The following is a 100,828-nucleotide window of genomic DNA, read 5'->3' as shown; positions in this document are numbered from 1 at the left end:
CTCCCCCACCCGGCCTCCCACAGAGTGTATCCTGGATGGGAGGCCGGGTGGGGGAGCGGGCCGGTGCCGCAATCCGGCGCAATCCAGTCTCACAAACCGACCGCCTCCTGTTGGCGAATCGAATTTGCTGCCCTAGACGCGCCGGTTCAGATTTCAGCGGGAGTGCATAATGAGCGACATCATCGCGGCGGACCAGCTTCGCCTGTTCATCGAGCGCATCGAACGGCTCGAGGAAGAGAAGAAGGGCATCGCCGACGACATCCGCGACGTCTATGCCGAAGCCAAGAGCCAGGGCTATGACAGCAAGACGATGCGCCAGATCGTCCGCCTCCGCCGCCTCGAAAAGCATGTCCGCGAAGAGGCCGACGCGCTGCTCGAAACCTATCGCAACGCGCTCGGGCTGGTCTGATCGACATCTGATCACCACCTGATCGTTGCGCGCAGGCGCGTCTCTCGCCTAGAGACGCGCCACGTTCCTCAAAATCAGGTGTGAAGAGCCGCCATGGCAGGCCATTCCAAATTCAAGAACATCATGCACCGCAAGGGTGCACAGGATAAGAAGCGCTCGGCGCTCTTCTCCAAGCTCAGCCGCGAAATCACCGTGGCGGCCAAATCGGGCCTCGCCGATCCGGATATGAATGCGCGCCTGCGCTCGGCGATCATCGCCGCGCGCGCGCAGTCGATGCCCAACGACAATATCCAGCGCGCGATCAAGAAGGCCGACGGGTCGGACGGCGAGAATTACGAAGAGGTCCGCTACGAAGGCTTCGGACCGGGCGGCGTGTCGCTGATCATCGAGACGCTGACGGACAATCGCAACCGCACCGCCACAAACGTGCGCACTGCGGTGTCCAAGAATGGCGGCAACCTCGGCGCCAGCGGCTCGGTCAGCCACGGCTTCGATCGCATGGGCCTGATCAACTATCCGGCGACGGCGGGCGATGCCGACAAGGTGTTCGAAGCCGCGCTCGAGGCGGGCGCCGAAGACGTCGCCTCGTCCGAGGACGGGCATGAGATCTGGACGGCGACCGAAAGCCTCCACGAAGTCGCCAAGGCGCTTGAGGCCGTGCTGGGCGAGGCCGAAGGCGCGAAGCTCGCCTGGCGTCCGCAGACGATGGTGACGGTGGGCGAGGCCGAGGCCGGCCTGCTCTTCAAGCTGATCGACGCGCTCGACGACGATGACGACGTCCAGACCGTCTGGGGCAATTACGAAGTGCCCGACGAGGTGATGGAGAAGCTGGGCTGATCATCAAATAGCCCCTCCCCTTCAGGGGAGGGGTTGGGGTGGGGGAGTCATGAAGAGCTCATTGGAACTCGCTGCCCACGCCCTCGCGATGCGCAAAGCCCCGACCGAGCCGGAAAAGCGGTTGTGGCGGGCATTGTCGAACAGCCAAATCGGCGGTTTCAAGTTTCGGCGACAGGCCGTGATTGCGCCATTCATCGCCGATTTTCTCTGTCCGTCCAAAGCGCTCATTGTCGAAATCGACGGTGACACGCACGAAGCCGCGCGCGACGCGAGCCGGGATGCGCTGCTGGCGGGTAAAGGTTACAAAACGCTGCGCTTCAGCAATCAGGATGTCATGACCAACATGGATGCTGTGCTCGATCGGATACTGGCCACCCTTGCGTCGACACCCGATCGTTGGAACGCGCCCCACCCCAACCCCTCCCCTGAAGGGGAGGGGCTTTAATCATGATCATCCTTGGCCTCGATCCCGGGCTGGGCACGACCGGCTGGGGGCTGATCCGGGCCGAGGGCAATCGTCTGTCGCATGTCGCCAACGGCCGCGTGAAGACCGACAGCAAGGCGGCGCTCGCCGATCGCCTGCTCATCCTCGATCGGGCGCTGGCCGAGATCATTGCGGCGCACCGCCCCGATGCGGCTGCGGTCGAGGAAGTCTTCGTCAACGACAATCCCCAGTCGACGCTGAAGCTCGGCCAGGCGCGCGGCGTCGTGCTGCTCGCCGCCGCGCGCGCCGGGGTCGCGGTCGGCGAATATGCCGCGCGGCTGGTCAAGAAGGCGCTGGTCGGCACCGGCGGCGCATCCAAGGATCAGGTCCACGCGATGGTCGCACGGCTGCTGCCGGGCGTGAAGATCGATGGCCCCGATGCGGGCGACGCGCTTGCCGTCGCCATCACCCATGCGCATCATCTCGCAAGCGGCAGGGCGCTGGGGGCAAGATGATCGCGCGATTGACGGGAGTGATTGCCGAGATCGGCGCGGATCATGCGGTGATCGACGTCGGCGGGGTCGGCTATCTGGTGCAGGCCTCCGCGCGCACGCTGCAGGCGATCGGCACGGTCGGCGGGCAGGTGATGCTGCTGACCGAGCTTCAGGTGCGCGAGGATGCGATGACGCTCTTCGCCTTCGGCTCGGCGGGCGAACGCGACTGGTTCCGCCTGCTCACCGGCGTGCAGGGCGTCGGCGGCCGCGTGGCGCTTGCCATCCTGTCGGTGCTCGCCCCCGATGAACTGGTCCGCGCCGTCTCGACCGGCGACAAGGCGATGGTCGCGCGCGCCAACGGCGTCGGGCCGAAACTCGCGCTGCGCATCGTCACCGAACTGCGCGACAAGGTCGGCGCGGCGGCGCTTGCCGTCCCCGGCGCCCAGCCGCTGCCTGCCGGCAGCTTCGCCGCCGACGCTGTCTCCGCGCTCGCCAATCTCGGCTTCAAGCCCGCCGAAGCCGGCACCGCCGTGGCCGCCGCCGAAAGCGAACTCGGCCCCGGCGCCACCCTCGACGCACTGGTCCGCCTCGCGCTCAAGAAGGCCGCGCGATAAGCGCCGGGGGCGCAGGCTTGGACGGCTGACCTAAATTTCTCCGTTCGTCCCGAGCGAAGTCGAGGGACGTGGGCATCGCGCAAATGTCCCTCGACTTCGCTCGGGACGAACGGCTGCAGAAGCGAGGCTACAAACCGCTCAATGCTGTCCTACAGCGACCCCGCGATGCTATGCTCCGCCTCGCCTGACCCGCCCTGCTCTTTGCCATCACCGATGCTCGCAAGTTGAGAAGACCCCTCCAGCCTCTCAACTTTGTCAACTTCCAGAGACAGGAATCGCGCTTTTCCGCCATTCCCTACAGCAACCATCGTCACGCTGCCCGCCGCGTCATTGCGAGCGCAGCGAAGCAATCCAGAAGGCCGGGCATCAGGCTGGATTGCTTCGCTGCGCTCGCAATGACGATCCCATCTCCCCTCAGAACGTGAACTTGATCGTCCCGCCCCAGGTGCGGGGATCGGGCATCTGGGCGGAGATCAGGCCGGTATTGCCGGGCGTGACCGCCAGCGATTCGAAATAATGCTCGTCGAAGGCGTTGCGCACCCAGGCGAAGATATCGAACTTGTCGGTCCGGAAGCCGGCGCGGAAATTGTGAAGCGAATAGCCGTCGATGTCAGTGTAGATCGACCGCGAGGCGTTGGACGAGAATTTGGAGCGGAAGCTCGCATCATAGCCGGCATAGACCTGGCCTTCGCGGCCAAGAATCGTCGCGGGCAGATTATACTCTCCGCCCCACGAGAAGGCCCATTTCGAGACGCCGGGCAGCCATTGGCCCGAAATGTCGCAATTGGCCGGGCTGTTCGCGCCGGGCGTCGCAGGCGGGCCGGGCGGGGTGCCGGTGCCGCCGCCGGCCAGTTCGGGCGGGCAGGGGGCGTTGGTGAACTTGACGAACTCGTGGTCGGTGAAGGCGCCGCTGGCATAGGCGGTGAAGCGTTCGCTCGGGCGGATCGAGAAATCGGCCTCGATGCCGCGCACGCGCACCTTGTCGGCATTGGCGAGGTAGCCGCGCAGCACGTTGCTGCCGCTGACGTTGCTGATCACGCTTGCCTGGAAATTGCGGATCTCGGTCCAGAAGCCGGCGATGTTGAGCGTCGCGCGCCGGTCCCAGAATTGCGATTTGAAGCCGACCTCGAAATTGTTGACGCGCTCGGGCTTGATCACCGCGACGTCGAGCTGGGGCTGGCCGTTGGCCTGGCTGGGCACGCCGTTCAGGTTGACGCCGCCGGTTTTGAATGAACGGGCGTAGGTCGCATAGACATTGATGTCGCGCGTCACCTCATAAGCGAGGTTGATGTCATAGGAGACGTTCCAGGCGCTGTAGGGCACCTGGAAGAATTGCGAGGCCTGCACGCCGCGCTGCGCGGTGGTCCAGGGGTCGTTATAATAGGGGCTGGTCGGGCTGCTGCTCACGATCTGGCGCGTCCCGTCGGACGCGGTTCCGGTGACGACCGAGTTATAATAGCCCGATTTCTTGTCGTAGTTGACGCGGATGCCGGGCGACATGGTGAAGCGGTCGGTGACCTTCCAGTTGAGCTTGCCGAAGATCGCGGCGCTGGTGTTGTTCAGCCGGATGTCGTTGTTCGCGACGAGATTGTTGAGCACCGCCGGATTGTTCGACAGCGCGCTCGACGGGGCGAGCAGCCAGGCGCTCGCCGCCGTACCCGTCTCCTGGATGCCGGTGGTGTGGATCTTCTGGTGGAAGCCGAAGGCGCCGACGACGAAGTTCACGCTCTTGCCCTCGAAGGCGTAGCGCAGCTCCTGCGTATACTGGTCCTGCTTGGTCGGGTTGTTGACCTTGGTGTAGATTGGCAGCCCGGTGAAATCGCGGTCGTTGGACGGGTTCCAGTCCCAGTAGCGCCATGCCGTGACCGAGGTCAGCGTGCCCGGCCCGACATCCCATTCGGCGCGGATCGATGCGCCGCCCAGCTCGTTGCGCGCGGCCAGCGGCGCGTCGAGGTCGGTCAGCCGGTCGAACGGGTCGGTGCTGGGCACCGCATAGCCGGGGAAGAGCGCGGTGAGCGCCGCATATTGGCGGTTCGCCGCGCGCTGCGTCGTCCCCACCCGCGCATAGATTTGCGCGCAGCAGACCGGGTTCTGCAGATTATAGTCGGCTGACAGCGTGACGCGGAAATCCTCGGTCGGCTTCCACAGCAGGGCGGCGCGCACGCCGACATTGTCCTGCGAATTCACATGCTGGTCGGTCGCGACATCGTAGATGGTGCCGCGGCGATCGGTGGCCGAAACGCTGATCCGCGCGGCGAGCTTGTCGGTCAGCGGGCCGGAGACCGAAGCCTTGCCCTGCTTGAAGCCATAGTTGCCGATCGACACTTCCGCCCGCCCTTCGAAGTCGAAGCTGGGCGCGCGCGTCGTGATGTTGATCGCGCCGGCGGTGGTGTTCTTGCCGTAGAGCGTGCCCTGCGGCCCGCGCAGCACCTCGATCCGCTCGACATCGACGAAGTCGAGCGTCGCCGATGCGATGCGGTTGTAATAGACCTGATCGACATAGATGCCGACGCCCTGCTCGAAGCCGTCGTTGGTCAGGCCGAACGGCGCGCCGATGCCGCGGATGTTGATGAAGGTGTTGCGTGGGTTGGTCGAATAAAATTGCAGCGTCGGCTGCAGCTGGGTCAGCCGGTTGAGGTTGTAGGCGCCCTGCGCCTCCAGCGTCGCGGCACTCACCACCGATATCGCGACGGGCACGTCCTGCACATTCTCGGCCCGGCGCCGCGCGGTAACGAGGATCTCGCCGTTCCCCGCGCTGTCCGTCGCCGCTTCCGCGACAGGCGCGGTCTCGGCCTGATCGGCAGCATGGCCTGCCGCCGGAATGAGGGCGAGCGAGCTGGTCAGCAGAAGCCGAGAGAGTGGACGCATGATTTTCCCCTTGTTTGCGCCCTGAATTGTCTATCGAGTCGCTTGGAAAGCGAGATAGAAAATCTTTGCCTTGCCTCGCGCGGCGCTTCTGGGGGGTGTTTGCGTCGCGCATCCGCGCCGTGCACCATGGCGCGGACGCATCATAAAAGACGAGGATTCCCATGGCCGAAACGCGCACGATCAAGGTCGCCGTCGAGGACGGCATCGCCATTCTCACCCTCAATCGCCCCGACCGGCTCAACGCCTTCACGGGCGAAATGTGCGACGAGATGATCGCCGCGTTCGACGCCTTCGACGCCGACGATCAGGTACGCGCGGTGATCGTGACGGGCGAGGGGCGGGCCTTTTGCGCCGGCGCCGATCTGGCCGCCGGGGGTGCGACGTTCGACTATGCCGGCAAAGTCGCCGATTCGCCGGTCCGCCCCGACGGATCGGTCGATTACGATCACCCCGGCGTGCGCGATAGCGGTGGGCGCGTGTCGCTGCGCATCTTCAATGCGCTGAAGCCCGTGATCGGCGCGATCAACGGCCCGGCGGTCGGCATCGGCGTCACCATGACGTTGCCGATGGATTTCCGCATGGCGAGCAGCGATGCGCGATTCGGCTTCGTTTTCGCCCGGCGCGGCATCGTTCCTGAAGCCGCGTCGAGCTGGTTCCTGCCGCGCCTCGTCGGCATCCAGCAGGCGCTCGACTGGTGCTATTCGGGCCGCGTCTTCGCGGCGGAGGAAGCGCTTGCCGGCCGCCTCGTCCGTTCGGTCCACGCACCCGATGACTTGCTGCCCGCGGCGCTTGCTTTCGCGAAGATGCTCACCGCCGATTCGGCACCGGTCTCGATCGCGCTCACCCGCCAAATGATGTGGCGGATGCAGGGGGCGAGCCACCCGATCGAGGCGCACCGGCTCGACAGCCGCGTGATGTGGACGCGCGGCGCCAGCGCCGATGCGCGCGAAGGCGTCGCGTCCTTCCTCGAAAAGCGCGCCGCCGCCTATCCCGACCGCGTCTCGTCCGACATGCCGTTCTTCCCGCGCTGGTTCGAGGACCCGGCCTATTGAGCCCGCCCTTTCCTTTTCGCGCGAAAGCGGGGAAGGAAGGGGAAAATCAGGGCTGAAGGGGGACGCGTATGAGCCGGCTGCTGCGCCGCAAGTCGATGGTGCTGAACGAGGCGGATCATCCCGATCATCCCCGGCTGGCGCGCACCTTCTCCTGGCCGCACCTCGTGGCCCTCGGCGTCGGCGCGATCGTCGGCACCGGCATCCTCACGCTGATCGGTGTGGGGGCGGAGCGTGCCGGCCCGGCCGTGCTCATCTCCTTCGTCGTCGCTGGCACGATCTGCGCCTGCGCCGCGCTCTGCTATGCCGAAATGGCGACGATGATCCCGATCGCCGGCAGCGCCTATACCTACAGCTACGCCGTGCTTGGCGAGATATTCGCATGGGTCGTCGGCTGGAGCCTGATCCTCGAATATTCGCTCGTCGTCTCGACGGTCGCGGTCGGCTGGTCGGGCTATGCCGTCGGCTTCCTGCACGGGCTCGGGATAGCGTTGCCCGCCTGGCTGACGCACGGGCCAGGCGCCGCCGGCAACCTGTTCGACGGCACGTTCCAGCTCACCGCCGCCGGCATCAATCTGCCCGCCATCTTCATCATCTTCGCGGTCGCCGGGCTGCTCATGCTCGGCACGCGCGAAAGCGCGACGGTCAACTCGATCCTCGTCCTGCTCAAGATCGCGACGCTCGCTGTCTTTGTCGCCGTCGCGCTCCCTCATTTCAGCCCCGACAATCTCCACCCCTTCGCGCCCTATGGTTACGGTACCCAGCTCGGCGACGGCGGCGTCAAGTTCGGCGTGATGGGGGCGGCGGCGATCATCTTCTTCGCCTTCTACGGCTTCGATGCGATCTCGACAGCGGCCGAGGAGGCCAAGAATCCCGAACGCGATCTGGCGATCGGCATCGTCGGATCGATGGTCGCCTGCACCGCCATCTACATGATCGTGGCGGCGGCGGCGGTCGGTGCGCTTTCCTTCACCGCGTTCGGCAAGAGCGCCGAGCCGCTGGCGCTCATCCTCCGCTCGATCGGGCAGGAAAAGGTGGCGACTCTGGTCGCGGCCTCGGCGGCGATCGCGCTGCCCACCGTTATCCTCGCCTTCTTCTACGGGCAGAGCCGCATCTTCCTCGTCATGTCGCGCGACGGCTTCCTGCCGCCTGCGCTGGCGCGTATCTCGCGGCGCGGCACCCCGGTCCGCATCACCGCGATGACCGCGATCTTCGTCGCCTTCATCGCCGGCATCATGCCGCTCGATCTCATCGCCTCGCTCGCCAATGCCGGCACGCTTTGCGCGTTCATCGCGGTCGCGCTTTGCACGCTCGTCATGCGCCGTCGCGCGCCCGATCAGAAGCGGGGCTTCCGCACCCCTGCCGTCTGGTTCGTCGCCCCGGTCGCGATCCTCGGCTGCCTCTACCTCTTCACCAGCCTGCAGGCGATTACCCAGCACAGCTTCATCATCTGGAACGCGCTGGGACTGGTCGTCTATTTCCTCTACGGGATCGGGCGCAGCCGCGCATCCTGAGCAGGGGCTCCGAGCGCGGATCGGCTGGGCGAGCGGAGGATTTATGGGCGGTTGGACGATCGGCGTGCTTGGCGGTTCGGGGCTCTATGCGATCGATTCGCTCGAGGATGCCGAATGGATCACGGTCGAAAGCCCATGGGGGCGGCCGTCGGACCAGCTGCTGACCGGCACGATTTCGGGCGTGCGTTTCGTCTTCCTGCCGCGCCACGGCCGGGGGCACGTCATCTCGCCCAGCGAGCTTAATTTCCGTGCCAATATCGACGTGCTGAAGCGCGCCGGATGCACCGATCTGTTGGCGCTCTCGGCGGTCGGGTCGCTGCGCGAGCATCTCGCGCCCGGCGGCTTCGCGGTGGTCGACCAGTTCGTCGACCGTACCTATGCGCGCGAACCGAGCTTCTTCGGCACCGGCCTCGTCGCACATGTCTCGCTCGCCGATCCCGTCTGCCCGCGCCTGTCGCACTTCGCGGCGGAGGCGGGGCGCAAGGCGGGGGCCGAGATGCACGTCGGCGCCACCTATGTCGCGATCGAAGGCCCGCAATTCTCGACCCGCGCCGAGAGCCACCTCTATCGCCAGTGGAATTGCGACGTGATCGGCATGACGGCGATGCCCGAGGCCCGCCTCGCGCGCGAGGCGGAGCTGCCCTACGCGCTCGTCGGCATGCTGACCGACTATGATTGCTGGCGCGAAGGCGAGGCGCATGTCGATGTCGAGACGGTGCTCAAGGTCATGCACGACAATGCCGAAAAGGCACGCGCGCTCGTCGTCGAACTCGCGAAGCTGCTGCCCGCCGAGCGCGAGGCCTCGCCGATCGACACCTGCCTCGATTTCGCGCTGGTGACGGCGCCCGAGAAGCGCGACCCGGCGCTCATCGCCAAGCTCGACGCCGTCGCCGGCCGCGCGCTCAGATGACCGTCCGCCTGTTCGACTATTGGCGCTCCTCCGCCAGCTATCGCGTCCGGATCGCGCTCAACCTGAAGGGCGTGGCTTATGAGCAGGTCCATGTCGGCCTGCTCGAAAAGGAACAATGCGCGCCTGAAAATCGCGCGCGCAATCCGCTCGGTCTTGTGCCCACGCTGGAGATTGAGGGCGTACGGCTTACCCAGTCGCTCGCGATCATCGACTATCTCGACGCGCGCTATCCCGATCCGCCGCTGCTGCCCGCCGATCCGGTCCGCAGGGCGCATGCGCTCGAACGCGCGCTGACGATCGCCTGCGACATTCATCCGGTGAACAATCTGCGCATCATGGGGCGGCTGAGCGACCAGTTCGGGGCTGGGCAGGATGCGCGCGAGGCGTGGATGCGCCACTGGATGGACGAGGGGTTCGTGGCGCTCGAGGCGCTGGCCGATGCCGACGGGCCTTTCCTGTCGGGCGGCTCGATCGGCATCGCCGATCTCTGCCTCGTGCCCCAGCTCTACAATGCCCGCCGCTTCGGCGTCGATCTGACGCCCTATCCGCGCCTGCTCGCCGCCGATGCCGCCGCGCAGGCGATCGACGCGGTCGCCGCCGCGCATCCGGATCGCGTGAAGCCGGCATGACGCGCGCGCTGCTTGCCGCGCTGTTCATTGCCTCGCCTGCCGTCGCCGCCGAGACCCATGATGCGGCAGGCGAGATCGTCGTCACGGGGCGCGGGCTTGCCGCGCCGATCGGCGATGCGGCTTACGACGTGGTGACGCTCGATCGCAGCCTCATCGAAAGCAGCGCGAGCAACCGGATCGAGGATGTGCTGCGCGACGTCGCCGGCCTCCAGCAATATCGCCGCTCGGACTCGCGATCGGCGCACCCGACCAGCCAGGGCGTGACGCTGCGCGGGCTTGGCGGCAATGCGTCGAGCCGCGCGCTGCTCCTGCTCGACGGCGTGCCCCAGACCGATCCCTTCGGCGGATCGGTCAGCTTTCCCGCCTATCCGCCCGATCGGCTCGCCGCGATCCGCGTGACGCGCGGCGGGGGCAGCGGGGCGCAGGGGCCGGGCGCACTCGCCGGGACGATCGAGCTCGAAAGCGCGGGGGTGGACATGCTGCCGCGCCTCTCCGCCGATCTCGCTTATGGCAGCCGCGACTCGATCGATGCTTCGGCGGGCGCGTCGGCGCGGCTGGGCGAGGGCTTCGCCAGCATCTCGGCGTCATATCAGCGCGGCGACGGCTTCATTCCCATCGTCAAGGACCAGCGCGGCCCGATCGACCGGCCCGCGCCTTATGAGCAGGCCAGCGTCGCCGCGCGCGCCGTCGTGCCGGTGGGCGAACAGACCGAGCTTCAGGCCGCCCTGCTTGCCTTCACCGACGCTCGCGAGCGCGGCACCGCCTATACCGCGAACAGCACGCAGGGCGCGGACGCCAGCCTGCGCCTCGTCGGGCGTGGACGCTGGGGCTGGTCGGCGCTCGCCTATCTGCAGGCGCGCGCCTTCTCGAGTCAGTTCGCGTCGGTCGGGGCAGGGCGCGCCAGCGTCACCCAGAGCCTCGATCAGCATAATGTCCCCGCGACCGGGCTCGGCGCGCGCGTCGAGCTGCGCCCGCCGATCGCCGAAAATATCGAGCTGCGTCTCGGCGGCGACTGGCGGCGGACGCGCGGGCGCACCGAGGAGCTTTATACCTTCGTCGCGGGGCTGCCGACGCGCGGCCGCGATGCCGGCGGGCAGACCGAAACGCTCGGCGCCTTTGCCGAGCTGTCGGCGCGGCTCGGCGCGCTGACGCTGACCGGCGGCGGCCGCGTCGATCACTGGCGGATCAGCGGCGGGCATCTCGACGAATGGGCGCTCGCCACCGGTGCGCCGCTCACCGCCAGCCTTTATCCCGATCGCCGGGGCTGGAAGCCCACGGGCCGCGCCGGCCTCGCCTATGATGTCGTGCCGGCGGTGACGCTGCGCGCTGCCGCCTATGCCGGCTGGCGCCTGCCGACGCTCAACGAGCTCTATCGGCCTTTCCGCGCGGGTGCGGACGCCACTGCCGCCGATCCCGCGCTGCGGCCTGAAACGATGAGGGGCGCTGAGCTGGGCATCGACTGGCGCCCGGCCGAAGGCGTGAAGCTTGCCGCCACCCTGTTCGCCGCCCGGCTCGACGATGCCATCGCCAACGTCACGATCGCGCGCGGCCCCGGCACCTTCCCCGGCGTCGGCTTCGTCTCGGCGGCGGGCGTCTATCGCCAGCGCCAGAATCTCGATCGCATCGATTCGCGCGGGGTCGAGTTCGATGCCTCGGCGCGGCTCGGCGCCTTCAGCCTCGCCGCTTCCTACGCCTATGCCGATGCACAAGTGCATGCCTCCGGCACGGCCGCCCCGCTCGACGGCCTCCGCCCCGCGCAGACGCCGCGGCATCAGGCATCGACGACGCTCGGCTGGCGCTGGCTGTCGACCACGCTGCGCTATGTTTCCGCGCAATATGAAGATGATCAGAACAGCCGCGACCTGAGCAGCGCCTTCACGGTCGACGCGCGCATCGCCGTTCCCGTCACCCGCCGCCTCACCCTCGACCTGCGCGGCGAGAACCTCTCCAATGCCCGGATCGAAGCGACGATCGGCGCGGACGGAACGATCGAGCGCGCGCTCCCCCGCACGCTGTGGGTCGGCCTTTCGTACCGGCTTTAGATTCCGTTCCCCAAACCTCCCGCTTGCCCGGCGCGCCGCTTTCGGGAATGCTGCGCAAAAAGAGGAGGAGAGCGCCGATGGCCAGGGACGATGAGGGCGTGGCGTCGATTCCGATGCCGCCGGGGCTGCCCGTCGTCGGCCACCTGCCGCAGATCGCGCGTAACGGGCTGATCGGCCACCTGCTCGGCGTCAGCCGCACCATCCCCGAGGGCATCTTCAAGCTCAAGTTCGGCAGCCGCGTCGGGCTGTTCGTCACCGACCCCGATCTCGTCGCCGAGCTGTGCGACGAAAGGCGCTTCCGCAAGCTGCCAGGCCCCGCGCTCCGCGTCGTGCGCCGCTTCGCCGGCGATGGGCTGTTCACCGCGTTCAGCGAGGAAGGCAATTGGGGCAAGGCGCACCGCATCCTGCTCCCCGCGTTCAGCCAGCGGTCGATGCGCGGCTATTTCGACATGATCCTCGAGGTCTGCGATCAGCTGGTCGCCAAGTGGGAGAAGCATCAGGGCGAGGATCTGGCGGTCGCCGACGATATGACGCGGCTGACGCTCGACAGCATCGCGATCGCCGGCTTCGGCCACCGTTTCGACAGCTTCGCGCGGCCAGATCTCGATCCCTTCCTCGAATCGCTTGGCAGCGCGCTCGGCGAATCGCTCAACATCATCACCCGCCTGCCGATCCAGAACCGCTTCGCGAAGAAGGCGCAGCGCCGTTTCGACGAGGATATCGCGGCGATGAACGCCCTCGTCGACGGCATCATCGCCGAACGCCGCCGCACGCCGACCGACGGCAAGGATCTGCTCAACCTGATGCTCACCGCCGAGGATCCCGAAACAGGCGAGCGGCTGGACGACATCAATATCCGCTATCAGGTGCTGACCTTCCTGATCGCGGGGCATGAGACGACGAGCGGGCTGTTGACCTTCGCCTGCCACCTGCTCCTCCGCCACCCGCATGTGCTGGCGCAGGCCTATGCGGAGGTCGATCGCGTCCTCCCCGGCGATACGCGTCCCGATTACGGCCATCTCGTCCATCTTCAGGTGATCGAGCGGATCATCAAGGAAACCCAGCGCCTGTGGCCGACCGCGCCCGTCTTCTCGCTCGGCCCGTTCGAGGATGAGGTGATCGGCGGCAAGTGGCGGCTGAGGAAGGACCGCCCGGTCAACGTCTATTCCCCCGGCCTCCACCGCCACCACAAGGCGTGGGATCGCGCCGACGAATTCGATATCGATCGCTGGCTGCCCGATCGCGAGGCGGGGCTCCACCCCCATGCCTACAAGCCCTTCGGCAACGGCCTGCGCGCCTGCATCGGCCGCCAGTTCGCACTGGTCGAGGCGAAGCTGGCGCTGGCGATGATCCTCCAGAAATTCGCGCTCACCGATCCGCGCGCCTACCAGCTCCACATCAAGGAAACGCTGTCGATCAAGCCCGACGATTTCGTGATGCGCGTGCGCGCCCGCCAGCCGCACGAGCGCCTCGATCTCGGCCATGCCGCCGCGTCGCCCGCCGCCGAGGCACAGCCCCTCGCGCATGTCGCGGGCGCGGGGCAGCGGCTCGCGGTGCTTTATGGCTCCAGCCTCGGCACGGCGCGCGACATCGCCGAGGAAATCGCCGAGCGCGCCCGCCTCGACGGCTTCGACACCATCGTCCGCGCGATGGACGAGAGCTTCGCGCTGGGGCTGGAGGCGGAGGATCGCGTCCTCGTCATCGTCACCGCCACTTATAATGGTCGCGCGCCGGACAGCGCGCTCGATGTCGAGCAGGCGATCACCAGCGGTTATTTCGACAATACGCGCTGGCCCGATGCGCGCTTCGCCGTGCTCGGCATCGGCAACAGCCAGTGGCCCAACTATCAGGCCTTTCCCAAGCTGGTCGATGCCGCGATCGAGCGCACCGGCGCGACGCGTCTGGTGCCCCGCGCCGAGGCTGACGGGCAGGGCGATTTCGACGGCGCGGTCTCGGGCTTCATCCGCGATCTCTGGGCCTCGCTCGGCGGGACGAGCGAACCCGCCAGCGTTTCCGCCGCCGCGCTTACACTCAGCATCGTCGATCGCAGCGAGACGCGCGCGCACGCGCTTCCCGAACATGCGCGCCGTCTGACCGTCGTCGAAAATGGCGAGCTGGTCCGCTCGGCCGACGGGTTGTGGGATTTCGCGAAGGAAGCGCCGCGCGGCTCGACGCGTTTCGTCCGCCTCGCGCTGCCTGAGGGGCAGGGCTACCGCGCGGGCGATCATATCGCCGTCTATGCGCGCAACCGGCCCGATCTGGTCGATCGCGCGCTGGCGCGGCTGGGGCTGGAAGGCGATGCGCAGGTGACGATCGCGGCCGAGGGCAATCGCTTTCGCCACCTCCCCCTTGGCCAGACGGTGACGGTGCGCCAGCTCTTCACCGATTTCGTCGAGCTTCAGGATCCGCTGCCCAAACGCGCCGTCGCCGTGCTCGCCGCGCATACGCGCTGCCCGCATACGCAGGCGCAGCTTGCCCGGCTGGGCGGCGAGGCGTGGGATGCAGAGGTAGTCGCGAAGCGGCTGACCCTGCTCGATCTGCTCGATCTCCACCCCGCGATCGAACTGCCGGTCGGCGCCTTCGTCGAACTGTCGGCGGCGATCGCGCCGCGCTTCTACTCGATCGCGTCCAGCCCGATCACCAGCCCCGATCATGTCGATCTGATCGTCGGCACTATCGCCGCGCCCGCCTGGTCGGGGCTTGGCGAGCATCGCGGCTTCGCGTCCGGCTACATGCAGGGCGTGCGGCCGGGCGAACAGCTCTTCGGCTATGTGCGCACGCCCAACCCGCCCTTCGCGCCGCCCGCCGATCCGGCGACGCCGATGATCCTGATCGGCCCCGGCACGGGCTTCGCGCCGCTGCGCGGCTTTTTGCACGAACGCGCGGCGCAGCGCGTGGATGGCGCGGACGTCGGCCAGACATTGCTCTTCTTCGGCTGCCGTCACCCCGATCATGACTGGTTCTGCCGCGACGAGATGGAAGGCTGGGCCGCCGACGGGCTCGTCGACCTGTTCGTCGCCCAGTCCGCCGTCGAAGGTCATCCCTGGCGCTTCGTGCAGGATGCGATCCGTGCCGAGCATGACCGCGTGTGGGCCGCGATCGAAGCGGGCGCGCAAATCTATCTGTGCGGCGACGGACGCTTCATGGCGCCGGCGGTGCGTGACGCGCTGATCGCCATTCATCAGCAACATGCGGGCGGCGATCATGACGCCGCGTCGGCCTGGCTCGAAACACTGATCGAGCGAGGGCGCTTCCATCAGGATGTGTTCGGCTTCGGAAAATAGAAAAGCGAACGGGAGGATGAGGGATGCAGCAACTGAGCGGCCAGGATGCGAGCTTCGTCTATCTGGAGACACCCTCCACGCCGATGCACATCGGATCGGTCGGCATCTATGATCCATCGACCGCGCCCGGCGGCGCGGTTCGCTTCAAGCAGATACTGAATTTCGTCGAGAGCCGGCTCGCCGGCGCGCGCAGCTTCCGCCAGCGCCTCGTCCGCGTCCCCTTCGACCTCGATCATCCCTACTGGATCGAGGATCCCGACTTCGACGTCGAATTCCATATCCGCCACATCGCGCTGCCCCAGCCCGGCGACTGGCGCCAGCTCTGCATCCAGGTCGCGCGCCTCCACGCGCGTCCGCTCGATCTGAGCAAGCCTTTGTGGGAATTCACGATCGTCGAGGGGCTCGACAATATCGAAGGCCTGCCCAAGGGCTGCTTCGCGCTCGTCTCCAAGGTCCATCATGCCGCGATCGACGGCATGTCGGGGGTCGAGATGTCGGCGGCGGTCCATGATCTCGATGCCAGCATGACGGCGCGCGTCGCCAATGACGACTGGACGCCCGATGATCGACCCGGCATCGCCGATCTCCTCATCCGCGGCTATTTCAACGCGCTGCGCCGGCCCTTCCAGGTGGTCGAGACGATCAATCGCTCGATCCCCGGCATGGCGCGGCTCGGGTCGAGCGTCGGCAAGGGCGAGGTCAGCCTGTCGAACGCGCGCATGGCGCCCAAGACGCGCTTCAACGGCAAGGTCGGCGGCCACCGCGTGTTCGATGCCGTGCCGCTGCCGCTCGCCGATATCCGTGCGATCAAGGACCGGGTCGAAGGCGCGACCGTCAACGACGTCATCCTCGCCATCGTCGGCGGCGGCCTGCGCCATTATCTCGCGGCGAAGGGCGAGCTTCCGGGCGAGACGATGACCGCCATGGCGCCGATCTCGGTGCGCGCCGAGGGCGAGAAAGGTGCGCTCGGCAATCTCGTCTCGGCGATGGTCGTGGGGCTCGGCAGCCATATCGCCGATCCGATGGAGCGGCTCGCCTTCGTCCATGCCGAGGCGGTCAATTCCAAGGCGATGACCAATGCGGTCGGCGCGCGGACGCTCACCGACTACAGCCAGCTCATTCCCTCGGCGCTCGCGGGGCTGGCGGCGCGGCTCTACACGCGCGTCGGCGCCGCCAACATGCATGATCCGGTCTACAACACCGTCGTCACCAATGTGCCGGGATCGCGCGTGCCGCTTTACTTCGCCGGCGCGAAAATGGTCGCCATGTACGGGTTAGGCCCAATTCTCGACTCGATGGCTTTGATCAATACGATCTATTCCTATGGCGATACGATCGCGATCAGCTTCACCAGCGATCGCGATGCGATGCCCGATCCGGCGCTGTATGCCGACGGGCTGAGGCAGGCGTTCGAGGAGTTGAAAGGGGCGGCGCAGGCCCCGGCTCCGGTCGTCGCAAAGGCTGCGCGCAAGGCGAAGGGAAGCTGATCATGGCCGACAAGAAAAGCACGATCGAGGATAATGTCGTCGAACCGCTGAAGAAGGCGGGCGAGGCGATGAAGGACGCGGGCAAGAAGGCGGCCGAGAACAGCGCGGCGTTCAGCATGAAGCTGATCGACCATGCCGAGGAGAATACGCGCCATGCCTTCGCGGCACTCCGCGCCGCCGCCAAGGCAGGTGGCGTCACCGAAGTCATGAAGGTCCAGGGCGACTATATCCGCGACCAGGGCAGCCGCAGCATGGCGCAGGCGCGCGAAGTGGGTGAACTTATCGCCAGCTTCGGCCGCAACGCCGTGGATGGGCTGAAGGGGAAGAAAGGCTGAAGCGCGGCCGATCGGGAAACGGGATGGGGCTGAGGCGCAATCTCGCCCCATCTCCGTTCGGGCCATCTCCGTTCGGATTGGGCCTGTCGAAGCCCTTTTCTCTCTGACCGCGCCGGAACGGGGATGTCCCTATGCTCTCAGTGCGCATGCCCCGATGAAGGATAGACCAGTGTGCGCAGCAGCCCCGACCGCTCAAAGGGTTTCCACGCGCCTTCGGGCTGCGCAAGCCGGTCTGCGATGGCATAGAGCACCGCCGCGTTGACCCCCAGCCCGCAATGGCTGCCATGCACTTCGATATTGTCGGTCGCCTGCGCGTCGGGCTCGCGGCAATTCTGCCAGGCCACCACGCCATCCTCTTTCGAATAGATGGCGGTCGACGGAACGGGTGGCGGCGTCGCGCTTTCGCGCAATTGCTCCTGCGTGTCCTTGTCCTTAATCCGTTGACCTGAAAGCATTTCATAGGTCCGCCACACATTTGTCGCACGCGGATCCCCCGCAAAAGGCGATCCCAGCGTGATAACCTGGCGGATAAGCTCGGGCCGCCGCCGCGCGAGCTGCCGCGCCATGACGCCGCCCAGGCTCCAGCCGACAAGGCTCACCCGCTGCCCTGTCTTCGTGTGGATATCCTCGAGCCGCTCGATCAGCTTCTCACCCTGCGCTCCGATCGCGCGGGGCCCGAGGTTGCGGCCCAGCTTCCAGGCATGCGCGTCATAGCCGAGCTGCGCGAGATAGCGGCGCAGCGGCCCGGTCGACAGGTCGGTGGTGATGAAGCCCGGCAGAACAAGCACCGCATGTCCGTCGCCGCGCGGCGCGGTCGCGAGCAGCGGCGTCGCCAGCGGCAGGCTTCCCAGTTCGGCCAGCGCGCGCGGCAGCTCGCTCAGCGCCAGCAGCGCCGAGGGCGGGCGTATCGCGGTGGCATCGGCTATGGTCGCCATTCTCAAACTCTCCCGGTGCTTCTATCTGTCAAATCCGAACGCCTCGCGCTGCGCGGCGGCGCGCGCCACGTCGAGACTCAATATCGCAAGATCGTGAACAGCGCCTGCACGGTCCATCACATGGTCGCGCAGCATCGCCTCGCCCCGGAACCCGAAGCTCTCGAACAAGGCGATCGCGCCCGTCTGGTCGGGCGTCATCCGCGCGATCAGCTTCTGGCATTCGCGCCTGATCGCGATGCCGAACAATTCCTCGAGCAGCGCGCGGCCGACGCCTTGCCCGCGATAATGCGGCGAGACGAGCAGACGCACTTCGCCGACATGCGGCGACCAGCCGAGCGGGTCGCGGACCAGCGCCGCCGTCCCCAGCGTCGCACCGCCATCCTCGGCGACGAGGCTGTCGATGAAACCGTCGTCGATCGCTTCCACCCAGGCATCGACCACCTTGCGATGCTTGATGTCGCGGCTGAGGAAAAGCAGGTCATGTTCGGGAAGCGAACGCGCAAAGCGCATCATCGCATCGCTGTCCTCGGGACGGAACGGCCTGATGGCGATCGGCAGATTCGTCAAATCGATCGTTCCCCCAGCCATTCGTCCAGCTTCGGCCATAGCCGCTTCACTGCGTTGGCGCCGGCGACGAGGCTGACATGCCCGCCCTTCAGCACCACTTCTTCCTTGTCCGTCGATCCAACCTTCTCGGCGAGCGGCTGCGATGCGGCATAGGGCACGATATGGTCGTGCTCGGCGACGACGTGGAGGAAAGGCGCGGTGATGCGTGCGAGATCGACGGGCCGGCCACCGACGCTCATCGTGCCTTCCATCAGCCTGTTGTCCCACATCAGCTGGCGCGTCGTCTGGCGGAAATATTCGCCGGCAAGCGGCAGCATGTCGGCGGCCCAGCGGTCGAACATGCGGTACGACTTCACATAGTCGTCATTCCACATATTGTCCCACAGCCGGATGTTCGCGGCGATGCGACCCGCCGGGCGGAGCATGTCGAAGGCGGCATAGAGCATGTCCGCGGGGCATTGGCCGAAGCTGTCGACCAGCCGGTCGACGTCGAAATAGCGCCGGTCGGCCCAGGCCTGGAACATCTCCATCTTCGAGAAATCGACGGGCGTCGTGAAGCAGACGAAATTCCTCATCGCCGCTTCGGGGTGGAGCGCCGCCCACAGCGTCGAAAGCACGCCGCCGAAGCAATAGCCGATCAGGGTGAAATCGGGCTCGCCCGTCTCTTCGGCGATGCGCGCGATGGCGGAGGGAATGAAGTCGAGGACATAATCCTCGATCCGCAGGCCCGATTCGTCGGCGCGCGGCACTTCCCAGTCGAGCATGAACACGTCGTAGCCCGCGCGCAGCAGGAACTCGACGAGGCTCTGGCCCGGCACCATGTCGAAAATATAGCCGCGATTGGTGGTCGCCATCACCAGCAGCAGCGGCACGCGGTAGATCTCGGGCACCAGCGGCCGGTAATGATAAAGCTGCATCGTGCCGCGCTTGATCAGCACGTCCTTGGTGCTCGCGCCCAGCACGGGGGCGGGCGAGGTGAAATAGCCAAGCCCCTTGATGTTGCGCTGAAGCGCGCGATCGAATTCCTGCCGCGCCCGTTCCAGAAGGTCGGGCGCGAGCGTGGCCATCAGCCCTTCTTCGGCGGAGTCTTGGTCCGCTTCGGCTTGTCTTTCCTCGGCTTGGGCGGCGCCGCACCCTCGGTCAGCAGCGCCTCGATCCTCGCCAGCCGATCCTCGACCGCCTGCATCCGTTCGGACAGCGAACCGATCTCCTCGCGACTCGGCATGTTGGCGGCGGCGAGCGCGCGGCTCATCACCTCGCTGCTCATCGCGCGGGCCTTGGCAGTCGCGGCGGTCGCGTTGTTCACGGTGCGCGCGAACTCGCCCGACTTGAGCAGCCCGCTGCCGAACTCGTTGGCGATCGTCTCCCACTGCCCCAGCATTTCGCGGAAGAAGGCGGCGGGATCGGGTCCATCCTTGCTCATTACCGCATCATTCGCTGCGCAAAAGCATCCGTCAAGCCATCGCTTTGACGGGCACGATCAGCGGCGCGCCTTCGGCCTCACCAAACCACGCCTCGACGCCATATGTGCTGCGCAGCAATTCGGGCCTCAGCACGTCGGCGGGCGTGCCGTCGGCGACCAGTCTGCCACGGTCGAGGAGCAGCAGCCGGCCGCAATGGCGCGCGGCCATGGTGAGATCGTGCAGCACCGCGATGACAAGCGCGCCGTCGTCGGCGCGCGCCTTGAGCAACTGCATGACCTGCAGTTGATGGCCGGGGTCGAGCGCGGCGAGCGGTTCGTCCGCGATCAGCGCCGGCGCGCCGACTGCCAGCGCGCGGGCGAGCAGCGCGCGCGCGCGTTCGCCGCCCGACAGTTCGGTCGCGGTGCGGTCGCGTAGATCGGTCATGCCGGTTTGGGCGATCGCGGTATCGATCGCGGTGCGGTCTGCCTCCGCCATGCGCGAGAAGGGGCCGAGGTGCGGCAACCGGCCGAGCGCGACGAGACGTTCGACGCTGAGCGGCCAGTGCAGCGTCTGGCCTTGCGGCAGATAGGCGATCCGGCGTGCGAGCGCGGCGCGTGCGATCGTCCTCACGCCTTCGCCGTCGATGCTCGCCTGCCCCGAAGACGGTGCAATCAGCCCGAGCATCGCGCGCGCCAGCGTCGACTTGCCCGCGCCATTGGGGCCGATGATGCCGATCAGGTTGCCGGCGGCGAATTGCGCATCGATGCCGTCGAGCACCTTGCGCCCGCCCAGCGTTACGCCGAGCCCGGTAACCGAGAGCATCACCATAGCCGCCGCTCCCGGAACAGCCATGCGAGGAACACCGGCACGCCGAGCAGCGCGGTGACGACGCCAAGGCGGAGTTCGTTGGTCGCTGGGATGACGCGCACCGCGATGTCGGCAAGGCTGAGCAGCGCCGCGCCGCCCAGCGCCGAGGGGAGCAAAGTCGCGCCCGGCGTGCGATCGGTAAGCGGACGGACGAGATGCGGTACGATGAGGCCGACGAACCCGATCGCGCCCGCCACCGCCACGGTGCCGCCGACGCCGACCGCGACCGCGATCAGCAGGCGCAGCCGCACGCGGCGCAGATCGATCCCCAGCGTTTGCGCGCCGTCTTCCCCCAGGCTCAGCGCATCCAGCGCACGCCCATCCCAGAGCAGCAGGCCAAGCCCGATCGCGACGCAGGGGAGGACGATCCAGACATGGAGCATCGACCTGTCTTCGATCGATCCCATCAGCCAGGTCATGATCTCGAAGGCCGCAAAGGGATTGGGCGCCAGGTTGAGGGCCAGGCTGATCCCCGCACCGGCAAGCGTACAGATCGCGACGCCGGCGAGGATCAGCGTCAACGGGCTTTCGGCGCGCCCGGCCAGCAACAGCAGCGGCGCGATCGCGATGACCGCTCCGACGATCGCGGCGAGCGGAAGCAATAGCGGACTGAGCGTCGAGAAGCCGAAATAGAGGATGATCACCGCGCCCAGCGCCGCCATGTTCGACGCGCCGAGCACGGCGGGTTCGGCGAGCGGATTGCGCAGATAACCCTGCAGCGCCGCGCCGCCCGCGCCCAGCATCGCGCCGATCAGCAACGCCAGCAGCGCGCGCGGCAGGCGCAGATCGATCACGATGCTGTGCGCCACCGGATCGTGCGCGCCGGCAAGCGCGCCGATCACGCGCGCGAAGGGCAGGGGAGCGCTGCCGAAGGCGAGCGAGGCTATCCCCGTCGCGATCGCGATCAGGGCAAGCGCGCCGATCAGGATCGGGCGGCGGATCATGGCTTGCGCCCGCCCGCCCGGCGCGGCATCGCGCAGGCATGATCGAGATGCTCGCAAACATGGCCATGGCGATCGCGGCGGCCGCCGGCATGGCGCAGGCGACTCCGGCCGCGCCCCGGCGCGTCCTGTCGCTCAACCTGTGCGCCGATCAATATCTGCTCGCGCTTGCCGATCCGGGCCAGATCGTCGGGCTGACCAAATATGCGCGCGATCCCGCAATGTCCTTCGCGGCGCGCGAGGCGGGGCGCTTCCCGGTGACGAGTGGCCGGGCCGAGGATATCGTGATGACGCGGCCCGATCTGGTGATCGCCAGCCCCTGGCGCGCGACGCCGACGTTCCACGACGCGGAGGGCCGCCCGATCGCGACGCTCGATCTTGCCCCGGCGGACAGCTACGCCCAGATCGTCGATCAGATTCGCACGGTCGCCCGCGCGCTGGGGCATCCCGAACGCGGCGAGGCGCTGATCGCGCGGATGAATGAAGAGCTCAAAGGGGTGCGGCCGGCGCGCAGGCGCACGGTCGCGGCCTATTATCAGCGCCGCGGTTATCTGACGGGCACGGGCACGCTGGTCGACGACATCATGAAACGGCTGGGGATAACCAACCTCGCGACCGTGCTCGACCGGCCCGTCCTGTCGCGGCTGACGCTGGAGCAGATGGTGGTCGCGCATCCCGACATGCTGATCGTCGAAAGCAGCAGCGACAAGACGGTCGATCGCGGGACGGAGTTGCTGCACCATCCCGCGATCGCCGATATCCCCCGCCTGCGGATTCCGGAGGCCGCCACGGTATGCGGCGGCCCCTCCTACCCGATGGCGGTGAGGAGCCTCGCGGCGCAGTTGCGCGCCGCAGGCCGCTGAGCGCTCAGAAACGGGCGCGAATGCCGACATAGGCCGCCCGTCCCGCAGTGCGGACCCCGAAGATTTCCTGATAATCCTCGGCCAGCAGATTCTCGATCCGGCCGAAGACGGCAAGCGTCTTGGTCAGCTTGTAGTCGGCCGCGAGGTTGATCAGCGTATAGCTCTTCAGCGTCACCCGATCCGGAATGAAGGACGGATCGGTATAGGCAAGGTCGACCTGCGGGCCATTGTAGCGCGCGGTGACCGTGCCGGTGAAGCGATCGTCCTTGCTCGTCCAGGCGACGTTGACGCTGGCGATATTCTTCGGGCGCCGCACCTCGGCCAGCCCGTCCTCGCGCGCATGGAGCCAGGTATAGGCCGCATCGATCCGCCACTGGGGCGAGGGGCGGATCGAGGCATAGGTCTCGATGCCCTGCTGCTTCGACTTGGTGGTGCGGTTGGCGGGCGTCGCGACATAGTCGGGCGCCGGATAGGCGGTGTAGATCTCGTCCTTCAGGCGATTGTCGAACCAGGTCGCACCGATCGTCGCGACGTCGCCGAACGCCTGTTCGATGCCGGCTTCCCAGCCTTCGGACTTTTCGGGCTTCAGGTTCGGATTGCCGATATAGCGGCCGTCCGAATAGCCATAGAGCTCGTAGAAGCCGGGATTCTTGACGCCCGATCCGATCGCGGCGTGGAGGCGCGTGCCGCTGTCGAAACGGTAGCTGGCCTGCGCGCGATAGGTGGTCGCATCGGCGAAGCGATTGTTGAAATCGTGGCGGATCGAGGCGCCGGCGGTGAAATTGTCGCCCACGCTCAGATCATATTGGCCGATCAGCCCGACATTGTCGGTGTGGCGCTTGCCGGTGAAGACGAAGCCGAACGGATCGGGCGAGGTGTTCTGGTAATCCTCGCGCTCGACGTCGGTCGCCACGGTCAGCTTGTGCTTCACCGCGCCCTCGCCGATGCGGAAGCTGCTGTCGAACGAGGCCTTGTACCGCGTGCCCTTGTCGCCCGAGGTGCGATCGTCATGGTCGAAATCGTTGCGCTTGGTATCGGCGATCTGGCCGGTCAGCGTGCTCACCCAGCGATCGTCGAGCAGGCCGAGCTGCGCGCGCAGCAGGCCGTAGAAGGCGCGGTTGCGCGTGCGGACGCCGGGCGAATCGATCAGATAGCCGAAGGTCGGGCTGCCGGGCGTATAGTCGGTATTGTTATAGTCGGCGTCGGTATAGCTGTAGCGCCCGACCGCCGAGAGCTTGAGGTTCTCGGCCGCCTGCCAGTTGAGCTTGAGCGACGCGCCGACGCTGTCCGATCCCACGTCGCGCGTGCCGCCGAACGCGGTCGGCGTACCGCCGGTGTGGTAGAAGGATCCGGTCGCCGCATAGTCGAACGTACCGCTCGATCCGCCCACGCGCGCGGCAGCGGAAGCGGTGTCGAACGAACCGCCCTCGGCGCGCAGCGAAACGCCCGGCGTCTCGCGGCCCGATGCGGTGATGTACTGGATCACGCCGCCGATCGCGTCCGACCCGTAGAGCGAGCTCTGCTGCCCGCGCAGCACCTCGACGCGCGCATCGGGGTCGGCGATCAGCGTGCCGAAATCATATTCGCCCTGATAGGGATCGGAAACCTCGATCCCGTCGATCAGCACCAGTACATGGTTGGCCTCGCTGCCGCGGATGCGGACCTGCGTCATCCCGCCGACATTGCCGGTGCGGCTGACGGCGACGCCCGGCACGTCGCGCAGGATGTCCGACACGATCCGCGTCTGGCGCTGGTCGAGCGCCTGTGCGTCGAGCAGCGTCGCCGAAACGCCGATATTGTCGAGCTGCTCGGGCTGGCCGGTGCGGCTGGCGGTGATGATGATGTCGTTGCCGGTCGCACCGTCATCATCGGCGGCGAAGGCGGGCATAGGCGCCAGCATGGCCGCGACGGCGGCCAGCGAGGCGGAATGGAAAATGCTCTTCATCGTAACAAACCCCCCGGCGTCTTAGCGACAAAGGCGGGGGCCTGCCGTTATCCGGCCGGGCAAGCGCGCGGACCGACGCCCGGATGGCGCCCGCGAGCTTCGCACCGTGCGGCCCCAGCCGCTCGTTCGTCGCTCAGACGGAGGACCGTGCCCTGGCCTTTCCCTGGACCATGGCAAGAGCGACATCGCACCGGCAGGTCTCCTGGCTCGCGGGTCATCGCCCGATGCCCGCCTTCCCGGACCTGTTTTGGTCCAGTGGCCGCCTTCCCCGGAAGGAAGGCATGGGCATCGCGCTCGCCGCTCACAGTTGCAGGGACAGCCGCGGCTTGCGGGCTTCCGCCCGCTCCGCATTCCCTCTTAGGCCCCTTGCGGGGCACCGGCGCGATCTCGACGAGGGCTATTACCCTGCGTCGCCGCCGCACCTAGCGGTCTTCGTGCGCTTCGCCAAGCCATGTTCGGACTTGCCTTCGCCGCCCGAACGGGGGCAAGCGCGAAGCAAAGGAGAGAAGAATGGTGGACCGGCTCGATGCGTCGCTTGCCTATGCGCTCAGCCGCCGGCGGTTGCTCGCCGGCGCGGGGCTGGCGGGCGCGGGCGCAGCGGCGGCCGTTGCCGGCGGCGGTCTGGTGGACCTCCGGCTCCCGGGCGGACCCAGCGAGCGCGCGCTGACCAAGGCCTTCCCCGAAAAGGGCGAGATGATCTTGCAGCGCAACCGGCCGCCGCTGCTCGAAACGCCGTTCGAGGTGTTCGACCAGGGCGTCTTCACGCCCAATGATCGTTTCTATGTTCGCTGGCACCTCGCGCAGGTGCCGACCGACGTCGACGTCGATGCGTGGCGGCTGAAAGTGCGCGGCAATGTCACCCGCGAACTGAGCCTCGCGGTCGGGGACATCATCGCGATGCCGCGTGTCGAAATTGCTGCGGTCAACCAATGCTCGGGCAATTCGCGCGGGCTGTTCGAGCCGCGCGTGCCCGGCGCGCAGTGGCGCAACGGCGCCATGGGCAATGCGCGCTGGCTGGGCGTGCGGCTGAAGGATCTGCTCGCGCAGGCCGGGGTGAAAGCGGGTTCGGTCGCGGTGCGTTTCGGCGCCGCCGATCAGCCGTTGATGCCCGATCCCGATTATTTCAAGTCGCTGTCGATCGATCATGCGCTCAGCGACGAGGTGATCGTCGCTTACGGCATGAACGGCGAGCAGTTGCCCCTGCTCAACGGCTTCCCGCTCAGGCTGATCGTACCCGGCTGGTTCTCGACCTATTGGGTGAAGATGCTCGACGATATCGAGGTGCTGACCGCGCCGGACGAGAATTACTGGATGGCGAAGGCCTATCGCGTACCCTCGGCTCCGGGCGCGAATGTGGTGCCGGGGGCCAAGGATTTCCCGACCCAGCCGATCAGCACCATGCCGCCGCGCTCCTTCGTGACCAATCTGGCCGATGGCGCGACGGTGGTCGCCGGTGCGCCGCTGTCGGTGCGCGGCATCGCGATGGGCGGCGACCAAGGCGTTGCCTCGGTGGATGTGTCGATCGACGGCGGCCGGAGCTGGCAACGCGCGGCGCTCGGCCATGACGAGGGGCGCTACAGCTTCCGCCGCTTCGAGGCGCTGTTCCCGCCCGTTCCGCGCGGCGCGTTGACGCTGATGAGCCGCGTCACCAACGGTGCCGGCGTCGCGCAGCCCTTCAAACCCAATTGGAACCCCGGCGGCTATATGCGCTGCGTGGTCGAGCGCGTGGCGGTGACGGCAGCATGAAGAAACCAATCCTCACACTGCTGCCGCTCCTCGCGCTGCTTGCCGGCTGCGATCGCTATGCCAAGCCCGGCGTGGCGCGCGAGCCCGATGCGATTGCGGTCCACTCGGTGAGCGTTGCCCTGCCGACCTCGGACGAGCCTCTGCCGCCCGGCCCCAACCTCGCGCTCGTCCGCGAGCGCTGCACCGCCTGCCATTCTCCCGGCATGATCCTCGTCCAGCCGAAGCTCAAGCATGAGCAGTGGCGGGCGACGGTCGCCAAGATGCGCGAGGCCTATAAGGCGCCGATCCCGGAGACCGACGACGACGCGATCGTCGCCTATCTCGATCATCTCAGCCAGATGGTCGCGAGCGGCAAGGAAACCCGCTAAGGGCCGATGAATCGGCGCGACTGCGCGCCACGGGGAGATGATATGACCGACAGCGCCGCCGCACCCATCATCTGTTTCGGGGAGCTGATGCTGCGCCTGTCCGCGCCGGGGCGCGAGATGCTGCTCCAGTCGGGGCGCTTCGATGCGACCTGGGGCGGGGCGGAGACCAACGTCGCGGTGGGTCTCGCGCGGCTCGGTACCGCATCGGCGCTGGTGACGGCGCTTCCCGAAGGGGCGCTCGGCGACGCTGCGCTGCGTGACGTGCGCGGGCTGGGCGTCGACGTCTCGCGCGTGGTGCGCGGCAAGGGACGGCTTGGCCTCTATTTTCTGTCGCAAGGCGCGGGGCTGCGCGCCTCGTCGATCGTCTACGACCGCGCTGGTAGCCTGTTCGCGACGTCCGGCCCCCAAAATTTCGACTGGCCGTCGCTTCTCCAAGGCGCCGGACGCCTGCATCTGTCGGGGATCACCCCGGCGCTTGGCCCCAATGGGACAGCCATGGCGCTCGCGGCGGCGCGCGCGGCATCCGATGCCGGCGTCCCCGTCTCGTTCGACGGCAATTTCCGCGCGCAGCTCTGGGCGGCATGGGACGGCGATCCGCGCGCGATCCTCTCCGAACTGATTGGCCATGCCGATCTGATGTTCGGCAATCATCGCGACGTCGCGTTGCTGCTCGGCCAGGATTTCTCGGGTGACGGGCCAGACCGGCGGCGCGAGGCGACGGATGCGGCCTTCGCCGCCTTCCCGAAGCTTCAGTTCATCGCCTCGACCGCGCGCCATGTCGACGATGCCGATCGCCACCGCCTGTCGGCGCGGATCGATATGCGCGCCTCGGCGCACCAGACGCGCGAGGTGACGATCGCCGGCATCGTCGATCGCATCGGCGGCGGCGACGCCTTTGCTGCGGGCGTACTCCACGGCCTGCCGCAGGGGCCGGATGCGGCCGCCGAGATCGGCCTCGCCTTCGCGGCGCTCAAGCATTCGATCCCCGGCGATTTCTGCCTCGCCGGCCCCGGTGAAGTCGCTGCCTTCCTCGAAGGCGGGTTCGACGTTCGCCGCTGACGAAGGCCTCCCCCCGTCATTGCGAGCGAAGCGAAGCAATCCAGCCGGAGGCCAGGCATCGTTCTGGATTGCTTCGCTTCGCTCGCAATGACGAAGTGCTGGTGCAAGATCGGCGCTCAAGCCCTGAAATGCGCGACCAGCCCATAACTGTCGCCGGGATAGACTTGCCGCGCATAGGTGATCCGCTCCTCGCCGCGCCATGTCCATCGCTCGAGGCAGATGCAGGCCAGCCCCACGTCCACCGCCAAGAGACGCGCGGTCGCGGCGTCGGCATTGATCGCGGTGATCCGGTGCTCGGCTTCGGTCCAGGGGACGTGATCGAGCAGCCATGATCCCGGCGGATCGCTAGCGAAGTCGGCGTCGATGGCGGAGGGAACGGCGGCAAGGCTGATCAGCCGCCGCTCGATCGCATAAGGCCGCCCGTCGGCGAGGTGGCGGCAGTCGATCGCGAGAAGTCGACCCGACGTGCCACCGAGCAGGGCGCGATCCGCCGCGCTGGCCCGCCGTGCCGATCGTTCGATCAGTTCCAGCCCATAGGTACGGCCCTGCGATGCGACCTCGTCGCGAATATCGGGGATTTCGAGCGCCGCGCGGTGGAAGCGCGGCGCGGCGACGAAGGTTCCGGCGCGCCTCCGCCGCTCGAGCAGCCCGGCCTGCACCAACGCGCCCAGCGCCTTGCTCACCGTCATGCGCGAGCAGCCATATTCGGCTTCGAGCTCATGCTCATAAGGGATGCGGTGGCCGGGCTTCCACTCGCCCGACATGATCCGCGCCTCGATCGCGCGCCGGATCCGCTCGTGGAGCGGCGCCTCGATATTCATGCCAGCAATGCGCGCAATGCTGCGCGGTAACGCGCCTCGATCGTGTCGCGCCGGTGATGGCGCCCGCCGCTCACGCGCTTCGCGCCGGCGCGCCAGACGCAATCGATCAGCCCGCGCGCGCCGCCGAAGACAAGGCTGTCGATCAATGCGTCGCCATCGCGCGCGACAATCAGCGGGTGGTCGCGGGTGAGCGAGAGGAAGTCGGCGGGCGCCCCCGCCGCGATCCCCGGCGTGGGAGCGCCAAGCGCCCGGCCGCCCCCGGCGAGGGCATCGCGCCATAGCGCCGCGCCCGTCGACCGGCCGGCGCCGCCTGCCAGCATGTTGCGCCCGCGCGCCGTCAGCCGCTGGCCATATTCGAGCAGCCGAAGCTCCTCGGCCGCATCGATCAGTATATTCGAGTCCGATCCGATGCCGAACGCGCCCCCCGCCGCCTGATAGGCCTGGGCGGGAAAGATGCCGTCGCCCAGATTGGCCTCGGTGATCGGGCACAGCCCGACGACCGCGCCGCTCCTCGCGATCATCCGCCATTCGCGCTCATCGGCATGCGTTGCGTGGACGAGGCACCAGCGCGCGTCGACTTCCTGATGATCGTAGAACCACTCGATCGGGCGCGCGCCGCTCCAAGCGATGCAGGCCTCGACCTCGCGCATCTGTTCGGCAATGTGGATATGGACGGGGGCATCGGGGGCGAGCTTCGCTAGTGCGTCCAGTTCCCACGCGGTCACGGCGCGCAGGCTGTGCGGTGCGATCCCGACCACCGCGTCGCCAAGGCCCGCCACTGCCGCGCGGCTTGCCTCGAACAGCAGCGCATAGCCGTCGAGATCGTTTACGAAGCGGCGCTGCGCGGGCAGGGGCGGCGCACCGCCGAAATCGGAGTGGGCATAGAAGACCGGGAGCAGGGTCAGCGCTACCCCCGTCTCGTCGGCCGCCGCCACGATCGCCTCGGCCATTGCGGCGATATTGGCATAGGGCCGGCCGTCGGGCGCATGGTGGAGATAATGGAACTCGCCGACTCGTGCGAAGCCAGCCTCCAGCATCTCGGCATAGGCAAGCGCCGCGATGGCATGAAGCGTCTCGGGCTCGATCTGGTCGACGAAGCGATACATCGCCTCGCGCCAGGTCCAGAAACTATCCACGCTGTCGCCCGCGCGCTCGGCCAGCCCTGCCATGCCGCGCTGGAAGGCATGGCTGTGGAGATTGGGGAGCGCTGGGATGGCGACTGCGTGGCGTTCGTCGTCGGGCAGGGCGTTGGCGCCTGCTTCGATCGCGACGATGGTGCCGCCGGCCAGTGTGATGCGCACATCCTTTCGCCAGCCTTCGGCGGTCAGCGCGCGTTCGAACCACAGGGCCATGCGATCCTCCTTGCCGCTCTGGACAGTCGCGGAGCGATGCGGTTATGTATATACATATTCGCTGCAAGTGCCAGCGTCTTGTCGGGGAGCCACGCATGTTGAGCGACCGCCTTTGGACCAATGCCCGGCTGGCGACGATGCGCGCCGATCTGGGCGGGCTGGGCGCGATCGAGGATGGCGTGGTCGCCGCGCTGGACGGGCGAATCGTCTATGCCGGCCCGCGTGCCGATGCGCCCCTGTTCGACGCGCGCGAGGCGATCGATTGCGAAGGGCGCTGGATCACGCCGGGGCTGATCGACTGCCACACACACATCGTCCATGCCGGCAATCGCGCCACCGAATTCGAAATGAAGCTCGACGGCGCGAGCTATGAGGCGATCGCGCGGGCGGGCGGCGGCATCGTATCGACCATGCGCGCGACGCGCGCCGCCAGTGAGGCCGAACTGGTCGCCGAGGCGCTTCCCCGCCTCGATGCACTGATTGCCGAGGGCGTGACGACGATCGAAGCCAAATCGGGCTATGGCCTGTCGACCGACGCCGAACTGAAGATGCTCCGCGCCGTCCGTGCGCTCGGCGCGGCGCGGCCCGTTTCGGTCAGCGCGACCTTCCTTGGCGCGCATGCGCTGCCTCCCGAATATGCCGGCGATGCCGATGCCTATGTCGTGCTGGTCTGCGACGCGATGATCCCGGCCATTGCGCGCGCGGGAGCGGCCGACGCGGTCGACGGTTTCTGCGAGGGGATCGGTTTCACGCCCGCGCAGATCGATCGCCTGTTAGAGGCCGCTACACGCCATGGCCTGCCGGTCAAGCTCCATGCGGAGCAATTGTCCAACCTCGAAGGCGCGGCGCTTGCGGCACGCCACGGCGCACTTTCGGCCGATCATCTCGAGCATCTGAGCGAAGCGGGCGTGGCAGCGATGGCGGCGGCAGGCACCGTCGCGGTGCTCCTTCCCGGCGCCTATTATTTCATGCGCGAGACGAAGCTGCCCCCGGTTGCTTCGCTGCGTGCGGCGGGCGTGCCGATCGCGATCGCGACCGACTGCAACCCCGGCACCTCGCCGCTGACCTCGATCCTGCTCGCGATGAACATGGCGGCGATCGAATTCCGCCTGACGGTCGAGGAATGCCTGGCGGGCGTGACGCGCAATGCGGCGCGCGCGCTTGGACTGCAGGCGGAGGTTGGCGCCATCGAGCCCGGCAAGTGGTGCGATCTCGCGATCTGGGATGTCGCGACCCCCGCAGAGCTTGTTTATCGCATGGGCTTCAATCCGCTCCATGCGCGCATCTGGAGAGGCCATTGACGATCATCACGCTCATCCCCGGCGCGGCAACGCTCGCCGATTGGCGCGCCATCTATCGCGGCGCCGACGTCGCGCTCGATCCGACGTCGGCACCGGCGATCGCGGCCAGTGCGGCGGCGGTCGATCGCATCGTCGCGCGCGGGTTGCCGGCCTATGGAATCAACACCGGCTTCGGCAAGCTGGCGAGCGTCAGCATCGCCGCCGACGATCTGGCGACGCTCCAGCGCAACATCGTGCTCAGCCATGCCGCCGGAACGGGCGAGCCGAGCCCCGTGCCCGTCATCCGCCTGATGATGGCGCTGAAGCTCGCCAGCCTCGCGCAGGGCGCATCCGGCGTCTCGCCCGCGACTGTCGCGCTGATCGAAGCGATGCTGGCGCGCGGCCTGACGCCCGTCGTTCCCGCGCAGGGATCGGTCGGCGCGTCGGGCGACCTCGCGCCGCTCGCGCATATGGCGGCCGCGATGATCGGGGTCGGCGAGATCATCGTCGGCGAAGAGCGCGTGGCCGCCGCCGATGCGCTCGCGCGCGCCGGACTGGCGCCGATCGAACTGGGCGCCAAGGAAGGGCTGGCGCTGCTCAACGGCACGCAATTCTCCACCGCCAACGCGCTCGCCGGGCTGTTCGAGGCCGAACGGCTTTTCCGGTCGGCGCTCGTCACCGGCGCATTGTCGACCGAAGCCGCCAAGGGATCGGACACGCCATTCGATCATCGCATCCACGCGCTGCGCGGCCATGCCGGGCAGATCGCGGTGGGCGATGCGCTGCGCGATCTGATGGTGGGTTCGGCGATCCGCGCCTCGCATCTTGAGGGCGACGCGCGTGTGCAGGATCCCTATTGCCTGCGCTGCCAGCCGCAGGTGATGGGCGCCGCTCTCGATATTTTGCGCCAGGCCGGCGCGACGCTTGCGATCGAGGCCAATGGCGTGACGGACAATCCGTTGATCTTCGCCGATACCGGTGAGGCGCTGTCGGGCGGCAATTTCCACGCCGAGCCCGTCGCCTTTGCGGCGGATATGATCGCGCTCGCCATTTGCGAGATCGGCTCGCTCGCCGAACGGCGCATCGCGATGCTCGTCGATCCCGCCCTGTCGGGGCTGCCGGCATTCCTCACGCCCCGCCCCGGTCTCAATTCGGGCTTCATGATCCCGCAGGTGACGGCGGCGGCGCTGGTGTCGGAGAACAAGCAGCGCGCGCACCCGGCGAGCGTCGATTCGATCCCGACATCGGCCAATCAGGAGGATCATGTCTCGATGGCAGCGCATGGTGCGCGCCGTCTGCTCGCAATGGCCGACAATGCAATGGCGGTGGTGGCGATCGAGGCGCTGGCGGCTGCGCAAGGCTGCGATTTCCATGCCCCGCTCAAATCGAGTGGCGCGCTGGAGGCGGCGCGCGGCGTGATCCGTGCGCAGGTGCCGCATCTCGACGAGGACCGGCATTTCGCGCCTGATATCGAGGCTGCGGCGATCCTGGTGCGAACAGGCGCGCTTGCGGGCGACGCCTTGCCGGGTGTGGCGTGAGGAGCTTCTCTCTCCCCGTTCGTCCCGAGCGAAGTCGAGGGATGCAAGGCGTCGCGCGCTCGTGTCTCGACTGCGCTCGACACGAACGGAGGCTTTGACGATGATCGATTTCGTCGAAATCCATCGCGGCGATGCGCCGCTGATCATCGGCCTGCCGCATACCGGCGCCGATTTCCCGGCCGAGCTTGCGGACGCCTTCGCCTCGCCATGGCTGGCGCGCAAGGATGCCGACTGGTGGATCGATCGGCTCTATGCCTTCGCGCGCGATCTTGGGGCGACCACGGTTCGCACGCGTCTGTCGCGCAGCGTTATCGATTGCAATCGCGATCCCTCGGGCGCGTCGCTCTATCCCGGCCAGACCACCACCACGCTTTGTCCGACCGAGACGTTCGACGACGAACCTCTCTATCCCGGCGCGATCCCCGACGCCGCCGAGATAGAGCGTCGCCGCAGCGCCTATTTCGCGCCCTATCATGCGGCGCTGGAGGCGGAGATCGCGCGATTGCGGGCCACTCATCCCCATATCGTCCTCTACGACGCGCATTCGATCCGCAGCCGCGTGCCGCGTCTGTTCGACGGCGAGCTTCCCCAGTTCAACATCGGCAGCAATGGCGGCGCTACGTGCGATCCCGCGCTGGTCGCCGCCGTAGCGGGCATCTGCGCCGCCAGCGAGCACAGCCATGTCGTCGACGGGCGCTTCCGGGGCGGTTGGACGACGCGCCATTATGGCCGTCCGCAGCAGGGCGTCCATGCGATCCAAATGGAGCTTTCGATGCGCGGCTACATGGTCGAGCCGGATATGCCGGGGCCGGACAACTGGCCGACGCCGATCGCCGCCTCACCTCCGATCCTCCCCATCCTCGTCCAGCTGATCGAAGCCTGCATTGCCTTCGCGAAGGGAAAAGCATGACCCGTATCGACAATAGCCGCACCGTTCGCGCCGCGACCGGCACCGATCTCTCGGCGAAGAGCTGGCTGACCGAAGCGCCGCTGCGCATGCTGATGAACAATCTCGATCCGGGCGTCGCCGAGAATCCGCACGAGCTGGTGGTCTATGGCGGCATCGGCCGCGCGGCGCGCGACTGGCAGAGCTTCGACCGCATCGTCGAGACGCTGAAGCGCCTCGAGGGCGACCAGACCTTGCTCGTCCAGTCGGGCAAACCGGTGGGTGTCTTCCGCACCCATGCCGATGCGCCGCGCGTGCTGATCGCCAACTCCAACCTCGTTCCCCACTGGGCGAACTGGGATCATTTCAACGAGCTCGATAAGAAGGGGCTCGCCATGTACGGCCAGATGACTGCGGGCTCATGGATCTACATCGGCACGCAGGGCATCGTTCAAGGCACTTACGAGACCTTCGTCGAGATGGGGCGCCAGCATTATGGTGGGGACCTGTCGGGCAAATGGCTGCTCACCGCCGGGCTTGGCGGCATGGGGGGGGCGCAGCCGCTCGCGGCGGTGATGGCGGGTGCCTCCTGCCTTGCGATCGAATGCCAGCCGAGCCGGATCGAGATGCGCCTGAAGACGCGCTATCTCGATCGCGCGACCGATAATGTCGATGAGGCGCTCGATCTCGTCACCAGAGCCAGGACGCCGATCTCGGTCGGCCTGCTCGGCAATGCGGCGGAGCTTCTTCCCGAGCTTTACCGGCGCGGGGTGCGCCCCGATCTGCTGACCGATCAGACCTCGGCGCACGATCCGGTCAACGGCTATCTGCCCGCCGGCTGGAGCCTTGATCGCTGGTTCGCCGAGCGCGAACGCGATCCGCAGGCCGTTGCTGCCGCCGCGCGCGCATCGATGGCCGTGCATGTCCAGGCGATGCTCGACTTCCAGGCGGCGGGCGTGCCGACCGTGGATTACGGCAACAATATCCGCCAGGTCGCGCTCGACGAAGGCGTGACCAACGCCTTCGCCTTCCCCGGCTTCGTTCCCGCCTATATCCGCCCGCTCTTCTGTCGCGGCGTCGGGCCGTTCCGCTGGGCCGCGCTGTCGGGCGATCCCGAGGATATCTACAAGACCGACGCGAAGGTGAAGGAACTGTTGCCCGACAATGCGCACCTGCACCGCTGGCTCGACATGGCGCGCGAACGCATCGCCTTTCAGGGCCTGCCGGCGCGCATCTGCTGGGTCGGGCTCGGCGATCGCCAGCGCCTAGGCCTTGCTTTCAACGAGATGGTGGCCTCGGGCGAATTGAAAGCCCCTGTCGTCATCGGCCGCGACCATCTCGACAGCGGATCGGTCGCCAGCCCCAATCGCGAGACCGAGGCGATGCGCGACGGCAGCGACGCGGTGTCGGATTGGCCGCTGCTCAACGCCCTGCTCAATACCGCCAGTGGAGCGACCTGGGTTTCGCTCCATCACGGCGGCGGCGTCGGCATGGGCTTTTCGCAGCACGCCGGGATGGTGATCGTCGCCGACGGCACGCCCGAGGCCGCGCGCCGGCTGGAGCGCGTGCTGTGGAACGATCCCGCCACCGGTGTGATGCGCCATGCTGATGCCGGCTACGACATCGCGATCGATTGCGCGCGCGAGAAGGGATTGGATCTTCCCGCTATTCTCTGATTTTCAGACCGGGCAGACGATCGGCGTGTCGCCGATCGGATGGCGCGACAGGAAGTCGAGCATCAGCGCATTGACGCGTGCGGGATCGGTGACGCTGCACGCATGGCCGCCGAAGCGCAGCGCAACGTGCTCCGCATCGGGGATGCGCGTTGCCAGCCGCTCGGAGCAAGAGGGAAGCACCAGCATGTCGTCTTCGGCCGAGATCAGCAGTACCGGCGCGCCGATTTCGCCCAGCCGATCGTCGACGTCGAAGCGGCGCAGCATTTCGATGCGCTTTTCCATGGCCGGGATGCCGGCGAATTCGGAAAGGTGAAGCTCGGTTTCGGCGGCCAGCTCGCCTTCATGCTCGGGGATCCAGCGCGCGGGGTACATGAAGATGGGCTGGGCGCGCAGATAAGCCTCGGCGCCGCCGTCGTGCAGCAGGGCCAGCCGCAGGTCGCAGCATCGGTGCAGATGCGCGTCGGGCCGGGACCAGCCGTTGATGACGGTCAGCGACCCGATCCGCGCGGGTGCGTCGAGCGCGAGAATCAGACCCGCAAGCCCGCCTACGGCCTGCCCCGCGACATGCGCGCGATCGATACCGAGCCCGTCGAGCAGGCGCAGCATATCCGCAGCAATATCGGCGATGTCGGTGGTTTCGCCGATCGTCCGGTCGCTGCGCCCGGTCCCGCGATGGTCGAAGACGATGACGCGATAGCGCTCGGCCAGCGCCGCGATATTCGGCCGCCAGAAGCTGCCGAGCCCGCCCAGCCCCGGCGAGAGGAGCAATGGTTCGGCGTCGGCCGGGCCGTGTTCCTCATGGTAGAGGCCGGCGATATCGGCCATCATTGTCTCCGCAATGTAAAATGGGACAGTGGATGACCCGATCGGGCTGGGCAAGACCTATGCGACGGATCGATCCGCGGATTCCGTTACGGAATACGTGATTTATCTGCCTTTTCAGGGCGTTGGGGAAAGATGATGCGGATCGCGATTTTTGGCACTAAGGCTTATGACCGGCGTTTTCTCGACGCCGCCAACGCCCGCTTCGGGCATCGGCTGACCTATTTCGAGCCGCGCCTCGATGCCGATACGGTCGCGCTCGCCGCCGGGCAAGACGCGGTGTGCATCTTCGTCAACGATCGTGTCGATGCGGCCGTGCTGGAGCGGCTGGCGGCGATCGGCGTGAAGTTCGTCGCGCTGCGTTGCGCGGGCTATAACAATGTCGATCTGCGCGCGGCCGAACGCCTGGGGCTCGGCGTCGTGCGCGTGCCCGCTTATTCGCCTGAGGCCGTCGCCGAATTCAGCGTCGGCCTGCTGCTCGCGCTCGATCGCCGCATCCATCGGGCCTGGGCGCGCGTGCGCGAGAATAATTTCGCGCTCGAAGGCCTTATCGGCCGCAATCTCTCGACCCGCACTGTGGGCGTGATCGGCACCGGGCGGATCGGCGCGCGGGTGGCGCGCGCCTTCCGTCTCGGTTTCGGCTGCGAAGTGCTGGCGAGCGACATCGTCGAGGATCCCGAACTGGTCGCGGCCGGCGTCCGCTACCTCCCGCGTGACGAGCTGCTGGCGCGGTCCGACATCGTCAGCCTCCATTGCCCGCTCACCCCCGACACGCGTCACATGATCGATGCTCGCGCGATCGCTTCGGCGCGGCCGGGGCTGATCGTCGTCAACACCAGCCGCGGCGCATTGATCGATACGACCGCGCTTATCGAGGGGCTCAAGTCAGGCAAGCTCGGCGGCGTCGCACTCGATGTTTACGAGCAGGAGGCCGATCTCTTCTTCGAGGATCTGTCGAACGAGATCATCCAGGATGACGTCTTCCAGCGCTTGCTCACTTTCCCCAACGTCCTCGTCACCGGCCATCAGGCCTTCCTGACCGAAGAGGCGCTGACCGCGATCGCGGAAACGACGTTGGCAAGCCTCGCCGATGCCGAGGCGGGCCGCCCGCTTGCAAACCGCGTCGTCTCCGGCACGGTGTTGGCGCGTTGAGCAGAGAAACAAAAAGGGGCCGGCGCAGGCCGACCCCTTTGAAGGGATGATCGGCAGCGTTTTGGAGCGCCGCCGATCGGGGGAAACGTCAGGCGCCGGGGCGTTCGGCCTTGGCTGCCTTGTTCACATTCTGCTGGGCGATGTCCGCTTGCGCGCCGCACTTGGCGGTCGCGTGCGTGTGACCCTTGGTCCACGGGTGCGCGGCGCGCGTCGTGGTGCAGGCCTTGGCGCCCAGCGGGCGATAATGAACCGCGGGGGTCTTGCCGGCGGGCGACCAGACGCGCTCATGCGTGTCGGTCAGCGACTGGGCGGAAGCGGCGGCGGGCAGGGCGGTGAGGGCCGCCAGCACGATCAGGGGAAAGCGCACTAATCCTATCCTTTTTGGGGGTGACTTGTCAGTCCGCCAAAATTAAGGGCCGTCACTTGCGGGGGCGTGGCGCGTTTGTAAGAAATGATGGCTCTATGCGTTCCGGTCGATTGCAGATGTGTAACAAAATATGTCCATCGGGCGGCTTGGTTGAAGCAGATGCCGGCCTGGCCTAGCTATCCGTCGATGTCCGCCATGCGTCGTGCCCCCCGATGAGCGCCCAGACCATCATCCTCGTCGAGGACGATCCGCCTCTGCGCACGCTCACCGCGCGCGTCCTGCAGGAGAATGGCTATGTGGTCCGGCCGGCCGCGACCGCGCCGGAGATGTGGATCGCCTTCGATGCCGGCCCTGTCGATCTCGTGCTGCTCGACATCATGTTGCCGGGCACCAACGGCATCGACCTGTGCCGCCAGATTCGCCGCAAGAGCGACGTGCCGATCATCTTCATCAGCGCCAAGGGGAGCGAGGCAGACCGCGTGATCGGGCTTGAACTCGGCGCCGACGATTATCTCGCCAAGCCTTTCGGCCCGCGCGAGCTGCTGGCGCGCATCCGTGCGGTGCTGCGGCGCGGCGGCCTTGATCGCCAGCATGGCGAGGCGCGCGAGAACGAAGCGCATTTCGACGGCTGGACGGTCAGCTTTCCGCGCCGCGAGCTCCGCTCGCCCAGCGGCGCGATCGTCGAGTTGACCGGCGCCGAGTTCGATCTGCTCGCCAGTTTCCTGTCGCAGCCCCAGCGCGTCATCGCGCGCGAGCGGCTGATCGAGCTGTCGCGCACCCGGCTCGGCGACTCGTCCGATCGCAGCATAGACGTGCTCGTCAGCCGCCTCAGGCGCAAATTGTCAGGCGCCGGCCAGGCCGCGCCGATCATCACGGTCCGCGGCGTCGGCTATATGTTCAACGTCGAAGTGACGCGCGCCTGAGCATGGGCGGCTGATGCGCCCGTTTATCCGGTCGCTCGGGCTTCTCGGCCGGATCACCGCGATCCTGCTCGTCGTCATTGTCGTCGAATTCGGCGCGAGCACGCTGCTTTACGAACGCGCCACCCATTTCTCGATCCGTGACGACGAGGCGCGCCGCCTTGCCGAGCATCTCGTCATCGCGCGCAAGCTGCTCAGCGAACGCCCGGTCCCCGAACGCGATGAGATGGCGGCCGAACTGACCACCGATCGCTATTATGTCCATTGGCAGCCGGGCGCGCCGCCGCGTGCCGATCTTGCGCCTGGGCTCGATCGCATGCGCAGCCAGATCCTGGCGTGGGAGCCCGATCTCGCGCGATCGGATCTGCATCTCCGGCTTGCACCGCTGCGCAAGGGATCCGGCATCGCCGGCGATCTGCGGCTGCCCGACGGCAGCCGGATGCTGTTCGGCGCCCGCCAGATCGAGCAGGGCTGGAGCCTGGCGCTCGGCCGCGTGCTGCTCGCGCTCGCACCCGCGCTTATCCTCATCCTGCTGGCAGCGGCGATGATCCGCCGCACGCTCCGGCCGCTGCGCGCGCTCGTCCATGCAACCGACCATGTCGGCGCGGGCCAGTTCAAGCCGGTGCGCGAGGAAGGGACGGCGGAAGTCCGCAGCCTGATCCATGCCTTCAACGAGATGCAGCTTCGCATCCGCCAGCTCATCGAAAGCCGGACCCAGGCGCTGGCCGCCGTCGGCCATGATCTGCGCACGCCATTGGCGCGCCTCCAGCTTCGCCTCGATGGCGCGAAGGGCAATGAGGCTGCCCGACAGGATGTCGCGGAAATGGAAGCCATGCTCGCCTCGCTCCTTGCCTTCCTTGGGGGGGCGGAGGATCCGGAACCCCGCGCGCGCACCGACGTGGCGGTGCTGGCGGCCACGCTCGTCGATGGCGCGGTCGATCTCGGCCATGACGCCGTCTATCGCGGTCCCGATCATTTCGAGATGTTCGTGCGCACCTCTGCGTTCCGGCGCGCGCTCGCCAATCTCGTCGAGAACGCCATTCACTATGGCGGCAACGTCCGCGTCACGCTCGAACCAGAGGGTGAGGGTGCGCGTATCTTCATCGATGACGACGGCCCCGGGATTCCGCCCGATCGCGTCGCCGAGGTCCTTCGCCCCTTCGTCCGTCTCGATGCCGCGCGCGGGCGCAATACGCGGGGGCTCGGGCTGGGGCTCGCGATTGTCGCCGAGGTTATAGAAGGCGAAGGCGGCACCCTGTCGCTGGAGAACCGGCCGGGCGGCGGATTGCGCGCGATCGTGGCGCTTCCCGCAGCCTGAGGGCATCGTCGACGCACGATGCCAGCACCCTTTCGGCCAGAAACAATTCCTTACAACAACGCTGCGCCGCAGCAAGGCAGCGCCCTTATGTCAGCCTCCTGATCAATAATTCCAGGAGTGTGATCGTGAACGATCTGATTGGCCGCGTCTTCGACTTCGAGAAGACCGTGTTTCGTAACGAGAGCGCGCTTTACGGAAAGCTGGCATCGCAGGGTCAGGCGCCCAAGGCGCTGATGATCTCCTGCGCCGACTCGCGCGTGGTGCCGGAACTCATCATGCAGGCCGCGCCGGGCGACCTGTTCGTCTGCCGCAACGCGGGCAACATCGTGCCCCCCTTCGCCACGCAGAATGGCGGCGTCTCGTCGACCGTCGAATATGCCGTGATGGCGCTCGGCGTGCGCGACATCATCGTCTGCGGCCATTCGGACTGCGGCGCGATGAAAGCGCTCAGCAACCCCGAGAGCCTCGCCACCATGCCTAACGTCGCGGCCTGGCTGCGTCACTCGACGGCCGCGCAGAACGTCGTCAACACCGGCTATCCCGAGCTGACGGGCGATGCCCGCGTGCGGGCGATGGCGCTTGAGAACATCGTCGCGCAGATCGCGCATCTCCGCACGCACCCGTCGGTCGCCGCCGGCATCGCGCGCGGTGAGATCGCCCTCCACGGCTGGTTCGTCGACATCCACGCCGGCCAGATCCTCGGCCTTGATGGCAAGACTGGCCGTTTCGTCGCGCTGCGCGAGGACCAGACCCTTCCCGTCGCGCTCGAGCCCGCCCAGCGCCTTGCCGCGGCGCAGGTCGAGCCCTTCATGCAGGCCGCGGAGTAAAATATGGCGTCGCAGGCAATGTCGCGTTTGAGTGCGCCCTTCCTGGCGCGCGACTTCACCGCGTCGATCGTCGTCTTCCTCGTGGCGATGCCGCTTTGCATGGGCATCGCCATCGCCTCGGGCGTTCCGCCCGAGAAGGGGCTGATCACCGGCATCATCGGCGGCATCGTCGTCGGCGCCCTTGCCGGTTCGCCGCTTCAGGTCAGCGGCCCGGCCGCCGGCCTAGCGGTCATCGTTTTCGAACTGGTCCGCGATCACGGCATCTCGGCGCTCGGGCCGATCCTCGTGCTCGCGGGCGCGCTGCAGGTCGTCGCCGGCGTCTTCAGGCTGGGCGGCTGGTTCCGCGCCATCTCGCCGGCGGTCGTCCACGGCATGCTTGCCGGCATCGGCGCGCTGATCGTCATTGGCCAGTTCCACACGCTGTTCGATGCGAAGCCGCTTGCCAGCGGCGTCCAGAACCTCGCCGCCATGCCGGGCCGCGTGCTCGGCCTGCAGTTCGGCGATTTCCAGGCGGCCGAATATGCGTTGCTGATCGGCCTCGTCACCATGGGTGGCATGCTGGCGTGGGAGCGGTTCCGTCCCACCTCGCTCCGCCTCGTCCCCGGCGCGCTGATCGGCGTCGTCGCGGCGACACTCATCGCCTTCTTCCTCAAGCTCGACGTGGCGCGCATCGACGTGCCCCAGTCGATCGTCGGCGCGATCGAGACGCCGGGCGCGGGTTTCCTCTCGACCTTCGGCGATCCGGCGTTGATCGTCGCGGCCATCGCCATCGCGTTTATCGCCAGCGCCGAGACCTTGCTGTCGGCGGCGGCGGTCGACCGCATGCATGACGGCGTGCGCACCGATTATAACAAGGAATTGCGCGCGCAGGGCATCGGCAACCTGCTTTGCGGTTTCGCCGGCGCGCTGCCGATGACCGGCGTCATCGTCCGCAGCTCGGCCAACGTGCAGGCGGGCGCGATGACGCGGCTGTCGGCGATCCTCCACGGCGTGTGGATCCTCGGCTTCGTCGCGCTGCTGCCCTGGCTGCTGCGCGAGATCCCGATGGCGGCGCTCGGCGGCGTGCTCGTCATCACCGGCTGGCGCCTGGTGAGCGTCAGCCACGCCAGGCACCTCTTCCACCATTATGGCGTGCTGCCGGTGCTGATCTGGGCGACGACCTTCATCCTCGTCGTCACCACCGATCTGCTGACCGGCGTGCTGGCGGGCATTGCGCTCTCGCTGCTCGAGATCCTGCCGTATGGCCGCAAGCTCCGCCTCAACGTCGAGGCCGATCACGGCGAGACCGAGAGCCGGCTGGCGCTCGACGGCGCGGCGACCTTCGTCTCGCTGCCCAAGCTCAGCAACGCGCTCGACTCGGTTCCCGAGGGCCGTCCGCTCCACCTTGAGCTGAAGCGCCTCGCGGGCCTCGATCACAGCTGTTCGGAACTGCTGCGCGACTGGCTCCAGCGCAAGCGCGGGCAGGGGATGCAGATCGAGCTGACCGGCGACAGCCGCCACGTCGAGCGCCTCAGCGCCTGATCCGAACCCAAATTCCCTCCAACTCGACGCCGTCCGGACCTCGTCCGGGCGGCGTTTCTCTTTGCCGCCCAGGGCCGCGCCCGCGCGCGCCCATGCCGGTATTCCGCAATATTTCGTTACAGTTCGGAAAAAGACCAGAAGCGCAAGCCGCATAAGCTGGCCGCCTCGGACGGACGTGTCACCGCCTTTCCTTCCCAGGGGTGAGAGGGCACGCAAATCCGGGCGCAGGTGGGACATCACCATAAGAATTGGGGGATGTTCCAAATGAAAACATATGCATGCCTTGCCGTGCTGCTTGCCGGCGCGTCACCGGCCCTGGCCCAGACCGAGCCGGAAAAGCCGTTCACGGTATCCGGTTCGGTCGGCCTTGTTTCAGACTATCGCTTCCGCGGCGTATCGCAGACCGACAAGGATTTCGCGATCCAGGGCGGCTTCACCGTCGCGCACAAGAGCGGCCTGTACGCGAGCGTCTGGGCTTCGAACCTTTCGGGCTGGGGCACTTTCGGCGGCGCCAATATGGAGCTCGATCTGGTCGGCGGCTATAAGCTGCCCGTCGGTCCGGTGACGGTCGATGCCGGCCTCACCTGGTACATGTATCCGGGCGGCTACGACAAAACCGATTTCGGCGAGCCCTATGTGAAGGTCAGCGGCACCGCCGGCCCGGTCAGCCTGCTCGCCGGCATCGCCTACGCGCCCAAGCAGCAGGCGCTGGGCAACTGGTCCAACACGCCCAAGAGCCGCATCGGCGCCAAGCACGACAATCTCTATATCTGGGGTGACGCGAGCGCGGGCATCCCCGGCACGCCGGCGACGGTGAAGGGCCACCTCGGCCATTCCAACGGCAATCCCGGCCTCGGCCCCAACGGCACCAGCCTCGCGCCCACCGGCAAATATTGGGATTGGCTGCTGGGCGTTGATGTCGTCGTCGGGCCGGTGACGCTGGGCGTCGCTTATGTCGACACCAGCATCACCAAGAAGAAGTCGGCCTATTTGCTGCCCAACTTCTCGGACACCAGCGACGGCTCGTCGATCGCCGGCAGCCGCGCGGTGTTCAGCATCACCGCCGCCTTCTAATGCAAAGCGCTCCGCTCGCCCGGTATCGGGCGGGCGGAGGCCCGTTAGAAGCGCATCCCCAGCGTCACCCCCGCGCCCTTGGTGTCGCCCCAGGGCAGCACGCGCACGCTGGCATTGCGCTTGGTGGTGATCAGGAAGCCCGACGCTTCGCCGATCGCCGCACCCGCCACCACGTCATACCAGTGATGCTTGCGCGCCTGCACGCGCGAGAAGCCGGTGAACGCCGCCACGATCTGCGCGGGAATACCCACCTGCCAGCCATAGCGATTCTGCAACGATGCCGCGGCGGCGAACGCCACCGACGTGTGGCCCGAAGGGAAGCTCTTGCGATCCGATCGGTCGGGCCGCCATTCGGGGAATGCTTCCTTCAACCCATAGCTGGCGAGCCCGGCGGCGAGGATGCTGCCCCCCGCCTGCAGGTCGCCTGTCCAGTCGCCCTTGACCGCGGGCAATCCGAGCGCGACGACGACGAGCGCATCGCGTGAGACAGTGCTCGCATCGTCCCAGGCCTTTTCGTTGCGGGCCATGGCGGGGGCGGAAAGCGTCGCCCCGGCAAGGCACAATGCTGCGGCAATCGGCGTCAGGCGCATATGGACCCCCATGCTTTGCGCGCCGGCGTGGCCGGCCGCGCCACATTACGCCAATATGACGCCGCCGTGACAGCGGACCCGCACCCGCAGCAATGATTTGTAAGCCGGAGGAGAGTTCACCGCCTCAGCTGGAAGCGCACCTTGCGGTTGCGGAAGTCGAGCGAGACGCGCCGGAAATTCTCGAGCAGATCGGTGCCCAGCAGCATTGCCGGCTGGCTGCCGAGGCCGAACAGCGCGAACGGCGCGGCGTCGGCGAAGGCCACCGGCACATTCTCGAAATTGAGTCCACCGATCTTCATGCGCGGCAGGATCACCAGACTCGCCTCCAGCGTCTGCCCGGTCACGCTGGTCAGCACGATCGGCGTCGCCGTCGGCGGGTTGCGGCCGCGGAAGATGCGCTTGAGCAGCGCCATATTGCCCATCGTCACTTCGGATCCGGTGTCGATGATCGCGTACAGCCGGCTCTCGCCCGCCAGCGCCTGCGCAAGGATCAACTGCCCGTGGCGCAGCCGCGCCGTCACGACGATCACATCGGATTCGACGGCGGCCGGCTTGCGCGAATCCTGAACGCTGATCGTCTTCTTGTCGAAATCGAGCATCAGCCGCTGCTCGGCGAGCGCGTCGATCCCGATGATCCCCTGCGCGCCCACGAACAGTTCCGGAAGCACGGGGGTGATCAGGTCGTAAACCTCGCTCGTCCCGATCAGCATCGAGTCGATCTTGACGGTCTCGACGCGCTTGGCCCCCGCCACGCTGTGGAGCATCGCCGCCTTGCCCGGCGGCAGGTTCATGCGCGCGGCGATCGACTGGGTGATGACCGACCGGTCGGCGCCACTGTCGACGATGAAGCGGAACGGTCCTTGCCCGTTGACCATCACCGGCACGGTCAGCCGCGTCCGCGCCGCCTTGGCGGCCACCTCGTCCCCGCTGATCTCCAGCGTGTCGTCGAGCGTGGCGGGCGGGATGGTCGGCGGCGTCGGCTGGGCGGCCGGAACCTGCTGCCCGGCGAGCGCGAGGATGAGCGCAAGAAGCGTTGCCATCCGCCGATCATGCCGCAAGCAAAGGCGCTTAGCCATCGTCCGATCGACGAAGGGTGAAATTTCTGCTGCGAACGCCGTCCGCAGCAGCAGGTGCAGCAAAGCGATCAGGCGTCGGCGATCGCTGCCAGCGCGCCCTTGGTCTCGATCGTCTGGAGATGCGCGCCGATCGTAGCGGCGATGACATCGTCCGCCCCGAATTCGGGTGGGAAGATCGCCTCGATGCCGGTCAGCGCGCGGACGCGCTCGCCGGCGCTGCCCAGCCCCGCGATCCGCCGCGCGGTTTCCGCCGCCAGCGGATCGTCGACGGTGAAAGCCGCGCCGCCGTCGTCGACGCCGCCCTGCCAGCGCATCCACGCCGCGACCGCTAGCGCCAGCCGGTCGATCGATTGTCCCTTCGCCCGGCGGGCGAGGATCGGCGCAACCAGCCGCTGGGGCAGCTTCTGCGATCCGTCCATCGCGATCTGGCGCGTCCGGTGCTGCAGCGCCGGATTGGCGAAGCGCGCCATCAACGCGGTGCGATAGGCGGCGACGTCCAGCTCGGCGGGCGGGTTCAGCGTCGTCTCCGCCTCGTCCCACAGCGCCTCGACGAAGCGCTTGCCCTCGGGGCGCTCGACGAACTGATGCACGAAATCGATGCCCGCGAGCCCGCCCAGATAGGCCAGCCCCGAATGCGCGCCGTTGAGCAGGCGGAGCTTGGCCTCCTCCCACGGCGCGACCGCGCGGGTGATCTGCACGCCCAACGCCTCGAAGTCGGGGCGCGGCCCGGCAAAGCGATCCTCGATCACCCATTGGGTGAAGGGCTCGGTCTTGACCATGGCCCGGTCTTCGACGCCGATGCGCTCGCCCAGCGCCGCGATATCCTCTTCGGTGGTCGCGGGCACGATCCGGTCGATCATCGTCTGCGGAAAGGCGCCCTTCGCTGCGATCCATTCGGCCAGATCCGGATCATGCTTGCGTGCGATCGCGGTGACGGCGGCTTCGAGCCGCGCGCCATTATGCGGCAGATTGTCGCAGGAAATTGCGGTGAAGGGCGCATGGCCCGCCGCGCGCCGCCGCGCGAGCGCCGCGACCAGAAAGCCCGGCGCGGTGCGCGGCGCGGTCAGATCGTCCAGATCGTGGCGCACGTCGGGGCTGTCCTCGATCAGCGCGCCCGTCGCGGGATCGAGATGATAGCCCTTCTCGGTGATCGTCAGCGTCACGATGTGCGTGTCGGGGTCGGCGAGCGCGACGACCAGCGCCGCCGGGTCCTCGGGCGCGACGAGCACCTCGCGGATCGCGCCGATGATCTGCACCTGCTCGTCCGCGCCGTCGCGCACCACCAGCGCATAAAGGCCGTCCTGCGGCGACATCGCGTCGCGCACGCCGGGCGAGCGCAGCGACGCGCCGGTCACCGCCCAGCGCAGGTCGCCGCCCGCCAAAGCCGCCTCGAACACCGCTGCCTGATGCGCGCGGTGGAAGGCGCCGATGCCGAGGTGGACGACGCCGCGCTTCGCCGCCGCCCGGTCATAGGCCGGGCGCACGACGTCGGCGGGCAGCGCGGCGAGCACCGCCGGCGACAGGCGGGTCACAGCTTGTAGGCCTGCTTGACGAGGTCGTAGGCCAGCGCGTGCGCCACTTCATGCGCTTCGTCTTCCTCGATCCGATGCTCGGCGACGAGCTGGGCGAGGAAGCCGCAATCCATGCGCCGCGCGACGTCGTGGCGCGCAGGGATCGACAGGAAGGCGCGCGTGTCGTCGTTGAAGCCGACCATGTTGTAAAAGCCGGCGGTCTCGGTCACCTGCTCGCGGAAGCGGCGCATGCCTTCGGGGCTGTCGTTGAACCACCAGGGCGGGCCGAGGCGCAGCACCGGATAATGGCCGGCAAGCGGCGCGAGCTCGCGGCTGTAGCTCGTCTCGTCGAGCGTGAAGAGGATGATCGAGAGCCTGGGCTCGTTGCCATAGCGGTCGAGCAGCGGCTTCAGCGCGTCGACATAGTCGGTGGGCCCGGGAATGTCCGCGCCCTTGTCGCGGCCGAAACGCGCCATCACGCCCGGATTATGGTTGCGGTGGACGCCAGGATGGATCTGCATCACCATCCCGTCGTCGATGCTCATCCGCGCCATTTCCGTCAGCATCTGGCCGCGGAACAGCTCGGCTTCCGTGGCGCTCACCGGGCCGGCGAGCACCTTGGCGTAAAGCGCCTCGGCGTCGGCGCGCGAGAGGTCGGCGGTGAAGGCGGAAGGGTGGCCGTGATCGGTCGAGGTCGCGCCCGCCTCGCGGAAATAGGCGCGGCGATTCTCGTGCGCGCGCAGATAGCCAGCGTAGGTCGAGATATCCTCGCCCGCCAGTTCGGCGAAGCGCTTCAGATTGTTCGCGAAGCCATTATGCTCGGGGTCCATCACCGGATCGGGGCGATAGGCGGTGACGACGCGGCCGCCCCAGCCCGATTCGCGGATCGCGCGGTGATGCTTCAGCGGATCGGCGGGGCTTTCGGTCGTTGCGATCAGTTCGATTCCGAAACGCTCGAACAGCGCGCGCGGCCGGAATGCGTCGCTTTTCAGCGCGGCGTCGATCGTGTCGTAATAGAGGTCGGCGGTTTCCGCCTCCAGCCGCGATGTCAGCCCGAAAACCTCGGCGAAAACCCAGTCGAGCCACATGCGCGAAGGCGTGCCGCGGAACAGATGGTAATTGTTGGCGAAGATCGACCAGATCTTGCGTGGATCGCTCTCGACCGGCGTCCCGTCGATGCTCGGCACGCCCAGATCCTCCAGCCGCACGCCCTGGCTGTAGAGCATGCGGAAGACATAATGGTCAGGCACGATCAGCAGCTGCGCCGGATCGGGGAAGGACTCGTTATAGGCGAACCAGGCCGGATCGGTGTGGCCGTGCGGGCTGATGATCGGCAGGTCCTTCACGCCCGCATAAAGCGCGCGGGCGATGTCGCGCATGCGCGCGTCGGCGGGGAAAAGGCGATCGGGATTGAGAATGAGGGGCTTCATCGTCCTGCGTCCTGGGGGGCTGATGGGGATCCGTCCTGGGCTGCCTATTGGCCTATCCGTCAGACGATTTCGAGTGTGGTCGCTTTGAGGTCGACCGAATTGGGTCCGGCCATGATGTCGAACAGTCCGGGTTCGACGACTTCGTGCATGTCCTCGTTCCACAAGCTGAACGCGTCGGGGCCAAGCGTGAAGCGCAGCGTGCGCCTTTCGCCGGGGGCGAGTGAGACGCGCGCGAACTGCTTCAGCTCCTTGATCGGCCGTGTCACGCTCGCCACGCGGTCGTGGACGTAGATCTGCACTACCTCGTCGCCCGCGCGCTTGCCGACATTGGCGATGTCGACTTCCACCGCCACGCTCGCGGCGCTGGCGATCCGGCTCTGCGACAGGCGCGGTGCGCCGATCTCGAAGCTGGTATAGCTGAGCCCAAAGCCGAAGGGAAAAAGCGGGGCGGTGTCGGCGAACAGATAGCCGCGCCCCGACGAAGGCTTGCGATTGTAGAAGATCGGCACCTGCCCCACGTCGCGCGCGACGGTGACGGGTAGCTTGGCGCCCGGATTGATCTCGCCGAACAACGCCTCGGCGATCGCGGTGCCGCCTTCCTGTCCGGCATACCAGCATTCGAGCAGCGCATTGGCGCGTGCCGCCACTCCCGGATAGCTGGGCGGGCGTCCGTTGATTGCGCAGACGATGATCGGCTTGCCCGTCGCGTGCAGTGCGTCGAACAGCGCATTCTGCTCGCCGACCAGATCGAGGCTGGTGCGATCGCCGAGATGGTTGCGGGCAAAGCCCTCGCGGCTCGTCTGCTCGGTGTCGCCGATCGCGAGGATGATGATATCCGCGGTTTTCGCCACGTCGGCCGCCTCGGCGATCAGTGCATGGTTGCGCGCCGGATCGGCCAGCTCGACCAGATCGGCCGACCGGTCCTCGCTGCGCGTGATGAACACGCCCTGCGCGCTCACCACCTCGGCCTTGCCGGCCAGCTTGGCCTTGATTCCGTCGAGCAGCGAGGCGGCGTGGCGGGGTTCGCCCGAATAACCGCCAAGGCGCGCGACGGCGGCATTGGGCCCGATCACCGCGACCCGCCGATGCGCACCGGGGGTGAGCGGCAGCGTCCCGTCGTTGGTGAGCAGGCACAGCGATTTGCGCGCCGCCTTCAGCGCCAGCGCGCGTGCCGCATCATTGCCGGTCAGCCTTGCGGCCGCGACAGGATCGACCGGACCCGCCTCGAACAGCCCGGCGCGGAACTTGAAGGTCAGGATGCGCGCGACCGCGGCATCGATATCGGCGATCGCGGCGGTGCCGGCCTTCACCTGATCGACGAGCGTGCGGTAGGCGATGCCGTCGGGCAGCTCGCAATCGACCCCGGCGGCCAGCGCCAACCGGGCCGCGCCCTGATTGTCGGCCGCGACATGGTGGATCTTGGCCAGTTCCTCCACCGCGCCATAATCGCTGACGATCAGCCCATCGAAGCCCCATTCGCCGCGCAGCACATCGGTCAGCAGCCAGCGATTGGCATGGCTCGGCACCCCATCGATCTCGTTATAGGACGGCATCACCGCCCCGATCCCCGTGCGGCTCACCACCGCACGGAAAGGCGGGAAGAAATTCTCGCGCAGCTCACGCTCGGAAATCGGTGCAGGACCGATATTGGTCCCGGCCTCGGGCTGGCCATGCCCCGTCATGTGCTTCAGCGTGGCGAATACCTTGCCGGCTGGCAGCGTCTTGCCGTCGCCCTGCAGCCCTTCGACCGATGCGACGCCCATCTCGCCGCACAGATAGGGGTCTTCGCCGAACGTCTCCTCGATCCGCCCCCAGCGCGGATCACGCGCGATGTCGACCACCGGCGACAGCGCGAGGATCGCGCCGTTCGCCCGCGCCTCGCGCCCGATGACGTCGTTCACCTCGCGCACCAGATCGCGATCGAAGCTGCCTGCCATGGCGATCGCCTGCGGAAACATCGTCGCGTCCGGCGCCATATAGCCGTGCAGCGCCTCCTCGTGGAACAGGATGGGGATGCCCAGCCGCGTCTGCGTCATCGCCCAATGCTGCGCAGCATTGATGAAGCGGATTGTGTCGGCCGGATCGCGCCAGCGCGCGCCGGTGCCGCCCGCAACCGCCGCCACCGCCGGTCCGCCGCGCCGGTCGGACGGGCGCGTGATCTGCCCGACGCCGTTGGGATAGGCGTTGCTTGCGCGCGCGGGGTCGAAGGTCAGCGTGCCTTCGCTCATCACCTCGGCCTTGGTGCCCCACAACGCGATCATCTGCGCGACCTTCTCGTCCAGCGTCATGCGGCCAAGCAGGTCGCGGACGCGCAGGTCGATGGGCGCCGTGGGGTCGCGGTAAAGCGGGCGCGCCGCCGCCTTGGCCGCGATTGCCGGAGACAAGGCGACGGTGGATGCCGAAAGGAAAAGGCCGATTGCCTGGCGCCGGTTCATTGCCCGCCTCCGCAGGCGCGGCCGATCCTGTCGCCGCCGGGCGTCGCTGTCGCGCGCATCGATTTCCTCTCCCCGCTTGGCCATCGCGCTTTGCGCGCGTAAACAGCGCATAGAATGATAACGCTACCATGTTCTCTGGCACCGAGGCTTGTCAATGCCCGGCCGGGGAACACGGCCCTTTATGCTGGGGTCGAAGGGGGAGAGGAAGACCATGTTTGCAAGGCATCTGAGCGTCCCGTCGTTCGTCGTCGTCATTGCCGCCATGCTGCTTGCGTGCCTGTCGCAGGCCGCACGCGCGGAGGACGGCTATGATCTCTGGCTCCGCTACCGCCCGCTTCCCGAAGGCCAGCGCCAGCAGGTCGCGCGCGCATCGCGTTTCATTCTCGCGCCCGCCAATCCTTCGCCCACCGTCAAGGCCGCGATTGCCGAGCTCGAACATGGGCTCCGCGGCCTCACCGGCGTGCGCCCCGAACCGCGCGGCGGCGCTGGAGGAGGCGACGGCGCAATCCTGATCGGCACGCCCGCCAACCTGCCGGCGATCGCCGCGCTCGGGCTGCCGCTCCGGTCGGCCGGCGCAGAGGGTTATGTCGTGCGGTCGGTCAGCATCGGCGGAAGGCCGGCGACCGCCATCGCCGCGAACAGCGACGTCGGCCTGCTCTACGGCGCCTTTGCGCTGCTCGCGCATGTCCAGCAGGGCGGCGCACTCGATCATGTCGCGCTGGCTTCCGCGCCGAAGCTCAAACTCCGCCTGCTCAATCATTGGGACAATCTCGATGGCAGCGTCGAGCGCGGCTATGCCGGCCAGTCGATCTGGGATTGGTGGAAGCTCCCGGATTTCGCTGACCCCCGCTACACCGATTATGCCCGCGCCAATGCCTCGATCGGCATCAACGGCACGGTGCTCAACAATGTGAACGCCAAGGCCGACAGCCTGACCGCACCCTATATCGCCAAGGCGGCGGCGCTGGCCGATGTGCTGCGCCCCTATGGCATCCGCGTCTATCTGTCGGCGCGCTTCTCCGCCCCGATCGAGATTGGCGGGCTCAAGACCGCCGATCCGCTCGACCCCGCGGTGCGCGCCTGGTGGAAGACGAAGGCGGACGAGATCTACCGCGCGATTCCCGATTTCGGCGGCTTCCTGGTCAAGGCCAATTCGGAAGGCCAACCCGGCCCGCAGGATTATGGCTGCAGCCATGCCGACGGCGCGAACATGCTCGCGGATGCGGTGCGCGCGCATGGCGGCATCGTGATGTGGCGCGCCTTCGTCTACAGCCATGAAGTGCCCGAGGACCGCGTCAAGCAGGCCTATGCGGAGTTCAAGCCGCTCGACGGAAAATTCGCCGACAATGTGATGGTGCAGGTGAAGAATGGCGCGCTCGATTTCCAGCCGCGCGAGCCTTTCCACCCGCTGTTCGGCGCGATGCCGCAGACTCCGCTGATGATGGAGTTCCAGATCACCAAGGAATATCTCGGCTTCGCGACGCACCTCGTCTATCTCGGCGCGCTGTTCGAGGAAGTGTTGCAAAGCGACACGCAGGCGAAGGGCAAGGGATCGACGGTCGCGAAAGTGATCGACGGATCGCTCGAGGGCCATCGCCTCACCGGCATGGCGGGGGTCGCCAATATAGGCGTCGATCGCGACTGGGCGGGTTCGCCGTTCAATCAGGCCAACTGGTATGCCTTCGGCCGCCTTGCCTGGGATCCTTCGGCCTCGGCGCGCGGGATCGCCGCCGATTGGGCGCGGATTACCTTCTCGACCGATCCGGCCTTCGTCGCCCCTGTCGTCGACATGATGATGGCCTCGCGCGAGGCAGTGGTCGATTACATGACTCCGCTCGGCCTCGCGCATCTGATGGCGACGGGGCATCATTATGGCCCCGGCCCCTGGGTCGACGATCTCGCCCGGCCCGACTGGAACCCGGTCTATTATCACCGCGCCGACGCGCAGGGCATCGGCTTCGATCGGACGGCCACCGGCAGCAACGGCGTCGCGCAATATGCGCCGCCCGTCGCGAAGCTGTTCGCCGATCGCAAGACAGTGCCCGATCGCGATCTGCTGTGGTTCCACCATGTCGGCTGGGACGAGCCCATGGCGTCGGGGCGGAGCTTGTGGGCGGAACTGATCGCCCATTATGATCGCGGCGTCGCGGCGGTCGCCGCCATGCGTGCGGACTGGGCGCGCATGAAGCCTTTCGTCGATGCCGATCGCTTCGCCAAGACCGCCGATTTCCTCGCCGTTCAGGAAAGGGAAGCGCGCTGGTGGCGCGATGCCTCGATCGCCTATTTCGCTTCGATCTCGAAGCGTCCGCTTCCCGCCGGCGTCCGCGCGCCCGAACATGATCTCGATTATTACAAGGCGCTTCGCTTCCCCTATGCGCCGGGTCATCCGGGGGCGTGAAACGGCGTTGACAGCAGGGGAGGGCTCCCATAGGCTGCATATGTGATCGCTACCATGGAGGGTGCGGTCGTCGCGATCGGTCCGGACGAGACCGACGGGGCAGGAGAGCGATGCGATGGCCCGGCCTTCAACAGCTTCGATCCTCGCATTTCGCATCGTCGCGCAGGTTCCCGCGCGGTGTTGCCAGGCGCCTCTTGCCTTTCTCGTTCCCGATGCCGGTTGCGGTACGCGCGGGTCTGCGCGTGCGCTTCTCTAGGTCCTCCCTGACGGCGGCCGGCATTTTCCCCTTTTTGCCGGCCGCCTCCCTTTTCGGACGGCGGTCTGGCGCAATCTTGCCGATTTGCTCTATGACGCTGGCAGGGGAGCGGAGAAACAGGTGAGCAGCAACAGGTCGTCACGTCGTCAACGTTCGGTTCCCACGATCAGCGATGTCGCGCGCCGCGCCGGCGTTTCGCCGATGACGGTTTCGCGGGTCATCAATGGCGAGGCCAATGTCCGGGATTCGACGCGCGAGTCGGTCAACGCCGCGATCGCCGAGCTCAACTACACGCCCAATGCCGCCGCGCGCAGCCTGGCGGGGGCGGAAGAGATCCGAATCGGGTTGCTCTACAGCAATCCCAGCGCCGCCTATCTCAGCGAATTCCTCGTCGGCGGGCTTGAACAGGCGAGCCGCAGTAACGTTCAGCTCATCGTCGAGAAATGCGACATCGGAGAGGAAGAGAAGCAGGCGGCGCAGCATCTTGCGCGCATTGGAATCGACGGGGTGATCCTGCCGCCGCCGCTCTGCGATTCCGCAGGCGTGCTCGCGGTGCTCGAGGAAGCGGGCGTCCCCGTCGTCGTCGTCGCAACGGGGCGCCCGCCGGAATCTGTGTCCGCAGTCAGCATCGACGATTATCAGGCCGCCTATGCGATGACGCGCCATATCGCGGCGCTCGGGCATCAGCGCATCGCCTTCATCACCGGCAATCCCAACCAGACCGCCAGCGAGCGCCGGCTGGAGGGCTATCGCGCCGCGCTCGCCGATGCCGGGCTTTCGCAGGCCGACGAGCTGGTGGCGCATGGCCTGTTCACCTATCGCTCGGGGCTCGACGCGGCGGAAATATTGCTCGATCTGGCCGATCCGCCCTCGGCGATCTTCGCGAGCAACGACGATATGGCGGCGGCGACCGTGGCGGTCGCGCATCGGCGCGGGCTCGACGTGCCGAGCGATCTCACCGTCTGCGGGTTCGACGATACGGCGCTGTCGACGACGATCTGGCCGGAACTGACCACGATCCATCAGCCGATCGCGGACATGTCACGCGCCGCGCTTGAGCTGCTTGTGCAGGACGTGAAGGCGCGGCGCGCGCACAGCCCGGCCAATCCGCGTCACAATCTGCTCGATTTCACCTTCGTCCGCCGACAGTCCGACGCCGCGCCGCGCCGCCGCCCGAAATCGACGCGCGCCGCGCCTTCGGCTTGACTTGCGCGGCAGCATGATTGTTAGCGCTAACGGACCGACACTGTCCTGACTTACCGGAGCGTGCCCTTGTCCCGAGTTCCCGTCCGCCCCTTCCGCTCGCGCGACTGGTTCGCCGATCCTGCCCGATCGGACATGACCGCGCTCTATCTCGAGCGCTTCATGAACTATGGCATCACGCCCGATGAGCTGCGCTCGGGCAAGCCGATCATCGGCATCGCCCAGTCGGGCAGCGACCTTTCGCCCTGCAATCGCATCCATCTCGATCTGGCGAAGCGCGTGCGCGACGGCATCCGCGACGCGGGTGGCATCCCGATGGAGTTTCCCGTCCATCCGATCTTCGAGAATTGCCGCCGGCCTACCGCCGCGCTCGATCGCAACCTCGCCTATCTCGGGCTGGTCGAGATTCTCTACGGCTATCCGATCGACGCCGTGGTGCTGACCACGGGCTGCGACAAGACCACGCCGTCGCAGGTGATGGCCGCGTCGACCGTCGACATTCCCGCGATCGTGCTGTCGGGCGGGCCGATGCTCGACGGCTGGCACAATGGCGAGCTGGTCGGATCGGGCACGGTCATCTGGCGCTCGCGCCGCAAGCTTGCCGCGGGCGAGATCAACGAGGAGGAATTCCTCGATCGTGCGTGCGACAGCGCGCCGTCTGCCGGTCATTGCAACACGATGGGCACCGCCTCAACGATGAACGCGGTCGCCGAGGCGCTCGGGCTTTCGCTCCCCGGCTGCTCGGCGATCCCCGCGCCTTATCGCGAGCGTGGGCAGATGGCCTATGAAACCGGCCGCCGCATCGTCGACATGGCCTATGAGGATCTGCGCCCCTCGCGCATCCTGACGCGCGAGAGCTTCCTCAACGCGATCGCCGTGGTCAGCGCGGCGGGCGGATCGAGCAACGCCCAGCCGCATATCGCCGCGATGGCGCGCCATGCCGGGATCGAGACGGGGGCGGACGACTGGTCCGACGCCTATGATCTGCCGCTGCTCGTCAACATGCAGCCGGCTGGGCAATATCTCGGCGAACGCTTCCACCGCGCGGGCGGCGTGCCTGCGGTGATGTGGGAATTGCTGCAGGCCGGCCGTCTCCACGGCGATTGCCTCAGCGTCACCGGGCGCAGCATCGCGGCCAATCTGGAAGGGCGCGAGTCGCCTGATCGCGAGATGATCCGCCCCTTCGCCGATCCGCTGATGGATCGCGCCGGCTTCCTCGTCCTCAAGGGCAATCTCTTCGACTTCGCGATCATGAAGACCAGCGTGATCTCCGACGCCTTCCGCGCCCGCTATCTGAGCAATCCGGGCAGCGAAGGCGTGTTCGAGGCGCGCGCTGTCGTCTTCGACGGGGCCGACGATTATCATCACCGCATCAACGATCCGGCGCTCAATATCGACGAAAGCTGCATCCTCGTCATCCGCGGCGCGGGGCCGATCGGCTGGCCCGGCTCGGCCGAGGTCGTCAACATGCAGCCGCCCGATGCGCTCATCCAGCGCGGCATCATGGCGTTGCCGACGCTGGGCGACGGCCGCCAGTCGGGCACGTCGGACAGCCCCTCGATCCTCAACGCCTCGCCCGAAAGCGCTGTGGGCGGTGGGCTCGCCTGGCTGCGCGACGGTGACATTCTGCGCATCGATCTCAATGCCGGCACCTGCGACGCGCTGGTCGATGGGGCGGTGATTGCGGGCCGCACGGTGGAAGGCGCGCCGCCCGTTCCCGACAGTCACACGCCGTGGGAAGAAATATACCGCGAGAAGACGGGCCAGCTCGGCGACGGCGCGGTGCTCGAAATGGCAGTCAAATATCGCGGCGTCGCCGCACGCACGCCGCGGCACAATCACTGATGCGATCGCTCTCCGCCGCCGCCCTGCTGCTGCTCTCCGCCGCCGCGCAGGCGGCCGGCGGCCCGGTCGCGCGTTTCGACTGGTTCGACTATCGCGGCGCCGATCCCGTCGACGCAGAGGTCAAGGCGGGGCCGGGCGACTATCGCAACCCGATCCTGTCGGGCTTCTATTCCGATCCCTCGATCACCCGCGTCGGTGACGATTATTATCTGGTCAATTCGACCTTCGCCTATTTCCCCGGCATCCCGATCTTCCACAGTCGCGATCTGGTGAGCTGGACGCAGATCGGCAATGCGATCGACCGGCCCGGCCAGCTCGACTTCAAGAATCTCGAAATGTCGCGCGCGGTCTTCGCGCCGGCGATAAGCTGGCACGACGGCATCTTCTACATCGTCAACACCTGCGTCGATTGCGGCGGCAATTTCGTTGTCACCGCGAAGGATCCTTCCGGACCTTGGTCTGATCCTGCCTGGTTCGATTTCGACGGGATCGATCCGTCGCTCTTCTTCGACGAGGATGGCAGCGCCTGGCTGGTCAACAACGGCCCCCCTGAGGGCGAGCCGCTTTATACCGGACACCGCGCCATCTGGATCCAGCGCTTCGACCTCAAGACGCTCAAGCTGGTCGGGCCGCGCACGGTTCTCGTCAATGGCGGCGTCGATATCGCGAAGAAGCCGATCTGGATCGAAGGGCCGCATCTCTACCGCAAGGATGGCTATTATTATCTGAGCGCGGCCGAAGGCGGCACCGCCGAGGGCCATTCGCAGACCATCTTCCGCAGCAAATCGGTCACCGGCCCTTATGAGCCGGGGCCGCGCAATCCGATCCTCACCCAGCGCGATCTCGATCCGCGGCGACCCTTGCCGATCACCTCGGCCGGCCATGCCGATCTGGTGACCACGCCGGCGGGCGACTGGTGGAGCGTCTTCCTCGCCACGCGGCCCTATCGTGGCGACTATTATAATATCGGGCGCGAGACTTTCCTGCTGCCCGTCACCTGGCGCGATGGCTGGCCGGAGATATTGCCGCCGGGCACCGCCATTCCCTATGTCCACAAGCGCCCGGCGCTGGCGGCGCAGCCCGCGCCGGCCATCCCCACCAGCGGCGCCTTCGCGGTGCGCGACGATTTCAGCGAGGCGAAGCTGCCGCTCTACTGGATGCAGCTCCGCACCACCCGCACGCAGTGGTTCAGCCTCGGCCAGGGCGCATTGTCGGTCGAGGCGCGCGCGGAGCCGCTCGGCGGCGACGGCCAGCCTTCCTATCTCGGCCGCCGCCTGCAACATCATTGGGCGACGATCACCACCTCGGTCAGCTTCGCGCCCGCAAAGCCCGGGGACCGCGCGGGGCTCGCCATTTTCCAGAACAGCGCGCATTTCTACTCACTGACCGTGGCACAGGGCGCGAAAGGCACCGAAATCCGCCTCGATCGCCGCGCCGGCGAGGCCGATCCGGCGGACGGCGTCGCAGTCGCCGAGCGTCCGGTGGCGTTGCCGCGCGGTCCGGTCGAACTGCGCATCGTCACGCGCGGCGACAGGATCGATTTCCTCTACGCGCTGAGGCCGGGCCGCTGGCAGATGCTCACGCGCGATCTCGACGCGACGCTGCTCAGCACCCGGACGGCAGGCGGCTTCATCGGCGCGACGGTTGGACCCTACGCCAGATCGGGCAACTGACCCTTTCCGTCATTGCGAGCGCAGCGAAGCAACCCAGTCTCGCGCCGGGTATCGTCTGGATTGCTTCGCTGCGCTCGCAATGACGGGGTAGGCAGCGTGACGATGGTCGCTGTAGGGAATGGCGGAAAAGCGCGATTCCGCTCTCCGGAAGTTGACAAAGTTGAGAGGCTGGAGGGGTGTTCTCAACTTCGGAACGCGAGCGTTGTCAAAGAGCAGGGCGCACGGCGCCAGCATCGCATAACATTGTGGCGCCGCTGTAGGACAGCGCCCGGACGGCGATCCGCCTAGAAGGCCACCGGCGTCAGCGGCAGCCCCGGCGTGTCGACGGCGAAGGCGAAGAGGTCGCCCGCCTCGGGCTGCTCGGCGAGCTTCGTTTCGCTCAGTCCCTTGCGCGCGGTGGTGACATAGGCGGTGCGGAGATCGGGGCCGCCAAAAGCGATCTTGGTGACGTTGGAGGTCGGCAGGCGCACCGTTTCGACCAGCCGGCCGTCGGGCGCATAGCGCCGCACGCCCCAGCCGAAGAACAGCCCGGTCCACAAATGCCCCTCGGCATCGACCACGGGGCCGTCGGGATAGCCGGCCTTGTCCTCGATCTCGGCGAAGACGCGCGTCGCGCCCAGCGTGCCGTCGTCATGCACCTCGGCCGCGTAGATGATCTTGCCGAGCGTATCGGTGTGATAAAGCGTGCGGCCGTCGGGCGAGAAGGCGGGGCCGTTGGTGATCGAGACTGGCGGCAACCCGCTTTCGCGCAGCGCGCCATTCTCGAAGATATGGAAATGGCCGGTCAGCGCCTCCTCGGCATCGTCCATCGTGCCGAGCCAGATGCGCCCCGCCGCATCGGTCGTCGCGTCGTTGAGGCGATTGCCGGGATAATGCGGTTCGACCGCGACGACGGGGCCGATCGCACCGCTCGCGGGATCGAAGCTGTGGATGCCATCCTTCCGCCCGACGAGGAAGCCGCCGCGCGCGCGCGGCAGGATCCAGCCCACCTGATTGCCCGCGTCCCAATGGTCGATCGCGCCGCTCGCCGGGTCGAAGCGGTGGATGCGATGCTCCTTGATGTCGACGAACCACAAGGCCTGCTCGCTGCCGACCCAGGCGGGGCCTTCGCCCAGCGTTGCGCCGACCTGCGCGACGCGCTCCGCCGCGCCTGTCGTCATCTCAGCGCCAGCCCGCGTCGACGAAATAGGCGTGGCCGGTGCACATGCGGGCGTCGTCGGAAGCGAGGAACATGGCCATGGCGGCAATGTCGGACGGCTGGATACGCCCGTCAAGGCATTGCGCCGCGACGATCTCGGCCTCGCCTTCGGGCGTGTACCATTTTTCCTGCCGCGGCGTCTGGACGTTGCCGGGGACGATCGTGTTGCAGCGGATATTGTCGCGGCCCAGATCGCGGGCCAGCGAACGCGTCAGCCCTTCGATCCCCGCCTTGGCGGTCTGGTAGAGGATGAGCTCGCCCAGCGCGAGGTGCCAGCTGATCGATCCGAAATTGAGGATCACGCCGCTGCCCGCGCGCTTCATGCCGGGGATGACGGCCTGCGCCGCGAAGAACTGGTGGCGCAGGTTGGTCGCCATGCGCTCGTCCCAATAATCGGGGGTGACGTCGCCGATCGCGTGGCGATCGTCGCTGGCGGCATTGTTGATCAGCACGTCGATCCCGCCGCGCTCGGCCTCGACCGAGGCCATGACCTTATGGAGCGCCGCGATGTCCTTGAGGTCGCACGGGTCGAAACGCGGTGCGTGGCGCGCGTCGGGCGAAAGGCGCGCGACGAGCGCTTCGGATTCGGCCTCGGCAATGTCGACGAAGGCGACGCTGGCGCCCTGCGCGGTGAAGGCTTCGACCAGCCCCGCGCCGATGCCGCTGCCGCCGCCGGTGATGAACACGCGCTTGTCGACAAGGCTGGGATAGGTCGCGCGCCCGGCGAGCGCGGTTTGCTTGAGCATCGGAGATTCGCTTTCGGACATGATGGCCCCCGCTGGCGCCTAGCCCCTGGGGCCGCTGAGCAGCCCGCGCCGGGCGAGATTCTGCATCAGCGCGCCGATGCCGAAGGCCCAGGGCGCGGCGGCCTTGGAGGTGGTGACGGGATTGACGAGGGTGCCGAGGCGCGGCGTGGAGATCGTCACCACGTCGCCGCTCTTGTGCGTGAAGCCGCTGCCCGGTACGTCGCGGTCCTGCGTCGGCGCGAAGAGCGTGCCGAGGAACAGCGCGAAGCCGTCGGGATAATGATGCTCGCTCATCGCCTGGCGCACCAGATCCTCGGGATCGCGGCTGATCTGGTTCATCGAGCTTCGGCCCGAAAGGCGGTAACCGTCCTCGCCCTCGATCGTCAGCTCAAGCTCGGCGGCGCGAACGTCGTCCATCGCGAAATCGTCGCCGAACAGGCGGATGAGGGGGCCGAGCGAGCAGGAGGCGTTATTGTCCTTCGCCTTGCCGAGCAGCAGCGCGCTGCGTCCCTCGAAATCGCGCAGGTTCACGTCGTTGCCCAGCGTAGCGCCGACGACGCGCCCCTTGGGATCAATGATCACGACGACTTCGGGCTCGGGATTGTTCCAGCTCGAATCCGATCGCACGCCGACGTCCCAGCCCCAGCCGACGGTGGAGAGCACCGGCGACTTGGTGAAGATCTCGGCATCGGGTCCGATCGCCACTTCCAGATATTGCGACCACAGGCCGTCTTCGATGAGTGCGGCCTTGAGCGCCGCCGCCTCGGCCGAGCCGGGGGTGACCGATCGGATGCTGCCGCCGATGCGCGACTCGAGCCGCTCGCGCAGCGCCGCGGCCTGACCCGCGTCGCCACGCGCGCGCTCCTCGATCACGCGCTCGATCGCCGAGAGCGCGAAGGTGACGCCCGATGCTTTCACGCAGTGCAGATCGACGGGGCTCAGCAGCCGCACCTTCGCGTCGGCGGCGGGCGAGAGGCCAAGCCCCTCGAGCGGCCCGAGCGGAAGGCCGTCGTCAGCGGACAATGCGCCGCCCGCCAGCAATTCCGACACTGTCGGCGCGACGTGCGACATGTCGTAAGCCTCGCCGTCCTCGACGAGAATCGGCGTCGGGCCAGCGCCCGGATCGATGCGGCCGACGAAGCGGCCGGTGCGCCAATCCGCCGGCAGGGCGTCTTCAATTCGTATAGAGACTTTCGACATCGGCTCCCATTTTGCACGCTTTTCTCTTGATAGCGCTACCATCGCGCCGGGGTCGTTCGCTGTCAAGCGGCGTGCCGAGGCAGGCGCTATATACGGCCGTAACCTTGAACCGATTTCCCAACAGGTTCATCATCATATCATTCTCGTCCCCTGGGAAACTGCTCATGACCGATCTGACGATCAACGGCAGCAGGCATAGCGTCGATGTACCCGACGACATGCCGCTGCTCTGGGTGCTGCGCGACGTGCTCGGCATGACCGGGACCAAGTTCGGCTGCGGCATCGCGCAGTGCGGGGCATGCACCGTCCATGTCGACGGGGTCGCGGTCCGTTCGTGCCAGATGCCCGTCGGTGTGGTCGGCGGCCGTCAGGTCACCACGATCGAAGGCGTGGGCGCGACGCCTGCGGGCGCGAAGATCCAGAAGGCGTGGATCGATCTCGAGGTCATCCAGTGCGGCTATTGCCAGCCCGGGCAGATCATGTCGGCGGCGGCGCTGATCGCGCATAATCCGGCGCCCGACGATGCCGATATCGACGCGGCGATGGCCGGCAATATCTGCCGCTGCGGCACCTATGTGCGCATCCGCGAGGGGATCAAAAATGCCGCCCGTTCCTGAGGCCGTCGCCGCCGAAGGGGGCATCTCGCGCCGCGCCGTCCTGCGCGCGGGCGCGGTGGCGGCGGGCGGCCTGCTGATCGGCGTCGAGTTCATTTCCGGCCGTGCCCGCGCCGACGAGCCGGTGCCGACCGGCGCGCGCTTCAATGCCTTCATCCACATCGCGCCTGACGACAAGGTGACGATCACCATGCCTGCGGTCGAAATGGGGCAAGGCGTCTATACCTCGCAGGCGATGTGCATCGCCGAGGAGCTCGACATCGGGCTCGATCAGGTGATCGCCGCGCATGCGCCGGCGGATCAGGCCAATTATGGCAGCCCCGCGCTCGTCATCCAGGCGACCGGCGGGTCGACCACTACCCAGGCCTGGTCCGAACCGCTCAGAAAAGCGGGCGCCACCGCGCGCGCGCTGCTCGTGCAGGCAGCCGCGTCGGGCTGGGGCGTCGATCCGGCGAGCCTGTCGACCGACCACGGCGTCATCACGCACAAGAATAGCGGGCGCACAATCCGCTACGGGCAGGTCGCGGGGCGCGCTGCCGGGCTGAAGCCCCCGGCCGAGGTCAAGCTCAAGGATCCGTCGCAGTTCCGGCTGATCGGCAAGCCCGCGCACCGGCTCGACACGCCCGACAAGGCAGTCGGCAAGACGGTCTATGGCATCGACGTCATCCGCCCCAACCAGAAGGTCGCGACGCTGATGGCCTGCCCGGTGCTGGGCGGCAAGGTCGGCAGCGTCGATCAGACGCAGGCGCTGACCGTGCCCGGCGTGCGGCAGGTGGTGGTGCTCGACGATCTGGTCGCCGTCGTCGGCGATCATATGTGGGCGGCGATGCAGGGGTTGCGCGCGCTCTCGGTCACCTGGGCGCCGGGCAAGAACGCCACGCTGGAGCAGGCCGCGCTCTGGGCCGAGGTGGAGAAGGCCTCCGAAGGCCCCGGCGTCGCCGCGCGCAAGGAAGGCGATGCGCTCGCCAGGCTCAAGGACGGCAGCCTGTACGAGGCGGTCTATGAATTGCCCCATCTCGCGCATGCGCCGATGGAGCCGATGAACTGCACCGTCCATGTCCATGACGGCCTGTGCGAGGTTTGGGTGGGCACGCAGGTGCCCGGCAAGTCGCAGGACGGCGCGGCGAAGGTGCTGGGGATCGATCCGTCGAAGGTGACGATCAACAATCACCTGATCGGCGGCGGTTTCGGCCGGCGGCTCGAACCCGACAGCGTGGTGACGGCGACGCGCATCGCCCAGCATGTCGAAGGACCGGTGAAGGTCGTCTGGACGCGCGAGGAGGATATCCGCCAGCAAGCCTATCGGCCGATGTATCATGACCGGCTGAAGGCGCGGGTCGAGAATGGCAAGGTGACGGCCTGGCATCACCGCGTCACCGGCCCGTCGATCCTTGCGCGCTGGCTGCCGCCCGCCTTCAAGGACGGGATCGACGGCGACGCCGTCGAAGGTGCGGTGAAGCCGCCCTATGCGCTGGGCGACATGCTCGTCGAATATGTTCGCCACGAAACGGTCGTGCCGACCGCCTTCTGGCGCGGCGTCGGGCCGAACAGCAGCGTCTTCTCGGTCGAATGCTTCATGGAGCTGCTCGCGTTCAAGAGCGGGGTCGATCCCGTCATCTTCCGGCGCGGCATGCTCGACAAGGAGCCGCGCGCGCTCGCCGCGCTCAATCTGGCGGCGGAGAAGGCGGGCTGGGGCACGCCCGCCCCGGCCTGGTCCTTCGGCAGCCGCGTCGGGCGCGGCGTCGCGCTGCTCGAGGCGTTCGGCTCCTATCTCGCCTGTATCGCCGACGTCGCGGTCGACGATGTCGGCGATGTGCGCGTCACCCGCGTCGTCGTCGCGGCGGATGTCGGGCGCGTCATCAATCCGGATACGCTGACCGCGCAAATCCAGGGCGGCGTCGTCTTCGGCCTCACCACTGTCCTCCACGGCGAGATCAGCTTCGCCGGCGGGCAGGTGCAGCAGGGCAATTTCAACGATTATCGCATGCTCCGCATCGACGAGATGCCGGTCATCGAAACGCATATCGTGCCGAGCACGGCGCCGTCGGGGGGCATAGGCGAGCCGGGGACGGTGGTCGTCCAGCCCGCCGTCGCCAATGCCATTTTCGCGGCGACGGGGGTGCAGCTCACGCGCATGCCGGTCAATCGCACGCTGATCGCGAAGGGGGCCTGAACCATGTCGATCGCGCGCATCGTCACGCTCGTCGCAGGCACCATCGCGGTCGTCGCACTCGCGGTGGTCGGCTGGATCGTCTTCCAGCCCGGCCCCTATGCCTTCGCAAAGGGCACGCCCGTCGATCTCGCCGCCTATAAGGGGCCGTCGCCCACCGGCGTCCCGGCCGAGCTCGCCAATGCCGATCCGCAGACGCGCGGCGAATATATCACGCGCATGGCCGACTGCGAGGCGTGCCATACCGCCAGGGGCGGCACGCCCTGGGCCGGCGGCCGCGCCTTCGTGCTGCCCTTCGGCACCATCTACACGCCCAACATCACGCCCGATCCCGAAACGGGCATCGGCAAATGGACCGACGCGCAGTTCCTGAACGCGGTGCACAAGGGCATCGCGCCCGATGGATCGCGCCTCTACCCGGCTTTCCCCTACGCATCCTATTCGCTGATGACCGATGCCGACGTGCTGGCGGTGAAGGCCTATCTCTTCTCGCTGAAGCCGGTGAAGCAGGCCAACAAGGGCAATACGTTCGGCTTCCCCTATAATCAGCGCTGGCTGATGGGCATCTGGTCCGCCTTCTTCAACAAGGACGAGCGCTTCCGCCCGGTGCCCGAGCAGAGCCCCGAATGGAATCGCGGCGCCTATCTGGTCGAGGCGACGGGGCATTGCGGCGAATGCCACACCCCTCGCAACCTGATGCAGGCGCTCAACCAGCGCCGGAAGTTCGCAGGCGGCGTCGCCGAGGGCTGGAACGCCTACAATATCACGCCCGACAAGATCAGCGGCATCGGCGACTGGTCGGCGGCGGAGATCACCGCCTATCTCGCCGCCGGTCACGCGCGCGGTCGCGGCGTCGCCTCCGGCCCGATGGCCGAGGCGGTCGAGGCGAGCCTGTCGAAGCTGACCAGGTCCGACGTGGCGGCGATCGTCACCTATCTGCAAAGCGTGCCGGCGATACGGACATCGTCATCGCCCAAGCCCGCCGGCCCGGCCCCTGCGGCGCCCAAGCTCGCCTCGATCGACAATCCGGTCGGCAAACGGATGTTCGAGGGCAATTGCGCGAGCTGCCATGCCTGGACGGGCGCGGGGGCGATCGTCGAACAGGCGCAGCTCACCGGCGTACGCGCGGTCAACGATCCGACGGCGGCCAACGTCGCGCAGATGATCCTCAATGGATCGGGCAAGCCCGGCGGCGGCCACGCCTATATGCCGAGCTTCGCCGCTGCCTATTCGGACTCCGAAGTCGCCGCAGTCGCCAATTATGTGACCGCACGCTTCGGATCGAAGCCGTCGAGCATCACCGCCAAGGACGTCGCGAAGCTCCGCCTGCAGAACTAGCCCGCGTCCGTCATTGCGAGCGCAGCGAAGCAATCCAGAATGTTCGGCATCGGTCTGGATTGCTTCGCTATGCTCGCAATGACGATGTTGGTTTGTAACCGCCGTCCGCGCCTGATCCCCTTTACGCCCGTACCAGATCCCCCGGCCGGTCGATGTCGATCAGCAGCGCGGGGTCGAGCGGCAGCAGCGGCGCTCCCGCAAGCAGCGCTCTCGCGCCGGCATCGCCCGCCAGCCGCGTCGCCGCGTCGAAATGCGCGCGGCCGATCAGTGCGGGGGGCAGCGGCCGGTCGCCGTCGCTCGATCCGATCGCGCCGATGCGGGGATCATAATGGTCGAGCAGCGCGCGTGGCTGGGCGGCCGGCACGCGCGGCATGTCGGCAAGCGCGATCAATACCGCATCGACATCCATGGTCGCCGCTATCGCCACGGCGGCCGCGATCGACGCGCCCATGCCCGATCCGGCGGGGGGATGGGCGATGGCGAAGCCTTCGCGCGCCAGCAGCGCTGCGACGGCCATGTTGCCATCGCCCACTGCCGCGATCCGCGCCGCGAAGGCGAAGCCGCCGAGCATTTTCACCGCATGCAGCGCCAGCGGTCTGCCTTCGAGGTCGGCGACCAGCTTGTCGCGCGCGCCGAAACGTTCCGAACGCCCGGCGGCGAGCAGGATCGCGGCGACGCGCTCAGCCGCGATCATTGAGCGCGGCGACCATGCCGGCGGCGATCGACAGCGCGATCTCGCTTGCGCCGATCGCGCCGATGGCGAGCCCGGCCGGCCCTTCGATCCGCGCCAGCGCCTCGGGCGCAACCCCCGCTGTCGCCAGCCGTTCGAGCCGCGCGGCATGGCTGCGCTTCGATCCCAGCGCCGCGACATAGCCCGTGGGCGCCGCCAGCGCTGCGATCAGCGCGGGGTCGTCGATCTTGGGATCATGGCTCAACGTGACGATCGCGGTCGCGGCGTCGGGCCGATGCGCTGCCACCGCCTCGTCGGGCCAGCGATCGTCGAGCGCGACGCCGGGGAAGCGCTCGTCGGTCAGGAAGCGCCCGCGCGGATCGATCACCACCGGGCTGACCCCCAGCGTCAGCGCCAGCGAGGCGAGCGCCTGCGCGATCTGCACCGCACCGACGATCAGCAGCCTGCGTTTCGGTCGATAATCGTTGACGAAAGCCTCGTCGGACGCGCCGACCATGCTCGCCCCGCCGTCGAGATCGGTCGCGATGCTCAGCCGCTCGCCCGCCGCGCGCGCCGCGCCGATCGCCTCGAACAGCTCGGGCGCGAAGCCGCCCGCGCGCACCGGCTGGACCATGACCTCGATCTCGCCGCCGCAGGGTAATCCTACCGCCCAGGCCTGCCCGTCGGCGACGCCATAGCGTTTGCGCGCCGCCTTGCCGCTCGCGATCACCTCGGCCGCCGTCGCCAGCACGTCGCCTTCGACGCAGCCGCCCGATACCGATCCCTCGAAGCGGCCGTCGGCGGCGACGATCATATGGCTGCCGCGCGGGCGCGGGGCCGATCCCCATGTCGAGACGACGGTCGCGATCGCCATGCCCTGCCCATGCCAGTCGCGCGCCGCCGCCAGGATCCGGTCGAGATCGTCCATGCCCCAAGCTCTAGCCAGCTTTGCCCCGCCGCGAAACCGTCGCCTTTCCCGTCATTGCGAGCGCAGCGAAGCAATCCAGTGTGGATGTTCGGCGTCAGGCTGGATTGCGTCGCTGCGCTCGCAATGACGATGGCCTTCGGGCTAGAGGGAGGCACGATGCGAATGAAGAGGGTAGAATGAGACTGAGATCGCTGTTGTTCGTGCCCGCCGACCGGCCCGAGCGCTTCGCCAAGGCCGAGGCGAGCGGCGCCGACGCTATCATCCTCGACCTTGAAGACTCAGTCACCGCCCCCAACAAGCCCACCGCGCGCGCGGCGGTCGCAGCGCATCTCGCCAGCCCGGCATCGGGCGTGGCGCGCATCGTCCGCGTCAATCCGCTCGATGCCGGCATGCTCGCCGAAGACCTTGCCGCCGCGCGCGGGGCCGCCGCGCTGATGCTGCCCAAGGCCGAGGGAGCCGCGAGCGTCCTGAAGCTCGTCGATGCGTGGGGCGGCGACTGCCCTCCGATCCTGCCGATCGCGACCGAAACGCCGGCCGCGATCTTCGCGCTCGGCAGCTATGCCGAAGTCGGCGCGCGTCTGGCCGGGCTGACCTGGGGCGCGGAGGACCTGCCCGCCGCAATCGGCGCGGCGACCAGCCGCGAGGCCGGCGGAGGCTATACTCCGCCTTATGAGATGGCGCGCTCGCTCACCCTGTTCGCGGCGCATGCGGCGGGCGTCGTAGCGATCGAGACCGTCTATCCCGCGATCGACGATCTCGACGGGCTCGCCGCTTATGCCGCGCGCGGTGCGCGCGACGGCTTCACCGGCATGATGGCGATCCATCCGCGCCAGGTGGCGGCGATCAACGCCGCCTTCACGCCGGACGCCGCCGCGATCGCCGCAGCGCATCGCATCATCGATGCTTTCGCCGCCAATCCCGGCGCCGGTGCGCTCCAGCTCGACGGGCGGATGATCGATGCGCCCCACCTCAAGCAGGCGCGGGCCATCCTTGCGCGCGCCGGCGGCGATTGACGCTGTCCGGCCCAGCTTATAGTCAGACAAATAACGAGGAGCGGGAGAGGGTCTGTTCATGGCATTGACGCCATCATCAAAGGCTGTGGGTGCGTCGGAATCCACTGGGGTGCGCTACGGCCCCGCGCTGACATTGCTGGCCAGCCTCTTCTTCATGTGGGGTTTCATCACGGTCATCAACAATACGCTGCTGCCGCATCTGCGCAGCGTATTCGACCTCACCTACACCCAGACGACGCTGATCGAATCGGTCTGGTTCATCGCCTATTTCGTCGCTTCGATCCCCTCGGCGAAGCTGATTGAGCGGATCGGCTACCAGAAGTCGCTGGTCACTGGACTGCTCGTCATGGCGGCGGGGGCGCTGGGGATGACGCTGGCGGCGAGCATCCCCTCCTACGGCGTCACGCTTGTCATGCTGTTCGTGATCGCCAGCGGCATCACCCTGCTACAGGTCGCGGCCAACCCCTATGTCGCGGTGGTCGGCAAGCCGGAGACCGCATCGTCGCGGCTCAATCTGGTTCAGGCGCTCAATTCGCTCGGCACGATGCTTGCGCCGATCTTCGGCGCCTATCTCATCCTCGGCCGCTCGGTCGGCGGCACGGCGAAGGCCGGGCGCGTGCTGACCGAGGCCGAACGCATGGCCGACGCCCATTCGGTGATCCTGCCCTATCTGCTCGTCGCGGTCGTGCTCGTCATCCTTGCGGTGGTGATCGCGCGCTTCCCGCTTCCCGCCATGGGCGCGGCCGCCAATCGCCTCGCCGCGGAGGAGCGGCGCGGCCATTCGCTGTGGCGGCACCGCAATCTCGTCTTCGGCGTGCCCGCGATCTTCATCTATCTGATCGCGGAAATCGGCGTCGCCAATCTCTTCGTCAATTTCGTCAGCCAGCCCGAGATCGCCAATCTGACGCATGAGGAGGCCGGGCGCTATCTGACCTTCCTGTGGGGCGGGATGATGGTCGGCCGCTTCGCCGGCTCCGCGATCATGCAGCGCGTGCGCGCCGAGACGGTGCTGGCCGTCTTCTCGGTCGGCGCGTTCCTGACGATGCTTGTCACCGTCTTCGCCACCGGCCCCGTCGCCATGTGGTCGCTGATTCTCGTCGGGCTGTTCCACTCGATCATGTTCCCGACCATCTTCACGCTAGGCATCAAGGGGCTGGGTCCGCTGACCGAGGAAGGATCGGGCCTGCTCATCATGGCAATCGCGGGCGGCGCGCTCGTCATCGTGCAGGGGTGGCTCGCCGACAGCTACGGGCTGCAACTGTCCTTCCTGCTGACGGCCGCCTGCGAGCTTTACGTGCTCTTCTACGCGCTGTGGGGCGCACGCCCCACCAACGCCTTCCCCGATTGATCCTGCCGTCATTGCGAGCGCAGCGAAGCAATCCAGGGATATTCGGCATCAATCTGGATTGCTTCGCTGCGCTCGCAATGACGAGGCGGGTGGCGAGTCCCGGATCAGTTCCCGGTCACGCCAGCATCGTGCCGGTATCAATGAAGCGCTGGTGCCAGGACAGCGCCTCGCCAGGCAGCGAAGGCGATTGCTGGCCATAGGAATGTTCGCGCGCGCGGGCGAAATAATCGGCCAGCGCGGGCCTGTAGTCCGGATGCGCGCAATTCTCGATGATCAGCTTGGCGCGCTGCTTGGGGGAAAGCCCGCGCAGATCGGCCAGCCCCTGCTCGGTGACGATCACCTGCACGTCCTGGCTGATATGGTCGACATGGCTGGCCTGCGGCACGATCGCCGATATCTTGCCGCCCTTGGCGGTCGACGGCGTCATGAAGATCGAGAGATAGGCGTTGCGCGCGAAGTCGCCCGATCCGCCGATGCCGTTCTGGATGCGCGATCCCATGACGTGGGTCGAATTGACCGCGCCATAGATGTCGGCCTCGATCAGCCCGTTCATCGCGATGCAGCCGAGGCGGCGGATCAGCTCGGGATGGTTGCTGATCTCCTGCGGGCGCAGCACCATCTTGCTGCGATAATCGGCCATGTTGGCGTTGATCCGCGCCGCCGCCTCGGGGCTGAGCGAGAAGGCGGTGGCCGACGCCATGCGCAGCTTGCCCGCGTCGAGCAGGTCGAGCATCCCGTCCTGGATCACCTCGGTATAGGCGGTCATGTCGCTGAACGGGCTATCGACCAGCCCGGTCAGCACGGCATTGGCGATATTGCCCACGCCCGACTGGATCGGCAGCAGCGAGGCGGGCAGCCGCCCCATCTTCACTTCATGGCCAAGGAATTCGAGCAGATGCCCGGCGATGGCGAGCGCGCCCGCATCGGGGGCGGAGAAGGGCAGGTTGCGATCGGGCGCGTCGGTCTCGACGATCGCGACGATCTTGTCGGGGTCGACGCGCAGCGACGTCTCACCGATGCGGTCGTCGGGGCGGACGAGGGGGATGGGCACGCGGTGGGGCGGCAGGGCGGTGCCGTAATAAATGTCGTGCATCCCGTCGAGCGCGTCATTCTGCCAGCGATTGACCTCGAGAATCACTTTCGATGCGCGATCGAGCCAGGTCTTGTTGTTGCCGACCGAGGATGAGGGGATCAGCGATCCGTCGGCGCGGATGCCGGTGACCTCGACCACCGCGACGTCGAGCGGCCCGAGAAAGCCCTGCCACGCCATCGGCGCGACCTGGCTCAGATGCATGTCGAAATAATCCATCTCGCCGCGGTTGATCTTCTCGCGGGCCACGGGATCGGAATTATAGGGCAGGCGGAACTCGATGCCGTCGGCCTTGGCGAGCGCGCCGTCGAGTTCGGGGCCGGTCGACGCGCCCGTCCACACGCGCACGCGGAAGGGATTGCCGGCGGCATGTTCGGTCTCGATCCGCGCGGCGAGCGCCATCGGCACGGCCTTGGGATAGCCCGATCCGGTGAAGCCGCTCATCCCGACCGTATTGCCCGATGCGATGAAGGCCGCCGCCTCCTCCGCGCTTGTCACCTTCGCCTTCAGGGCTGCGCACGCGATACGGCTACCGTCGACCATTTTCACCTCGTCTGGTGTTGGATTTCCACGCAGGCCTCTAGACCCAAGGGGCTGGTCACGGAACCTCCCGACTCGCGATATGTCGGTTCAATCTCCCGATTGAGACAATTCGTCCATGGCCGGATTTTCGATCGCCCGGGCGGTTATTGACGCGGGCGTGCGAATCCCATCGCCTCGAACACGCCGTCGCGCCGGATCAGCGCGTGGACGAGCGCGGCGGCAAGGTGCGCGAGGATCAACGCGAAGAAGGCGAAGGCGACCAGGCCATGCGCCAGCCGCAGCAGCCCGAACAGGCGCAGATCCTGCGGCACGATCGGCGGCAGCACGACGCCCTTGGCGATCTCGACCGGATAGCCGCCGGCGGACAGCATCGCCCAGCCGATCAGCGGCATGGCGAACATCGCGGCATAAAGCAGGATGTGCGATGCTCTGGCGACCAGCTTCATCGGCGCGGGCATGTCGGCGGGCAGCGCCGGCGCGCCGGTGGCCAGCCGGACGACGAGGCGGACGACCACGATCGCGAGGATCGCGATGCCCAGCGGGCGGTGGAAACGGATCAGCGTCTCATAAGCCGGCCCCGCCGTCGAAACCATGCCGACGCCGACGAACAGCATCAGCAGGATCAGCGCGGCCATCGTCCAGTGGATCAGGCGCAGGGCGGGGTGGAAGCGTGCGCGCATGTCAGTGCCCTCCCATCGCCTTGCCGATCGCGCTCGGCCCCGGCGTTTCCAGCGCGCGGCGGCGGAACGAGGCCGAGTAGGCCGCCGATCGCGCAGGCAGCAGCGGATCGTCCGAGATCGAAACCCCCGCCGGCAATATGGTGGGGTCGAAGGTGATGTCGCGGCACGGCCCGGCCTCCTCGGTCTCGGCGCGCTGGATGGTCAGCGTGCCGACGGCGATGGTCCTACGATCCGCCGGCCATGCCACCGTCGCCTTGTCGGTCGCGTCGCCGGGATTGGGCAGCGTCACGATCATCCGCCAGACGGCCGGCCCCTTCGCCAGCCGCGCGATCATCTCGTCGAACAGATAGTCGGTCGGCAGCGCGTCGAGCTTGCTCTTGTCGAGCGCGCCGAACGGCGCTTCGGGCGCGAAGGACCAGCGCACCGTCTGCACCGCGCCCGCCGCGTTGCGGAAGCGGAAGGCGTTGATGCTGTAATAGGTGCCGTTGGCGAAGCTGTCGGGCAGCGGCGCCTTGGCGATATAATCCTGATAGGCCTTGGTCTCGGGATGCTGCGCCAGATAGGCCTTCATCAGCGCCGGGTCGGGCTTGCCCGTCGCGGGCAGGGGCGTGCTCGCGCGCTGCAGGGCGACGAAGGCCTCGGGCGTCGCCACCGGGAAGATCGGCGTATGATCCATCGCCATCCGCCAGATCGCGCCGTCGGGCGCGGTGATCTGCAGCGCCATGGCGTGGAACACGTTGCGCCCGTCGGTCGCGATCGGGTTGCTGCCCCCGGTCGAGAAGCGCCCGAACACCGGATAGCTGCCCTTCGCCAGCATCGGCGCCTTCGACAGCGCCACGCCCTCGCCATTCGCGTCGAAGCGCCCGGTGAAGCACAATCCCTTGGCATGGGCGCGGCGATAGCCGGGATGCGTGCCGGCATTCTTCTCGAGCGCGGTGGCCAGCGTTCCGCCGCTCACCCGCTTGGGTCCGATCCAGCCGCCGGCCCAGGCGAAGCCCGCGATCAGGATCAGCGGCGCAGCCGCGATCGCGACGATGGCGGACGGACGGGCGTGACGGTCGGGCATCTTCTATGGGCTCGCAGCTTGTCGTCCGCAGACGGACGGCTTTGTAGCCGAAAAGTGCTGCGGGATGGGGAGGTTTGTCACTCACCCCTTCGTTTATGGTGCCCGCGCCGTTACGCCCGTTCCGTCAATTCTTCGCCGCCACCAGCCTGTCGTCCATCAGCGCCTGGAACTGCGCGAGCGTGCACAGCCCGGCCACGCCCAGCGCGTTGCAGCCGGGCAGCGGCAGCACCGCGCGATAGGGCTGCGCCGCGCCGCCCAGCGGGGTCAGCGCCCTGATCTGCGCGATCGACTGCGACCGGTATGATGCGCGCACATAGCGCTGGCCATCGGCGCTCGCGAGCCGTTCGAAGATCAGCGCGCCGCCGGGCGAGGGATCGTCCCTGGCAAGGCCCGGCACCTTCCAGTGCAGGTCGAGCAGGCCGCCCAGATTGGCGACATTGGTGTCGTGGCCCGAGATCATCGTGACTTCGGGCGCATCGGTCGCGGTCATCGTGTCGCGCATCGCCGCGCCGATCAGCGCCAGGTTGCGCGCCGCCAGATAGCGCGGCCGCGCGAGCACCTGGAACTCCAGCGCGTGAAGCGCCGATCCGCGCTCGATGTCGGCGGGCGTCGCGCGGCCCCAGCCCACGTCGCTCATCGGCTTGCCGTCGGCATATTCGAGCAGCAGGATCTGCGCCACGGTCGAGGCGCGATCGATCGCGCCGGTCAGCTTGGGGCGCTTGTCGGGGACCGCCGGGGCGAGCCCGGTCGGTCCGCCGCCGACGCCGCACGCCGTCCTGGCGGTGCCGCAGAGAATGGCGTTCAGCCGGTCGAGCACCGGCTTCTCGCGCACATCGAGCGCCGCGAGCCCGCCGGGGCCGAGGTCGGCGATCACCGCCGCGCGCGCCTTGGCGGGATCGAACTCGACCATCTTCTCGTCGATGATCGAGAAGATCGGATCGGCCACGTCCTGCGGCTTATGCTCCAGCGCGACCGGGCAGCCGGCGGCGACGCCCTCGCCATAGATGCGCCCGGTCTCGATCGTGCGCTGGTCGCTGTCGGCGATAATCCGCACCTTGGCGCAACCCTTGGCGGGGATCAGCCCCGCCGCGACCCAGCTCTGCCGGTCGGCGGCCGCGATCAGCGCGATCGCCCTGGCGCCGCGCTCGGTGAGATAGCCGGGCGCGACCGTCCAGCCCGGCCATGCCTCGGCGGCGACGCCGGCGGGCATGGGCGGGTTCTTGGTCGGCGGGCGCACGCCGTGCCGCATCAGCAGCACGACGCGCTCCAGCTTCAGCGCCGGCTGGCGCGTGGCCGGCGCCTGCGCCTGGGCACTCCCTGCCGCCGCCAGCAGCAGCGCAAGGATCGCAGCCTTCTTCATCTCGCTCCCTCTTCCGTCGCTTGTTCTAGAAGTGGAGCTGTATGCCGCCGCGCAGGCTATAGTCATAGCGCTCGCGTTCGATCAGCTGGTTGCGCGTGCCGATGAAGCGCCGCCAGGGCGCATTGGTCAGGTTGGTCGCGTCGGCGAAGACGGTGACCTGCGGCAGGATCTCGTAGCTGGCGTGGATGTCGAGCTGACCGTTATTGTCGGTATACTGGTCCTCCTCGGCCGAGCCGCCCAGGCCGTCCAGATATTTGGAGCGGTAGGAATAGGCGACGCGCAGCGCGAAGCCGTACTTTTCGTAGAAGAGCTGGGCGGTGCCGCTGTTCTTCGACTGGTAGAAGAGCGGGAAGTTGCCCGACCGGTCGTCGAGGCCTTTGCCGTGACCGCTGACATGCGTGAAGTTGGCGGCGACGCCGAAGCCGTCGAACGGCGCGGGCAGGAAGGTGAAGCAGACCTGCGCGTTCACCTCGACGCCCTTCACGATCTCGCTGTCGACATTGACCGGGCGAGTTACGTTGGCGATCGGGTAGAGCACGTTGCCGAAGGTGCCGTTGGTCACGACGCTGGCCTGCGCGTAGATCGGATTGTCGATATGCTTGTAGAACAGGCCGACCGACAGCAGGCCCTGACCCGGCAGATAATATTCGGCGCCGAGGTCGAGATTGACTGCCTTATACGGCTTCAGGTCGGGGTTGCCGAGCCCGATGTTCGGGATCGTATCGTCCTCGACGGTCACATAGGGCGCCAGATCGGGGTAGTTGGGGCGGCCGATGGCGGTCGTCACCGCGCCGCGCAGCACGATGCCGTTGCCCACGTCGTAGCGCGCGTTCAGGCCCGGGAACCAGTTGGTATAGCTCTTGCGCCCGAAGCTGTTGTAGCCCTCGTCGATCGTCGAATTCTCGTCGACGATCTTCGCCTTGGTCTTGTCGCGCGTATGCTCGACGCGGATGCCGGGGATCAGCGTCAGGCCGCCGAACTTGAGCGTAGCCATCGCATAGCCCGCCGCGATCTGTTCGTGGACGTCATAGTCGCCGGCCAGCGAGTTGGCGATCGAGGTGGCGTTGTCGATCTTCACCACGCCCGGATTGGCGTCGACATAATCCTTGGCGGCATCCCAATCGATGCGGTCGCCGAAGTGGAACATGCCGTCGTAGAAATTGGTGTTGCCGACATAGGCGACGTTGGTCATCGCCCATTTGGTGCTGCCCTTCTTGTAGGTCAGGTCGTTCTCGTCGTTGGTCTTGTGGCGATCGAGATATTTGCCGCCGACCTTGATCGAGGAATCGTCGCCGATCGGGATGGGCAGCGTATAGTCGGCGCGGCCCTGCCACAGCTTCTCGACCGCGAGGCGGTTGTCGAAATTGACCTTGTTGAAGCTGAAGGCCGAAGCCGTGTCGAACGGGCTGCCGACCGGGATGAACGAATAGGGCTTGGTCGTCAGGTCGTAATTCACCACCGCCGACGGGCCGTTGAAGGTGAACTCGCTGCGCAGCGGATCGCGCTTCTCGGCGCGTGCGTAGCTGCCCGAGACCGACAGCGTGCCCCCGGCGACGTTGAAGTCGCCGCCCAGCGCCACCGACTTGGTGTTGTCGTTCTCGCGGCGGCGGCGCATCTTGATGCTGGTCGATCCCGTGAAGGTCCCGCTGGTGTCGGTCTGGTTCTTGAAGGTGCTGGCCGCGCCGATGCCGATGATGTTCTGGTCGCGCTTCTCATTGTCGGTGAAGCGCGAATAGCTGGTGCGCAGCCACACCTTGGTGCCGTCGCCCGCCTGCCAGTCGAAATTGCCGACCACGCCCAGGCGGGTGCGGATCAGGTTATAGTCGCGCAGGCCTTCCTGATCGGGAACGATGTGGCCGTTCACCGGCGCCCAGTTCTCCGAGCCCTGCAGATTCTGCGACTCGATCGGGCGGCGCGAATAGTTGACCGAGACGACCGCGCCGAACTGGCGATCGGCGCCGAAACGGCCGCCGATCTGGCCGTCGGCTTCCCACGGCTGCTTGTGGTTCATCTTGTACCAGCCATAGGCGCCGCGGGCGTTGACGAAGAAATCCTCCTTGCGGTCGAAGGCGCTCAGCGTCTTGATCGCCACTTCGCCGCCGATCGCGTTGGCGTCCTGATCGGGGGTCAGCGTCTTGGAGACGATGACCGAGCTGATCAGCGCCGAGGGGATGTCGTCGAGCTTGACCTGACGGCCGTCGGGTTCGGGCGCGGGGAGCATCTGGCCGTTGAGCGTGACGTTGATCAGGCTGGGGTCGATGCCGCGGATGATGACGTAGCGGCCTTCGCCCTGGTCGTTGGCGACGGTCAGGCCGGGCAGGCGGCGCACCGCTTCGGCGACATTCTGGTCGGGCAGCTTGCCGACGTCGTTGGCGTAGAGCGCCTCGACGATATTGTCCGCCGAGCGCTTGGCGTCGATCGCCTTGCGCTCGCCTTCCAGCGTGCCGGTGACGACGATGTCGCTGGGGTCGATCGCGTCGGCCTCGCTCGCGGCTGCGGCTGCGGTGGTGGTTACGGCCTGGGCATGGGCGGCGCTTTCCGCTCCCAATGCAAACAGGCAGCCGCCGATCATCAGCGTCGCGCGCACGGACTTCAACATGTTCTGATTCCCCAAACCCTTTTGGAAGCGCACTGCGCGCTCTCGCGGCGGCGGCTAGGTGCGGGGTGTTTCCGGATCGCTACTGTTCGATGACAGATTTGCGACAGCAAAAGCCGGATAATGCATGCATATCCAGAGGGTTGAGACGCAAGTCACGCGGAGACCCTGATTTTTGTTGGTCAAACGTCCAATTGCAAAAGACGCACGTCGTAACATTACGAAAGTTTAATCTCGGCTGGTCAGCATCACGCGCTGATTGCCCGCCAGCCGCACTCGCCGCGCGCCCTGTCCGGGCACGGTGAGCGTCACCGTCTGCGGCTTCTGCTCGATGCCGACCAGCGCGGCGGGCTTGCCCGTCTTGTCGGTCACCAGCCGCGCCGCGCCGCCCTCGATCCGCGCCACCGGCTTGCCGCCGAGGCTGAGCGCCGCGCCACTTCCACCGTAGCGCATCACGGCGGTCAGCTTCGCATCGGTCGGCAGGTCGAGCGCCGCGCCCTTCGCCGCCTTGTGCGCGGGGCGCACGTTCCAGTGCAGCGCATCGGCTTCCTCGGTCACGCCGATCAGCCGCCAGCTATAGTCGATCATCACCAGCGCGCAGGGCGAATAATCGGGATGATCCTCGCCATGCGTGAAAGCCCCCGTCTGCGGATCGATCTGCTGGCGCATGCTCGGATCGGCCTGGATCGCCTCGCACCAGCTATCCATCATCCGCGTGAATTCCGCCGCGCGGCCATAATGATCGAACCAGCGCCCGGCGCGCATCGCGGTCAGCGCCTGCGCCGCGCCGCCCCAGCTATTGGCGGGGATAGGGCGCACGAACCGGGGATCGTCGAGCGCGATCGACGGCAGCGGATAAGGCGTCCAGAATGCATCGGGATTGCCGAGCTGCTTCGCCCAGACCGTATCGAAGGTCGCCTGATCGACAACATGCTCCCCGCACACGCGGCTGATCACGTCGCCCCTGATCCGCACCAGATTGTCCTGCGCGTCGAGGTCGTAGAAGGCGCCGTCCTCCGCGACATAGAGCTTGTCGACGATCGCCTTGCGGATCACCTCGGCGGTATCGGTCCACAGCTGCGCCTCGGCATCGCGGCCCAGCGCCTTCGCCATCGCGGCCAGCGCCCGGCGCGCGCCGAACACCGTCGCCGAAAGATCGGGACACAGCCGGGGCAGCGAGGCGATCGGCGCATGGCGCCGCGCATCCTTGTTGGGGCACTGGTTGGGCAGCCCGGCCCAGCGCGGGCTGTTGTCGTGCCCGGTGTCGAAGGTGCAGAACCCCTCGACCAGCCCGGTGCCGCGCGTGTTGCGATAGCGCATCAGCCAGCCGTCCCACGCCGCGCAGGCGCGATAGGCGGCGACCAGCAGCTCTTCGTTCCCCGTCGCGCGCGCCAGTTCCCACGCGGTGGCGGCGATCGGCACGACCATCTGGATCTGGCCGAAACTCGTCTCGGTCACCTTGTTGTTGGCCGGCAGCTGTCCGTCGGCGCGCTGCAGCTCGAAAAAGGTCATATGGCTGTTGAGCGCCACGTCGGGCCGCCATTTGCGCCAGACCAGCGCCTCGTGCGGCCCGCATTCCTGCCAGATGCCCTTGTAGACCGATCCTTCGATCAGCACCGGCGCGGAGATATAGGGCATGACCTGCACATTGCCCGCGAGCACCGCCAGCGCCTTGTCATAGGCGGCCTGCCAGCGCGCGTCGCCGCTGCGGAAAACGGGCGCCCCGGCCGCCGCCTGCTCGGCCAGCGCCCCGCGCGAGGCCGCGATCGCTGCCAGTCCCACCGCGCTGCTCGCCAGAAATGAACGCCGGTCCACCCGTCTCTCCCTATTTTCCCGTCTCGACGCGGAACCAGTCGACGTCGATCGATCCGCCCTTCGCGGCGTGCGTGAAGCTGAACAAGGCCGGGCGCGATCCCTTCCACCAGGAAAAGCGCGCCAGCGGGATCGGCGCGCCCGCGCTCGCGAAGCTCTTCCCCTCGTCGAGGCTGTAGCTGTAGGCGACCTTCTGGTCGGGGCCGACCTCGGCGCGCAGCACCACGGCGTTGCCCGCCGGCGCCAGCGCGGTCTCGACGCCCTCGGACGCGATCGTCACGCGCGCCGCGCCGCCCTCGCGAACCACACCGATCCAGCTTGGCCGCACGCCGAACAGCGAGAGGCCGGCGCGCTGGCCGTCGGTCATGCGCCCGATCTCGATCCGCGTCATGATCCTGCTCGCCGGCCCCTGCAATATCTGGGTCAGCGTGTTGCGCGCGGTCACCAGATGCCGGGCGGGAAGCGCGGTCAGCCGCAGATAGCCGGGCCGCGCTGCAAGGCTCCACGCCTTGTCGTCGGGATTATGGTTCCATTCCCATTGCAGTCCCAGCCGCCGGCCGGCGAATTCGTCCGACGCCTGCAGCCGGTCGGTCGTCGGCGGCGATCCGGTATCGGGCATCGCATGGCTGGAGACCGGCTGGCCCGCCGTGTCGCCGGGGATCGGATCGCCGATCAGCGGCCAGTCGTCGACCCATTTGAGCGGCTCGAGATAGGTGATCCGCCCGAACGCGCCGGTCGAGTTGAAATGGACGAACCAGTCCTCGCCCGACGGCGTCTCGACCCAGCCGCCCTGATGCGGCCCCTCGAGCGCGGTCGTGCCCTGCCTCAGCACGACGCGCTGTTCGTATGGCCCCTCGATGCTGCGCGCGCGCAGCGCCACCTGCGCGCCTTTCTCCACCCCGCCGAAGGGCGCGAGGATATAGTACCAGCCGTTGCGCTTATAGACTTTCGGCCCCTCGAGGATCGGCAGGTTTGCCTTGTCCTCGACGATCACCTTGCCGTCGTCGAGCACGCGCTTCCCGTCGGGGCTCATCCGGTGGAGGATCAGCGGCCCCGCGCCGTGCACCGAATGGACCAGCCAGGCGGTGCCGTCATCATCCCAGAAGGGGCAGGGGTCCTCGAGCATCGGCTTGTCGACGACCTTCACCGGCGCGCTCCACGGCCCCTCGGCGCGCTTCGCCGTCGCCATGAAGATGCCTTCGTCGGGCGTCGCCCAATAGATATAGAACAGCCCGCCATGATGCCGGATCGACGGCGCCCATACCCCGCTGGCATAGCGCGTCCCGCCGACCGGCTTGGAGATCGTGTCGTTCAGCGTGTGCGGTCCCGGCATGTCATATTGCGGGGCGAAGGGCAGGCGCGGCAGCACATGGCCGGCGATCGTCCAGTGGACCAGATCGCGCGAGCGCAGCACCGGAATCCCCGGCGAGAGGTGGAAGCTGGACGACACCAGATAATAGTCGCGCCCGACGCGGATGATGTCGGGGTCCGAATAGTCGGCGAAGATGATCGGGTTGCTGTAGGTCGCACCCGCCACAGCGGCGGGCGCGGCGACCGGCGCCGTGGCGGCCAGCAGGATCGCCGCGATCATCATCATGCTTCCAGCATGTTGCCATAGCCGATGACGATCGTCGCGAAGACGAGCAGGGCGACCCCCGCCCACACCATCGCGCGCACCCTGGGCGCGGCCCCGCGCCATTCGCGGAAGGCGAAGCCCCACAGCGTGCCGAAGATGATGATCGACGCCATGTGCAGCGTCCACGACGAGAAGCCGAAGCGCCCCATCTGGCTTTCGCCCATCGTGTAGAAGAAGAACTGGAAATACCAGGCCGCGCCCGCAACCGCGCAGAGCAGGAAATTGGCGAGCAGCGGCGCCCCGCCGGCTTCCCTGACGCGGCCGATCCATTCGCCCGCGCTGCGGTTCTTGGCGATCAGCCAGGCGCACCAAACGGCATTGGTGATCAGCCCGCCGAACATGACGAGGCACAGCACGGGCAGGCCGGTCCACAGCGGCCCGGTCCCCGCTTGTGCGGACAGCACGCGCACCGGCTCGCCGGCCGCCAGCCCGAAGGCGAAGCAGGACGACATGATGCCGGAAAATATCGCGACCGCGATGCCCTTGCGGAAATCGAACTCGGCGATCGCCTCGGCCTTCTGCGCTTCGGTCAGCGCGGCGTCCTTGCGCGCGCCGGCCAGTGCGACGACGATGATCCCCGCCAGCGTGATCGCAAGGCCGACGAGGATGAAGTGGCCGCCGCGCGCATCCAGCAGCTTGGCCGCGAAATCGCCCTGGAAGATCGGCGGGATCAGCGTGCCGAAGACGGTGCACAGCCCCAGCACCACCGCCATGCCCAGCGACAGCCCCAGATAGCGCATGGTCAGCCCGTAGGTCAGCCCGCCGAACCCCCACAGCATCCCGAAGATCACCGGCCAGACCAGCGCCGGGGTCGGCGTCCGCGCGAGCACGCCCGGCAGGTCGTGCGTCTGGATGCTGGCGAAAAGCCAGGGAGCGATCAGCCAGGAGACGATCCCGCCGGTCAGCCAGTAAATCTCCCACGACCAGCGCTTCACGCCGCGATAGGGCACGTAGAAGCTGGCCGAGGCGAGGCCGCCCAGCCAGTGGAAGAAGACGCCCAGCAACGGATTGGCGTTCACGCGGTCACTCCCCTCAGATATCCAGCGCCAGCCGGTAGATGCGGCTGGCGTTGCGCCCCCAGATGGCGCGCCGCTCATCCTCGCCGAAATCGGCGATCGCGTCGGCGATCGCGCCCAGCGTCGTGTCGAAATCGGCGAACAGCAGGTCGGTCGGGCAATCGCTGGCGGCCAGCGCCCGGTCGGCCCCGAAAATGTCGATCGTCTCGCGCACGCGCGCCCGCGCTTGCGCAACGTCATAAGGCCGCCAGACGAAGCCGAGGCCCGACAGCTTGACCGCGACATTGGGCAGCGCGGCCAGCGCCTTCATGCCGCTGCGCCATTCGGCGATGCCGTCGCGGTCGAGGTCGACGCCCATGCCGGCATGGTTGATGATGACCGGCGTCTCGGGATGGCGTTCGATCAGCCGGGCCAGCCCCGCGAACTGGCCGGGATAGGCCTGCAGGTCGAACGACAGGCCGTGGCGGCCGAGCAGCGCGAAGCCGCGCGCCCAGGCCTCGTCGCGCGTCACGTCGCGCGCGGTATAGGTGAGGCGCGGATCGGGGTGCCAGTTGGCGATGTGGCGGATGCCGCGAACATTGGGCCGCGCGGCGTGGGCGGCGAGCAGGCTGTCGACCTGCGGATCGTCGAGCGCGGCGAAGGCGACGATCGCATCGGGCATGCCGCGCGCATCGGCGGTCGCCTGCAACCAGTCGGTCTCATTCAGCGCCTGCGTCGCCTCGGCGCCGGCATCGACATGCACCAGCCCCGCGACCGTCCAGTTCCTGGCAAGCGCCAGATAGTCGTCGAGGCCGAAGTCGCGCGCGATCGGCTCGACGCTGCCGTTCGGCCCGTCGTCGGAAAAGGGCGACATCAGCCAGGGATAGCTGATGCGGCCCAGCTCCCAGAAATGCACATGGGCGTCGACGAACGGGATATCGTGCAACGTCGTTCCTCTCCGCGCCCCGGCCCTTGCCGGTCGCGCGCCGTTAGAAAGTGGTCCTGCCCCCCGAGGTATCGAAGGTGGCGGCGGTGGTGAAGCTGCACTCCTCGGATGCCATGAAGCAGATCATGGCGGTGGTCTCATGAACATCGCCCAGCCGGCCCATCGGGATCTTCGATCGCATGTAATCGACTTGGCTCTGCGGCAGCTGGTCGAGGATCGGGCTCTCGAAGGTCGCGGGGGTGACGCAGTTGGCGACGATATTCTTCGTCGCCAGTTCCTTGCCCAGCGATTTGGTGAAGCCGATCACGCCCGCCTTCGATGCCGAATAGGCCGATGCGTTGGGATTGCCTTCCTTGCCGGCGACCGACGCGACATTGATGATGCGCCCATAGCCGTTGGCCAGCAGGTGCGGCACCACGGCGCGGCAGCAGTAGAACAGCCCGTTGAGGTTGATGTCGATTACGCGCTGCCAGCTTCCGATCGGGAAAGCCTCGACCGGGCTGGTCGCGCCGGTGATTCCCGCCGAACAGACGAGGATGTCGATCTTGCCCAGCGCCTTGACGCTGGCTTCGGTCGCAGCGGCGACGACGGCGGGATCGGAGACGTCGAGCGCCTCGACATGCGTCGCGCCGATTTCTTCCTGCGCCGCCGCCAGCGCTTCGGCGTTGAGGTCCCACAGCGCGACCTTGCCGCCTTCGGCGACGATGCGGCGCGCGACTTCGCGGCCCAGCCCCGATGCGCCGCCGGTGACGATCGCGGCGCGGCCCGCGAAGCGGCCTGTGAACGGGCTCATCGGCGCGTCGCTTCCGCGCGCTTGATATCCGCCGGTTTCATGGCCCATACTCCCCCTTGTGATATCGCTACCAGATGTCGTGGCGTCTGCGGCCCGGCAACGGACATGCCGGGTGAACTGGAAAGCGGGGCGGCGCGCACGATTGGACTCTCTCCGATTGCCGAAGCAATGATGTCATATTATGGGAAAAGATGTTATATGATGGGATTTGGTTCGTCAAACGCTTTGAGAACCGATATTTCCCTGACAAGCTAGCAGGCAACCAAGGCGCCGTGCGGAGAGGAATGCGTTCGTGAAACTGCTGCAGGACAAGGTCGTCCTCGTCACCGGCGGCTCGGCCGGAATCGGGCGCGCCGCCGCGATCGGCGCGGCGCGCGCGGGCGCCGATGTCGCGATCAACCATCTCCATTCGGACGAGGCCGCCGCCTCCTGCGTCGCCGAGATCGAGGCGCTCGGCCGCAGGGCCTTTGCGTTGCGTGGCGATGTCGCCGATCCCGAGACCGCGCACGCCTTCGTCGATGCGGCGGCGGAGGCGCTAGGCGGCGTCGACGTCTTCGTCAGCAACGCTGGCATCTGCCCCTTCCATGCCTTTCTCGACATGCCGGTCGAGACGTTCGAGCGCACGATGCGCGTCAATCTCCACGGCGCCTATTACATGGTCCAGGCTGCGGCCAACCGCATGGTCGCGCAGGGGCGCGGCGGATCGATCGTCGCCGTCTCGTCCATCTCGGCCCTCGTCGGCGGCGAATATCAGACGCACTACACGCCCACCAAGGCGGGCGTGCATTCGCTGATGCAGTCGGCGGCGATCGCGCTCGGCCGCCACGGCATACGCTGCAACTCGGTGCTGCCCGGCACGATCCAGACCGACATCAACAAGGACGATCTCGCCGATCCCGCCAAGCGCGCCCATATGGAAGGGCGCATTCCGCTGGGCCGCCTCGGCGTGCCCGATGACCTCGCCGGCCCGATCGTCTTCCTCGCGTCGGACATGGCGCGCTACGTCACCGGCGCCGCGTTGCTCGTCGACGGCGGCGCGTTCGTGAACCTCCAGTGACGAAGGCAGGCCGATGACAGCCAGTCTGATGATGGTCGATCCGCGCGACAGCGTCGCGACGGCGCTTGCCGATCTCGAAGCGGGCCTTGCGACCGAGGTCGGGGGCATCGCGGTCACGCTCGCCGAGCCCGTCGCGCGCGGCCACAAGGTCGCGGTGCGCGCGGTTGCCGAGGGCGATCCAGTCATCAAGTTCGGCTTCCCCATCGGCCGCGCCACCCGTGCGATCGCGCCGGGCGAATGGGTCCACACGCATAATGTCCACACCGCGCTCGCGACGAGCGGCAGCTATGCGCGCGGCGCCGCGCCCGATCCGCTGGTGCCGCACGATGCGCCCGGCTTCATGGGCTATCGCCGCGCCGACGGGCGCGTCGGCACGCGCAACGAGATCTGGGTGCTGCCGACCGTCGGCTGCGTCGCGCGCACTGCGCAGAAGATCGCCGACCGCGCCGACCGGCTGCATCAGGGCCGCGTCGACGGCGTCCACGCCTTCACGCATCCGTTCGGCTGCTCGCAGCTCGGCGACGATCTCGACGGCACGCGCGACATATTGGCCGCGCTTGCCGCGCACCCCAATGCCGGCGGCGTGCTGCTCGTCGGCCTCGGCTGCGAATCGAACCAGCTCGCGAAGCTGATGGAGGCGATCGACCCCGCGGCGCATCCGCGCATTCGCATGCTGACCGCGCAGCTCGCCGGCGACGAGGTCGAGGAAGGACTGGCGCTGGTTGAGGAACTCGTCGCGCTTGCCGAACGCTCCGAACGCAGCGAAGCGCCACTGTCGGATCTCGTGCTCGGCGTCAAATGCGGCGGCTCCGACGGTTTCTCCGGCCTCACCGCCAATCCGCTCGTCGGACGGATGAGCGATGCGGTGACCGAAGCGGGGGGCTCCACGATCCTCACCGAGATCCCGGAGATTTTCGGCGCCGAACAAATGCTGATGGACCGCGCCGTCGACGACAGGGTGTTCGGTGAGATCGTCGGGCTGGTGAACGGCTTCAAGGCCTATTTCACCGCGCATGGCGAACCGGTTTCGGAGAATCCCTCGCCGGGCAACATCGCCGGCGGCATCACGACGCTCGAGGAGAAATCGCTGGGCGCGGTGCAGAAGGGCGGCCATGCCCTCGTCACCGACGTCCGTCATTATGGCGAACGCGCGCGCATGACGGGGCTCACGCTGCTTGAGGCGCCGGGCAACGATGCCGTGTCGTCGACCGCGCTGGCGGCGGCGGGCGCAACGGTTATTCTTTTCACCACCGGGCGCGGCACGCCGCTCGGCTTCCCGGTGCCGACGATCAAGATCGCATCGAACAGCGCGCTTGCCGAACGCAAGAAGGGCTGGATCGATTTCGACGCCGGCCGCGCGCTGGGCGAGGGGATCGCGCCTGTCGCCGACGCGCTGCTCGATACCGTCCGCGCCGTGGCATCGGGGCGCGAGACCGCCAATGAACGCAATGGCGAGCGCGAGATCGCGATCTGGAAGCGAGGTGTGACGCTGTGAGCGCGGCGCCCGAAAAGCCCCGGCGCGGCTATCGCTGGACGGTGGTCGCGCTGCTCTTCGCGGCGACCGTCATCAACTATGTCGATCGCCAGATGATCGGCATATTGAAGCCGACGCTGGCCGACGAGCTCCAATGGAGCGAGACCGACTTCTCCAACGTCATCTTCTGTTTCTCGCTCGCCTATGCGCTTGGCTATGTCGTGTTCGGCCGCGTGGTCGATCGGCTGGGGACGCGTATCGGCTATGCGATCGCCTTCACCATCTGGCAACTCGCGCATATCGCGCACGGCGCGGCGTCGACGATCACGCAGTTCGCGCTGGCCCGCTTCGGGCTCGGCATCGGCGAGTCAGGCAATTTCCCGGCCGGCATCAAGGCCGTGACCGAATGGTTCCCCAAGCGCGAACGCGCCTTCGCGATCGGGCTGTTCAACGCCGGATCGAATGTCGGCGCGATCATCACGCCGCTGATCATTCCGTGGATGACGATCGCTTATGGCTGGCGCACCGCCTTCTACGTGACGGGCGCGGCGGCCTTCCTCTGGCTCTTCGCCTGGTGGGCGCTTTATCGCCGTCCGCGCGAGAAGGCGGGGCTGTCGGCGCAGGAACTGGCGTGGATCGAGCAGGACCCGGCCGATCCGGTTGTGCCGATCCCCTGGCGCCGGCTGCTCGGCCGGCGCGAGACCTGGGCCTATGCACTCGGCCGCTTCTTCATCGATCCGATCTGGTGGTTCTTCCTCTTCTGGCTGCCCGGCTATCTCGGCGAGCGTTACGGGCTGGACCTGCTGAGCTTCGGTCCACCGCTCGTCGTCATTTATCTGCTGTCGGACGTCGGCAGCATCGCCGGCGGCTGGATGTCGTCGCGGCTGATCGCGGCGGGGCGTAGCGTCCCGTTCGCGCGCAAGCTGACGATGCTCATCTGCGCGCTGTTGGTGCTGCCCGTCTTCTTCGCTCAGTCGATCGACAATCTGTGGGTGGCGGTGCTGGTGATCGGCGTGGCGACGGCGGCGCATCAGGCCTTCTCGGCCAACCTCTATACGTTGCCGTCGGACCTGTTCCCGCGCAACGCGGTCGGTTCCGTTATCGGTATCGGCGGGACGGCGGGCGCGGTCGGCGGCATGCTGATGGCCAAATATGCCGGGTTCGTGCTCGATCACCTGCACAGCTATGCCCCGATTTTCGCCGTCGCGAGCAGCGCCTATCTGCTCGCGCTGTTCGCGATTCACCTGCTGTCGCCGCGCTATGCACCGGTGAGAATCGACGAAAGCTGATCCTTTGCGCCGCGTCTGCCGGCGCAAATATATTTCATTTCAGTGTCATAACGCGTCGTGCGCTTTTGCGTTGACGTGCATCGTCCCGTTTATTAAACAGCATTCTCACATGTTGAAACGACGTTCCAGAAAATGGTAACGCTATCAGGATGCAAGAGCCGAGCGAGGTCCACTCGCCATTGGTTTCAGGAACCATCGCGCACAAGCCGCAGCGACGGCGGCGCGATCGAAGGGGAGGATTGAATGTCGATATTCATCGCCGGTCGCCGGAGTCGTCTTCTGTCGGGCGCCACGCTGTCCGCCATCGTGCTTGCGATGCAGGCCGCGCCGGTCGGCGCGCAGACGGCCGATCAGGCCGCGCCCGCCGCACCCGCTGCCGCCGAGGAAGGCGCGACGGACATCATCGTCACCGGTTCGCGCATTGCGCGCGACGGCTTCGACTCCACAACCCCGGTCAACGTCGTCAGCGCGAACGACATCAAGCTCTCGGGCAACGTCAATATCGAGAAGACGCTGACCCAGCTTCCGCAGGTCGTCGGCTCGGGCCTTGGCGGCGCGACGTCGAACACCGTTCCGGGCGGCTTTGCCGACGTGAACCTTCGCGGCTTCGGCTCGACGCGCAACCTCGTCCTCGTCAACGGCCGCCGCTACGCCATCTACGGCCCCGAGCAGGTCACCGACCTCAACACCATTCCCTCGTCGCTGATCGCGCGCACCGAGATCGTCACCGGCGGCTCGTCAGCCGTCTATGGTTCGGATGCGATCACCGGCGTCGTCAACTTCATCATGCGCGACGATTTCGAGGGCGTGGAAGGCAAGGCGCAGCTCAACATCGATGCGCCGACCGGCACCCCGGTCTATAATTTCGATCTCACGATGGGCGGCAACTTCGCCGACAATCGCGGCAACATCGTCGTTTCGGGCAACTATCTGAAGCGCGGCGCGATCACGCGCGGCGAGCGCGGCAGCTTCGCCTATGACTCGCTCAACGACGGCTGCGTCGTGAAGGGCACGAGCAGCCCGAACCGCGCCGGCACGCCCTTCACTCCGCCCGCCGGGCAGAGCTGCGTCGCGGGTGGTGGCGAGCTCGGCTTCGTCGCCGGCGGCAGCGGCGACATCCCCAATGGCCGCTTCTCGGGCATCCCGGCCTTCGGCTCGGCCAGCCCCGCGTTGCAGGCGGCCTATTCCGCCGCCGGTCTTGGCGCGCTCGGCTCGCGCGGCTTTACCTTCAACGACGCCGGCACGGCCGCGCGTCCGGCGCTCACGCCGCAGGACGACTTCAACCTCGGCCCCGACAATTATCTGATCCAGCCGCAGAAGCGCTGGATGATCAACAGCTTCGGCCATTACGACTTCACCGACAGCATCACCGGCTACATGGAGCTGCATTACAGCAGCAACACCGTGAACGCCCGTCTCGCCCCGACCAATGTCGGCGCGCCGACGCTGTTCGACGTCAACAATCCCTATCTGACGCCGGCGCTGCAGAATGTGCTGCGCGTGCTCGACCAGTCCGAAACCGGCCCGACCACGGTCACCGCCGGCACCGCGACCTATGTCAACAATCCGGGTGACGGCCGCGCCGTCATCACCGCCGGCCGCCGCTATGTCGAGGTCGGTGCGCGTCTCGCCAGCGAGCGGCGCAACGTGTTCCGCGGCGCCTGGGGCTTCAAGGGCGATCTCGGGAACGTCTCGGACGGCTTCCTGACCGACCTGAAATATGACGTCTACTACACCTATGCGCGCAGCGAGGACACGCTGCAGCTGAGCAACGCCATCTCGCGCAGCAAGCTGCAGGCTTCGCTGCTGTCGCAGGGCGGCGCCGCTCCGCTGTGCAACATCTTCGGCGCGAACATCACCGATGCGTGCGCGAAGGCGATCTCGATCAGCGCGACCAACACTACCGTCGCGACCCAGCAGGTCGCGCAGGGCAGCGTCACGGGCAACCTGTTCCGCCTGCCGGCCGGCCCGGTCGGCTTCTCGTTCGGCGGCGAATGGCGTAAGACGAGCGCGACCTTCCGTCCTGACTCCTTCCTCTCGTCGGGCGACGTCGCGGGCTTCAACCCCGGCCTGCCGACGCAGGGCAGCGTCTCGGTCAAGGAAGTGTTCGGCGAAATCCGCGTGCCGATCCTCGCCAACACGCCCTTCTTCAAGGAACTGACGGCGAGCAGCGCATTCCGCTATTCGGACTACAGCCTCGACGGCGTCGGCGGCGTGTGGACCTATAATGGCGGCCTCGACTGGCGCGTCAATTCGGACATCGCCTTCCGCGGCCAGTATCAGCGCGCGATCCGTGCGCCCAACGTGTCCGAGCTGTACGGCGGCGTGACTCGCGTCGTCGGCGTGGCGACCGATCCCTGCTCGAGCCGCGCGCCGGCTTCGCAGCAGACCGCCTCGGTCCGCGCCGTCTGTATCGCAACCGGCGTTCCGGCATCGCAGGTCTTCCAGGCCAGCGTCCAGCCGAACAGCATCATGCCCGCGGATTTCGGCGGCAACCCGAACCTGGGCGCCGAAAAGTCGGACACGATCACGTTCGGCGCGGTCTTCTCGCCCAGCTTCATTCCGCGCCTCTACTTCAGCATCGATTATTTCAACATCAAGCTGAACGGCGCGATCTCGTCGCTTGGCGGCGGTCTGCAGAACACGTTGAACCTTTGCTACAACGTGCTGCAGGATCCCAACAGCGAGTTCTGCCAGGCGGTCCGCCGCAACCCGACCACGGGCGAGATCAACGATCCTTATGTCGCGCAGATCCGCAACGCGAACACGGGCCAGATGCGCACTTCGGGCCTCGATTTCACGCTGCGCTATCGTCACGATCTGAACTTCGGCTTCCCGGGTCTGGCGCGCACCAGCTCGATCGATTTCAGCAGCAGCTACACCTGGCTGAACGATTTCACGCTCACCCCGGTCTCGGCCTTCCCGAACATCAAGAACCACTGCGCGGGTTCGTTCGGGCCGACCTGCGGCCAGCCGCTTCCGGAATGGCGTGGCTTCTCGCGCATCACCTGGAACCTCGACAGCCTGAGCCTCAGCCTGCGTCACCGCTATATCGGCCCGGTCACCACCGACCGCTATCTGGTGCCGCTGCGTCAGGGCTCGGCGGCGACGCCGGCGCTCGACACGATCGTCTATCCGCGTCTGCCGTCGCGCAATTATTTCGATCTCTCGTTCGAATATAATCTGAAGTCGGGCATCCAGCTCTTCGGCGGCGCGAACAACATTCTCAACCGCAAGCCGCCGATCACGACACAGGGGCCGAACGCCAATACCTTCTCGGCCACCTACGACGTGTTGGGCACCGAGTTCTTCATGGGCGCCAGCCTGAAGTTCTAATAAGGGGGCAGGGCCGGCGGGCGCCATGCGCGTCCGGCGGCCCTGTCGGTTCCGGACGGGAGGTTTGATGCGGCTCGATCGTCGTTCCTTGATGTTGGCGACGGGCGGCATCGCGCTGGCAGGCGCCTCCCGTCCGTTGCTCGCCGCTTCGTCCGCGCTTGGCGGCGAAGGCTGGGTCAGCGTCCGGCGCTTCGGCGCGAAGGGCGATGGCAAGTCGATCGACAGCGATGCGATCAACAAGGCGATCGATCATGTCGCCTCGCTCGGCGGTGGCACCGTCTATGTCCCGGCTGGCACCTATGCCAGCTATACGATCCGGCTGAAGAGCAGGGTCAGCCTCTATATCGACAACGGCGCGACGATCCTCGCCGCGGCGCCGACGGAGGGCCGGGGCTATGATCATCCCGATCCGATCGGCGATTGGGGCGCCTATCAGGATTTCGGCCACGGCCACTGGCGCAACAGCCTGATCTGGGGCGAAGGCCTCCACGATATCGCGATCCTCGGCCCCGGGCTGATCTGGGGCAAGGGGCTCGGCCGCGGCGACGGCAAGGATAACTGGCTGAAAGACCCCAGCGGTCCCGGCACCGGCAACAAGGCGATCGGCCTCAAAAATTGCCGCAACGTCACGCTGCGCGACATCCGCATCCTCGAAGGCGGCTGGTTCGCGCTGCTCGCGACCGGCGTCGACAATCTCACCATCGACAATGTCCTCGTAGACACCAACCGCGACGGTTTCGATATCGATTGCTGCCGCAACGTCCGCGTCAGCAACTGCACGGTCAACTCGCCGTGGGACGACGGCATCTGCCCGAAGAGCAGCTTTGCGCTCGGCGAGGCGCGGATGACCGAGAATCTCACGATCACCGGCTGCTTCGTCACTGGCAATTACGAAGTCGGGTCGGTCGTCGCCGGCACATGGCGCAAGATGCCCGCCGATTTCGCCTCGCAAATCCACGGACGCATCAAGTTCGGCACTGAGTCCAACGGCGGCTTCCGCAACATCGCGATCAGCGACTGCGTGTTCGAGGACAGTTGCGGCCTCGCCTTCGAGACGGTCGACGGCGGCATCATCGAGGATGTCGCGGTCAGCAACATCACCATGCGCGGCATCGTCGACGCGCCGATCTTCCTGCGCGTGGGCAAGCGGATGCGCGGGCCCGCCGGCGTGCCGATCGGGTCGATGAAGCGCGTGCTGATCCAGAATGTCGTCAGCTCGGGCGCGACGATCCTGCCTTCGGTCATCGCCGGCCTCGTCGAGCGCCCGATCGAGGATGTCCGCATCGCCGACAGCTATTTCCACCATGTCGGCGGCGCGCCTGCCGCGATGGCCGGCGTCGTCCCGCCCGAGAACGAGCTCGGCTATCCCGAGGCGACCATGTTCGGCGATCTGCCGGCGACGGGCTTCTTCGTCCGCCACGCCCGCCGCTTCGGCATGAGCAATGTCGAGATCGCGACGGCGGTCGCCGATCCGCGCCCCGCCTTCCGGCTGGAGGATATGGCCGACGCCGATTTCACCGGCATGCGGCTGCCCAGGGGGATCGGCTATTCGCTCGATCGCGTCTCGGGCTTCCGCCTCACCAACAGCCGCGGCTTCGCCGACCGCCAGATCGACGGCCCGGTCACGACGCGTTTCTGACCGGGGGGCGCGGCGCCTTGGGCGTCGCCGCCTTCATCGCCGCCGCGATCGCCTCGCGCATCGGCTTGGGCCGGAACTCGGCGTCATAGGGCAGGGGGCGCTTGGGCAGCCCGTCGGTGCGCGGCCGAAAATTGTTGAGCCAGCTATATTTGTCGCTCAGCCCCCAGCACATCACGGTGCGGCAATTGGGGTAGGACAGCATCAGATCGAGATAGGCGCGCGTATGCGCCGCCACTTCGGCGTCGCGCGGGCCGATCGCGCTCGGCAACGGATTGTCGTGCACGTCCATCTCGGTGACGAGCAGGTCGAGCCCCATGCCGCTCACCGTATCGAGGAACTGGCGCCAGGCCTTTTCGTCGAGCGAGCCAAGGCCCACGGGTGAATCGCTGAACTTGCTGCCGAGATGGCTCTGCACCCCCAGCGCATCCACGGGCGTGCCCCGCTTCAGCAACGCTTCGAGCAGACGCAGCACCGCGTCGCGATGCGTGCCGTCGTCCGACCGCCAGCTCATATAGTCATTATAGACAAGCTGGGCGTGTGGCGCCGCGCGCCGCGCGGTGCGAAAGGCGATGTCGATCACCGTTTCCGCGCCCAGATGCTTCGAGAGCGCCGTCTCGCGCAGCTTGCCCGTGTCCGAATCGATCGCCTCGTTGACCACGTCGAAACTGTCGACCTGCGGCGCGTAGCGCCCGGCGACGGTCATGATATGGTCGACCAGCAGCCTTTCGGCCTCCGCGCCCGGACGCGGGCCGAAGTCATAGTCGCTCACCCATTTCGGCATCCACTGCTCAGAATGCCAGAGCAGCGTGTGCCCGCGCAGGCCCAGCCCCTCGCGCTTGGCCCAGGCGGCGATCGCGTCCATCGGGGCGAAATTGAACTGGCGGGCATTGGGGCGCGTGACCGACCATTTCATCTCGCTCTCGGGCACGACCAGCGCGCATTGCTGCGCGTTGAGCGCGCGATAGGCGGGGTCGGCGAAATTGCCCTTGCCGATGGTGCTGCCGAAGGCGATGCCCCTGGCCTTGCCGATCGCCGCCAGCGAGGCGCGGTCACCCGCGCGCGCAAGGGCGGGGGCCGATCCGGCGACCGCAAGCGCGCCCGCGCTCGAAACGAAGGTGCGGCGATCGATCTTCATGTAGGTATCTCCTGTCGATTCTGTCGGGTTCAGCGCGCGGGGCAGATGCGGCCCTGCGCCTCGGGCAACGGGAAGGATGGCGGCACGGGTTTACCCGCCGCCTTCAACCGCGCTTCGAGACCGGGGATCGCGGCGGGCAGCGCGGGGTCGAGATCGGCGGCAAAGACGGGATCGCGCTCGGCCTGCTCGAGGCTCACGAAATCGAAGCCCATGCGCCGGTAGAGCGCGATCAGCCGGGGCATCAGCTTCGCGTCGAGCGCGCCGAGATGAAGCAGCAGCACATAGGGAATGTCGCGGCCGTAAAGCGTCTGCGCCATCGCGCGCGCGCGGATCGCCTCGGCTTTCGCGGCCGCTAGCCAGTCGCGCTCCAGCCTGGCGATCGCCTTGCGGTCGTGCTGCGCGACGCAGCGCGCATAGGGATCGCTATAGGCGAAGTCGCCGAAGCTCATCGTCACCGCTGCGATGCGGTAGCCGCGCGCGGCGAGGATGGCGCGCGCCGCGTCGCGCCTGGCAGGATCCTTCCCCTCGGCCAGATAGGGATAGCGGAACCAGTGCCAGTCCTGCCCGGCGGAGACGCTGGCGAGCAGCGGCTCGTTGCGCACCAGTTCGGCCTCGAACTCGGCCGGGCTCATCGTATCGAGATTGCGGTGCGACCAGCCGTGATTGCCGAGCGGAAGCCCGGCCTTGCTCCAGTCGTCGAGCACCTGCGCCGACAGGGGTTCCTTTTCGATCGCCGCGCCGTTGACGAAACCGCGCGCAGGCACGCGCCCGGCCTTCAGCGCGGCAATGATGCTGCGCCCGATCGCAACGCGCGTCACCCCCGGCGGCAGGCTGGCATGGGCGGGCAGGTCGTCGATCGTGATCGCGATGACGGGGCGCTGCGGCCTGTTCGCGGCAACGCCCGCAGCCGGGCTCGTCAGGGCGATGAACGCCAGCATGCCGATCGCCGTGCGGATTGCCATATCTTCATCCCCTCATCCTGCAGTCCGGTCGACTGCACGCCGTGCGCGTTAGCGCTATCATTGATGCCGACCATAGCAGTGTCGCGTGCTTTTTCCAGCACTTCGTGGCATTATGGCACCTCGGGTCGGGGTCTGGAGGCCATGTCCATCCTTTCAAATATGTTGAACATCATTCACAGATTTATGCGGGTATTCCGATAGCGTTGCCGTGCGTATCCATTGGGCCAAGGCAGACGGAGGCGACGCCGCCGGGGGCCGGAAGCACCGACCAGCAAGGAGACGTCCAATGACCATCACCGCTACGCCGACCCCGGGGAAGAGCCTGATCTCGCCCGGCGACCACACACTGATCATGATCGATTTCCAGTCGCAGATGGCTTTTGCGACCAAGTCGATCGCCCCCGAATTGCTGCGCAACAATGCTGCGCTCGTCGCCAATGCCGCCGCCGGCTTCGGCGTCTCGACCATCCTCACCACCGTTGCCGAGAAGAGCTTTTCCGGCCCGATGTTCACCGAGGTGACCGATCCCTTCCCCGGCAAGACGCTGCTTGACCGCACCTCGATGAACACGTGGGAGGATGCCGGCGTGATCGCGGAAGTGAACCGCATCGGCAAGGAACGCATCGTGTTCGCCGGCCTGTGGACTTCGGTCTGCATCGTCGGTCCCGTCGCCTCGGCGATCGATCAGGGCTTCGACGTCTATTTCATCGCCGACGCCTGCGGCGACATCTCGCCCGAGGCGCATGAGCGCGCCGTGGAGCGCATGATCCAGCTCGGCGCCAAGCCGATGACCTCGCTCCAGTATCTGCTCGAGCTGCAGCGCGACTGGGCGCGCACCGAAACCTACGACTTCACGACCGGCGTCGCGAAGAAGTGGGGCGGCGCCTACGGCATCGGCATCACTTACGCCAAGTCGATGTTCGGCGCCTCCGAAGGCGGCCATTGATCTGATATCCCCGGCCGGGCCGCCGATCGGCCCGGCCACCCCCTTCCCGAAATCATCTCATTTGAAAGGACAAGCCATGGCTTACGTCACGGCCAAGGATGGCACACGCATTTTCTACCGCGAATTCGGGCAGGGTCGCCCGATCGTCTTCTCGCACGGCTGGCCACTCAACGCCGATGCGTGGGACGGGCAGATGCTCTTCCTCGCGGAGAACGGCTTCCGCGTCATCGCGCACGATCGCCGCGGCCACGGCCGTTCGGACCAGCCGGCGACCGGCAACGACATGGACACCTATGCCGACGATCTGGCGGCGGTGATCGAGGCGCTGGACCTGAAGGACGCGGTCCTCGTCGGCCATTCGACCGGCGGCGGCGAGATCGCCCGCTATGTCGGCCGCCACGGCACCGGGCGCGTCGGCAAGATGGTCCTCGTCGGCGCGGTCACGCCGCTGATGAAGCGCGGCCCGACCAATCCGGACGGCCTGCCGCAGGAAGTGTTCGACGGCATCCGCAAGGCAGTGCTCGACAATCGCTCGGGCTTCTACCTCTCCTTCCCCGATACCTTCTTCGGCTGGGACATCGGCTTCCCGAAGGACGAAAGCCTGCGCCTCGCCTTCTGGCAGCAGGGCATGGCCGGCAGCGCCTACGCCCAGTATCAGTGCGTGCAGCAATTCTCCGAGACCGACTTCACCGATGATCTGAAGAAGATCGACGTGCCGCTGCTCGTCATCCACGGCGATGCCGACCATGTCGTGCCGATCGACATCACCGCAAAGCGCGCGGTGGAGATCGCGCCTCATGCTACGCTGTCGATCTACGAAGGCGCCCCGCACGCCATTCCGACGATCAACCAGGATCGCCTGAACGCCGATCTGCTCGCCTTCGCCCGCGACTGAACCGTAACGAAGGGAGGACGGACATGAAGCCCTATCTGCTCTCGCTCGGCGCCGGCCTGATCGTCGGCATCGTCTATAGCCTGATGGGGGTCCGTTCTCCCGCTCCCCCCGCCATCGCCCTGCTCGGCCTGCTCGGCATGCTCGTCGGCGAACAGATGCTTCCCATCGCAAAGAAGCTCGTCGCCGGGCAGGATGCGATCGCCTTTGTCCGCACCGATTGCGCCGAGAAGATACTCGGCCTGCCGGTGACGGCGAAGGACGAAGCCGAGAAGGACCGCGCATGAACCGCCTGACCCGCCGCCAGACGCTTGCCGGCGTCGCCGCCGCCCCCATTGCCGCCGCTGCGGCCTCAGCCACCGGAACCCTCGCCATGCCGCAGACCGATCTCATCATCGTCAACGCCAAGGTCACGACGCTCGATCGCGCCAATCCGCAGGCGGAGGCCGTCGCCATCCGCAGCGGCAAGATATTCGCCGTCGGTTCGGAGCAGGAGGTGCGCGCCGCAGCACCTGCCGCGACGGTGATTGACGCAGGCGGCCGCCGCCTGATCCCCGGCCTGATCGACAGCCACATCCACGTCATCCGCGGCGGGCTCAACTATAATATGGAGCTGCGCTGGGAAGGCGTGCCGACTCTCGCCGACGCGATGGCGATGCTCAAGAAGCAGGTCGACAACACCCCCGCGCCGCAATGGGTGCGCGTCGTCGGCGGCTTCACCGAACATCAGTTCGCCGAGAAGCGCCTGCCGACGATCGAGGAGATCAACGCCGTCGCCCCCGATACGCCGGTCTTCATCCTCCACCTCTATGATCGCGCGCTGCTCAATGCCGCCGCGCTCCGCGTCGTCGGCTATACCCGGGATACGCCCAACCCGCCGGGCGGCGAGATCCTCCGCGACGCCGCCGGCAATCCCACCGGCCTGCTGCTCGCCCAGCCCAATGCGACGATCCTCTACGCGACGCTCGCCAAGGGGCCGAAGCTGCCGGCCGACTATCAGAAGAATTCGACCCGCCATTTCATGCGCGAGCTGAACGGGCTGGGCGTCACCAGCGTGATCGACGCGGGCGGCGGCTATCAGAATTATCCCGACGATTATCAGATCATCGAGGAACTTCACCGCGACGGCGAGATGACGCTGCGCATCGCCTACAACCTCTTCACGCAGAAGCCGAAGGAAGAGCTGAAGGATTTCGCCACCTGGTCGACCAAGGTGAAGCCCGGCGACGGCGACGACACCTATCGCCACAATGGCGCGGGCGAGATGCTCGTCTATTCGGCGGCCGATTTCGAGGATTTCCGCGTCGCCCGGCCCGACATGCCGGCGAATATGGAAAGTGATCTCGAACCCGTCGTCCGCCTGCTTGCCGAACGGCGCTGGCCCTGGCGCCTTCATGCGACTTATGACGAGACGATCGGCCGCGCGCTCGACGTGTTCGAGAAAGTCAATCGCGACGTCCCGCTCGAAGGGCTCAACTGGTTCTTCGACCATGCCGAGACGATCAGCGACCGCAACATCGATCGCATCGCCGCACTTGGGGGCGGCATCGCCGTCCAGCACCGCATGGCCTATCAGGGCGAATATTTCATCGAGCGCTATGGCGCGAAGGCCGCCGAGCGCACGCCCCCGATCAAGCGGATGATGGCGGCGGGGCTGAAGGTCGGTGCGGGCACCGATGCCACGCGCGTCGCCAGCTACAATCCCTGGGTGTCGCTGTCCTGGCTCGTCACCTCGAAGACGGTCGGCGGCACGCGCCTCTATCCCGTCGCCAACCGCCTCGATCGCGAGACCGCGCTCCGGCTCTGGACCGAAGCCAACACCTGGTTCTCGAACGAAGTCGGCAAGAAGGGTCAGGTCAAGGCCGGCCAGCTCGCCGATCTTGTCCTGCTCTCGGACGATTATTTCTCGGTGCCCGAGGATCGCATCGTCGGCATCCGTTCGGTGCTGACCCTGCTCGGCGGCAAGGTGGTCCATGGCGAGGGCGATTATGCGCCGCTCGCCCCCGCGCTGCCCCGGCCGATGCCCGATTGGTCGCCGGTCGCGACCTTTGGCGGCTATTACCGGGCGCCGGAAACCGCGCAGAAGATGGCGTCGGCCTGCGGCTGCCATTCGGCCTGCAGCGTCCATGGCCATGATCATGCCGCCGCACTCGGCGCGGATGTCCCCGCCGCCGACGTCCAGAGCTTCTGGGGCGCGCTCGGCTGCGGCTGCTGGGCCGTCTGACCCTCGTCACTTTCGATCCAAGGAGCCCGTCTGATGAAGACCAACCGCCTCACGCTGCTTTTCGCCGCTGCCGCGATCACCCTCGGCGCCCCTGCCGCGACGCCCGCCATCGCGCGCGCACCCGCGCCCGCCGCCACCGCCGGCTATGCGGTCGGCGCGCAATATGACACCACCCATGTCTATGTGGACGCCGCCGATTTCGATCGCTTCGTCGCCAGCTTCGTCGCGACCTTCGGTGGCACCGCGAGCAAGCAGGGCGTGTTTCAGGTCACGCCGACGCCCAGCCAGACCATGTCGCAGCTTGCCCTGACGCCTGCCGGCACCATCTCGGTCTTCGGCTTCAAGACGCCCATTCCCTATCCCTTCGGCGCCGAACGCACCGGTTATCTGGTGAGCGACATGGACGCCGCCGTCGCTTCGGCGGTGAAGCATGGCGCGACCCGGCTGGTCGAAACCTTCCCCGATCCCATCGGCCGCGACGCGCTGATCCAGTGGCCGGGCGGGGTGAACATGCAGCTTTACTGGCACACCACCAAGCCCAGCTACGCGCCGCTCGGCACTATCCCTGAAAACCGCATCTATCTCACTGCCGACGCTGCCGATGCCTTCATCGGCCGCTGGACCGCCTTCGCCCACGGACGCATCGTCTCGGACGAGAAAGCCGCGCCCGGCGACGAGGTCGGCCAGCCGGGCAAGACGATCCGCCGCGTCCGCATCGACTCGGGCTATGGCAAGATGGTCGTCCTCGTCTCCAATGGTCAGCTTGCCTGGCCGTTCGGGCGCGACATGACGGGCTATGAAGTCGCCGATCTCGCCGCGACGCTCGACAAGGCGAAGGCCGCCGGCGTCACCCTGCTCGCGGGTCCGTGGACCGATGGCGCGCGCAAGGCCGCGATGGTCCAGTTTCCCGGCGGCTATATTGCCGAAATCCACAGCGGACAGGGCAAGTGACGGGCGCGCCCCGCTTCGTCGGCCATATCCTCGATTGGCCCGCGACATGGTTCGTCGCGCGCCTCGCGCTGGTCGGCGCCTATCTGCTCGGCGGCATCGTCAAACTCGCCGACTGGCAGGGCGCGGTGGCCGAGCAGGCGCATTTCGGCATGAACCCGCCCGCCTTGTGGGCGGGGCTGACGATCGCGGTCGAGCTGATCGGCCCGGCGCTCATCCTGTCGGGCCGGCTGGTCTGGCTGGGGGCGGGGATGCTCGGCGTCTTCACGCTGCTGGCCGCCTTCACCGCCAATGCCTTCTGGACGATGGAAGGGGCGGAGCGCTTCATGGCGACCAATGCTTTCTTCGAGCATCTCGGCCTGATCGGCGGTTTCATCCTCGTCGCGCTGGTCCACTGGCGGGCGAAGCGGGGCGGCTGATGCGTATCGGGGGGGGCATCATCGCGGCCTTGCTGTTCGCAGCTCCGGCGGCGGCGCAGCTTGTCGAGCCGTGGAAGCCCCCCGTGCTCACCACCGAACGCTATAATGAGGATTGGTCCGACCTCGCCGATCCTGCGAAGCGCACCGGCCGCTGGACCGAGCGTTTCAAATATATCCCGCTCGATCAGACCGGCTCGGCCTATCTCACCACCGGCACCGAGATTCGCCTGCGCTACGAGGATTATCGCGACAATCTGTGGGGCGGGGCGGACGCGCCTGACAATGGCTATCTGTGGGCGCGCGCCATGCCCTATGCCGATCTCCATGTCGGCACGGTGCGCGCTTTCGTCCAGCCGATCATCGCTTACGCGGCGGGGGTGAAGCCCTCGGCCAGCCCGGTCGATCAGACGCGCGTCGATCTGCTCCAGGGATTCGGCGATGTCCTGATCAAGGTCGGCGACGATGCAAGCCTGCGCCTGCGCGCCGGGCGCGAGCTGATCGGGCTCGGCACCGAAAGGCTGGTCGGTACGCGCTATGGTCCCAACGTCCCGCTCGGCTTCGATGGCGGCCGCGCGATCTTCCACAGCGGCCGCGCGACGATCAATTTTCTCTATGTCCGGCCCGTCGACGCACGCGGCGGCAGCTTCGACGATCGCACCTCGTCGACGCGCAAGCTGTGGGGCGCCTATGCCACGCGGACGCTCGGCGGATCGGCGGCGACGGGCATCGATCTCTATTATCTCGGCTATCGCAACAGCCGCGCCGCCTTCGATCAGGGTGCCGGGATCGAGACGCGCCACACGCTCGGGCTGCGCAGCTTCGGCGTGGCGGGCGACTGGCGCTGGAATGTCGAGGGCGCCTATCAGTTCGGCCATTTCGCCGGCGCCTCGATCAGCGCCTGGACGCTGGGCACCGAACTCGTCCGATCCTTCCCCGCCGCGCCGCTCAAGCCGCAGGTGACGCTGCGCGCCAACATCGTCAGCGGCGACCGCAATCGCGACGATCCCCGGCTCCAGACCTTCAACGCCATGTTTCCCAAGGGCAAATATTTCGGCGAGTTGTCGCCGATCGGCCCCTACAACATCATCAACACCCATCTCGGCGGCGGTTTCGATCTCGGGCGCGGCGTCGGCTTCGGCATCGTCGGCATGGCTTATTGGCGCCAGAGCAAGGGCGACGGCATCTACGACATTCCCGGTCACCTGATCCGCAGCGGCGCGGGCAGCGACGCGCGCTTCATCGGCAAGGAAGCCGAAGCGACGCTGTCATGGCTCGCCACGCCCGAGCTCGAACTGTCGGCCTCGCTCTCCTTCTTCCAGCCGGGCGCGTTCATCCGCGAGACCGGCCCCGCGCGCACGATCCGCATGATCGGGCTCGAAAGCAATTTCCGGTTCTGAAAGGGAACGCATCATGACGCCTCAGCCCCCCGCCACGCCTGCCTCACCGCTCCCCTGGCTGCTGCTGTTCCTGTCGGTGACGACGGGGCTGGTCGATGCGATCAGCGTGCTCGGGCTGGGCAAGGTCTTCACTGCGAACATGACGGGCAACATCGTCTTTCTCGGGTTCGCGGCGGCGCGTGCGCCGGGCTTCTCGGTCGCGCCCTATCTCGTCGCGCTCGGCGCGTTCCTCGTCGGCGCGCTGGTCGGGGGGCGGACGGGCAAGGCGCATGCCGGGCTGCCGCTGCGCCGCTGGCTGATCGTCGCCGCGCTGATCGAGGCTGCGCTATTCTGGGCGGCGGCGGCGATCGCGCCGGGGATCGACGTCGCCGCGCAGGCGCCGCAATCGCACATCCTCGCGATCATCGCGCTGACCGCGCTCGCCATGGGCTTCCGCAACGCGACGATCCGCCAGCTCAAGATCCCCGACCTCACCACCACCGTGCTGACGCTGACTCTCACGGGCCTCGCGGCGGACTCGCGCCTCGCGGGCGGCGGCGATCCCAACTGGGCGCGGCGCGCGGGCAGCGTCGTCGCGATCTTCGCGGGCGCGGCGATCGGCGCGCTGCTCCTCTTGCATGTCGGCCTCGTTGCGCCGCTGCTGCTCGCGGGCCTGATGGTCCTCGCCGGCACCGCCGCCTGCGCGCTCCATCCCTCGGCAGCAAATCCGCACGCGGGGTGAAGCTGGATCCGGCACGGCGCCGGCCCGCTCCCCCACCCGGCCTCCCACTCAGTGTACCCTAGATGGGAGGCCGGGTGGGGGAGCGG

At 67.3% G+C, this 100,828-nt stretch carries 83 protein-coding genes and 1 riboswitch; of the genes, 49 read left to right on the top strand and 34 right to left on the bottom strand.

All coding sequences use genetic code 11. The annotated features are described in order from the left end of the window. The first annotated feature begins 169 nt into the window (after positions 1–169). The 5 genes from AC3WT0_RS14590 to ruvA all read left to right on the top strand — a co-directional run bounded on the left by AC3WT0_RS14590 (position 170) and on the right by ruvA (position 2,778). Positions 170–409, top strand: coding sequence for a DUF2312 domain-containing protein (locus AC3WT0_RS14590; RefSeq protein ID WP_492754146.1), 240 nt, complete (start codon positions 170–172; stop codon positions 407–409). Positions 410–502: 93 nt separating this feature from the next. Then, on the top strand, positions 503–1,246 hold the full coding sequence (locus tag AC3WT0_RS14585; protein WP_492754145.1) for a YebC/PmpR family DNA-binding transcriptional regulator: 744 nt from the start codon (positions 503–505) through the stop codon (positions 1,244–1,246). Between the two features lie 49 nt (positions 1,247–1,295). Next, entirely contained in the window at positions 1,296–1,691 is a 396-nt protein-coding gene (locus tag AC3WT0_RS14580) for an endonuclease domain-containing protein (RefSeq protein WP_492754143.1), read from the top strand. Between the two features lie 2 nt (positions 1,692–1,693). Beyond that, a complete protein-coding gene (ruvC, locus tag AC3WT0_RS14575) occupies positions 1,694–2,185 on the top strand; it encodes a crossover junction endodeoxyribonuclease RuvC (protein WP_492754142.1) in 492 nt (163 codons plus the stop codon). Next, complete coding sequence (gene ruvA / locus AC3WT0_RS14570; protein WP_492754141.1) at positions 2,182–2,778, top strand: Holliday junction branch migration protein RuvA; 597 nt, start codon at positions 2,182–2,184, stop codon at positions 2,776–2,778. Before ruvC ends, ruvA begins: the two co-directional genes overlap by 4 nt. A 414-nt stretch (positions 2,779–3,192) precedes the next feature. Here ruvA and AC3WT0_RS14565 read toward each other — a convergent pair whose 3' ends face one another. Beyond that, positions 3,193–5,646 carry a TonB-dependent receptor gene (locus AC3WT0_RS14565; RefSeq protein ID WP_492754139.1) on the bottom strand — a complete coding sequence of 818 codons (2,454 nt, stop codon included), beginning with the start codon at positions 5,644–5,646 and terminating at the stop codon, positions 3,193–3,195. Between the two features lie 161 nt (positions 5,647–5,807). Between AC3WT0_RS14565 and AC3WT0_RS14560 the strand changes: the two genes are divergently transcribed. The 8 genes from AC3WT0_RS14560 (at position 5,808) to AC3WT0_RS14525 (ending at position 16,896) form a co-directional block, all read left to right on the top strand. Further along, entirely contained in the window at positions 5,808–6,698 is an 891-nt protein-coding gene (locus AC3WT0_RS14560; protein WP_492754137.1) for a crotonase/enoyl-CoA hydratase family protein, read from the top strand. 68 nt (positions 6,699–6,766) lie between these two features. After that, positions 6,767–8,209: an amino acid permease gene (locus AC3WT0_RS14555; protein ID WP_492754136.1), complete on the top strand. Its 1,443-nt coding sequence runs from the start codon at positions 6,767–6,769 to the stop codon at positions 8,207–8,209. 43 nt (positions 8,210–8,252) lie between these two features. Continuing rightward, positions 8,253–9,119 carry an S-methyl-5'-thioadenosine phosphorylase gene (locus AC3WT0_RS14550; RefSeq protein WP_492754135.1) on the top strand — a complete coding sequence of 289 codons (867 nt, stop codon included), beginning with the start codon at positions 8,253–8,255 and terminating at the stop codon, positions 9,117–9,119. Then, on the top strand, positions 9,116–9,748 hold the full coding sequence (gene maiA / locus AC3WT0_RS14545) for a maleylacetoacetate isomerase (protein WP_492754134.1): 633 nt from the start codon (positions 9,116–9,118) through the stop codon (positions 9,746–9,748). Before AC3WT0_RS14550 ends, maiA begins: the two co-directional genes overlap by 4 nt. Then, on the top strand, positions 9,745–11,790 hold the full coding sequence (locus AC3WT0_RS14540) for a TonB-dependent receptor (RefSeq protein WP_492754133.1): 2,046 nt from the start codon (positions 9,745–9,747) through the stop codon (positions 11,788–11,790). Before maiA ends, AC3WT0_RS14540 begins: the two co-directional genes overlap by 4 nt. Before the next feature lie 77 nt (positions 11,791–11,867). After that, entirely contained in the window at positions 11,868–15,074 is a 3,207-nt protein-coding gene (locus AC3WT0_RS14535; protein ID WP_492754132.1) for a cytochrome P450, read from the top strand. A gap of 23 nt (positions 15,075–15,097) precedes the next feature. Further along, positions 15,098–16,561 carry a WS/DGAT/MGAT family O-acyltransferase gene (locus AC3WT0_RS14530; protein WP_492754131.1) on the top strand — a complete coding sequence of 488 codons (1,464 nt, stop codon included), beginning with the start codon at positions 15,098–15,100 and terminating at the stop codon, positions 16,559–16,561. 2 nt (positions 16,562–16,563) lie between these two features. Beyond that, positions 16,564–16,896 (top strand): phasin family protein, encoded by a 333-nt coding sequence (locus tag AC3WT0_RS14525; protein WP_492754129.1) that lies wholly within the window; start codon positions 16,564–16,566, stop codon positions 16,894–16,896. A 137-nt stretch (positions 16,897–17,033) separates the two neighbouring features. Here the strand turns inward: AC3WT0_RS14525 and AC3WT0_RS14520 are convergent, their stop codons facing one another. Genes AC3WT0_RS14520 through AC3WT0_RS14495 form a run of 6 tightly spaced genes read right to left on the bottom strand, consistent with a single transcriptional unit; the run spans position 17,034 to position 21,612 of the window. Beyond that, positions 17,034–17,831 carry an esterase/lipase family protein gene (locus AC3WT0_RS14520; protein WP_492754127.1) on the bottom strand — a complete coding sequence of 266 codons (798 nt, stop codon included), beginning with the start codon at positions 17,829–17,831 and terminating at the stop codon, positions 17,034–17,036. Between the two features lie 21 nt (positions 17,832–17,852). Continuing rightward, a complete protein-coding gene (locus AC3WT0_RS14515; RefSeq protein ID WP_492754126.1) occupies positions 17,853–18,398 on the bottom strand; it encodes a GNAT family N-acetyltransferase in 546 nt (181 codons plus the stop codon). Next, positions 18,395–19,465, bottom strand: coding sequence for an alpha/beta fold hydrolase (locus tag AC3WT0_RS14510; protein ID WP_492754124.1), 1,071 nt, complete (start codon positions 19,463–19,465; stop codon positions 18,395–18,397). The genes AC3WT0_RS14515 and AC3WT0_RS14510 overlap by 4 nt, the downstream gene beginning before the upstream one ends. Beyond that, entirely contained in the window at positions 19,465–19,821 is a 357-nt protein-coding gene (locus AC3WT0_RS14505; protein WP_492754122.1) for a hypothetical protein, read from the bottom strand. Before AC3WT0_RS14505 ends, AC3WT0_RS14510 begins: the two co-directional genes overlap by 1 nt. 31 nt (positions 19,822–19,852) lie before the next feature. Continuing rightward, positions 19,853–20,629, bottom strand: a complete 777-nt coding sequence (locus AC3WT0_RS14500) for an ABC transporter ATP-binding protein (RefSeq protein WP_492754120.1) — start codon at positions 20,627–20,629, stop codon at positions 19,853–19,855. Beyond that, a complete protein-coding gene (locus AC3WT0_RS14495) occupies positions 20,623–21,612 on the bottom strand; it encodes a FecCD family ABC transporter permease (protein WP_492754119.1) in 990 nt (329 codons plus the stop codon). Before AC3WT0_RS14495 ends, AC3WT0_RS14500 begins: the two co-directional genes overlap by 7 nt. Before the next feature lie 38 nt (positions 21,613–21,650). Here AC3WT0_RS14495 and AC3WT0_RS14490 point away from each other — a divergent pair, with 38 nt between their 5' ends. Then, positions 21,651–22,472 carry an ABC transporter substrate-binding protein gene (locus AC3WT0_RS14490; RefSeq protein ID WP_492754117.1) on the top strand — a complete coding sequence of 274 codons (822 nt, stop codon included), beginning with the start codon at positions 21,651–21,653 and terminating at the stop codon, positions 22,470–22,472. Positions 22,473–22,476: 4 nt separating this feature from the next. On the opposite strand, the gene AC3WT0_RS14485 is transcribed toward AC3WT0_RS14490, so the two are convergent. Beyond that, positions 22,477–24,417 (bottom strand): TonB-dependent receptor plug domain-containing protein, encoded by a 1,941-nt coding sequence (locus AC3WT0_RS14485; protein WP_492754116.1) that lies wholly within the window; start codon positions 24,415–24,417, stop codon positions 22,477–22,479. A 175-nt stretch (positions 24,418–24,592) separates the two neighbouring features. Continuing rightward, positions 24,593–24,813, bottom strand: a riboswitch (cobalamin riboswitch). Positions 24,814–24,930: 117 nt separating this feature from the next. On the opposite strand from AC3WT0_RS14485, the gene AC3WT0_RS14480 reads away from it, so the two are divergent. From AC3WT0_RS14480 to AC3WT0_RS14470, 3 genes are read left to right on the top strand one after another with little or no spacing between them, the layout of a single operon-like run. After that, the gene (locus AC3WT0_RS14480) at positions 24,931–26,163 is read left to right on the top strand and encodes a molybdopterin-dependent oxidoreductase (protein ID WP_492754148.1); all 1,233 of its coding nucleotides are present in this window, start codon (positions 24,931–24,933) and stop codon (positions 26,161–26,163) included. Beyond that, positions 26,160–26,531, top strand: coding sequence for a c-type cytochrome (locus AC3WT0_RS14475; RefSeq protein WP_492754115.1), 372 nt, complete (start codon positions 26,160–26,162; stop codon positions 26,529–26,531). The genes AC3WT0_RS14480 and AC3WT0_RS14475 overlap by 4 nt, the downstream gene beginning before the upstream one ends. A gap of 42 nt (positions 26,532–26,573) precedes the next feature. After that, on the top strand, positions 26,574–27,590 hold the full coding sequence (locus tag AC3WT0_RS14470) for a PfkB family carbohydrate kinase (RefSeq protein WP_492754114.1): 1,017 nt from the start codon (positions 26,574–26,576) through the stop codon (positions 27,588–27,590). Between the two features lie 116 nt (positions 27,591–27,706). Here AC3WT0_RS14470 and hutC read toward each other — a convergent pair whose 3' ends face one another. Both hutC and AC3WT0_RS14460 read right to left on the bottom strand, forming a co-directional pair. Then, positions 27,707–28,411 carry a histidine utilization transcriptional repressor HutC gene (gene hutC / locus AC3WT0_RS14465; protein ID WP_492754113.1) on the bottom strand — a complete coding sequence of 235 codons (705 nt, stop codon included), beginning with the start codon at positions 28,409–28,411 and terminating at the stop codon, positions 27,707–27,709. Beyond that, complete coding sequence (locus tag AC3WT0_RS14460) at positions 28,408–29,763, bottom strand: formimidoylglutamate deiminase (protein WP_492754112.1); 1,356 nt, start codon at positions 29,761–29,763, stop codon at positions 28,408–28,410. The genes hutC and AC3WT0_RS14460 overlap by 4 nt, the downstream gene beginning before the upstream one ends. 95 nt (positions 29,764–29,858) lie before the next feature. Here AC3WT0_RS14460 and hutI point away from each other — a divergent pair, with 95 nt between their 5' ends. The 4 genes from hutI to hutU all read left to right on the top strand — a co-directional run bounded on the left by hutI (position 29,859) and on the right by hutU (position 35,143). After that, positions 29,859–31,064, top strand: a complete 1,206-nt coding sequence (hutI, locus tag AC3WT0_RS14455; protein WP_492754111.1) for an imidazolonepropionase — start codon at positions 29,859–29,861, stop codon at positions 31,062–31,064. Further along, the gene (gene hutH / locus AC3WT0_RS14450; protein WP_492754109.1) at positions 31,061–32,581 is read left to right on the top strand and encodes a histidine ammonia-lyase; all 1,521 of its coding nucleotides are present in this window, start codon (positions 31,061–31,063) and stop codon (positions 32,579–32,581) included. Before hutI ends, hutH begins: the two co-directional genes overlap by 4 nt. Positions 32,582–32,681: 100 nt before the next feature. Continuing rightward, positions 32,682–33,491 carry an N-formylglutamate deformylase gene (gene hutG, locus AC3WT0_RS14445; protein ID WP_492754108.1) on the top strand — a complete coding sequence of 270 codons (810 nt, stop codon included), beginning with the start codon at positions 32,682–32,684 and terminating at the stop codon, positions 33,489–33,491. Then, positions 33,488–35,143 carry a urocanate hydratase gene (gene hutU, locus AC3WT0_RS14440; protein ID WP_492754107.1) on the top strand — a complete coding sequence of 552 codons (1,656 nt, stop codon included), beginning with the start codon at positions 33,488–33,490 and terminating at the stop codon, positions 35,141–35,143. The genes hutG and hutU overlap by 4 nt, the downstream gene beginning before the upstream one ends. A gap of 3 nt (positions 35,144–35,146) precedes the next feature. Here the strand turns inward: hutU and rutD are convergent, their stop codons facing one another. Beyond that, on the bottom strand, positions 35,147–35,968 hold the full coding sequence (gene rutD, locus AC3WT0_RS14435; protein WP_492754105.1) for a pyrimidine utilization protein D: 822 nt from the start codon (positions 35,966–35,968) through the stop codon (positions 35,147–35,149). Positions 35,969–36,103: 135 nt separating this feature from the next. On the opposite strand from rutD, the gene AC3WT0_RS14430 reads away from it, so the two are divergent. Continuing rightward, complete coding sequence (locus AC3WT0_RS14430; protein WP_492754104.1) at positions 36,104–37,117, top strand: 2-hydroxyacid dehydrogenase; 1,014 nt, start codon at positions 36,104–36,106, stop codon at positions 37,115–37,117. An 88-nt stretch (positions 37,118–37,205) separates the two neighbouring features. Here AC3WT0_RS14430 and AC3WT0_RS14425 read toward each other — a convergent pair whose 3' ends face one another. Beyond that, entirely contained in the window at positions 37,206–37,484 is a 279-nt protein-coding gene (locus tag AC3WT0_RS14425; protein ID WP_492754103.1) for a hypothetical protein, read from the bottom strand. A 212-nt stretch (positions 37,485–37,696) separates the two neighbouring features. Here AC3WT0_RS14425 and AC3WT0_RS14420 point away from each other — a divergent pair, with 212 nt between their 5' ends. The 5 genes from AC3WT0_RS14420 to AC3WT0_RS14400 all read left to right on the top strand — a co-directional run bounded on the left by AC3WT0_RS14420 (position 37,697) and on the right by AC3WT0_RS14400 (position 43,144). Then, positions 37,697–38,407, top strand: a complete 711-nt coding sequence (locus AC3WT0_RS14420; RefSeq protein ID WP_492754101.1) for a response regulator — start codon at positions 37,697–37,699, stop codon at positions 38,405–38,407. 13 nt (positions 38,408–38,420) lie between these two features. Beyond that, a complete protein-coding gene (locus AC3WT0_RS14415; RefSeq protein ID WP_492754100.1) occupies positions 38,421–39,722 on the top strand; it encodes an ATP-binding protein in 1,302 nt (433 codons plus the stop codon). A 125-nt stretch (positions 39,723–39,847) separates the two neighbouring features. Then, positions 39,848–40,549 (top strand): carbonic anhydrase, encoded by a 702-nt coding sequence (locus tag AC3WT0_RS14410; protein ID WP_492754099.1) that lies wholly within the window; start codon positions 39,848–39,850, stop codon positions 40,547–40,549. Between the two features lie 3 nt (positions 40,550–40,552). Next, entirely contained in the window at positions 40,553–42,070 is a 1,518-nt protein-coding gene (locus tag AC3WT0_RS14405; RefSeq protein ID WP_492754098.1) for a SulP family inorganic anion transporter, read from the top strand. A 264-nt stretch (positions 42,071–42,334) separates the two neighbouring features. Beyond that, positions 42,335–43,144 carry a TorF family putative porin gene (locus AC3WT0_RS14400; RefSeq protein ID WP_492754097.1) on the top strand — a complete coding sequence of 270 codons (810 nt, stop codon included), beginning with the start codon at positions 42,335–42,337 and terminating at the stop codon, positions 43,142–43,144. Between the two features lie 44 nt (positions 43,145–43,188). On the opposite strand, the gene AC3WT0_RS14395 is transcribed toward AC3WT0_RS14400, so the two are convergent. From AC3WT0_RS14395 to AC3WT0_RS14375, 5 genes are all read right to left on the bottom strand, one after another. Beyond that, positions 43,189–43,734, bottom strand: a complete 546-nt coding sequence (locus AC3WT0_RS14395; RefSeq protein WP_492754095.1) for a phosphatase PAP2 family protein — start codon at positions 43,732–43,734, stop codon at positions 43,189–43,191. Between the two features lie 116 nt (positions 43,735–43,850). Next, positions 43,851–44,774 carry a retroviral-like aspartic protease family protein gene (locus AC3WT0_RS14390; RefSeq protein ID WP_492754094.1) on the bottom strand — a complete coding sequence of 308 codons (924 nt, stop codon included), beginning with the start codon at positions 44,772–44,774 and terminating at the stop codon, positions 43,851–43,853. A 104-nt stretch (positions 44,775–44,878) separates the two neighbouring features. Beyond that, a complete protein-coding gene (locus tag AC3WT0_RS14385) occupies positions 44,879–46,342 on the bottom strand; it encodes a mannitol dehydrogenase family protein (RefSeq protein ID WP_492754092.1) in 1,464 nt (487 codons plus the stop codon). Next, complete coding sequence (gene uxaC, locus AC3WT0_RS14380) at positions 46,339–47,751, bottom strand: glucuronate isomerase (protein WP_492754090.1); 1,413 nt, start codon at positions 47,749–47,751, stop codon at positions 46,339–46,341. Before uxaC ends, AC3WT0_RS14385 begins: the two co-directional genes overlap by 4 nt. A 59-nt stretch (positions 47,752–47,810) precedes the next feature. Continuing rightward, entirely contained in the window at positions 47,811–50,186 is a 2,376-nt protein-coding gene (locus AC3WT0_RS14375) for a glycoside hydrolase family 3 N-terminal domain-containing protein (RefSeq protein WP_492754089.1), read from the bottom strand. A gap of 211 nt (positions 50,187–50,397) precedes the next feature. On the opposite strand from AC3WT0_RS14375, the gene AC3WT0_RS14370 reads away from it, so the two are divergent. The 4 genes from AC3WT0_RS14370 (at position 50,398) to AC3WT0_RS14355 (ending at position 57,561) form a co-directional block, all read left to right on the top strand. Then, entirely contained in the window at positions 50,398–52,584 is a 2,187-nt protein-coding gene (locus tag AC3WT0_RS14370) for an alpha-glucuronidase family glycosyl hydrolase (protein ID WP_492754088.1), read from the top strand. Positions 52,585–52,960: 376 nt separating this feature from the next. Further along, positions 52,961–54,046 (top strand): LacI family DNA-binding transcriptional regulator, encoded by a 1,086-nt coding sequence (locus tag AC3WT0_RS14365; protein WP_492754087.1) that lies wholly within the window; start codon positions 52,961–52,963, stop codon positions 54,044–54,046. Between the two features lie 132 nt (positions 54,047–54,178). Then, positions 54,179–55,888, top strand: a complete 1,710-nt coding sequence (locus AC3WT0_RS14360) for an IlvD/Edd family dehydratase (RefSeq protein ID WP_492754147.1) — start codon at positions 54,179–54,181, stop codon at positions 55,886–55,888. Continuing rightward, positions 55,888–57,561, top strand: coding sequence for a glycoside hydrolase family 43 protein (locus tag AC3WT0_RS14355; protein ID WP_492754086.1), 1,674 nt, complete (start codon positions 55,888–55,890; stop codon positions 57,559–57,561). Before AC3WT0_RS14360 ends, AC3WT0_RS14355 begins: the two co-directional genes overlap by 1 nt. A 284-nt stretch (positions 57,562–57,845) precedes the next feature. Here AC3WT0_RS14355 and AC3WT0_RS14350 read toward each other — a convergent pair whose 3' ends face one another. From AC3WT0_RS14350 to AC3WT0_RS14340, 3 genes are read right to left on the bottom strand one after another with little or no spacing between them, the layout of a single operon-like run. Continuing rightward, a complete protein-coding gene (locus AC3WT0_RS14350) occupies positions 57,846–58,721 on the bottom strand; it encodes an SMP-30/gluconolactonase/LRE family protein (RefSeq protein ID WP_492754085.1) in 876 nt (291 codons plus the stop codon). Position 58,722: 1 nt separating this feature from the next. Beyond that, a complete protein-coding gene (gene xylB, locus AC3WT0_RS14345) occupies positions 58,723–59,505 on the bottom strand; it encodes a D-xylose 1-dehydrogenase (RefSeq protein ID WP_492754084.1) in 783 nt (260 codons plus the stop codon). Positions 59,506–59,544: 39 nt separating this feature from the next. Then, positions 59,545–60,705, bottom strand: coding sequence for a fumarylacetoacetate hydrolase family protein (locus tag AC3WT0_RS14340; RefSeq protein WP_492754083.1), 1,161 nt, complete (start codon positions 60,703–60,705; stop codon positions 59,545–59,547). A gap of 164 nt (positions 60,706–60,869) precedes the next feature. Here AC3WT0_RS14340 and AC3WT0_RS14335 point away from each other — a divergent pair, with 164 nt between their 5' ends. Genes AC3WT0_RS14335 through AC3WT0_RS14325 form a run of 3 tightly spaced genes read left to right on the top strand, consistent with a single transcriptional unit; the run spans position 60,870 to position 64,827 of the window. Next, entirely contained in the window at positions 60,870–61,322 is a 453-nt protein-coding gene (locus AC3WT0_RS14335; RefSeq protein ID WP_492754082.1) for a (2Fe-2S)-binding protein, read from the top strand. Next, on the top strand, positions 61,306–63,492 hold the full coding sequence (locus AC3WT0_RS14330) for a xanthine dehydrogenase family protein molybdopterin-binding subunit (RefSeq protein WP_492754081.1): 2,187 nt from the start codon (positions 61,306–61,308) through the stop codon (positions 63,490–63,492). Before AC3WT0_RS14335 ends, AC3WT0_RS14330 begins: the two co-directional genes overlap by 17 nt. A gap of 3 nt (positions 63,493–63,495) precedes the next feature. Beyond that, positions 63,496–64,827 carry a c-type cytochrome gene (locus AC3WT0_RS14325; protein WP_492754080.1) on the top strand — a complete coding sequence of 444 codons (1,332 nt, stop codon included), beginning with the start codon at positions 63,496–63,498 and terminating at the stop codon, positions 64,825–64,827. A gap of 121 nt (positions 64,828–64,948) precedes the next feature. Here AC3WT0_RS14325 and AC3WT0_RS14320 read toward each other — a convergent pair whose 3' ends face one another. Beyond that, positions 64,949–65,521: a nucleotidyltransferase family protein gene (locus AC3WT0_RS14320; protein WP_492754079.1), complete on the bottom strand. Its 573-nt coding sequence runs from the start codon at positions 65,519–65,521 to the stop codon at positions 64,949–64,951. Further along, entirely contained in the window at positions 65,508–66,425 is a 918-nt protein-coding gene (locus tag AC3WT0_RS14315; RefSeq protein WP_492754078.1) for an XdhC family protein, read from the bottom strand. The genes AC3WT0_RS14320 and AC3WT0_RS14315 overlap by 14 nt, the downstream gene beginning before the upstream one ends. Positions 66,426–66,601: 176 nt before the next feature. Between AC3WT0_RS14315 and AC3WT0_RS14310 the strand changes: the two genes are divergently transcribed. Continuing rightward, positions 66,602–67,438 carry an HpcH/HpaI aldolase/citrate lyase family protein gene (locus AC3WT0_RS14310; protein WP_492754077.1) on the top strand — a complete coding sequence of 279 codons (837 nt, stop codon included), beginning with the start codon at positions 66,602–66,604 and terminating at the stop codon, positions 67,436–67,438. Positions 67,439–67,496: 58 nt separating this feature from the next. Then, a complete protein-coding gene (locus AC3WT0_RS14305) occupies positions 67,497–68,786 on the top strand; it encodes a sugar MFS transporter (protein ID WP_492754076.1) in 1,290 nt (429 codons plus the stop codon). Positions 68,787–68,901: 115 nt separating this feature from the next. On the opposite strand, the gene scpC is transcribed toward AC3WT0_RS14305, so the two are convergent. From scpC to AC3WT0_RS14255, 10 genes are all read right to left on the bottom strand, one after another. Further along, entirely contained in the window at positions 68,902–70,419 is a 1,518-nt protein-coding gene (scpC, locus tag AC3WT0_RS14300) for a succinyl-CoA:acetate CoA-transferase ScpC (protein WP_492754075.1), read from the bottom strand. Positions 70,420–70,562: 143 nt separating this feature from the next. Next, entirely contained in the window at positions 70,563–71,099 is a 537-nt protein-coding gene (locus AC3WT0_RS14295; RefSeq protein WP_492754074.1) for a cytochrome b, read from the bottom strand. A 1-nt stretch (position 71,100) separates the two neighbouring features. Next, on the bottom strand, positions 71,101–72,165 hold the full coding sequence (locus tag AC3WT0_RS14290; RefSeq protein ID WP_492754073.1) for a catalase family peroxidase: 1,065 nt from the start codon (positions 72,163–72,165) through the stop codon (positions 71,101–71,103). 124 nt (positions 72,166–72,289) lie between these two features. Then, on the bottom strand, positions 72,290–73,525 hold the full coding sequence (locus tag AC3WT0_RS14285; protein ID WP_492754072.1) for a histidine-type phosphatase: 1,236 nt from the start codon (positions 73,523–73,525) through the stop codon (positions 72,290–72,292). 25 nt (positions 73,526–73,550) lie between these two features. Further along, positions 73,551–76,124 (bottom strand): TonB-dependent receptor, encoded by a 2,574-nt coding sequence (locus AC3WT0_RS14280; protein ID WP_492754071.1) that lies wholly within the window; start codon positions 76,122–76,124, stop codon positions 73,551–73,553. A gap of 225 nt (positions 76,125–76,349) precedes the next feature. Further along, entirely contained in the window at positions 76,350–77,936 is a 1,587-nt protein-coding gene (locus tag AC3WT0_RS14275; protein ID WP_492754070.1) for an MGH1-like glycoside hydrolase domain-containing protein, read from the bottom strand. Between the two features lie 10 nt (positions 77,937–77,946). Further along, positions 77,947–79,530: a glycoside hydrolase family 43 protein gene (locus tag AC3WT0_RS14270; RefSeq protein WP_492754069.1), complete on the bottom strand. Its 1,584-nt coding sequence runs from the start codon at positions 79,528–79,530 to the stop codon at positions 77,947–77,949. Then, positions 79,527–80,588, bottom strand: a complete 1,062-nt coding sequence (rhaT, locus tag AC3WT0_RS14265; protein ID WP_492754068.1) for an L-rhamnose/proton symporter RhaT — start codon at positions 80,586–80,588, stop codon at positions 79,527–79,529. The genes AC3WT0_RS14270 and rhaT overlap by 4 nt, the downstream gene beginning before the upstream one ends. A gap of 13 nt (positions 80,589–80,601) precedes the next feature. Then, the gene (locus tag AC3WT0_RS14260; protein ID WP_492754067.1) at positions 80,602–81,510 is read right to left on the bottom strand and encodes an amidohydrolase family protein; all 909 of its coding nucleotides are present in this window, start codon (positions 81,508–81,510) and stop codon (positions 80,602–80,604) included. Positions 81,511–81,553: 43 nt separating this feature from the next. Continuing rightward, complete coding sequence (locus AC3WT0_RS14255) at positions 81,554–82,303, bottom strand: SDR family NAD(P)-dependent oxidoreductase (protein WP_492754066.1); 750 nt, start codon at positions 82,301–82,303, stop codon at positions 81,554–81,556. A gap of 292 nt (positions 82,304–82,595) precedes the next feature. Between AC3WT0_RS14255 and lra1 the strand changes: the two genes are divergently transcribed. From lra1 to AC3WT0_RS14230, 5 genes are all read left to right on the top strand, one after another. After that, the gene (gene lra1, locus AC3WT0_RS14250; RefSeq protein WP_492754065.1) at positions 82,596–83,360 is read left to right on the top strand and encodes an L-rhamnose 1-dehydrogenase Lra1; all 765 of its coding nucleotides are present in this window, start codon (positions 82,596–82,598) and stop codon (positions 83,358–83,360) included. Between the two features lie 13 nt (positions 83,361–83,373). Further along, positions 83,374–84,855 (top strand): UxaA family hydrolase, encoded by a 1,482-nt coding sequence (locus AC3WT0_RS14245; protein ID WP_492754064.1) that lies wholly within the window; start codon positions 83,374–83,376, stop codon positions 84,853–84,855. Further along, positions 84,852–86,123: an MFS transporter gene (locus AC3WT0_RS14240; RefSeq protein ID WP_492754063.1), complete on the top strand. Its 1,272-nt coding sequence runs from the start codon at positions 84,852–84,854 to the stop codon at positions 86,121–86,123. Before AC3WT0_RS14245 ends, AC3WT0_RS14240 begins: the two co-directional genes overlap by 4 nt. Before the next feature lie 243 nt (positions 86,124–86,366). Further along, positions 86,367–89,459 (top strand): TonB-dependent receptor domain-containing protein, encoded by a 3,093-nt coding sequence (locus tag AC3WT0_RS14235; protein WP_492754062.1) that lies wholly within the window; start codon positions 86,367–86,369, stop codon positions 89,457–89,459. Between the two features lie 67 nt (positions 89,460–89,526). Further along, on the top strand, positions 89,527–91,098 hold the full coding sequence (locus AC3WT0_RS14230; protein ID WP_492754061.1) for a rhamnogalacturonidase: 1,572 nt from the start codon (positions 89,527–89,529) through the stop codon (positions 91,096–91,098). On the opposite strand, the gene AC3WT0_RS14225 is transcribed toward AC3WT0_RS14230, so the two are convergent. Next, complete coding sequence (locus AC3WT0_RS14225) at positions 91,082–92,233, bottom strand: endo-1,4-beta-xylanase (protein ID WP_492754060.1); 1,152 nt, start codon at positions 92,231–92,233, stop codon at positions 91,082–91,084. The genes AC3WT0_RS14230 and AC3WT0_RS14225 overlap by 17 nt on opposite strands. A 29-nt stretch (positions 92,234–92,262) precedes the next feature. Further along, entirely contained in the window at positions 92,263–93,195 is a 933-nt protein-coding gene (locus AC3WT0_RS14220) for a polysaccharide deacetylase family protein (protein ID WP_492754059.1), read from the bottom strand. 286 nt (positions 93,196–93,481) lie between these two features. Between AC3WT0_RS14220 and AC3WT0_RS14215 the strand changes: the two genes are divergently transcribed. The 8 genes from AC3WT0_RS14215 (at position 93,482) to AC3WT0_RS14180 (ending at position 100,742) form a co-directional block, all read left to right on the top strand. Beyond that, complete coding sequence (locus AC3WT0_RS14215) at positions 93,482–94,141, top strand: isochorismatase family protein (protein ID WP_492754058.1); 660 nt, start codon at positions 93,482–93,484, stop codon at positions 94,139–94,141. 76 nt (positions 94,142–94,217) lie between these two features. After that, on the top strand, positions 94,218–95,036 hold the full coding sequence (locus AC3WT0_RS14210) for an alpha/beta fold hydrolase (RefSeq protein WP_492754057.1): 819 nt from the start codon (positions 94,218–94,220) through the stop codon (positions 95,034–95,036). A gap of 23 nt (positions 95,037–95,059) precedes the next feature. Next, on the top strand, positions 95,060–95,320 hold the full coding sequence (locus AC3WT0_RS14205) for a DUF1427 family protein (RefSeq protein ID WP_492754056.1): 261 nt from the start codon (positions 95,060–95,062) through the stop codon (positions 95,318–95,320). After that, on the top strand, positions 95,317–97,257 hold the full coding sequence (locus tag AC3WT0_RS14200) for an amidohydrolase (protein WP_492754055.1): 1,941 nt from the start codon (positions 95,317–95,319) through the stop codon (positions 97,255–97,257). Before AC3WT0_RS14205 ends, AC3WT0_RS14200 begins: the two co-directional genes overlap by 4 nt. 33 nt (positions 97,258–97,290) lie before the next feature. Next, positions 97,291–98,208 (top strand): VOC family protein, encoded by a 918-nt coding sequence (locus AC3WT0_RS14195; RefSeq protein ID WP_492754054.1) that lies wholly within the window; start codon positions 97,291–97,293, stop codon positions 98,206–98,208. Further along, positions 98,205–98,624: a DoxX family protein gene (locus AC3WT0_RS14190; RefSeq protein WP_492754053.1), complete on the top strand. Its 420-nt coding sequence runs from the start codon at positions 98,205–98,207 to the stop codon at positions 98,622–98,624. The genes AC3WT0_RS14195 and AC3WT0_RS14190 overlap by 4 nt, the downstream gene beginning before the upstream one ends. Next, the gene (locus AC3WT0_RS14185) at positions 98,624–100,021 is read left to right on the top strand and encodes an alginate export family protein (RefSeq protein ID WP_492754052.1); all 1,398 of its coding nucleotides are present in this window, start codon (positions 98,624–98,626) and stop codon (positions 100,019–100,021) included. Before AC3WT0_RS14190 ends, AC3WT0_RS14185 begins: the two co-directional genes overlap by 1 nt. 13 nt (positions 100,022–100,034) lie before the next feature. Next, complete coding sequence (locus tag AC3WT0_RS14180) at positions 100,035–100,742, top strand: YoaK family protein (protein ID WP_492754051.1); 708 nt, start codon at positions 100,035–100,037, stop codon at positions 100,740–100,742. The last annotated feature ends 86 nt before the right edge of the window (positions 100,743–100,828 follow it).

The organism is Sphingomonas sp. EU05-FHT14C10, assembly GCF_058790595.1.
The sequence above is the reverse complement of the archived record's forward strand: the minus strand, read 5'-3'. Positions and strand labels throughout refer to the sequence as shown.

What these genes read in the sequence shown, in the direction of transcription:
- AC3WT0_RS14270 (WP_492754069.1), bottom strand. Translation starts at nt 79,530, where the DNA reads ATGATGATGATCGCGGCGATCCTGCTGGCCGCCACGGCGCCGGTCGCC.
- AC3WT0_RS14485 (WP_492754116.1), bottom strand. Translation starts at nt 24,417, where the DNA reads ATGAAGAGCATTTTCCATTCCGCCTCGCTGGCCGCCGTCGCGGCCATG.
- AC3WT0_RS14510 (WP_492754124.1), bottom strand. Translation starts at nt 19,465, where the DNA reads ATGGCCACGCTCGCGCCCGACCTTCTGGAACGGGCGCGGCAGGAATTC.
- xylB (WP_492754084.1), bottom strand. Translation starts at nt 59,505, where the DNA reads ATGCTCAAGCAAACCGCGCTCGCCGGGCGCGCGACCTATCCCAGCCTT.
- AC3WT0_RS14590 (WP_492754146.1), top strand. Translation starts at nt 170, where the DNA reads ATGAGCGACATCATCGCGGCGGACCAGCTTCGCCTGTTCATCGAGCGC.
- AC3WT0_RS14230 (WP_492754061.1), top strand. Translation starts at nt 89,527, where the DNA reads ATGCGGCTCGATCGTCGTTCCTTGATGTTGGCGACGGGCGGCATCGCG.
- AC3WT0_RS14415 (WP_492754100.1), top strand. Translation starts at nt 38,421, where the DNA reads ATGCGCCCGTTTATCCGGTCGCTCGGGCTTCTCGGCCGGATCACCGCG.
- AC3WT0_RS14340 (WP_492754083.1), bottom strand. Translation starts at nt 60,705, where the DNA reads ATGTCGAAAGTCTCTATACGAATTGAAGACGCCCTGCCGGCGGATTGG.
- AC3WT0_RS14405 (WP_492754098.1), top strand. Translation starts at nt 40,553, where the DNA reads ATGGCGTCGCAGGCAATGTCGCGTTTGAGTGCGCCCTTCCTGGCGCGC.
- AC3WT0_RS14225 (WP_492754060.1), bottom strand. Translation starts at nt 92,233, where the DNA reads ATGAAGATCGATCGCCGCACCTTCGTTTCGAGCGCGGGCGCGCTTGCG.
- AC3WT0_RS14495 (WP_492754119.1), bottom strand. Translation starts at nt 21,612, where the DNA reads ATGATCCGCCGCCCGATCCTGATCGGCGCGCTTGCCCTGATCGCGATC.
- AC3WT0_RS14200 (WP_492754055.1), top strand. Translation starts at nt 95,317, where the DNA reads ATGAACCGCCTGACCCGCCGCCAGACGCTTGCCGGCGTCGCCGCCGCC.
- AC3WT0_RS14540 (WP_492754133.1), top strand. Translation starts at nt 9,745, where the DNA reads ATGACGCGCGCGCTGCTTGCCGCGCTGTTCATTGCCTCGCCTGCCGTC.
- AC3WT0_RS14560 (WP_492754137.1), top strand. Translation starts at nt 5,808, where the DNA reads ATGGCCGAAACGCGCACGATCAAGGTCGCCGTCGAGGACGGCATCGCC.
- ruvC (WP_492754142.1), top strand. Translation starts at nt 1,694, where the DNA reads ATGATCATCCTTGGCCTCGATCCCGGGCTGGGCACGACCGGCTGGGGG.
- AC3WT0_RS14360 (WP_492754147.1), top strand. Translation starts at nt 54,179, where the DNA reads ATGACCGCGCTCTATCTCGAGCGCTTCATGAACTATGGCATCACGCCC.
- AC3WT0_RS14395 (WP_492754095.1), bottom strand. Translation starts at nt 43,734, where the DNA reads ATGCGCCTGACGCCGATTGCCGCAGCATTGTGCCTTGCCGGGGCGACG.
- AC3WT0_RS14210 (WP_492754057.1), top strand. Translation starts at nt 94,218, where the DNA reads ATGGCTTACGTCACGGCCAAGGATGGCACACGCATTTTCTACCGCGAA.
- AC3WT0_RS14335 (WP_492754082.1), top strand. Translation starts at nt 60,870, where the DNA reads ATGACCGATCTGACGATCAACGGCAGCAGGCATAGCGTCGATGTACCC.
- AC3WT0_RS14430 (WP_492754104.1), top strand. Translation starts at nt 36,104, where the DNA reads ATGCGGATCGCGATTTTTGGCACTAAGGCTTATGACCGGCGTTTTCTC.
- AC3WT0_RS14475 (WP_492754115.1), top strand. Translation starts at nt 26,160, where the DNA reads ATGAAGAAACCAATCCTCACACTGCTGCCGCTCCTCGCGCTGCTTGCC.
- AC3WT0_RS14330 (WP_492754081.1), top strand. Translation starts at nt 61,306, where the DNA reads ATGCCGCCCGTTCCTGAGGCCGTCGCCGCCGAAGGGGGCATCTCGCGC.
- AC3WT0_RS14550 (WP_492754135.1), top strand. Translation starts at nt 8,253, where the DNA reads ATGGGCGGTTGGACGATCGGCGTGCTTGGCGGTTCGGGGCTCTATGCG.
- maiA (WP_492754134.1), top strand. Translation starts at nt 9,116, where the DNA reads ATGACCGTCCGCCTGTTCGACTATTGGCGCTCCTCCGCCAGCTATCGC.
- AC3WT0_RS14280 (WP_492754071.1), bottom strand. Translation starts at nt 76,124, where the DNA reads ATGTTGAAGTCCGTGCGCGCGACGCTGATGATCGGCGGCTGCCTGTTT.
- AC3WT0_RS14505 (WP_492754122.1), bottom strand. Translation starts at nt 19,821, where the DNA reads ATGAGCAAGGATGGACCCGATCCCGCCGCCTTCTTCCGCGAAATGCTG.
- AC3WT0_RS14245 (WP_492754064.1), top strand. Translation starts at nt 83,374, where the DNA reads ATGACAGCCAGTCTGATGATGGTCGATCCGCGCGACAGCGTCGCGACG.
- hutI (WP_492754111.1), top strand. Translation starts at nt 29,859, where the DNA reads ATGTTGAGCGACCGCCTTTGGACCAATGCCCGGCTGGCGACGATGCGC.
- AC3WT0_RS14520 (WP_492754127.1), bottom strand. Translation starts at nt 17,831, where the DNA reads ATGGCGACCATAGCCGATGCCACCGCGATACGCCCGCCCTCGGCGCTG.
- AC3WT0_RS14255 (WP_492754066.1), bottom strand. Translation starts at nt 82,303, where the DNA reads ATGAGCCCGTTCACAGGCCGCTTCGCGGGCCGCGCCGCGATCGTCACC.
- AC3WT0_RS14205 (WP_492754056.1), top strand. Translation starts at nt 95,060, where the DNA reads ATGAAGCCCTATCTGCTCTCGCTCGGCGCCGGCCTGATCGTCGGCATC.
- AC3WT0_RS14375 (WP_492754089.1), bottom strand. Translation starts at nt 50,186, where the DNA reads ATGAACCGGCGCCAGGCAATCGGCCTTTTCCTTTCGGCATCCACCGTC.
- AC3WT0_RS14315 (WP_492754078.1), bottom strand. Translation starts at nt 66,425, where the DNA reads ATGGACGATCTCGACCGGATCCTGGCGGCGGCGCGCGACTGGCATGGG.
- AC3WT0_RS14285 (WP_492754072.1), bottom strand. Translation starts at nt 73,525, where the DNA reads ATGAAGAAGGCTGCGATCCTTGCGCTGCTGCTGGCGGCGGCAGGGAGT.
- AC3WT0_RS14535 (WP_492754132.1), top strand. Translation starts at nt 11,868, where the DNA reads ATGGCCAGGGACGATGAGGGCGTGGCGTCGATTCCGATGCCGCCGGGG.
- AC3WT0_RS14580 (WP_492754143.1), top strand. Translation starts at nt 1,296, where the DNA reads ATGAAGAGCTCATTGGAACTCGCTGCCCACGCCCTCGCGATGCGCAAA.
- AC3WT0_RS14220 (WP_492754059.1), bottom strand. Translation starts at nt 93,195, where the DNA reads ATGGCAATCCGCACGGCGATCGGCATGCTGGCGTTCATCGCCCTGACG.
- AC3WT0_RS14555 (WP_492754136.1), top strand. Translation starts at nt 6,767, where the DNA reads ATGAGCCGGCTGCTGCGCCGCAAGTCGATGGTGCTGAACGAGGCGGAT.
- AC3WT0_RS14470 (WP_492754114.1), top strand. Translation starts at nt 26,574, where the DNA reads ATGACCGACAGCGCCGCCGCACCCATCATCTGTTTCGGGGAGCTGATG.
- rutD (WP_492754105.1), bottom strand. Translation starts at nt 35,968, where the DNA reads ATGGCCGATATCGCCGGCCTCTACCATGAGGAACACGGCCCGGCCGAC.
- AC3WT0_RS14325 (WP_492754080.1), top strand. Translation starts at nt 63,496, where the DNA reads ATGTCGATCGCGCGCATCGTCACGCTCGTCGCAGGCACCATCGCGGTC.
- AC3WT0_RS14370 (WP_492754088.1), top strand. Translation starts at nt 50,398, where the DNA reads ATGTTTGCAAGGCATCTGAGCGTCCCGTCGTTCGTCGTCGTCATTGCC.
- AC3WT0_RS14295 (WP_492754074.1), bottom strand. Translation starts at nt 71,099, where the DNA reads ATGCGCGCACGCTTCCACCCCGCCCTGCGCCTGATCCACTGGACGATG.
- AC3WT0_RS14180 (WP_492754051.1), top strand. Translation starts at nt 100,035, where the DNA reads ATGACGCCTCAGCCCCCCGCCACGCCTGCCTCACCGCTCCCCTGGCTG.
- AC3WT0_RS14585 (WP_492754145.1), top strand. Translation starts at nt 503, where the DNA reads ATGGCAGGCCATTCCAAATTCAAGAACATCATGCACCGCAAGGGTGCA.
- AC3WT0_RS14500 (WP_492754120.1), bottom strand. Translation starts at nt 20,629, where the DNA reads ATGGTGATGCTCTCGGTTACCGGGCTCGGCGTAACGCTGGGCGGGCGC.
- AC3WT0_RS14310 (WP_492754077.1), top strand. Translation starts at nt 66,602, where the DNA reads ATGAGACTGAGATCGCTGTTGTTCGTGCCCGCCGACCGGCCCGAGCGC.
- AC3WT0_RS14290 (WP_492754073.1), bottom strand. Translation starts at nt 72,165, where the DNA reads ATGCCCGACCGTCACGCCCGTCCGTCCGCCATCGTCGCGATCGCGGCT.
- ruvA (WP_492754141.1), top strand. Translation starts at nt 2,182, where the DNA reads ATGATCGCGCGATTGACGGGAGTGATTGCCGAGATCGGCGCGGATCAT.
- AC3WT0_RS14460 (WP_492754112.1), bottom strand. Translation starts at nt 29,763, where the DNA reads ATGGCCCTGTGGTTCGAACGCGCGCTGACCGCCGAAGGCTGGCGAAAG.
- AC3WT0_RS14420 (WP_492754101.1), top strand. Translation starts at nt 37,697, where the DNA reads ATGAGCGCCCAGACCATCATCCTCGTCGAGGACGATCCGCCTCTGCGC.
- AC3WT0_RS14185 (WP_492754052.1), top strand. Translation starts at nt 98,624, where the DNA reads ATGCGTATCGGGGGGGGCATCATCGCGGCCTTGCTGTTCGCAGCTCCG.
- AC3WT0_RS14215 (WP_492754058.1), top strand. Translation starts at nt 93,482, where the DNA reads ATGACCATCACCGCTACGCCGACCCCGGGGAAGAGCCTGATCTCGCCC.
- AC3WT0_RS14235 (WP_492754062.1), top strand. Translation starts at nt 86,367, where the DNA reads ATGTCGATATTCATCGCCGGTCGCCGGAGTCGTCTTCTGTCGGGCGCC.
- hutG (WP_492754108.1), top strand. Translation starts at nt 32,682, where the DNA reads ATGATCGATTTCGTCGAAATCCATCGCGGCGATGCGCCGCTGATCATC.
- AC3WT0_RS14490 (WP_492754117.1), top strand. Translation starts at nt 21,651, where the DNA reads ATGATCGAGATGCTCGCAAACATGGCCATGGCGATCGCGGCGGCCGCC.
- AC3WT0_RS14525 (WP_492754129.1), top strand. Translation starts at nt 16,564, where the DNA reads ATGGCCGACAAGAAAAGCACGATCGAGGATAATGTCGTCGAACCGCTG.
- uxaC (WP_492754090.1), bottom strand. Translation starts at nt 47,751, where the DNA reads ATGAAGCCCCTCATTCTCAATCCCGATCGCCTTTTCCCCGCCGACGCG.
- AC3WT0_RS14400 (WP_492754097.1), top strand. Translation starts at nt 42,335, where the DNA reads ATGAAAACATATGCATGCCTTGCCGTGCTGCTTGCCGGCGCGTCACCG.
- AC3WT0_RS14355 (WP_492754086.1), top strand. Translation starts at nt 55,888, where the DNA reads ATGCGATCGCTCTCCGCCGCCGCCCTGCTGCTGCTCTCCGCCGCCGCG.
- hutC (WP_492754113.1), bottom strand. Translation starts at nt 28,411, where the DNA reads ATGAATATCGAGGCGCCGCTCCACGAGCGGATCCGGCGCGCGATCGAG.
- AC3WT0_RS14530 (WP_492754131.1), top strand. Translation starts at nt 15,098, where the DNA reads ATGCAGCAACTGAGCGGCCAGGATGCGAGCTTCGTCTATCTGGAGACA.
- scpC (WP_492754075.1), bottom strand. Translation starts at nt 70,419, where the DNA reads ATGGTCGACGGTAGCCGTATCGCGTGCGCAGCCCTGAAGGCGAAGGTG.
- AC3WT0_RS14305 (WP_492754076.1), top strand. Translation starts at nt 67,497, where the DNA reads ATGGCATTGACGCCATCATCAAAGGCTGTGGGTGCGTCGGAATCCACT.
- hutU (WP_492754107.1), top strand. Translation starts at nt 33,488, where the DNA reads ATGACCCGTATCGACAATAGCCGCACCGTTCGCGCCGCGACCGGCACC.
- AC3WT0_RS14565 (WP_492754139.1), bottom strand. Translation starts at nt 5,646, where the DNA reads ATGCGTCCACTCTCTCGGCTTCTGCTGACCAGCTCGCTCGCCCTCATT.
- AC3WT0_RS14195 (WP_492754054.1), top strand. Translation starts at nt 97,291, where the DNA reads ATGAAGACCAACCGCCTCACGCTGCTTTTCGCCGCTGCCGCGATCACC.
- AC3WT0_RS14350 (WP_492754085.1), bottom strand. Translation starts at nt 58,721, where the DNA reads ATGACGACAGGCGCGGCGGAGCGCGTCGCGCAGGTCGGCGCAACGCTG.
- AC3WT0_RS14320 (WP_492754079.1), bottom strand. Translation starts at nt 65,521, where the DNA reads ATGATCGCGGCTGAGCGCGTCGCCGCGATCCTGCTCGCCGCCGGGCGT.
- AC3WT0_RS14390 (WP_492754094.1), bottom strand. Translation starts at nt 44,774, where the DNA reads ATGGCAACGCTTCTTGCGCTCATCCTCGCGCTCGCCGGGCAGCAGGTT.